Here is a 90,543-nt window from a genome sequence, read left to right as displayed (position 1 = left end):
TTCAATGGGCGATTGAGCTCCGCCATCGCAAAATATGCGGATGCCTTGCGCAGGATCTCGTTGGCCTGGCGAAGCTCGCGGTTGTCCCGTTCAAGAGCCTTCAGCTTCTCGGCCACATCGCTCGGGATGCTAGGCCGGCCGGGTCGTAGGCCTCGCTACCTCCACTGGCACCAAGCCCGGCCAGCCGTGGCAGCAAAAGCGCTGCGCCAGCGGAACGGGGTGCAGCGGGACAGCGTCCGCTGCACCCATACCACCGCTCCGGGCGTTGACCATCGAAGAAGTCCTCGACGACATGAAGAAGCCCCTGGCCCGCGATCGGCGCATGGCCCTGGTATTCGAGGTCTATGACCTGGAGCACTCCAAACGTGGTTCCGTCAGTGCTGCGCGCATTCTTCAGATGGTGCGGGCGGCAAAGTGATCGCCGGCTCCCTTCCAGCGATCAAGAAACGATTGGTTTGGTGCCAAAATAAGCGCCAAAACGATCACCACCCCGCATCAGGCGCGAACTGGCTGAGCCGATTTGCCGAAGGCGGACTCGATCGCGAAAGCGCCGTTGCCGAGCAGGGCGACGATGCCCGAGGCGACGATGAGGAACAGCGGGTATTCCCAGCCGCCATTGGCCGCGCTGAAGACCCAGCCATTGCCGGCATGGACCCAGAACGCTCCGAGCAGGACCGGAATGAGGGCCAGGGAGACGAGGCGCGACTTGAAGCCGACGACGAGGGCGACGCCGCCCAGGGCTTCGGCCGCAAAGGTGAGATAGGCGAGGGCGGCGGGCAGGCCGAGCGATTCGAAGAACTGGGCCGTCCCTACCAGGGTGAAGGTCATGTATTTCAGGATAATGGAATGGGCGAGGTACATGACGCCCAGCGAAAGGCGCAGGGCGAAGGCCGCGATGGCGGCATTCTTCTGGTCGATCATGATGCGGTTTCCTTTGGTTTCCAGGGTGACGATGGTGTGAAACCAATATTGACTGTTGAATTTCTGATATAAACTGAGAATATTCGTCAATGTTCATTGCAAATATGCACAGGCATGGCAATTAACACGCTGGAATGGAACGATTATCGTGTCGTGCTGGCAATTCAGCGAACGGGCGGGCTGGCTCCGGCTGCCCGCGCCTTGGGCGTCAACCACGCGACCGTCTTTCGTCAGGTTAACGCGATGGAGGCCCGGCTAGGCGCGCGGCTCTTCGACCGGCACCGCAGCGGCTACGGATTGACAGCTGTCGGGGAGGTGGCGCTGGCGGCGGCCGAAGCGATGGAAGTGCAGGTGCTGGCCGCCGAGCGGCGCATGGCCGGTGGCGATCTCAGCCTCACCGGCACGATCCGCGTTACGGCGCCGGACGACATGGTCCAGCGTCTGCTGCTGCCGTTGTTCGTCGATTTTCGTGAGCGTTATCCCAAGATCGAACTGGAGGTGATCGTCGAAAACCGGTTCCTCAATCTGTCGCGCCGCGAGGCAGATGTTGCCTTGCGCCCTACCGCCGCTGCGCCCGAGGCGATGACAGGCATCAATATCGGGCCGCTGCACATGGCGCTTTACGCGGTGCCTGCGCTGGCGGACCGGGTAGCTGGAGGAGAGGCATTGGATGCATTGCCATGGATAGGATGGGAGGACGGTGCCGAGACTCTCCGCTTTGGCGGATTCTATCGCAATCGCGGGCTCAATCCGGTCTTCGCCTACCGCAGCAATTCGCTGCTGGCCCAGGTCTTTGCCGCCGAGGCGGGAATGGGCATCGCCGTCTTGCCATGCTTTGCCGGAGACAGCAGCGATCAATTGCGCCGCCTGGAAGCAGTCGACCGATCCTACGCCACCAACTTGTGGATATTGACGCATCCGGATCTGCGCCGCGCCGCGCGCATCAAGGTCTTCATCGATTTCATGTCGGGCGTGTTGCGCAAGAAACGCCGCCTGCTTGCCGGCGACTAGCGATTATTGTTCGCCGCAGCTGCCAAGCGCCTGGATCGGGCAATCCGGCCATTCCGGGGCATCGATCGGTGTGCTGAGATAGATGGCAAAGAGGGCAGCTGCCGCCAACGCGAAGCCAAGCAGTCCCAGCCCGACAGTTCCATTCTGGCTCTCTTCCTGCTTCGGTTCGGGGCGCAGCAGCGCATCGTCCGGCGCGCCGCTGGTGGCTCGGTCCACGGTCACTTGCTCATTCCGTCCAATGAGGGCTTGAAAGACGAAGCTTATATGGGTGCCCGTTCCCAAAATTACCAGCGGCATCGCGCCGCGGACCGAGAATTGCGGCTGCCACCGATCCGACTCTTATTAGGGTCACTTCTGGTACATATAGTTGCCAAGAAGGGGGCAATCGGGCAGTTTTCGTGCATTAACGAGGTTAAAGGGATCGAGGGGGCAAAATCATGGCCGGCAGCTATATAAATGTCAGTGCCAAGGATGGGGGGCAGTTCCGCGCCTATCTGGCTGTGCCGAAATCCGGCAAGGGTCCGGGTATCGTCCTCTGTCAGGAGATTTTCGGCGTGAACGCCTATGTCCGTGAGACCGCCGACTATTATGCTGAAGAAGGCTATGTGGTCCTGGCGCCCGACCTGTTCTGGCGCATGGAGCCCAATGTCGACATGGGCTATTCCCCGGAAGAATGGCAGAAGGCCTTCGGTTTCTTCCAGAAGTTCGACCTCGACAAGGGTATTGAGGATATTGCAGCCAGCGTGAAGGCACTGCGCGCGCGGCCCGAATGCACCGGCAAGGTCGGCGTGCTTGGCCATTGCCTGGGCGGCAAGCTCGCCTATCTCACCGCGGCCCGCGTCGATGTCGATGCGGCGGTCGGCTATTACGGCGTCGGTATCGAGGCGCATCTCGACGAGGGCACGAGGATCAAGTGCCCGACCGTGCTGCATTTCGCCGAACTCGACCAATATTGCAATGCCGAGGCGCGCGAACAGATCATCGCCGCCTTCAAGGACCGGCCGGAGATCGAGACCTATACCTATCCCGGCGTCGATCACGCCTTTGCCCGGACGATGGGCGATCATTTCAACAAGCCCGCGACGATCATGGCGCATTCGCGCTCGATCGCCGTATTCCGCAAGGCGATGGGGCCGCGTTACGATCTGTCGGCTCTGTGGGACGCCCATTGCTATCATGAATTCGCCACGCGCGATGTTGCTGCGACGATGAAGACGATGGTGGATCAACCCTATGTCAACCATATCCCGACCATGACTGGTGGGGTGGGTCAGAAGGATCTGGCGCGCTTCTACCAGCACCACTTTGTCAACAACAACCCGGCTGACACCAAGCTCATCCCGATATCGCGCACGATCGGTGCCGACCGCGTGGTCGATGAGATGCTGTTCTGCTTCACCCACGACCGCGAGATAGACTGGATGCTGCCGGGCGTAGAGCCAACCGGCAAATATGTCGAAATTCCCCTGGTCGCCATCGTCTGTTTCCGCGGCGACAAACTCTATAACGAGCATATCTATTGGGATCAGGCTTCGGTGCTGGTGCAGATCGGCTTGATCGATCCCAAGGACTTGCCGACGGCGGGTACCGAAACGGCGAAGAAGCTGCTCGACGAGAAGCTTCCCTCCAACACTTTGATGAAGCGCTGGCCGGAAAGCGCGGGCAAGTAAATGAGCAACACCTTGAAGGAAAAACTGGCGGCGGGTGGGTGCATCGGCTGCCATTGGGCGACGCTGGGCTCGCCGTCGGTGGCGGAAGTGCTGGCGGAATCCGGGCCCGATTGTATCGTCTTCGACATGCAGCACGGGCTGTGGGACCGCCTCGGCCTGGAATATGCGATCGGCCTTGTGCGGCATAAAACAGTCCCGGCTGTACGCAGCGTCGATGCCAGCGATCATGCCATCGGGATGGTTCTGGATGCCGGCGCCCGTGCCCTTATCGTGCCGATGGTGGATACGGCCGATCAGGCCCGTGCCGTCGTGCGCGCGGCGAAGTTTCCGCCCATGGGAGGGCGTTCCGGCGGCGGTACGCGCCCGATGCTGGACGCCAAGACCTACATGGCTTCGGCCAACGACGACATCGTCGTCGCGGTGATGATCGAAACCGCGACCGCAGTCGCCAATGCTGCCGAAATTGCGGCCGTGCCGGGGATCGACATGCTGTTCATCGGGCCGTTCGACCTGGCCATGTCGCTCGGCACATTTCCGGATTTCGGACCGAAGCACGAAGCGGCCGTGCAGTCCGTCCTGGGTGCGGCGAAGGCGGCGGGCAAGACCTGCGGCATCTTCACGCCCTATGCGAGCTTTGCCGTAGACCGGCGCGCCCAGGGTTTCCAATGGGTGGTGCTGGCCTATGATCAATCGTTGATTCAGGAGCCGGCCAAGGGTGCCGTCAAGCATGCGCGCATGGGTAGCGGGCCGGATCTGGTCAAGGATGCAGTCGCCCTTGTTAGCGGCGCCAATGGCGGCATCGGCAGCGAAGTCGTACGCGCGCTGCTGCGCGCCGGCGCCGCCAGGATCTATTGCGGTGCGCGGCAGATCGACAGCTTGCGGACGTTGACCGCGGTGGCGCCGGATCGGCTGATCCCGGTTCAGCTCGACGTTGCCGATGCGCAGAGCGTTGCCCAGGTGGCGAAGGCCTGCGCCGATGTGACTCTGCTCATCAACAATGCCGGCTGGAACTCCAACGAGGGCCTGTTCGGCGCCAATTCACTCGACAACGCCCGGCGCGAGATGGAGACGAATTATCTCGGAACGCTCGCGGTCTCGCGCGCCTTCCAGCCGATTCTCGCCAGGAATGGCGGCGGTGGCCTAGTGAACCTCATCACCGTGGTCGCGCACTGCAATCTGCCGCTAATGTCCACCTACGCGGCATCGAAGGCTGCCTTGCTGTCGCTGACGCAGGGGCTGCGCGCCGAGTTGAGGAACCAGGGGACGCATGTCATGGGCGTCCTCCCCGGAGCAGTCGATACGCCGATGACCCCCGGCTTCGAGGGCATGAAGATGCGGCCGCAACAAGTGGCGGAAGCACTGATCCAGGGGTTGCTGGGGCGGGTGGAGGATATCTATCCGGGCGGGATGGCTTCTGGCGTGTTCAGCGGCATTTCCCTCGACGCCAAGGCGATCGAAGGGGAATTCTCCAATTACCTGCCGGCGGATTCGACGGCGCGACCGAAAGCATGAGCGGTACCGGCCGGCGGCCATGATCATCGTCGACAATATTGTAAAGCGGTTCGGCGGCGTGCGTGCCGTCGACGGTTGTTCCCTGCGGGTTGCAAAAGGTTCGATCACCGGCTTGATCGGCCCCAACGGCGCAGGCAAATCGACCTTGTTCAACATCATCGCCGGCCTGCTGGTGCCGGACCAGGGCAGCATCGAACTCGACGGCATGGATGTCACCGGCTGGCCGGCGCACCGCCTGTTTGCGCAAGGACTCGCGCGCACTTTCCAGATCGCGCATGAATTCGGCCGCATGACGGTCTTGGAGAATCTGATGGCTGTGCCCTCCGCACAGTCCGGTGAGCGCATCCTCAATGCCTGGCTGCACTGGCCGAAGGTGCGGGAAGAGGAGGCGCGGATTCGAGCACGTGCCGAAGAAGTGTTGGCGGAATTGCGCATCGACCATGTGAAGTACGAGTTGGCTGGCAATCTTTCGGGCGGCCAGAAGAAACTGGTGGAACTCGCCCGCACCATGATGTGGCAGCCGAAGATCGTGCTGCTCGACGAGATCGGCGCCGGCGTCAACCGTACCTTGCTGTCGGAGATCGCTGGAGAGATCGAAAGGCTCAATCGTGACCATGGCTATACCTTCTTCGTCATCGAGCACGATATGGACCTGATTGCCAGGCTTTGTTCACCGGTGATCGTGATGGCGGAGGGGCGGGTCCTGACGCAAGGCACGATGCAGGAGATCCGGCAGAATGCCGAGGTGATCGAAGCCTATCTCGGCGGCAGGAGGGCCTGACCCATGGCGCTTCTGGAAGCCGCAGGCATGGTGGGCGGCTATGGCGGAATGGATATCCTCAACGGTGTCGATCTCGCCGTCGACAAGAGCGAGATTGTCGTCGTCATCGGCGCCAACGGTGCGGGCAAGTCGACGGCGATGAAGGCATTGTTCGGCCTGGTCCCCTTGCGCGCCGGCCGTGTGACATTCGATGGGCGCGACATTGCCAATGCGGCGCCGAATACCCTGGTGGCCGAGGGTATGGGTTTCGTGCCGCAGGAGCGCAATGTCTTTCGCACCATGACGGTGCGCGAGAATTTGGAGATGGGCGCTTTCCTCAGGCCGGCGGCGCAGGCGCGCGTGATGGAGCAGGTGTTTGCACTGTTTCCGGTGCTGAAGGAAAAAGCCAGCCAACCGGCAGGCGAACTTTCGGGCGGGCAGCGCCAGATGGTAGCGGTCGGCCGAGCGCTCATGACCGAGCCTAAGCTCCTGATGCTCGACGAGCCGACGGCAGGACTCTCGCCGCTGGTGATGGAACAGATCTTCGACCGGATCGTGGCCGTCAACCAGGCCGGTATCGGTATTCTGCTGGTGGAGCAGAATGCGCGTCAGGCCCTGGCGATCGCCCATCGCGGTTATGTACTGGCAACGGGACGCAATCGTTTCACCGGTACGGCCGAGGCGTTGCTCGGCAACCCTGAAATCGGCCAGTCGTTCCTGGGTGGATGAGATGGAATCCTTGGCCGATTTCGTGAACCTCTATTTCCTGCCCGGTGTGGCGGTGGGTTGTATCTATGCGCTGGGCGCCGTGGGCATCTCGCTCATCTTCGCCATTCTGCGTTTTGCACATTTTGCCCATGGTGACGTGATGACCTTGGGCGCCTATATCGCCTATAGCCTGGTGGCCGGTCTCGGCTGGTCGGTCTATCTGGCTCTGCCCGTCGCCATCATCGGTGCGGCGCTGGCCAGCGTCGTGATCGATCAATTGGCCTATAAGCCATTCCGGCGCAGCCCCGGCATCATCGTCGTCATTGCCTCATTCGGCGTGATGCTGGTGGTCCGGTCGCTCATCCAGCTCTTCTGGGGCGTGGATGTGCTGAATTATGAAACCGGCATTCGCAAGCCGATCGAGCTCTTCGCCGAATACCGGATGGCTCAAAAGCACATCATCATCGTTCTAGTATCGTTGGCGATCGCGGCGGCTCTACATTGGTTCCTCGGTCGCAGCCGGATGGGCAAGGCCATGCGGGCGATGAGCGACGACGCCGATCTTGCCCGTATTTCCGGGATCGACACTGAGAAGGTCGTCCGCTGGACATGGCTTATCGGCGGCGGGCTCGCGGCGGCAGCCGGTGTCTTTGCCGGCATCAATTCGAAGCTCCATCCCAGTGTTGGGTGGGATTTACTGCTGCCCTTGTTCGCGGCGGCGATCCTGGGCGGTATCGGCAAGCCCTATGGCGCCATCGTCGGCGGCCTGGCGATCGGCATCGCGCAGGAAGTTGCGACCTATCCCTGGATCGGCGATCTGCCGCTGGTGCCGCCGGCCTATAAGAACGCAGTCGCCTTCTTCGTCATGGTCTGCATGCTGATCTGGCGACCGACCGGGCTGTTCAAGGGGCGGGTGCTGTAATGGATACGCAGCTCTTCGGCTACCTCATGTACGCGCTGTCCCTGGCGACGATGTTCGGCATCTACGGCGTGCTCTGCCTCGGCCTCAATCTGCAATGGGGTTTCGCCGGCCTTTTCAATGCGGGCATTGCCGGCTTCTTTGCGGTCGGCGCCTATTCGACCGCGATTCTCACCTCGCCGGAAAACCCAAATTACCTGGGTGGTTTCGGCTGGCCGCCTCTGCTGGCAATTCCGGTCGCGATGTTGTTCTCCGGAATCGTTGCCTGGCCAATTGGTCGTATCTGCCTCGGCCTCAAAGGCGATTATCTCGCCATGGCGACGATCGGCATATCCGAAATCATCCGCCTTGTTCTCAAGAACGAAGATTGGCTGGCCAATGGCACGATGGGCATTTCCACCGTGCCGCGCCCGTTCGAAAGCCTCGGCCAACCCTGGGGCAATATTTGTTTTCTCGCTTTCGTTTTGCTTACGATGGCCGTCATCTATGTTGCAGCCGAACGTGCCTGGCAATCGCCCTGGGGACGCGCCATGCGTGCCATCCGGGACAATGAGCTGGCAGCAGCCGCGATCGGCAAGGATGTGGTGCGCTTCCGTCTGGAGGCATTCGTCCTGGGGGCAATGGTCATGGGACTGGGCGGCGCTCTCTCGGCCATGTATTTCAAATTCATCGGGTCGAGCGCCACCGAACCGTTGCTTACCACTTTCCTGGTCTGGGTGATGCTCATCATCGGCGGCAGCGGCAACAATCGCGGGGCGCTGCTTGGCGCCGGATTGGTCTGGACGATCTGGTCCGGCACCGAATTGCTGACCAATCGCCTGCCGGCGGAATGGATCACGCGCTCGTCTTACATGCGGGCTTTGTTGATCGGTATCCTGCTGATCGTCGTGCTGCAACGCTTTGCCAAGGGCATCGTGCCGGAGAAACCGCCGCAAGTCCCCAAGTGACGCGTTAAAGTGCGACCGACAACTCGGCAAGACTGGAAATCCGGGCGGTCAGCATGGCTAGGTCATATTCGACCGGGCCTACTTGGCGCTGCAGCCAGAAGACCTTGAATCCGAACGCGGCCGCTCCCATCGCGTCCCAGCCGTTGGACGAAACGAAGCCAATCTCGTTTGGCGGCAAGCCGAGATGCCGGGTCGCCATGGCATAGACGCGGGGGTCCGGCTTGTAGATCTTGATACTGTCGACCGACAGGAGCGGATTGAGGAGGTTGTCGAGTTCGTGTGTCGTGAAGGCGGTCCGCAGCATTTCTTCCGCCCCGTTCGACAGAATGCCAAGGCGCAGGCCGCGCCGTGCCAGCGTTTCCAATGCTGCGGGAACTTCGGAATAGGGCATCAGGTGGCGGTAGGCCCCCAGGAGATCGCGACGCAATGCCGGATCGCTCACATGATGTTGGGCAAGAGCGAAGTCGAGTGAAACGGCGGTGAGTTCGTCGAACGGCCGATAACGCTGCGCCATGGTGAGCGTCCAGCTATATTCCAGCTGCTTCTGCCGCCACAATGCCGAGATGGCATCAGCCGCGGCGCCGAGCCGGCCGTGATGCTGGCCGGTCGCGGAATGAATGTCGAGCAAGGTGCCATATGCGTCGAACAGGATGGCTTTGACCGACATGCGCATACCTCCAAAAGATAGCGGCCTGCCCGGCGCGTTTGGGCCGGGCAGGCCGCTGCGTCCCGCTCAGTCGATCCCGCTTACGGATTGACCAGGCCAACCTGCTTGTAACCGTTGCCATCCACCACGAAATGGCCGATGACGCCTGGAATGTCGCCATTGGCATCGAATTCCATCTCGCCCGTGGCGCCGGAATAGTCGATGTCCTTGCCGGCGGCGATCAGTTCCTTGGCCTTCTTCCATTCGCCCGGTAAGACCTTCTCGCCGGGGGCATTCGCGATCTCGCGCAGGGCGTCGCGGACCTTGCTGCGGTCGGTCGAGCCTGCCTTTTCGACCGCGAGCGCTGCCAGCATGACCGAGTCATATGTCTGGCCGATGAAGATTTTGTCCTTCGTCGTCTGATAGGCTGCCGTGTAGAGCTCATCGAACTTCTTGGACGCATCGCTCTCGGGGGCGGAAGGCGAGGTGAAGAACGAGGTCTTCAGATTGTCCGCGCCGATCGTCTCGATCAGTTTGTTGTCACGCAGGCCGTCCGTGCCGATGAAGCGGTTGAAGAGGCCGTTCTCCAGTGCTTCCTTGACGATGGTCGTCCCCGAATCGCCGGCATAGGCGATGAGGACCAGCGCCTCCGGCTTGTCCTTGGCGAGCGTGCCCAGCTCTGCTGCATAACTCTGCTGCTTTTCCTCATGCTTCACCTCGGCGGTGATGGTGCCGCCGCCAGCCTTGTAGGCCGTGGCAAAACCGGTCGCCAGCGGTGTCGCATAATCGTTGTTGGCGTAAGTGAGCGCCACCGTCTTGATGCCCTGGTCGAGCACCAGCTTGGCCAAGACAACGCCCTGATAGGCGTCCGAGGGCACGATGCGGAAGACGTAGTCATTGTCCTTCAGCGTCGTAAAGTCGGGCGAGGTCGCCGTGGGGGAAATCTGCGTGACACCCGAGGGGATCGTCACCGCATTTGCGGCGGCCAGGGTCGTGCCCGACATCAGCGCGCCGACGACGACTGGAACGTTCTCGACATTGACCAGTTTGGTTGCCGCGTCGACGGCGCCCTGGGTGGCGCCGGTCGTGTCGCCGATCACGGTCACCATCTTGCCACCGAGCAGCCCACCGCCCTCATTGATTTCCTTTTCGGCAAGCTTCACCGAATCCATCATCGGCGGAATGAAGCTGGCGATCGGCCCGGTCACGTCGAACAGAATGCCGACCTTGGTATCACCGCCTGCTGGCGCCGCGGCGGCGGCTGTTTCGTTGCTGGCCGTCGAGGCAGCCTGTTCTTCCTTCTTCTCCTCGCCGCAGGCGGCGAGTGCGACGCCCGAGGCGAGAATGGCGGCGATGCCCGCCCGCTTCAGCGAGATCCGTGTTGTCATGTGTTTCCCCTGTCCTTGTGGCTCTTCGTTGCATTTAGGTGAAGGCGTTGAAAGTGATGATGGTGAGCGTGTCCTTGACGTGCGGAAGGGTCTGCAGTTCGGATGTCACGAAGCGACCTACATCCATCTCGCTCGGCAGGTAGCATTTCACCAGCAGGTCATATTGTCCGGAAATCGAATAGAGTTCGGCAATCTGCTGAACGGTGTCGAGCGCTTTCTCGGCAACGTCATATGACTTGCCCGGTTCGCATTTCACCATGACGAAGATCGGCCGCATGGAGCTTGACTCCCTGATTGCGCTGGTTCGGCTGCATGTTGCCCCGGCGCGGTTGCAAAATCCAGCCCCGGATGGGCGGTTCAGGTTACCGCAGCCCGACGGTTTAAGGCCGGATTCTGCCATTCCGCGGTGGCGAGAACAGCCTTCAGGGCGGCGACGGCGTCCCAGATGTCCCGGTAGCGCACGTAAAGCGGCGTGAACCCGAATCGTATCAGGTTTGGCGCCCGGAAATCGCCGATCACGCCGCGAGCGATCAAAGCCTGCATGACGGCATAGCCGGAAGGGTGGGCGTAGCTCACCTGGCTGCCGCGTTCGGCGCCAACAGGGCTGGCGAGCGCAAGGTCGAAGTCAGGGCATTCCTGCGCCACCAGGCGAATCATGAGATCGCCCAGTGCCAGCGATTTCTGCCGGACAAGGTTGAGGTCGATTCCGTCGAACGTCTCCAGCCCGCAGGCAAGCGCTGCCATGCCCAGGACCGGGGGCGTGCCAACCAGGAAGCGGTCGATGCCGGATTTTGGCTGATAGGCCGTCTCGAAGGCGAAAGGCGCCGCGTGGCCGAACCATCCGAAGAGCGGCTGCTGTGTCGCATCCTGCCAGCGGCGGGCGACAAAGAGGAAGGCGGGGGCGCCGGGACCGCCATTCAGATATTTGTAGCCGCAGCCGACGGCAAAATCGGCGCCCGAGCCATTGAGGTCGACCGGCAGGGCGCCGGCTGAATGGGCGAGGTCCCACAGCGTATGCACGCCGGCGGCCTTCGCCCTTGCGTTGATGGCTGCCATATCGTGACGTCGGCCGGTCCGGTAATCCACTTCCGTCAGCATGACCACGGCGACGTCCTCGCCGATACGATCGATGACGGCATCGGGTGCCACGATCTCCAGGCGATGGTCGCGGCCCAGCAGCTGAGCGAGGCCCTGTGCCATATAGAGGTCGGTCGGAAAGTTGCCATTGTCGGACAGGATGATCCTTCTGTCCGGTCGCAGCGCCAGCGCGGCGCTCAGCAGCTTGAAGACATTGAGCGACGTGGAATCGCACACGACGACTTCATCTGCATCGGCGCCGATCAGCTTGGCGATCTTGGCTCCCAGCGCTCGCGGCAGGTCTACCCAGCCATGCTTGTTCCAGCCGGTGATGAGATCGTCGCCCCATTGCCCGCGGATGACATCGTCGATCCGCCGAGCGGTTGCCTTCGGCAGGGCGCCGAGGGAGTTTCCGTCGAGATAGATAACGCCTTCAGGCAGATGAAAGCGGTCGCGCGCCGCGGCGAGCGGGTCGCTGGCGTCGAGTGCTTCGCACTGGGCGCGGTCGAGCATGCTCATGTCAGAGGCTCCGGAGGATGGCGCGGACAGGGCTTGCGTCGGCACCGGCGATCTTCAAGGGAAGGGCGATCAGTTCATAGATGCCGAACGGAACGGCGTCTAGGACCAGGCCCTCGAGAATCGCGAGACCGTGGCGTGCGACAGCCAGATGCGCGGCCATACTCTTCGACGTCTGCGGATCGAGTGAGGGCGTATCTATGCCTATGAGCCGCACGCCGCGACCCGCCATGGCGTCCACAAGAGCCTCGTCGACGGCCGCGAAATGATCGTCCCACGCGCTTTGTGGCGTCTGTTCGTAAGTGCGGATCAGAACGCGCGTTATCCCGGGCGACAGCTGTGGCAGGATGCGGGCGGCACTCACAAGTCCATGAGCGTCGCGCCCGTCAACGAGCTGCGCCGGCCCGAGATAGGCGGAAAGATCGACTGCATCGATGCCAACGCCATCGGCATCATAATGGAAGGGCGCATCCGCGTGGGTGCCGCTGTGCGTCGACAGTGTCAGTGCTGACACGTTGACGGGAATTCCAGGGCCCATTGTCCAGGTGCGCCGCAGACCGAACGCAGTATCTCCCGGCCAGACCGGCAGGTCGTTTCGCAGTGTCTGAGAAATATCGTAGAGCATGAATCGCCAAGGCAGGAACGAGATCCTGGAGCCTAGGCGACAGAAGGATAAGGGGCAAGTTCCGCTATTTGGGCGCCAACAGGAAGTAGTAAGCGACACCCGCACCGCCGCCGATCAGAACCAGGAGCCACAAGGCAATCCCCGCCAGTTCCATACCGCCCAGGCCGGATTTGGCTGGCTTTCCGGCATCGTCGCCGGCTTCGCCGCGGCCCGCGACGATGTCGAGTGCGCGCTGCTCGTCTTTCTGACGGGTGCCCATGGTCAGTCTCCGCACTCCACATGTTTAACGCGATCGTTTCTCGATCTTTATCCTCTATTCCCGAACGGTTAACAACTTGTTCATGCCGGGGGCAGAACTCAAGCCCGATAGAGCTTTTCAGGCGGTACCAGCACATCCGCGATTATTTTGGGACTATTGTCCCTGATGGCGGTGAAGAAGCAATTGCGCCTTCCAGTGTGGCAGGCAACGCCAATCTGATCGACGAGCAGAAGCAGGCAATCCTTGTCGCAATCGACGCGCAGCTCGATCAGTTTTTGGATCTGGCCGGAACTGTCGCCCTTGCGCCACAGCGACTGACGCGAGCGTGACCAGTAGACGACGCGTCCCCCGGTTAAAGTTTCCCGCAGGCTCTCCCGGTTCATCCACGCCATCATCAGGACTTCGCCCGTGTCGTGCTGTTGCGCGATGGCCGGGATGAGCCCGCTTGCATCATAGGTGAGATTGTCGATGAAAATGTTGGTTGCCGGATCAAGTTCGCTCACGTGCAGTTCCTCACCAGATCGAAAGAGGTTTCTTGACATCGCCTTCGGCAAAGCGCGACAGACGGAAGGGACGCAGATCGAAGCCGGTCTCGGCGCCTTGCGACAATGCATGCATGATCTTGCCGACGACAGGTCCCAGGGCGAAACCATGGCCGCAAAAGCCCGTGGCAACCAGGAGGCCGGGGTGGGCCGAAGGCGCATCCAGAACGGGAATTCCATCCGGCAATGTATCGATATTGCCACCCCATTGTTCGGCAAGGCCAACGCGGCCGATGTTCGGAAAGGTTCTTTCCAGGAGGCGTACGGCATCCTGCAACCGTTCCTGCTGCGGCTCTATCATCGGTTCGCGCTCGTGGATTGCCGGCCTGCGAGCTTCCTCGCGCCACGGCATGCGTTGGCAAAGATCCTTGAGCAATGGTGCGCCAATATGCAGCGTCAGCCCCTTGGCGCTTTCCCGGTAGGCGTTCCAATACCAACGCGATAGCCGCAGATGATCGAGCGTCACGTCGACATCGCCATGCATGCTCGACGCGATGTTCAGCGATCCGTCGCCGCGTCGGCGAAAGGCGATTCCGTCGCCGACGAAGGCCGCCTCGGTTACCGGGGGCAGGATGTTCGTGCGTGCGACGGAGGCTCGCACGAACGACTGCGGCAGCAGCGCGCCGTACGGCGTGAGCAGGCGCCATGAGCTGGCGCCAGCGCAAACCAGGACCGTCTTCGCCCGCACATCGCCCCATTCCGTCGCCACGCCGCTGATCCGCCCGGCGGTCTTCTCAAGGGCAAGCGCACCGCACCCTTCTAGAATCGTTGCGCCCAGTTCCCGCGCGCGCAAAGCGTAGGCGGCGGCCACCTTGCGGGGTTCGGCATGGCCATCGCTCTTGGTGTAGAGGCCGCCCACGACCGGCGTGGCGAGATCGGGTAGCAACGCTTTCACTTCGCCGATGCTGAGGAGGCGGGTGTCCAATCCGAACGCCGCTACCGATTGCAGCCATTTCTCCCGGTAGGCCATGATGGCTGGCGAGCCGCTGGCGTAAAGGGCGCCGCCTTCATTCCATTCGAGGTCGGCGTTAAGCTCAGCCTCAAGGCCGCGCCAGATTTTCTTACCTTCCTCCATCAGCGGAATCTCGTCCGGATCGCGCATCTGCACACGCACGAAACCCCAGGCGCGCGAGCTCTGCTGGCCGGCGATACGGGATTTGTCGATGAGAACCACTTTCATTCCGGCTTTGGCCATGTAATAGGCGCTGGCGCAGCCTTGGATGCCGGCGCCGACGATGACGATATCGGCCTGGGCGGGAAGGGCATTGGGCTGTTGCAAGATATCTTCCTTCGACAGCGGATTACGGACGGGAATGTCCCGCCTGGGCGTTGAGCTGTCAATCTGGGCGGGCGCGGCCATGTTGCCCGGGCAATGTCGCCATGCGGGGGCAGTCATTGACGCCCACTCTCCCGTTCTGGGAAAGTGCCGCGCCCGAAACGGGCATCAAGCGGGCTTCTCGGGGGCGGAATGGGGCGCTGGGTCGGGGTCGGAGGGCTGCTTTTGGCGGCTCTCTTCTGGGGCGGGATGATTCCGCTCACCAAATATCAGCTTGTGCGCTGGGATCCATATTTCCTCGTGGCGGCCAGATCGCTGGGTGCAGCGCCGCTTCTGTGGCTGCTGATGCAATGGTCCGAACGGGGCCGCCCGGCGCCGGAGCAGGTGCCGGCGTGGAAGCAATGGACCTTCGGAATCCTCGGCAATGGCGGCTTTGCCGTCTTTTACACGGTCGGCGTTCAGTTCAGCGACCCGATCATGGCAGCCATCGTCACAGCAACCGCGCCTGCCATTGCAGCCATTACGGACCGCGTCTTCTTCAGACTTCCCTTCAACCGGCTCATGGTCCCCGGGCTCGTCGCGAGCGCCGTCGGTTGTGCGCTTGCTTCGATCGGTCCCGGTGCCGGCGTGAATGGTATTGGCTTCGGTGGTGGAGAGTTGCTGATCCTGCTTTCCGTGATCTGCTGGTCCTGGTATTCGACCGTCGTGCAGCGTTGGTGCCCTGGCTGGTCGCAGGTGCGCATCACCTTCGTCACCATGGCGACATCGGGCCTGGCAATGGCTGCGCTTTATCTCTTTTTGTCGATATCGGGGCCGGCCACGTTTCCTCCGGCCTGGCCGCGCGTGCCGATCGAGGGTTTCAGCCTAGCCTGGTACGTCGTCACCGTGATGGTACTTGGCGTGGTGCTGTGGAACGCTGGTGTCCGCGCCGTGGGTGTCGTTACCGCCTCACTCTACATCAACCTGACGCCGGTTGTGGCGATAGCCATCCTGGTTGTCCTGCAGGGCGCCGAGCCGAATCCGCGGCAGCTGGCCGGTGGCGTGCTCGTGCTGATGGGCATCGTCTACTCGGAATGGCGAATCTTGCGCGGGCGATGACCGGCCCTTCGACCGATCATCGCCCGCGCATTCAGACTTTGCCCTCGGCCTTGCGCTTGGCGAAGAGACAGATGAGGTCGCAGGCAATATGCGCCGCAGCCAGAGCGGTGATCTGGCTCTGGTCGTAGGCCGGCGCGACCTCGACGACGTCCATGCCGACCAGGTTGATATCGGTAAAGCCGCGCACGATCGCGAGGCCTTGCGCCGCCGAAAGGCCGCCTGAAACAGGCGTTCCCGTCCCTGGCGCGAAGGCCGGATCCAGGCAATCGATATCGAAGGTGAAATAGGCCGGGCGGTCGCCGACGATACGGTTCACTTCGGCAATGACGGCGTCGGTCCCATGACGGTGAACCCACGGCGCATCCAGAATGTTGATACCCATGAAATCGTCATTCCACGTACGGATGCCGATCTGCACCGAATGTTGGGGGTCGATCAAGCCATCCTTGACCGCCTTGTAGAACATGGAGCCATGGTTCAGCGATTTCGGCTCGTCATCGGCCCAGGTGTCGCAATGCGCATCGAAATGGATGAGGGACAACGGCTTGCCGAACTTTTCGACATGCGCCTGCAGCAGCGGGTAGGTAACATAATGGTCACCGCCGAAGGTCAGCATGCGTGCGCCCGATTTGAGAATGTGGCGGGCATGCGCGACGATCGCATCGTGGATCGTCATCGGATTGTGGACGTCGAGATAGCAATCGCCGTAATCGATGACGGCGAGCTTTTCAAAGGGGTCGAAACCCCAGGGATAGGGTTTGAGACTCGCCACTTCGGCGGAAGCAAGGCGGATGCCTTGCGGGCCAAGCCTGGCACCCGGACGGTGTGTCACGGCAAGGTCGAGCGGGACGCCGCTGATGACCAGGTCGGCGCCTTTGAGGTTCTTGCTATAGCTGCGGCGCATGAAGGATAGGACACCGGCAAAGGTCGGTTCATAAGCGAGGCCATAGGGGCTCTTGCGCGAGATGGCGCCGTCGATCTTGATGGCACTGTCGTCAAGGGCATCTTCGTCATGCATGGAGAAGCTCCTGGGGAAATCCGGTCCTGGGGTTTTCTTGGTTTAGGGCTCTCCCCTAAATGGTCGCCTGTGGCTCAGTTCGTCGTGGCTGATCTTTGCATTCGGGGAAGGGTCGCTTCCCATCCTTTGCATGACGAACTTAAGCAAGCTTTGGGATAGTGTCGAGGCATCATTCTGACAGCGCTTTCCCGCCAACGACTCGGATTATTGCGAAATCATGGCCAAATGGATCGGCTATTTCGGCCTGCTGCTGCTTGCTTTGCTCTGGGGCACCATGGTGCCGACCGTAGCCCATCTCCTGCAGCGCTGGGACCCTTATTTCCTTGCCGCTTTTCGCTATATCTGCGCATTGCCGGTCATGTGGGCGGCGCTCGTTCTGTTCGATCGGCGTCGTCCCGACATCGCCGGCGGCGGAGGCGATTGGCGCGTCTGGCCGCTCGGCATCGTTGGTATCGGCTGCTACGCGACGCTTTACACGATCGGCGTCTACAATTGCCACCCGGTGACGGCGGCAATCCTCAGTGCGACCTCCCCAGCGGTGGCCGCGATTGTCGACCGTATCCTCTGGAAGATACCGGTGGACCACCGCATGCTGCCCGCCATTTCGTTGGCTATCGTCGGCAGCGCACTTGCGACCGTGCGTTTCGGCCAGGAAGACATGTTCGATTTTCGCGGCGGTGAAATCCTGATGGTAACCGCCTTCGCCTGCTGGTCCTGGTATTCGACGGCGGCGCAACGCTGGTGCCGTGGCTGGTCGCAATTGCGCATCACGACCGCGACGATGACGACCGGCGGCGTCGGATTGGCGGTCATCTTCACGATCGCCGTTCTCTCCGGTGCCGCGGAATTTCCCCCTCCAGCGCCCGAAACGGTGACGGATGTGGCTGTCCTCGGCTGGATGACGTTCGTGCTGGTGGCGTTGGGTGTCTATTTGTGGAATTTCGGCGTCAAGCGGACCGGCGTTGTCGTTGCCAGCCTCTATCTCAATCTTGTGCCTGTCGTCTCGGTCGCCATCTTCGCCATTGCCGGCACGCCGCCCAGCGTCATGCAGGTTGCTGGCGGCGTTTTGGTGATTGCCGGTATTGTGATGTCGGAAATCCAGATGCTGAAGGCAAGGAAACCGGACCCGGCGCTGGATGCGGCCCATTTGTCCTGAAGGAGCGCATCATGGGAGAAGTGAAGCACTACAAGCGTGCCGACATGAAGTTCGAAGCTTATGGCGGCCCGCCGGGCAAGGCCGAGATCAGCCGGCTCGTGGGGCCGGACATGTCGAGCACCATGGGCGTCGGCATCGCCAAATTCGACGGCTGCTCAATCGACTGGACCGTGCTCTATGACGAAATGATCATCGTCATCGAAGGCTGGTTCCGGCTCAAGCATCCGGGCGGCGTCATAGAAGCTGGCCCCGGCGATGTCATCTGGCTGCCGGAAAAGACGCCGATCACCTACGAAGGGGAGAAAGCCATCGTGTGCTACGCACTCTATCCGGTGGACTGGCGCAAGAAGCACAGCCTCTAAGCCGACACGCGCGCGGTGAGGCGTTCCAGGAACGCCTCGCATTGCGCGATCTGCTCAAGCGCCACCCATTCGTCGGGCTTGTGCGCCTGCTCGATCGAGCCGGGACCGCATATGACCGTTGGAATGTCGATCTGCTGGATGAGGCCGCCTTCAGTGCCGAAGGCAATCTTGATCGTATCGTTGGCCTTGGTCAGGGCCTTGGCGAGGACGGTGATCTCCGCATCCTCGGCCGTGTCCAGTCCCGGAAAGGCCGAAATCGGCTGCCAGGAGAACCCGCATTCGCCATTGATGGCGCGCATCTCCTTGGCCAGTTCCTCGTCGGCAAAGCGCTTCACTTCGGCAACCAGTTCGGCTGGGTTCTGCATCGGCAGATAGCGGAACTCGAAATCGAAGCTGCAATCCTTGGGCACGATGTTGAGCGCGGTGCCGCCCTTGACCACGCCGGTATGCACGGTGGTGTGCGGCACGTCGTAATCATGGTCATAGGGGCCTTGCGCTGCAAAGCGCCGGCCCATCCGCTTCAGATAGGAGATGACTTCCGCGGCATACTCGACGGCGTTGACGCCCTTGGGCGCCAGCGAGGAATGGCATTCCAATCCATGCACATGGCAGCGCAGCGACGTCTTGCCTTTGTGCGCGATGGCGACCTTCATTGATGTGGGCTCGCCGATGACGCAGCCTTTTGGCTTCACTGGCCGGTCCTTGAGGATTTCGAGGGCCCGGCGGACGCCGAGACAGCCGACTTCCTCGTCATAGGAGAAAAGGAGATGGACCGGCGTCGAGAGGTTGCGCTTGGCCAGTTCCGGCACGGCGGCAAGTACGACGCCCAGGAACCCCTTCATGTCGGATGTGCCGCGGCCATAAAGCCTGTCGCCTGCTTCCTTCACGTTCCACGGATCGCTCGACCATTCCTGGCCGTCGACCGGCACCACGTCGGTATGGCCCGACAGGGCATAGCCGGCCCGGTCGTCAGGCCCGATCGTGGCGTAGAGATTGGCCTTCTTGCCGGTCGTATCGGCAATGAGCTCGCTTTTGATGCCGAAACCGTCCAAATAGTCGCGGACGAAGCCCACCAGTTCCAGATTGGAATTGCGGCTGGTCGTGTCGAAGGCGATCAGGCGGCGGATGAGGTCAAGGCTTTGCGGGCGTGGCGCCAAGATGGAACTCCGTTACGAAGCAGGACCCGCGCTATTGACGGGCGATCCGGGAAAGCATAACCCCGAAAGCATACCGGGGTGCAGGGGAATGGCAAGGCTGGCTGGGATGGAACGCAAGACATATCTGCCAGGTGTCCTGGTCCGTTACGAGCCCGCGGCGGGCGTTGCGCGGGCGCCTGTCGTCTTCGATTCACCCCATAGCGGCTACGACTATCCGGGTGATTTCGATCATGCCGTGCCGCGCGACATGCTTCGCCGGGCGGAGGATGCGTTCGTCGACGATTTGTACGAGCGCGCGCCCCAAGCCGGCGCGGCTTTCCTCAAGGCCCTGTTCCCTCGCGCCTATATCGATCCCAATCGGCATGAGGACGAGATCGACGTCGATATGCTGTCGGGGCGCTGGCCGCGCCCCATCCGGGCAAGTGAAAAAGCGGAGATGGGGCTGGGGTTGGTCCGGCGGCTCATCAAGGGCCGCGTTCACATCTACGACCGCCCGCTGACGGTCAAGGAGATCACGGCACGGATCGAAAGCTACCACCGGCCCTATCATACTGAACTCGCCGCCATGATCGAGGAGCGGCAGGCCGTCTTCGGGGCGGTTTGGCATGTGAACTGCCATTCGATGCGCACCACGGGCCGCCATGGGGGCAAGTCCGTTCCGCGCGACGATTTCGTCCTGGGCGACCGGGAAGGGGAGAGTTGCGACCCGGGCTTCACCGAGTTCGTGGCCGCGCGGCTGCGCGATATGGGCTATTCGGTGCAGATCAATCATCCCTTCAAGGGGGCGGAACTGGTCGCCCGCTTTGGCCGGCCGCTGGCCGGGTGCCACTCCCTGCAGATCGAAGTCAATCGCGGTCTCTATATGGACGAGGACCGCATCGAAAAGCATGAGGGCTTCGCATCGTTAAAAGAGAACATCGAGCGGCTGATCGACGATATCTGTGCTTTCGCGAAAGACCAGCTGTCCAGCCGCTAAGCCTGGAACTGCTCCTGCAGGATTCGTTCCTCCAGATGATGCTCGGGATCGAACAGCAGCGTCAGGGCCGTGTTCTGGTCTTGGCAGACCGTCACCTCGGTCACTTCGCGGACTTCGTTGAAATCGGCGGTGGCGCTGACCGGGCGCCTTTCCGGCTCGCGGATGATGAAGCGCAGCTTGGCACGTTGCGGCAGGATGGCCCCGCGCCAGCGCCGCGGCCGGAAGGCGCTGATCGGTGTCAAAGCCAGCACGCCTGACGCCAGCGGCAGGATGGGGCCATGGGCGGAGAGATTGTAGGCCGTGCTGCCGGCAGGGGTCGCCACCAGCACGCCATCGCAGACCAGCTCGTTCATGCGCTCGCGCCCGTCGATCTCGATGCTGATCTTCGCTGCCTGGGCGGTTTCGCGGAGCAGCGAAACTTCGTTGATCGCCACCAGCCGATGTTCCTGGCCGTCGCTGCTGCGCGCGGTCAATTGCAGCGGGTGAAGGATGACTTGCTCCGCGCGCCGCACGCGTTCGACCAGGCCGGTCGCGTCATAACGGTTCATGAGAAACCCGACCGTGCCGCAATTCATGCCGAAGATCCGTACGCGCCGGTTCATGGTCTGATGCAGGGCGCGCAGCATGGTGCCGTCCCCGCCCAGAACCACGACGATATCCGCCTGGTTCAGGTCCCCGGCGCCATAACGCGCCGTCAGCTCGGCAAAAGCGGTTCGGGCATCGGGCGATTCGGCAGCGAAAAAGGCGATGCTGGGGGCGGTGTTGAGGGTGTTCAAGATGCTCTGGCTCCGGTTGGCGGGCGGGCGGCAGTATAACGGGGGCGGCTCCGCTTGCCAAAGCCGCTGGGGCATAGCAGTCTAACCCTCGCTTATCAGGGGTGATTTGGGGGCTAAGATGCGTCGGGTAGCTTGGATTTTTGCGACCGGTTTTGTTCTGGCGAGCGGCCCCTGCCTGTCGGCGCGGATTGCCGCGGCGCAGGAAAGCGTCGCCCTGGAGATCACTGGCGAAGACGAAATCGGTGACCATCACGAAGGCTACTATTACCCCACGCCGCAGACGGTCGAGCATTACAGCAGCCGCGTGGTGACCCTGCCGGACAGCGATGAGATCCGGCGGCAGGGTTTCGTGATCGGCATGGCGCGGCAGCTGGCGTCCGGACAATATGCGCCGGACTATGCCATTTTCGCCAAGGGAGACGAAGCGCAGAAGCTGATCATCACCGGCCTGCATGACGGTGCGCTCGATACCATCTTTCGGGCTCGCGCGCTGTTCGCCAACATGACGCTCATCGCGCGCTCGACCCCGTTCTTCCAGAAGAACACGCAGCCTGAAGAGGCGACCTTTTTCGACCTGCTGAAATTGCTGGGTTTCACCCAGGTGACCATTTCGGACGGCAAGCAATTCTGCCATCAGGTCATCATCGACTAATAGGTTCAGCCGCCCGTAACACTCATATGGCGCTCGACCGCCGGGCCGCTGTGATCGCGGTCGATGATGAAATCATGGCCCTTCGGCTTGCGGCGAATGGCTTCGCGGATTGCCGCCACCAGGACCTCATCCGACTCGCTCTGGCGCAGCGGTGCGCGCAGATCCGCCGCATCGTCCTGCCCCAAGCACATATAGAGCGTGCCGGTGCAGGTCAGGCGCACGCGGTTGCAGGCTTCGCAGAAATTATGGGTGAGCGGGGTGATGAAACCCACGCGCTGGCCCGTCTCGGCCAGCGTCACGTAACGCGCCGGCCCGCCGCTGTAGTGGCTGCTGTCGTTCAACGTCCAGCGCTTGGCCAGATGGCTGCGCAGCAGGGAGATCGGATAGAACTGATCGACCCGGTTCTCGCCCCCGATGTCGCCCATCGGCATCACTTCGATGAAGGTGATGTCGTGGCCGTTCTCGCCGCACCATTCGACGAGGCGATGGAATTCATCGTCGTTGACGCCCTTAAGGGCGACGGTGTTCAGCTTGACGCGGATGCCGGCATCCTTGGCCGCCGCAATCCCTTCCAGGACCGGACCCAGCTTACCCCAGCGGGTGATGCGGGTGAACTTCTCCGCGTCCAGGGAATCGACTGACACGTTGACCCGGCGCACGCCGCAATCGGCCAGTTCCCGGGCGTATTTCCCGAGCTGGCTGCCGTTTGTCGTCAAGGTCAGCTCGTCGAGGGTGCCGGTCCCTAGGTGCCGTGACAGATCGCGGATGAGCTGCATGATGCCCTTGCGGACCAGCGGCTCTCCCCCGGTCAGGCGCAGTTTCCTGACGCCCAGGGTCACAAAGGCACTGCACAGCCGATCCAGCTCTTCCAGGCTCAAGATCTCGGCCTTGGGCAGGAAAGTCATGTCTTCCGACATGCAATAGACGCAGCGGAAATCGCACCGGTCCGTCACGGAGACACGCAGATAACTGATACGCCGGCCGAACGGGTCGACCATGGGCTGGCTCGGGGCGGGCGAAGGTGCATTCATGATGGTGAATATAGGGGGCCTCGGGCCGGATTTCCTCCACAAAACCGACAGGGTCTTGGACATCTGGTCCAGCTATGCGCGCCGCGCCCGCCGACAGCGCGGCAAAGCCAGGACAAATGGCCCTCAAATGCCTTGTTTCCCTTGGAAAAACTCTAAATAATCGCTCTTCGCGCCGCAAAAACGGCTTCCGACGTGCCAGGTAGAGAGTTTCGGACCCAGAAGATGCAGACCGCCAACGATATTCGCCGCGTTTTCCTCGATTACTTCCGCCGTGAAGGGCACGAAATCGTGCCCTCGTCACCGCTGGTGCCCAGGAACGACCCGACCTTGATGTTTGTCAATTCCGGCATGGTGCAGTTCAAAAACGTCTTCACCGGCCAGGAGAAGCGGGACTATGTCCGGGCCTCGACGGCCCAGAAATGCGTCCGTGCCGGCGGCAAGCATAACGATCTGGAGAATGTCGGCTATACGGCACGCCACCATACCTTCTTTGAAATGCTGGGGAATTTCAGCTTCGGCGACTATTTCAAGGAACGCGCGATCGAGCTGGCCTGGAACCTGATCACCAAGGAGTACGGCCTGCCGAAGGACAAGCTGACCGTCACTGTCTATATCGACGACGACGAGGCGCACGGCCTGTGGAAGCGCATCGCGGGTCTCTCCGATTCCAAGATCATCCGGATCCCGACCTCGGACAATTTCTGGGCCATGGGCGACACCGGCCCCTGCGGCCCGTGCTCGGAAATCTTCTACGACCATGGCGAGGGTATTCCAGGCGGTCCCCCGGGTTCGCCGGACGCCGATGGCGACCGCTTTATCGAAATCTGGAACCTCGTCTTCATGCAGTTCGAGCAGGTGACGAAGACCGAACGCGTCGCCCTGCCGCGCCCCTCGATCGACACCGGCATGGGACTGGAGCGCCTGGCGGCCGTTCTTCAAGGCAAGCACGACAATTACGACATCGACCTGATGCGTACCTTGATCGAGGCATCGGCCAATGCCTCGAATACCGAGCCGGACGGCGTGCACAATGTCAGCCACCGCGTCATAGCCGACCACCTTCGCTCCAGCGCCTTCCTGATCGCCGACGGTGTCATGCCGTCCAACGAGGGTCGCGGCTATGTCCTGCGCCGCATCATGCGCCGGGCGATGCGCCATGCGCATCTGCTGGGCTGCAAGGATCCGCTGATGTGGCGGCTGGTGCCGGCCCTCGTCACCGAGATGGGCTTGGCCTACCCGGAACTGGGCCGCGCCGAGGCCGCGATTACCGAGACGCTGAAGCTGGAGGAATCGCGCTTCAAGCAGACGCTCGATACGGGCCTCAAGGAATTGGAAGGCGCCATCCATTCGAAGAGTGGCCTGACGGCGGATGGCAAGCTTTCCGGCAGCGTTGCCTTTGCCCTATCCGACAGTCGCGGCTTTCCGCTCGACCTCACGCAATCGATTCTGCGCGACAAGGGGATCGAGGTCGATGTCGAAGGCTTCAACGTCGAGCTGGAAAAGCAGCGCGAGCGCAGCCGCGCCGCCTGGGCTGGCTCCGGCGAAGCCGCTACCGAAAAAATCTGGTTCGACATCCGCCAGCGTATCGGCGCCACCGACTTCCTGGGCTACAGCACCGAAAAGGCCGAGGGCCAAGTGTTGACAATCGTCAAGGCCGGCCAGGAAGTTGCCGAGGCGCGCCAGGGCGATGAGATCCAGCTGGTAACCAACCAGACGCCGTTCTATGGCGAATCCGGTGGCCAGATGGGCGATGGCGGCAAGCTGGTTTCGGCCGGCGGTGCCGAAATTCTGGTGACCGATACCCAGAAGAAGCTTGGCGATCTGCATGTCCATATCGGCAAGGTGACCAAGGGCTCGGTCAAGGCGGGTGATGCCGTCGAGATGAAGGTCGATCATGCCCGCCGCTCCGGCCTGCGGGCGCATCATTCCGCGACGCATCTGCTGCACGAGGCTCTGCGCCGCCGGCTTGGCTCGCACGTGACGCAGAAGGGGTCGCTCGTGGCACCTGACCGGCTGCGCTTCGACTTCTCGCACACCAAGGGCATGACGGCCGAGGACATCGCCTGGGTCGAGCATGAAGTGAATCACCGCATCCGCGCCAATGCCGATGTGGCGACCCATCTGATGACGCCCGACGCCGCCATCGCTGCCGGCGCCATGGCGCTGTTTGGCGAAAAGTATGGCGAGGAAGTGCGTGTCGTCTCGATGGGTGGCCGCGATGAGGAGGAGAGCAAGGAATTCTCCACCGAACTTTGCGGCGGAACCCATGTGCACCGCACCGGCGATATCGGCTTCCTGAAGATCGTGTCGGAAGGCGCTGTTGGCGCGGGTCTGCGCCGCATCGAAGCGGTGACCGGTGCGTCCGCCGAGAAATTCGTGGCCGAGCAGCAGAAACAGCTCGCGGAAGCGGCCGCTGCGATCAAGGCACTGCCGCAGGAGCTGCCGTCGCGCATTGTCAGCTTGCTTGAAGAACGCAAGAAGCTGGAGCGCGACCTTGCCGAGGCGCGCAAGGCGATTGCCACCGGCGGCGCCTCGGGCGGTGCCGACATTGTCGATGTCGGCGGCGTGAAGCTGTCGGCGCGCGTGCTCGATGGCGTTCCGGCCAAGGAACTGAAGAGCATGGCCGACGCGTTCAAGAAAAAGCTCGGTTCCGGCGTCGTCGCGCTTGTGGCGACCGCCGAGGGCAAGGCATCGATCGTCGTTGCGGTCTCGGACGACCTCACCAGCCGCTTCAGCGCGGTCGATCTGGTGAAGGCGGGTTCCGGGGCGATCGGCGGGCAGGGCGGCGGCGGCCGTCCCGACATGGCCCAGGCCGGCGGCCCCGACGGAGGCCGGGCGCAGGAAGCGCTGAGTGCCATCGAAAACCTGCTGCGCGACCGCGTCAAAGCGGCCTGAGACAAGGCAGAGAGAGCGGCGCCGGCATCATGGCCTCTGTCATCGCCGCTTTCGTCATCGTCACCGGCATCACGGCCGGATGGGTCTTCGTGGCGCAATGGATGTTGCCCGTGCGGACCAGTTGGCGGGTGGTGGCGCTGGCCCTGGCGTTCGGTGCTGTGTCGCCGCTGCCGTTGCTGCTGCTCTTTCATCTCAAGGACAAATTGGTCCTGCCGCCGGACCCAGGCCTGGGCGATGCGTTCTTCATCAGCCTGACCATGGCCGGTCTGCCTGAAGAGTTCGTGAAGACTGTTGCAGTCCTGGCAGCCTTTTTCGTCTTGCGGCATTTTTCCGTCTCTCATCGGCAGATCGACCGGGCGACCGCTTTTCGCCTGCCGGTCCTCTGCGGACTTGCCTTCGCGGCGGTGGAGAATATCGGCTACAGCGTCAACACAGCCGTCACGGCCATGGTCAATGCCGAGATTGGCAATCCGCTGATCGTGCCCTTGGTCCGGTCGCTGGCGGCAAGCTTCCTGCATGCGTCGCTCGGTTGCCTCATGGGTATCTTCTTCGCCCGCATGGCAGATGCATCGCGATTCAGCTGGGCCGCGGCGCTGGCTGGATTTGCGGCTGCGGTTGCCGGCCACACGGCCGTGGATTGGGGGCTAATCGTTCCCGTCCTGACAGTGTTGAAGCGAGGCCAGGATCTCGATCCCGCCGAAATCGAAACGATGGTGCCGCATTTCCTGCTTGCGGCCGTTCTGATACCGACCGTTATCGGCGCGGCAGTGGCAAGCGTCATAGTCATGCGCCGTCGGTTGCGGCATGCGCGGCCTGCCTGACGTCGCCTTCGATACATCGCCACCACTTGGCGAGATAGTGGCGACGTACTACCCTCGTGTCTGACAAGGATCTGGGGCATAAATGATATTCTCGTTCACACTGCTGGCGGCCATCCTGCCGCCGCTATTTCTCATTGCGTTCTTCCTGACCCATTTCCGGCATCGGCTCGGATTGGGATTGGGTGCCAAATCGGTCGTCGGCGGCATGATTTCGGCGCCGTTGGCCATCGGTTTTGCGGTGCTGCTCTCGCGGCTGGGGCTGCCGCATGACGGGCTGATGGGCGCCGCCAGCAAGGCCTGGCTCGGCGCCGCGATCCCGGAGGAGATGGCGAAATTCCTGATCGTCTGGTTCTACATACGGCGCCACCCGCAATGCGATTCCGGTGGCGATCTCTTCTGCGGTGCCGCGCTGGTCGGCCTCGGCTTCGCGTTGCTCGAGAATATTCTCTATCTGCTCAACGCCGACAATTGGATGATGACAGGCGTTCTCCGCGGCGCGATGGCTGTGCCGGGCCACACGATCGATGGCATGATGATGGGGGTGTTCCTGGCCTGGTGGTGGCGGAAAGATATTCTGCCGCCCGCGGCGATCTTCCTGGCGCTCATCCTGCCCATCCTGGCACATGGCTTCTACGATTTCCCCCTGATGGCTTTGGACGCCATGCAGAAGGAATATTTCGACGATCCGGAACGCATGCGTCACATCCTGTTCGGCCTCTACGTGACGACCATCGTCATCTCCGGTGCTGCGGCGATCTGGGCCGGGCGCATGGAGATGGTCGAAGTGTTCCTTCGGACGCGGCCCGATATCGACCTGCATCCTCCGCATGCCGCCGGCATTGCGGCTTGGCGCTGGATCGGCCGACTTCTGATTTTGGGTGCGGTTATTGTCGCGCTCGTGGGGCTCAATACGGCAACGTCGGAGGATGTTCTCGAAGGCGGCTGGCTCATCGCCATCGCCGTCTTTCCGGCATCTTTCGGCATCGTCATGGCCCGCAAGCTACCCGACCAGGCCTATAAGCCGCTGGTGACCTGGCCGCGTGCGGCGCGTCGGTGACCGTGGTTCCGGGAGACATGAAAAGAGCGCCGCGATCCTCGTGATCGCGGCGCCCTGGTTCCTTCGCCGTAGGCCGCGCCTTACTTGGCGTCGGCGGCGACCTGGACCTTGGTGATCTTGTCCGGCATCAGGACGACGCCATCGTCTTCTTCCGTGCCTGCCTTGATGCGGTCGACGAACTGCATGCCGTCGACGACCCGACCCCAGATGGTATAGCGGCCATCCAGGGAAGGGGCCGGTGCAAAGCAGATGAAGAACTGGCTGTCGGCGCTGTTGAGATCCTTTGCGCGCGCCATGGAAACGGTGCCGCGCTCGTGGCGCAGGTTGCTGAACTCTGCCTGCAGGTTCTGGCCGGAACCGCCGGTACCGGTGCCGGTCGGATCGCCCATCTGCGCCATGAAGCCGGGGATTACGCGGTGGATTGGCGTGCCGTCGAAGAAACCCTGGCGGGCCAGCTCCTTCATGCGCGTCACCGTCTTGGGCGCGATCTGCGGCAGCAATTCGATCACCACCCGCCCGTCCTTGAGGTCGAGATAGAGCGTGTTTTCGGGATCGAGGGCGAGGGCCGGCGCGTTGGCGCCCACAAGGAACGCCAGCACGAGCAGTATACGTTTCAGCATGATGTCTTAGCCCATCTTCTTCTTGAGGTTCTCATCGAGCTTGTCGAGGAACTGTGTCGTGGACAGCCACTTTTGGTCCGGGCTGATGAGGAGTGCGAGGTCCTTGGTCATGAAGCCGGATTCGACCGTATCGACGCAGACCTTCTCCAGATCATCGGCAAATTTCTGCACCTCCGGCGTCCCGTCGAACTTGCCGCGATACCAGAGGCCACGCGTCCAGGCATAGATCGAGGCAATCGGGTTGGTCGACGTTTCCTTGCCCTTCTGGTGCTCGCGGTAATGGCGTGTCACGGTGCCGTGCGCCGCTTCCGCCTCCACCGTCTTGCCGTCCGGCGAGAGGAGAACGGAGGTCATCAAGCCCAGCGAGCCGAAGCCCTGCGCCACGGTGTCGGATTGCACGTCGCCGTCATAGTTCTTGCAGGCCCAGACGAATGCGCCGGACCATTTCAGGGCCGAGGCGACCATGTCGTCGATGAGGCGATGATCGTAGGTGATGCCGGCCTTGCCGAAGGCATCCTTGAACTCGGCGTCGAACACTTCCTGGAAGATGTCCTTGAAGCGGCCGTCATAGGCCTTGAGGATCGTGTTCTTGGTCGAAAGATAGACCGGCCAATTCAGCGTCAAGCCGTAGTTGAAGCAGGCGCGCGCGAAGCCTCGAATCGATTCATCGACGTTGTACATCGCCATGGCAACGCCGCTGCCGGGATACTGGAATACCTCTTTCTCGATCGGCTTGCCGCCATCCTCCGGTTCGAACTTGATGGTCAGCTTGCCCTTGCCCGGCACGACGAAGTCGGTCGCGCGATACTGGTCGCCGAAGGCATGGCGGCCGACGACAATTGGCTGCGTCCAGCCCGGAACCAGGCGGGGGACGTTCTTGCAGATGATCGGCTGGCGGAAGACGGTGCCGTCGAGAATGTTGCGGATGGTGCCGTTGGGCGACTTCCACATCTGCTTGAGGTTGAACTCTTTCACGCGGGCTTCGTCCGGCGTGATGGTCGCGCATTTGACGCCGACGCCGTGCTGACGGATCGCCTTGGCGGCATCGACCGTGATCTGATCGTCCGTCTTGTCGCGCATCTCGACACCCAGGTCATAGTATTTCAGGTCGATGTCGAGATAAGGCAGGATCAGCTTGTTCTTGATGAAAGCCCAGATGATACGGGTCATTTCATCGCCATCGAGCTCGACGACCGGATTCTTGACCTTAATCTTTGCCATGTGGCGGGTATCCTTCCTGAACGAGCGCCGGGGGCGGCGCAGGGGCGCGAAATCGCGCGCAGTCTAGTGGCTGGGTGGGACGATTTGAAGGAATTTGGCGCCCAGACTTTGGTCGGCTATGCCGCAGCCTGGGAGCATATACCTGAAATTTGGTGTGAAAACCTGGTCGCGCTGTCAGATACGTTCCGGATAGTCTGGTTCCTGCGTTTCAGCCGGGGCGGCCAGCAGGTCGAACAGCCGGCCGATCGAACCGACGACCGAAAAATACTGCCGGGCGGAAGGCTGGGCGAAGCCGTCGTCGATAATGCTGTCGATCATGCCGACGAGCTTGTCCCAATAGCCTTCGGCGTTGAGCACGATGATCGGCTTGTCATGCATGCCGAGCTGTCGCCAGGTGACGACTTCGAACAGTTCCTCCAGCGTGCCAAGCCCGCCGGGCAGCACGCAGAAGGCGTCCGACAGGTCGAACATCATGCGCTTGCGGGTATGCATGTTGTCGACGACCTTCAGTTCCGTGATGCCGCTATGGCCGATTTCGCGGTCCTGCAGATGTTGCGGAATGACGCCGATAACCTGGCCGCCATTGTTCATGACGCCGTCGGCGCAGGCACCCATCAGGCCGACGCGGCCGCCTCCATAGACCAGCCGGATCTTGCGCTGGGCCATTTCTTGGCCGAGTGCGCGGGCGAGGGGAATAAAGGCCGGATTTACACCGCGGGAAGACCCGCAATAGACGCAAAGGGATGATATCGGAGTCATTCCGATGGGGCGCTCCTGTTGATTTTGGACAATCCGCGGTTCGTCGCGGCGATACCGGAGAAAAAGCAGGCAGTTGGCAGAGGGCCGATGCCGGAGGCGGAAAACAGCATATTCATTAAGGGATAATATGAACCGCCTCCGGCGACAGTTCAATGACCATCCCGATTGTCCCACCGTTATTTGTATTCGCCCCCGTCCTTGAATCGCCCGCCCTTAAATCGCCCGCCCTTAAATCGACTGGCCTTAATTTGCATGACGATTGCGGGTACGTGGACATGGGATTAGCTTGACATCGAACAGCCCGAGGGGTCGGGCCCGAAGTGGTAAACGGGGAAGGTAAATGTCGAGATTGGCCTTGATCGGCGTCACGGGCGCCGCGGTGGTCGTGGTCGCAGCCGGCCTGATTTATGCGATCGCCCAGCAGGAAGGCGATGACTCGGCCGATTCCGACAGCGCCCCGGCGGCAAGTTCGGCATCTGCGGGCAATGCCGCGCCGGCCGGCGGCAATGCCGTTGAAACGGCCAGCACCGGCGGAACGGCCGATGGCGGCACGGCCGTCGTGGCGAACAGTGCTGCACAGCCGGGTACCGATGCCGCGCCCAGTTTCGATGTCGTGCGCGTCAATCCCAATGGCGATGCGGTGATCGCCGGCCGCGCCAAGCCCGGTGCCGCCGTGACCTTGCTGGATGACGGCAAGGTGATCGGCACCGCCAAGGCCGACGATCGGGGCGATTGGGTCTTGCTGCCCAACAGTGCCGTGGCGCCGGGCGAGCATAAATTCACCTTGCAGGCGCAGGAGGAAGATGGCGCGGCACAGCATTCGGAGCGCATGGTTATCGTGGTCGTGCCGGCGCCGGCCAAGGACATCGCCGGCAATGCCGTCGCGGCGCCCGCCGGTGCGCTGGCTCTGTCCGTGCCGCAGAATGGCGACGGCCCTAGCCAGATCCTCAACATGCCGAGCACGGGCGGCGTTGCGGCGGTGCCAGCAGGACCGACGAAGGAGCCGACGCTCGACGTCATCGATTTCGACAAGGAAGGGCGGATGAGCTTGGCCGGTCGGGCCCGGGCCGACGGCAAGGTGGTGCTTTATCTCGACGACAAGCTGATAGGTTCGGCCGCCGTTGACCCGCAGGGGCGCTGGAGCTTTGTGCCGGAGGAGAAGCTGAGCATCGGCCGCCACGAGTTGCGCGTCGATCAGGTCGATGCCAATGGCAAGGTCATCGCGCGCATCGCCCAGCCCGTCGAACAGCCGGATTTCGCTGCGCTGACACCGGGCGAAGCGCAGATTGTGGTGCAGCCGGGCAATTCGCTATGGCGTCTTGCCCGTCGCACTTACGGCGATGGATTGCGCTACTCGGTGATTTACGAAGCCAACAAGGACCGCGTGCGCGACCCGGATCTCATCTATCCGGGGCAGGTGTTGTCGTTGCCGGAATAGAGCCCGTATCAGCCCTGGGCGGCTGCTTTGGGCCAGCTGGGGAGGATTTCGGCGAGGATTTGGAGAAACGGGCGCACTTCCAGGATGACGCTGGTGACCGCGGCGATGAGATCGACAGGCGTTGCCGGAATCGTGAAGGGGGCCTTGCCGACGCACAGGATCGTCTTCTGCTTGCTGATCGCAAGGCGCGCATGTGCAAGCTCCTGGCTGGCTTCGATGATTGCCATGGCCGAACGGCGCACCGTAAGCCCCTCGGCCGAATAGGGCAGGGGGGCGATTTCGCCGGAAATCTGGATGATCGGGCCGGATTGGATCTGACGGGATGTCGCAGTGAACGGCACATCCATGTAGCTGAAGCCAAATTCGATGAGCTCGCCGCCGTGGCCGAGACGTACCGTACCGTCTGTCGAGATGTGCATGTGATCCACACCCGGCGGCAGCATGCTATTGGCCAGCATCGGCAGGATCGAATTGGTCACTCTAACGAATCCCTTATTGCGTCTGCGAGTGATGCTAGGTCGTCTCGCTTAACGATGTGTAAAAGTGAACGGCGGGGAGTCGAAAAAAGTGTCGCAGCGACACCTGATTTCGCTCGTGACGCGCGCGGCGATCTGTGGCAAATCAGCATATTAGCCGGAACGCGGCTGATACTGTGCGTTCAAGGTATTGCACCGACGAGGGACCATTTTGACCCCTAAGTTCTTTAACCCGATCCATCGTGCCGGCTGGCCGTTTCTGGCGATTTTCGCAGCCGTAACCGTCCTTCTGTGGTGGATCGCAGCGCCTTTGGGCTTTGTCGGCGTGTTGCTCACTCTATGGTGTGGGTATTTCTTCCGTGATCCGGATCGGATTACACCGAATCGTCCCGGGCTTATTGTCAGCCCGGCGGATGGTGTGGTGCAGATGATCCAGCCGGCAGTCCCGCCGGTCGAACTGGGTCTCGATCAGCGGCCGCGCACCCGAATCAGCGTTTTCATGGATGTGCTGAGCGTCCACATCAACCGCGCGCCGATCGATGCCGAAGTCGTGGCCATCGCCTATCGTCCGGGAAAGTTCCTCAATGCCGCGCTCGACAAGGCCAGCGATGAGAATGAACGCAGCTCCATGCACCTGCGCACCGGCGATGGGCACGATATCTGCGTCGTGCAGATTGCCGGCCTCGTGGCGCGGCGTATTCTTTCCTGGACCAAGCCGGGGCAAAGGCTGCGGGCGGGCGAGCGATACGGTATGATCAGGTTCGGCAGCCGGGTCGATGTCTATCTGCCGGATGGCGTTCAGCCTTTGGTCGCGGTTGGCCAGCTCGCCGTTGCCGGTGAAACTGTGCTGGCCGACTTCCGTTCCGAAGAAGCGGCCCGGCTCGGCGAGATGCGCTGAGCGTCCAAGACGCGAAGGAGTTTGCCATGATCAGACGCCATCGGCTGCGCGACCATTCGATCAACCGTCTCATCCCCAATATGCTGACGGTCTTCGCCCTGTGTGCCGGGCTCACGGGCATCCGCTTTGCGCTACTCGATCGCTGGGAACATGCCGTCATCGCAATCCTGATCGCCGCGGTTTTCGACGCGCTCGATGGCCGCATCGCACGGCTGCTGGATTCCTCCAGCAAGTTCGGCGCCGAGCTGGATTCCCTGAGCGACTTCGTCAGTTTCGGCGTGGCGCCGGCGATGATCATGTTTCTGTGGAGCACACATGAAGTCAAAGGCATCGGCTGGGCGTTGACCCTTGCCTTCAGTGCCTGCATGGCCCTGCGCCTGGCGCGCTTCAACACCAAGCTCGACAATGCCGACCTGCCCGCCTGGACCAGTCGCTTCTTCACCGGCGTGCCGGCACCGGCCGGCGCCGGCCTGGTGCTGATGCCGCTCATCGCCTGGCTTGAATTCGATTTCGGTTTCCTGCGCCAGCCGGTCTTCGTCGGCCTCTTTCTTGTCGTCGTCGCGGGTTTGCTGGTCAGCCGCCTGCCGACCTTCTCCTTCAAGCGGGTGCGCGTGACGCAGGCCTGGGTCCTGCCGACGATGATCGGCGTCGTGGCTTATGCCTCGCTGCTGGTAAGTGTGCCGTGGGCGACCTTGTTCTTCACACTGCTGCTCTATCTCTGCACGCTGCCTTTCTCCTACCGCACGCATCGGCGCCTGCAGACGCAACGGCCGATTCCGGAGCCGGTCGCGGCGGGGATCGAGGCGGACCACGAATAATGTTCGACCGCGCCCTGCGCCGGCGCATCGATCCGTTCCTCGAACAAATCGCCGTTTCCGCCAGGTCGATCGGCCTCTGTGCCGATCAGGTCACCTGGATCGGCTTTGGCTTTGGCTTGCTCGCCATGGCGGCCATCGCATCCGGGGCGCCGATCCTGGGACTTCTGTTTCTGTTGGCGAACCGTTTCTGCGACGGTATCGATGGTGCGCTGGCGAGGCTGACATGCCCGACCGATCGGGGCGCGTATCTCGATATCGTTCTCGATTTTCTATTTTATGCCGGCTTCGTCTTCGCCTGCGCGGTGGCGCAGCCGGCGGAGGCCTTGCCGGCGGCTTTCCTGATTTTCAGCTTCGTCGGCACCGGCACCAGCTTCCTCGCCTATGCCATCATTGCAGCGCAACGCAATTGGCCAATTGAGGCCGGCGCGAAAAAGGGCTTTGCCCATCTGGGCGGATTGACGGAAGGCGGCGAAACGCTTCTTGTCTTCGCGCTGATGCTGCTATGGCCCGGCGCCTTCGCGATGCTTGCCTGGGTTTTTGGCGCACTCTGCTGGCTCACCACGATCACCCGTGTCGTGACGACACTCAAGGTGCTGCGCTGACCTACTTATGGGCGTGGTGCGCCTGGATGGTCTGCACCAGCTCTTCGAGCTTGACCTTGTCCATCAGATAAAGATTGCGGCCTTTGCGCTTCAGCAAGCCGCTTGGATAAAGCTGGCTCACCGCGCGGTTGACGGTTTCGCGCGTCGTGCTGGTGATGCCGGCAATCTCATGCATCGGCGGCAAGGGACGAACCACCCAAAGGCCGGGCACGGCCGGTTCCGGCTGAGCCATACGTAGCAATTCGGCATAGACGCGCTGCGCTGCCTGCAGGGTGGAAAGCTCCATGATGCGCAGTCCGCTCTGGCGAACCATGCGGGCCATGCGTTGCAGCAGGCGGAACGCAACGGCGGCGTGGCTGCGCACCAGGTCGAGGAATACCTCCGGCGGCATGATACAGAGCTCGGACTTCTCGATCGCCGTAACGCTTGCCGAACGGGGCTGCTCGTCGATGACCGCCAACTCGCCGAATGACTCGCTGGGTTTCACAGTTGCCAGCGTGACTTCTTTGCCGGAGGGCGAGAAGGTTACGACCGCAACCGAGCCTTTCAGCACAAAGAACACATCCTTGGATGTGGCGCCCTTGTCCAGAATGGTCTGGCCTTTGTCGTAGCTGCGCCAGCGGCACCGCGATTCCAGTGCTTTCAGCTCGGCCTCGGGCATGCCCTCGAGCAACGCAAAAGCGCGCAAGGTGCGTTCAATGGATTGTGTCTGAGTCGTTCCCATGGCCGGCAGCATAGTCGAAAGGCCCGGCGCCGCCAACCGGCGGCTTGCTGGAACTCAACAAGAACGGAGTGGCTGGCTTACCAGCGCAGCACCGACCGTCCCAGAACGGCGCCGGCCAGGGTCACGATGCCGATCGCCATGAGGTACCAGATGGCTACATAGAAGGGGGAATCGTTGTTGCAGTGAAGCGCATAGATGAGTGCGCCCAGGCCGCCGGCGGCAAAACCGGCGACGGCTCCGGCAGCCGTCGGCGATTGCGGCGCCCCATGACGCAGAGCCAGCAAGGTCGCAGCCAAGGGCGCCAGCGATATCAACGGCACCAGTGTCAGGCAATAGATCGCCGCTTCGCCCATGGCGTAGCGGGACCATTCGCTGGTCGGCAATGTGACGCTCTCCACCGCAATGCCCGCGGCCAAGGGGAGAAGGGCTGCCAGGATCCAGACGGGCAGCCCTGCCGGTGCGATTTCGGGCCGCGCCACGCGCGCGACGAGCATCAGGCCGATCGCTGCCACGCTTGCCGCCACGGCGATCTTGGCCAGGTAATGCCAGTCGCCCAGCGCCAGCATGAAATCTTCGCGCATGTCGAGGGTATAGACGAATATGCCGAAGGCCACGAGAAGAGCCAAAGGCAGAAGCAGCCCCAGCATGTGCCGTGACGATGCCGGCGGCCTGGTCTGGTCGGCGACCAGGCTGATGATGAGATCTTCGGTCTTCACGTTGCATTCCTCCTGGCCGCTTTGGCGAGGGCGGCAAGGCCCCGATGCAGCGCAACCCGAACCGCGCCTTCGCTAAGGGTCAGTCGCTTTGCGGTTTCGGCGGGAGAAAGGCCGTCGATCGAAATCGCGCGGACGACCTGCGACTGACCTGGCGGCAGGGTCGCCAGGTGGCGGTCGATGGCCTCGGTCGACAATGCTTCCTCCGGTTCGGGTGCTGCCAGGGTTTCCAGCACGTCTTCGACCGGCACCATGATCCGCCGGCCGCGGCGGCGCAGATTGTCAATCAGCTTGTGCCGAGTAATCGCCCGCAACCAGGGCAAAATGGGCCGGCTGGAATCCCAGCTCGCGCGTTTCAGGTGGATGGCCAGCAATGTCTCCTGCACGATGTCCTCGGCCTCGGCGATTTCGTATCCCTGACGAGCCAGCTCGCGCCTCACCCATCGGCGCAGCATGTCGGCCAGGGCCGACAGCAAACGGCGATAGGCCGCAGCATCCCCCGTCTCCGCCGCGCGCATTAAGCTGGCCAGTTCGTCTTCCAAGTCTTTCACACCCTGCATAGGTCTATTCGCAGACCGAGAACATCTGTTACGCCGACCGTTGGCGCAATCATGAAGAAATCCCGGTTCGGGGTAAATCGCGTGAATTTCGTCACCGGCGACCGTAACAGCGGGGCTGAAGGGCCCGAAATCGCCTTTGTCGGGCCGCTCGAGCCCATTTTCTAGGAGGAATTGCTTATGGATCGCCGTACCGCCAGCCTCGCCATCGCGAGTTCCATGTTGACCGCCCTCACCATGACCGCGGTTCCCGCCCAGGCCGACGAGGCGAAGGAGAAATGCTTCGGCATCGCCATGGCCGGGCAAAACGATTGCGCTGCGGAGGGGGCGAATTCCTGCGCCGGCACGTCCAAGGTCGACTATGACAAAGCGGCCTGGAAGCTGGTTCCCAAGGGCAGCTGCGAAACGACCATGGTGAAACTGCCCGATGGCAGCGAACGCGCTGGTTCCCTGACGCCAATCAAATCGTGATCGGCAGACCGTTGGGACCGAACCATTCGACGCGTCATCCGATCCCGGCCGTGGCCGGGGTCGGGCTGCGCACCGCCCACTACGCCGATGCGCTTGCCTCGGTGCCGGCCTGGGTCGAGGTTCATCCTGAAAACTACATGTGCGCCGGCGGGCCGCATCATCGGGTACTGACAGCCATGCGCGCGACGTGCCCGCTCTCCTTCCATGGGGTCGGGCTTTCGCTGGGTGGCTGGGAACGCCCGCACCCGGATCATCTCGGGCGCCTCGTCGAGCTCCTCGGGCGCTATCAGCCGGAGATCTTTTCCGAGCATCTTGCCTGGTCGAGCTTCGACGGGGTCTACCTCAACGATCTGCTGCCTGTGCCCTATACCCGGGCGGCGCTTGCGCGGCTCGGCTCCCATGTCGATGAAGTGCAGGAACGCCTGCGCCGCCGGATACTGATCGAAAACCCATCGCTCTATCTGCGCTATGGCGCGGCTGAGATGAGCGAGCCCGAATTCCTTCGCGAATTGGCGCAGCGCACCGGTTGCGGATTGCTGCTCGACATCAACAATGTCCATGTTTCGTCGGTCAATTGCGGTTTCGATGCCACGCAATATCTCGCGGCGTTCCCCATCGATGCTATCGGCGAAGTTCATCTGGCCGGCCACGCCGTCGCGATTGACGGCGAAGGACGGAAAATACTGATCGATACGCATGGCGCGCGCGTCGATCCCGCTGTCTGGAATCTCTATCGCCGTCTGATCCGCCGCACGGGTCCCCTGCCGACCCTGATCGAGTGGGACCGGGACCTGCCGGAATGGACCGGTCTGCTTGCCGAAGCGCTGCGTGCCGACAAGATCGTGCTGGAAGAGAGGCGCCATGTTGCGGCTGAATGACACCATGGCGACCTTTGCCGCTTCCATCTGGCGCCAGGGTGCGCCGGCACCGGCTGATTGGCTGCCGGCCATGCGGATCGCCATTCATCGCAACAATGTTCATGGCGGGTTGCTGTCGGCTCTGGCTGCACATTTTCCCGTGGTGCGGCGCCTGCTTGGCGAAGAATGTTTCGATGGCTGCGCCGCGCGCTTCGTCGTGGCGGCGCCCCCGCGCTCCCCGGTGCTGATGTTCTATGGCGAGGGCTTTGCCGATTTCATCGGGTCGCTGAGCGAACTGCGCTCCTTGCGCTACTTGCCGGATGTGGCAAGGCTGGAATGGGCGCGGCATGTGGCGCTGAATGGTCTCGATGCGCCGGTCCTGGTCCCTGCGGACTTGGCGCATGTGCCGCCGGTGCGCGTGGCGGATCTCGTCCTGGAACTTCATCCGACGGCACGGATTCTGCGCTCGGACTATCCGATCCAGTCGATCTGGCAAACCAATAGCCACGATGCGGCGGTAAGACCGGTCCCGGCCGATCTTCCGGGCGAGACGGTCCTCATCCTGCGGCCCCGGGAAAGTGTCTTGGCGCTGACCCTGGCACCTGGCCAGGCCGCTTTTCTTCATGCCCTCGCGCATGGGAAATCGCTGCTTCATTCGACAGCGCCCGATCTCGACCTGGCATCCACCCTGTCCACCTTGCTGGGCGCGGGCGCATTCACCCGGTTCCGCCTTCACGAATTTCAGGATTGAACCCGATGACGCTGCTCAATCGATTTTTCAGCCATGTCTCGCATATACCCAACGACCTCATCGCCGTGCTGGCGCGGGTCGGCATCGGCACCGTCTTTCTGCGCTCCGGCCTGCTCAAGCTGGATGGCTGGGAGAACGGCAATACGCTGGCGCTGTTTCAGTACGAATACCAATTGCCGCTCATTCCGCCCGAACTGGCGGCACCGCTCGCCATGGCGATGGAATTGAGCGTGCCGATCTTTCTCTTTGCCGGCCTGGGCACGCGCTTTGCGGCGCTGGTGCTGCTCGGAATGACTTTGGTGATCGAGATTTTCGTCTACCCGGCCGCTTTCGATACGCACGCCGTCTGGGCCGTGGCGCTGCTGCTCCTGATCAAGAACGGTGCCGGTACTTTCTCGCTCGATCGTCTGATCGCACAGCGCGGCATTCAGCGCGGATTTGCGTAACGGCCCGTGGCGTACCAGGCGAAGGCAAGGATCTGCAGCACCAGGAGACTACCCAGCGCGATTGCATAGGCGTCGGCTTTGGCGATTGCCTGGGTCGTGACCAGATGGTCGAGCGTCCAGCCGATCGTGGATTGGAACAGGGCCGAAGCGAGGAAGAGCAGCAGATTGGCCGCCGATTGCGCACGGCCCGCCAATCGCCGGCCGAAATGGGCGCCGAGCGTGGCGTAGCCGAGATTGGCGGCCTGGCCGGTGAACCCATAGACCGCCCAGATTGCCGCCAAGGGCAGAGGCACGGCAAAGATCATGGCCAGCTGCGCCGCCGCGTAAAGCGAGAACGCAGCCGCGACGATCGTCTTGAGGCCGATGCCGCGTCTTTGCGCAGCGTCCGCGATGAGCCCCGTCGAGAGCGAGCCGACGGCAAACGCGAATCCCAGGATCATCAATTGCTGGCCGGCTGCGTGCCGATCGAGCCCCGCCACATCGTTCATCCAGCGCGTGGCCCACAGCGTCTGCACGGCGATGAAGGTGCCCGAAATAGCTGCCACCATCGGCGAGACGCGCCAGAAGACGGAATCCTTGAAGATGCCGAGATAACCGCTGACCTGGGTACTGAGGGCTACCGGGTGGTGATCGTCGTCGCGCTTGGGCACCAGGACGAAGATCGCCGCCGCGATGCAGAGCGTGAAGACCACCAGTATCCAGAAGACGCCGCGCCAACCGATGAGGTCGGCAGCGAGATTGGCGGGATAAGTACCGCTGAGGAAGCCGAGACCGCCGAAGGTGACCACGGCGGAGTTGCCGAGCGCCAGCCGTTCCGGCGGCAGCCACATGGCGTTGGCTTTGAAGGCAGCCATCAGACATCCGCTGAGGCCGGTACCGATCAGCAATCTGGCGACGGCAAGGCTTGCCGTGTCGGTGCCCATGGCAAAGAGGCCGGCACCGATCGCCGCGATCAGCAGCAGCCAGGCCTGCACCAGGCGCGGTCCGAAACGGTCGAGCAGCAGCCCCAGTGGCAGCTGGAACAGCACGAAGCCGTAGAGATACATCGACGTCATCAACCCGAGATCGGTGTTGCTGAGGTCGAGCTCGGCGATGAGGTCGTCGGAGATCGCGGCGTTCACCACACGGAATAGATAGGAAGTGAAGTAGCCGGCGGCGAACGGGCCGAGGGCGCGCAGAATGGTGCTGCGGGTGAGTTGGGTCATCGTCTATCAGGCGGCATTCAGTGGCTGACGCTGGGCGCGGCGCTGGTCGTAGAGGGTGTTGCCGGCGACCGCGCCGAGCACGAGCGCGCCGCCATAGAGCGCATAGATGCCGGGATTCTCGCCCAGGAACAGGAACACCCAGAAAGCGCCGAGCACGGTCTCGACCAGCGAGATGAGCGCCGCTTCCGCTGCCGGAATGAGCCTGGCGCCGGTGGTGAAGAGGATGAGTCCGACGGCCAGCTGCACGGCGCCGAAGAGGAAGAGATAGAAAAGGTCGCCGCTCGAAACGTCGAGCGCTTCCGCGCCGGCCATGACAAAACCTATGACGCCCATGATCGCGGTGCCGATGCAGGTGGCCGGCGTCATGCGCACATGGCTGTAGCGGCGGGTGAGCACCGTGGCCACGGCAAAACTCACGGCGATGACGCCGGAAAGGATCATGCCCAGCGCGTCGGCATGACCTTCGGCCTTGGCTACCATCAGCAGGATGCCGCCCAGCGCCACCAGCATGGCGGCGACGCGCGGCCAGCTCAGGCTTTCGCGCATCCAGATCCAGGCAAGCAGGCCGGCGACGAGCGGCGCTGTCGATTGCACGACCAGGATGAGTGCCACGGTCGCATGTTGGAGTGCTATCACGAACGAGATGGAGGCTGCGGCGAAGCAGATGCCGACACCTATGCCGCCCGGCCCCATGTTGCGGAAATGCGCCCAGGTGCCACGCCCGTCGCGGATCAGCAGGAAGATGAGGAGGGCGATGGCGGCGATGGCGCCGCGCCAGCCCACCGTGACCCAGGCCTCGGCCGAGATCTGGCGTGCGATCAGTCCGCCCAGGCTCCAGCAGATGGCGGCCGCCACGACCAGCAAGGTCCCTTTGCGATGCTGAGATGCGGCACTGTCGGACATATGGACGATTCTCCCCGGAACTGCCCGCAGCATAGTGGCCGCCCCACCGGCGGCAAGGGTCGCCACCCTCATGGCTGATATGCGAGGAGCTAGCTTTGGCTGGGTACGCTGCGTTGTACTTCGTCGAGCAGCCAGCCGCGGAAGGCGCTGAAGGGTACGTCCTGCAGGGCCTCGGCCCGGTAGATGAGATGCCAGGCGCGCCCGGGATCGCTGAGAGCCAGGTCGAACAGGCGCACCAGCCTGCCGGCCGCCAGGTCGTCCTGCACATAGGGTGCACGTACCAGCGCGATACCGAGCCCATCCAGCGCCGCCTGGATGGCATAGGTCGAATAGTCGAAGGAAAGCCGCCGGCGGAAGCGCGCCGGATCGAGCCCGCTTTCCGACAGCCAGCGCGGCCATTCCTTGGGTGCGTGCGCCACTTCCAGCAAAGTGTGGTGCTGCAGATCGCTGAGCTTGCGGATATTACCGGCCAAAGCGGGTGCCGCGACCGGAAAGAGCGCGGCGCTGAATAAAGGTTCGGCTATCAATCCCGGCAATGGGGCCGAACTCAGGCGGATCGTCGCCGCCCAGTCGGGGCGCAGCGTCACATGGTCGTCGATCGACGTTACCAGCCGCACTTCGATCCCCGGATGCTGCCGCTGGAAATGCTGCAGGCGTGGGATCAGCCAGCGCATGGCGAAGGTCGGTCCCGCCGCCACGGAGAGGCCGGGCAGGGTGGTGCGCCGCACGCTGTCCACCGCCGCCTCCAGCCGCCGGAAGGCATCGTCGAGCAGTGGTGCGAGGCTCCGCCCGGCCGGGGTCGGGATCAGCGAATTGGCGTGACGTTCGAACAGGGTCTGGCCGATCTGGCCTTCGACCAGCTTCACCAGCCGACTGATGGCCGTCTGGGTGACATTGAGTTCGTCTGCGGCGGCGACGAAACTGCCCAAGCGCAAGGCAGCCTCCACGGCTTTCAAACCCTTCAGCGATGGCGTCATAATCTAATCTACCCCAATAAAAACTTAGCCTAGTCTGGCATATTGGCGCTGGCGGTGAAAGTCCGCCGGATGCATAGGAGAAAGGTAATTCCCGGGGATCCGCCGTGACCTTCGCTGCGACACTTGCCGCCGTCATCGCCGCCGTGCTCGGAACATCGTTCCTGTCCGGCATCTTCGGCATGCTGGGGGGCCTCATCTTGATGGGCCTGCTGCTGTTGGTTCTGCCGGTGCCGGCGGCGATGAGCCTTCACGCCGTCACCCAGATGACCTCCAATGGCTGGCGCGCCCTGCTGTGGCATCGTCTCATCCTGTGGCGGGTGATGCCGGGCTACATCCTCGGTTCCGCCGCAGCCTTTGCGATCTTTACCTGGATCAGCTTCCAGCCGCCGGCCGCCTGGGTCTATATCAGCCTGGGCGCGGTGCCGATGATCGCCATCCTCGTTCCGGCCCATATTGCACCGGACATCCGCCGCCCTTATGCCTCGACCGTTCTGGGTTTCCTGGTGATGAGCATCCAGCTTCTCTCCGGCGTGGCGGGCGTGCTGGTCGATATCTTCTTCTTCCGCACCGATCTCGATCGCCGGCAGATCGTCGCCACCAAGGCTTTCGCGCAGACCCTGGGGCATATTTTCAGGCTGGCCTACTTCTCGCTGGTGGCGACGCATGCAGAAATCAGCAGCGACGTTCCGCTCTGGGTCTTCGGGGTTTCCATCGCCAGCGCCGTGGCCGGGGCGACCCTGGCGCGGCTGGTGCTGGAAAGATTGAGCAATCGCGCCTTCCTGATGTGGACGCGAGGACTGGGCGTTACGGTGGGTGCCGTTTATCTGGTGCGCGGCCTCTATCTCATGATGTAGGGATAACATTGTCTTACGGTGACTTTTTAACGTTTGCCCCTTATTCTCACCTTCCCGATTCGGATGCGGCATAGGTGGCTTATGGGTTCGGTGGCGATTAGGGCGAATTTGGCGGCGCGCCGGGGGCGCTTTGTGTCCGCCGCCATGCTCACCGCCTTCCTTACCGGCTGCGCCGCCCAGCCGACCCAGCCGCCGGTCGCCACGGCACCTGCACCGGCTCCGGCACCTGCCGCCCCCGCCGCACAGACCGTGCCGGACTTCACCCAGATCGATCAGACGAGCTGCCCCGGCCAGACCGCCAGCTATGACGAATGGGTGGCTCGCTTCGGCGCCTATGCGCTGCATCAGGGCGAACCTGAGCCGGTCATCCGCACGGCCTTTGCCGACGTGACGGAGAATCCGAAGATCCGCGACCGCGCCGGCAAGCAGGCAGAATTCGTCACCCCCGTCTGGACCTATCTCGACCGTGCCGTCTCTCCTGAGCGCATCGCCAAGGGCCAGGCCAAGCTGCCGGAAGTGCGCACCATCGCCACCGAGGTCGAGCGCGATTACGGCGTTGGCGCCGCGACCTTGATGGGCATCTGGGGTATCGAAACCGATTTCGGCAACAATTTCGGCGATGTGAACGTGTTCGAGGCGCTCTCGAATGTCGGCTACGGCACCAGCCGCAAGGATTTCGCCTGCACGGAGCTGATGTCGGCCTTGAAGATCGCCGCCAGAGGCAAGGTGCAGCCCAAGGAGATGATCGGTTCCTGGGCCGGCGCCATGGGGCATAGCCAGTTCCTGCCATCGAACTATCTTACCATCGCGGTGGACCGTGACGGCTCCGGTGCTCCCGATCTCTGGACCTCGATGCCCGATGTCTTTGCCTCCACCGCCAATCATCTGGTGCGCGATGGCTGGCAGCGCGGCCTCACCTGGGGTTTCGAGGTGAAGCTGCCCCAGGGCTTCCCCTATCAGGAGGCCGAGCTCGATATCGAGAAGCCGGTCGGACATTGGCAGCAGCGCGGCGTGCGCACCGTCGACGGTCAGCCCTTGCCGGCTCTTCCCGGCGGCACGTCGATCCTGGTTCTTGCGGGCTATCAGGGACCGGCCTTCCTGGTCACCAAGAACTTCAAGACGATCCTCAAATACAATTACTCCACCTCCTATGCGCTCTCGGTCGCCTATCTCGGCCAGCGCGTGATGGGCGGGCCCGGCGTGAAAGGCAAATGGCCGGTCGGCGAGCCGCCGCTGGCACTGGGCGAGCGCGAGGAGATCCAGCAGCGCCTGGTTGACCGCGGATTGCTGGCCGGCAGCGTCGACGGCGTCATCGGCTTGAAGAGCCGCAAGGCGATCCGCGCCTTCCAGCAGCAGGTGGGGCTCCCGGCGGATGGATTCGCCACCAAGGCGCTGCTTGAGGAACTGCGCCGCCGCGCAGGCAGCTGACATTCAGGCAGCTGACATGTTGTGCGCTTTTCCCGCTTAATTCTCGACCGTCATCCCCGGGCGGAGACCCGGGGATCAAGTTCCGCCATCCAGCTGATGCCAACAGATCCCCGGGTCAAGCTCGGGGATGACGGCCCAAACAATCAAACTAAACCGAAAAATGCTTCAACCATTTGGAAAACAAGGAAAAGCGCTTGATTGCTTTTCCTCGCCCGATGGTTATAGTCCCGCCTTTCGGGAAGGTTGGGGCGGTTTGCCGGACCCTGACGGCCAAGAACTCCAGGGAGAGATTTCATGTTCATTTCAGAAGCTTACGCGCAGGCAGCAGGTGCGGCTCCGGCCGGTACCGATATGCTGACCAGCTTTCTGCCGCTCGTCCTCATTTTCGTCGTCTTCTGGTTCCTCATGATCCGCCCGCAGCAGAAGCGTATGAAGGAACATCGCGCGCTGGTTTCCGCGGCGAAGAAGGGCGACAAGATCGTTACCAACGGCGGCATCCTCGGCATGATCACCAAGGCGGTTGACGGTGAGAACGATGTCGAGGTTGAAATCGCGACCGGCGTCAAAGTGCGCGTGCTGCGTTCGGCCATCCAGGACGTGCTCAATCGTCCGATGCCGGCCGGCAAGGGCGGGAAAGCTGTGGAAGCCAAGGCCGAAAACAAGAATGAAGGCGCCAACGACGCCTGAGTGGAACCGGCGGCCCGCCACCCGCGCGGGCCGCGAACCCTGCCAGTTACTGGGACGTAAGGCGATATGCTGCAATTCTCGAAATTCAAAGTCACGCTGATCCTGGCGGTGCTGCTGGCCGGGCTCTATACGGCCATGCCCAACGTCTTCAGCGCGGCACATATCGCCAATCTGCCTTCCTGGCTGCCGGCCCGCACGGTCAGCCTGGGTCTCGACCTGCAGGGCGGCTCGCACCTTCTCTACGAGGTCGATACCGCCGCACTCGTCAAAGGCAAGCTCGACGCAGTGGAGGACGAAATCCGCGCCGCCATGCGCGAGAAGAAGCTGGGCTACACCGATCTCGGCGTAAAGGGCGACCGCATCGCCTTCAAGCTGCGCGATCTTGGCGCCATCGAAATGGCGCGGGAAGCTTTGCGCAAAGCGACCACCGGCATGCAACTCGACATCGCCGATGACGGCAATGTCAGTGTCTATTTCGGCGAAACGGAACTGGCCGAGATAAAAAAGCATGCCGTCGAACAGTCGATCGAGATCATCAACAAGCGTATCGACCAGACCGGCACCAAGGAACCGACCATCATCCGCCAGGGCGATGATCGCATCGTCGTGCAGGTGCCCGGCGTCAGCGATCCGCAGCGCCTGAAGGAACTGATCGGCAAAACCGCCAAGATGGAATTCAAGATGGTGGACGAAGTTGCCGAATCCACCGGCAGCGCGCCGCCGACTTCCATCCAGTTGCCGGTGATCGACAAGGATGGGGCGCCCGGCCAGAAACTCTGGATCAAGAAGCCGGTCATGGTGTCGGGCGAGAACCTCACCGACGCGCAGCAGGCCTTCGAGGGTGGCATGCCCGTCGTCCAGTTCAAGTTCGATTCCGTCGGTGCCCGCAAGTTCGGCGACGCGACCAAGGCCAATATCGGCAAGCGTTTCGCGATCGTGCTCGACAACCAGATTATCAGCGCGCCGGTCATCCGCGACGCGATTCTGGGCGGCAGCGGTATCATCAGCGGTAATTTCACAACCGAATCCGCGCGCGACCTGTCGATTCTGCTGCGCGCCGGCGCCTTGCCGGCGCCGCTCACCGTGCTGGAGGAGCGCACGGTCGGCGCAGACCTCGGCGCGGATTCGATCGAAGCCGGCAAGCGCGCCTGTCTCATCGCCATTGCCTTCATCGCGGTGGCCATGGTCGTGCTCTACGGCCTGTTCGGTCTCTTCGCCAATGCCGCCATGATTCTCAACGGCGTCCTGATGCTGGGCTTCCTCTCGGCCATTGGTGCCACGCTGACTTTCCCCGGTATCGCCGGCATGGTGCTGACGCTCGGCATGGCGGTCGATGCCAACGTGCTGATCCTCGAGCGCGTGCGCGAGGAAATGCGTCACGGGCGCTCGCCGGTCAATGCGATGGAAGCGGGCTACCGCGAAGCGCAGGCGACGATCTTCGACGCCAACGTCACGCACGCGATTTCCACCATGTTCCTGTTCGCCTTCGGCTCCGGCCCCATCAAGGGCTTTGCCATCACGCTGCTTATCGGCATCGTCAGTTCGGTCTTCACGGCAGTGGTCGTCACCCGTCTCATGACCTCGATCTGGCTGCGTCGCGCCCGGCCCAAAGCGCTGCCGTTGTAAGCGAGGGAAGAAGAAATGTTCAAACCGCTCCATCTCATTCCGGCCGGTACGCGCATCAACTTCATGCGCCCGCACAAGCTGACTTTCATCATTTCGGTGGTGATGGTGCTGGGCTCTTTCGCCCTGGTCTTCACCAAGGGTCTCAATTTCGGCATCGACTTTGCCGGCGGCGTCATCGTGGAAGTGAAGGCGCCGACCGTCGCGGCCGATCTTGCCGCCATGCGCTCGCAACTCGACGGGCTGGAACTCGGCGACATTGCGCTGCAGGAGTTCGGCTCGCCGGACATCGTCCTCATCCGCATTCCGCAGCAGGATGGCGGCGAGCAGGCAACCCAGGCCGCCGTAGCCAAAGTTAAGGAATCGCTGGGCGACGAATGGCAGTATCGCCGCACCGAAAGTGTGGGCCCGAAAGTGGGCGACGAATTGAAGTCGAGTGCCGTTTGGGCCTCGATCTTCGCCATGCTCGGTATCATGGCCTATATCTGGTTCCGCTATGAATGGCAGTTCGGCGTCAACGCCGTGCTGGCCCTGTTCCACGATTGCGTCACCACGGTCGGGTTCTTCGCGCTGACGGGGATGGAATTCAACCTCACCACGGTTGCGGCGATCCTCACCATCGCCGGCTATTCGGTCAACGATACGGTCGTTATCTACGACCGCATCCGCTACGATCTGCGCCGTTTCAAGACCATGCCGCTGCAGCAATTGATCAATCAGGCGCTCAATGAAACGCTGGCGCGCACGACGGTCACGTCTGGCCTTACCCTGCTCTCGGTTCTGGCGCTGGCTTTCTGGGGCGGCGAGGCGATGCGCGGCTTTTCCATCGCCATGATCTGGGGCATCCTGATCGGCACCTATTCGACGATCTGGGTTGCCTCGCCGATGCTGCTTTACATGAACTTGCGCAATATCGGCTCGGACAAGGGCAAGAGCGCGGATCCCACCGTGCAGAAGGCTTGACGGCCCATCATCTCCTCACGAGGAGGGCATCATGGATTTGACGCCCCTGGTTCCGGTTGGCCGGCAGATCGTCGAAACCTACGGCGATGGCCGTTTTCGCATCACGAGCGTGCTGTACGAGGGGTCGGTCCTGGTCTTTCCCATGCGCACGCTGCCGTGGCCGGTTCGGGAAATGGCAGCACTTTCCTTGGAGTCCCTGACGCCGGTAACCGCGGGGACTGAGGCGGGCGCCATCGACCTGCTGCTCCTCGGTTGCGGACCCCGCATCGCCATGATCCCGCGCGATCTACGCGCTTCATTGCGCGGCCAGGGCGTCGTCATCGAACCCATGGACACCGGCGCTGCCGCCCGCACCTTCAACGTCCTGATGGCGGAAGGCCGCCGGGTTGCGGCAGCCTTGATCGCGGTTTGAGTTCAACGCCTCGGTAAACGAGACTGAACGCGGCCCCCCTCCAACCTTCCTCCTGAAGGTGGGAGGCTTAAGAACGGACACCTCGCTACCTTCTCCTCCCACCTTCAGGGGGAAGGTTGGAGGGGGGCCGGAGCGACGGCTCCAGCCATCGACGCGCAGCCTCACCCCACCTTGCGCATACCTGCTTTTTCCACGGCACCCCTGGCCATATTCTCCGCAGCGAACTTCCAGTTCGCGACATTCCAGAAGGCGCCGACATAATCGGGGCGCTTGTTGCGGTAGTCGATGTAATATGCATGTTCCCAGACATCGCAGGTCAGCAGCGGCTTGTCGGCCGTGGTCAATGGTGTCTGCGCGTTGGCGGTACTCCTGATCTCCAATTCGCCGGCGGGTGTCTGTACCAGCCATACCCAGCCTGAACCGAACGTGTCGGCCGCCATCTTGCCGAACTCCGTCTTGAATGCGTCGAAGGCGCCCCATTTCTGGCGGATCGCTTCGCCCAATCCACCCTCGGGCTCGCCGCCGGCCTTGGGCGCCATGCTGTGCCAATAGAATGCATGGTTCCAGGCTTGCGCGGCGTTGTTGAACACCTTGCCGGACGAATTTCTGACGATCTCTTCCAGCGGCTTGCCTTCGAATTCGGTCCCCTCGATCAGCTTGTTGAGCGTATCGACATAGGTCTTGTGGTGCTTGCCGTGGTGGAACTCCAGCGTTTCCTTGGAAATGTGCGGCGCGAGCGCGTCGATGGCGTAGGGAAGGTCGGGCAGGGCGATCTTGGCCATGATGAATACCTTTCTGACGAGGGAAAGGCAGCGTGGCGGGCCACCGAAGTGATGGCACTGGCTGCTATCGGAACGGAACCGAACTTGTACATCCTGGTTCCCTCCCGAGGCTGCGACCGGATAGCCCACAAAAAAAACGGGGTCCCGAAGGACCCCGTTCGCGGCGGTCTATGCAGATCGTATCAGTTGCCGATTCCCTGCTGCTGGGCGACCATGCAATAGAGCATAGGCACCGACAGCATCGTGTTGATGCGCGAGGTCAGCATCGCAATGCGGGCCGACTTCTTCTTGGTGTCGGCATCGGCATCGACGATACCCAGGGCGCGCTTCTGGTTCGGCCAGATGATGAACCAGACGTTGAAGCCCATGATCAGCGCCAGCCACATGCCGATACCGATTGTGCGGAAGCCCGGCATGAAGGTGAGGGCGTCGACGATGTAGCCGTTATGCGCCGCTGTGATGAGGCCGAACACAACCGTGCCCAGCGCCGCCCAGCGGAAGAAATAGAGTGCCGTCGGCGCGATGACCTTGCCGATGGCCGGCTTCTGCTCGTCCGGGATCTTGGGCATCGAGGGGATCTGCACGAAGTTGAAGTAATAGAGCAGACCGATCCAAAGGATGCCGAACCAGACATGGATGAAGCGGAACAGGAAGGCGGTATAGGCCCCGACCTCAAAGCCGCCCAGGTTGACGATGGCGAAGACGATGATGGCCAGCACCACGCCGGCCGCCAAAGTCCTGTGTAAGTTCTCAAGTATTTTGCTCATTGCTGAACCCCTCTGAAGCAAAAGCGGTGTGGCTATGAGTCGCATTCTATAGGATGGAATCGGACGGAGAAACTGATTCCCCCTAATCCATCGGGAAATTATGGGATTACTGTGGAACCGATAAGGGAAGGTGAGAACCAGCTTCGCGCGCTGGAGGAATTGCGCCGCGGCGATCGCGACCGATTCTTGTGTGCCGTCGCGGCACCGTTGTCGCTGCGTGGCGATTTGGCGACGCTCTACGCCTTCAATCTGGAACTTGCCGGCATCGCCGACAAGGTATCGGAACCGATGCTGGGCCTCATCCGCCTGCAATGGTGGCGCGATGCGCTGGATGAAATCGCTGCCGGCAGGCCGCACCGCCACCATCTGGTCCAGGATCTGGCCGATCTCGTCGACCGGCGCGGCCTCGGCATCGATCGCCTGCGCGGCCTCGTCGACGCACGCGAGCGCGACGTCGAAGCGACGCAGCCCGAAAGCCTCGATGCGCTCGAAACCTATGCCGCCGCCACGGCCGGGGCCCTTGCGGAACTGGCGCTCGATATCTGCACCGATGCCGCCACCGCCGATTGGCGCGGCGTTGCGCGCCAGGCTGGCACTGCCTATGGCCTGGTCGGCATCCTGCGGGCAACGCCTTATCTTGCGCGCCATCGCCGCGTGATGCTGCCTGGTGTCGATCGCGACCGCTTGCTGGATCTGCGGCCGGGGCCGGATTTGGCACCGACGGTGAAGAAGGTCGCAGACCGCGCTGCAGCTCTCCTTGCTGCGGCGCGGCGCGAAAATCCGCCGCGAAACGCCGTCGCGGCGCTCTTTCCCGGGCGTCTTGCCGCCGCGCAGCTTGAGCAGTTGCGCCGGCACGGCTACGATCCCTTCACGGCGGGCAGCACGGCGCCTTCCGGCCTCAACATCTGGCGCCTGGTCATGGCGCGCTGGTTGGGACGCATCTGACATTCAAGCAAAGAATTGGGATCATGAGCACACCCGCGATCATCACCGTCGCCATCACCGGCAGCCAGCCCAGCAAAGCGCAAAATCCGGCCGTCCCCACGCAGCCCGCCGAACAGATCGAAAGCACGCACGAAGCGTTCGAAGCCGGGGCCAGCCTCGTTCACATCCATGTCCGCGACGATGAGGACAAGTCATCCTCGGACATCGTCAAATTCCGCCAGGTGCAGGAAGGCATCGCCAAGCATTGCCCCGGCATGATCATCCAATTCTCGACCGGCGGGCGCGGGCGCGAGGCATCCGAGCGTGGTGCCGCCCTGGCGCTGAAGCCGGATATGGGCTCGCTTGCCACCGGCTCGGTCAATTTCGCGACCATCATCTACGAGAACCCGCCGCAGCTCATCGACGAGCTCGCCGGCGACATGCTGAAATACGATGTGAAGCCGGAATGCGAGCTGTTCGATCTCGCCATGCTTTACAACGCCAAGGCGCTGGTCGATCGCGGCCTCTTGAAATCGCCGCCGCATGTGCAGTTCGTGCTGGGCATTCCCGGTGCCCTGCCGGCGCGCGAGAAGATCGTCGATTTCATGCTCGAGGAACTGACCGAGCTGATGCCGGACGCCACCTGGACCGCCGCCGCCATCGGCCGCCTGCAGCTCGACGCCAACCATTGGGCGCTGAAGCGCGGCGGGCATGTCCGCACCGGTCTCGAAGACAATATCTATTTCGAAAAGGGGCGCCTCGCTGCCAGCAATGCTGAGCTGGTCAAGCGTGTCGCCGACCTCTGCGGCAAGTATGACCGCCACCCCGCGACAATTGCCGAGGCGCGGGCGCTGCTGGGTCTCAAAGCCGCCTGAAATGCAAACGGGGCGCTTCCGGTGGGAAGCGCCCCGTTCGAATAGCTCGGTGGTCGCCAGATTACTTGATCTTGGCTTCCTTAAAGGGCACGTGCTTCTTCACGACCGGGTCGTACTTGTTGAATTCGAACTTCTCGGTGGTCGAGCGCGGGTTCTTCTTGGTGACGTAGTAGTAGCCCGTGTCAGCGGTGCTGACGAGCTTCACAAGGATGGTCGCTGACTTGGCCATGGCCGTCTCTCAATAAAATGCGTGTCGCTGCAAAAGGATGGCGCAAAATAGCGGGGAAACGCCGAAAGTCAAGCTATTGGGGCCGGCGCCACCATGGTCCGCAACGTCAGAATATCGTTCCTATAATTCAATAGCTTAGCTACCCGCGATCCGACCGCGGCACCGCTTCGCCAGCGCCCCAGCGCCGTTTTCAGCACATATTCGGTGACATCGACCAGGGTGAGGTCGGCCAGATGGCCGGATTTCACCCAGGCCAGCTCCTCCAATTCGCCATTCCCGGCCAGCGTTCCTTCGGCCAGTCCCCCGTCGGCCAGGAAGAAGCGGGTATTGAAGCGGCGCCGCGATTTTACCGGGGTGATGGCCCGGCAGAGATAGTCCATGCCGCCATAGTCAGGGGCGAGGCCGGCTGCCCGATAGGCGTCCCAAATCGCCCCTTTCGGGGTCGAATCCGGCCAGATAAAGGGGCGTCCGACCAGCAACCCCGTTTCCTCGAACGTCTCGCGGAGGGCGGCATTGAGATAGGTGGTGGCTTCCCGCCGGCCGGCAAGGTGCGCGGCAACAACCGGATGCGGGGGCGAGCTGTGAGGCGTCTTCGCGGTATCTTCCCGATCGACCCGGCCGCCGGGGACCACATGAATGCCGGGGAGGAAGCCCATCTTGGCCGGGCGGCGGCCGATGAGGATTTCCGGGTCGCCCCTGGTGCAGGCGCGGATCAGGACCAGTCCGGCCGCATCGCTGGGCCGAACCCGGTTCACGGCACGAAGGGCAGCAGCGCCTCGGCCGCATCGTCGACCTGCGCGTCCGCCGGCGGGTCGGCGAGATTGACGGCGCTCTGATAGAGGCTCGGCTGCTGGATGAGCTTCAGCGCCAGTTCGAGATCGACCGGGTCTTCGTTCTTGCGCGCCGGGCAGGTCTTCCGCAGATCGTCGAGCGCCTTGGTATCGTCGGGCTTGGCGGCGTTGCGCTTGACCGTCGGCACTTCGGGCAGTTCGCCCATGCGCAGTTCAGAAAGCAGATCGTCCGAATCGTGCTCGCCAGCGGTACAGATGGTCGGCAGCACGCCCAGATGATGCAAGGTATAGCCGGACGGCGCATGGAAGCGCGCCCAGGTCAGCTTAATTTCGCCGTCGTTGGGCAGCGGCTTGATGTTCTGCACCGTACCCTTGCCATAGGAGTTGGTGCCGATCAGCACGGCGCGGCCATTGTCCTGGAGGGCGGCCGCGACGATTTCGGCGGCGGAAGCGGAATTGCCGTCGATCAGCACGGCGATCGGCTTGCCGCTGGCTATGTCGCCATCTGTCGCTTCGAAATACTGATGGCTGTCGGGATGCCGGCCGTGGATCGATACGATGCGGCCCTCGTCGAGGAACAGGTTCGCCGTCGCCACAGATTGCGGCACATAGCCGCCGGGATTGTTCCTAAGATCCAGGACATAGCCTTTGATCTTCTTGCCAATCTCGTCCTTGGCGTCATTGATTTCGCGCTTCAGGCTATTGGCGGTCTCCGAGTTGAAGCTGAAGACGCGGAAATAGGCGACATCGCCTTCTCGCCGATAGCTCACCGTTTCCGGTACCACATGGGCGCGCTTGATGCCGACGTCGAAAGGCTCGTCCTTGCCATCGCGGAGCAGGGTGAGCACGACCCGGCTGTCGACCTCGCCGCGCAGCTTGTTGACGACCTGCTGCTGGGTGAGGCCTTCGGCGGGCTTGCCGTCGATCTTCAGGATGACGTCGTCGCGCTTCAGCCCCAGCCGCTCGGCTGGCGTGTAGTGCATGACGGCGGTGATGCGCACTTCGCCGTCTTCGACCGAGATGCGCACGCCGATGCCGCCGAAACCATCGCGCGAGGCCTTGTCTTCGCGGGCGGCTTCCGTACCGGCATAGCGCGAAAAACCATCGAGCTTGCCAACGATGCCGGTGAAAATGGCTTCATAGATCCGCTCGTTGCCCGCCGTCGCGACCTTGGCCGACCTGGCCCGGGCCTCGCGCAGGAGCTTTGCCGCGGCTTTGCCCCACTGCTTGGCGCTGGCGTCGGCTCCGTCGTCCAGGGTTTCGGCTTCGACGAGCGAACCGTTCTGCAGCAGCTTCAACTCGTCCGTGTCGCCTTCGACCTTGAGTTCCTGGTCGAGGCTGGAGAGCTGCTGCAGACCGGTCAAGGCCAGGGCACCGATATCCTGCTTGGTGATGTAGATCTGGTCGATATCGTCGAGGCCGGTGACCAGCATGTCGCGGTCGAGCGCGGCGGTCGCATCCTCGGGAGAGCGGCTGGCGGAGTTGGCGCAGGCATAGAGGCCGATGAGAAGGGGCAGAATGGCAAGCCGGCGTGCCACCTGCCATCCAGGCCACCCGGTCATCGCACCCACAGGACGAAACGCACTCAAATCGGCTGCTATCCGCTACAATTCCAAAGCCTGCACGTTGCCCCGACCGCGCCGCCCTGTAACCCCTTGTTCGGCGTCAATCTAGCAGAATTCCTGCCCTAGGCTAGGGATTCCGCATGCAGAATCAGCGACGCTTCTTTCCCTTTTTCGCAGGTTTTTTTCCTGTTTTCGATGCAACCCGTCCCTTGTCGCCACCAAAGCGGATGTTCTTGGGCCGGCCTTGCGCCGGTTTCTTCGCCTTCTGCCGCGCGGATGTCCGCGCAAAATGCTTATCTGACCCCTCGGTCAGAGGCTCGGCTGACAGCATTTCCAAGGTGATGCCGCCGGTGAGCGGGTCGGCGCTGACCAGCCGGACGGTCACCGATTGGCCCAACTGATAGGTCCGCCCCGAGCGCCGGCCCACCAGGGCATGGCGGCCCTCGTCATGATCGTAGAAATCCTGCGGCAACGTGGAAATGGGGATGATCCCGTCCGCGCCGGTTTCGCGCAGATTGATGAAGAGACCGAAACGGGCGACTCCGGAAATCCGTCCGTCGAACTCGGCATCCACCTTGTCGGCGAGGAAGGCCGCCACATAACGGTCGACGGCATCGCGCTCCGCCGCCGCGGCGCGCCGTTCCGTGCCGGAGATGTGGACGGCGGTGTCGGCGAATTCGGCGGTGGCCGATTTGTCGAGCGCACCGTCGCCGAAATCGAACGCGCCGATGAGGGCCCGATGTACCAGCAGATCGGCATAGCGCCGGATGGGCGAGGTGAAGTGTGCGTAGCGGGCGAGAGCCAGGCCGAAATGGCCCAGGTTTTCGGGCGCATAGACCGCCTGCGCCTGCGAGCGCAGGACCAGCGTGCTGATCATTTCGGCGAAAGGCGTGCCCTTGGCCTGCTGCAGCAGCTGCGTGAAATGCTTGGGCCGCAGTACCTGCCCGCGGGCGAGATTGAAATCGAGCGAGGCCAGGAATTCACGCAGGGCCTCGACGCGCGTCGCATCCGGCTGGTCGTGGACGCGGTACATGCATGGCCAGCGCTTCTTTTCCAGCGCCTCCGCCGCCGCGACATTGGCGGCGATCATGAATTCTTCGATCAAGCGATGGCTGTCCAACCGCTCGCGCGCGACGATGCGGTCGATGGCGCCTTCCGGGTCGATGAAGACACGCCGCTCCGGCAAGTCGAGCTCCAGCGTGCCGCGTTCTTCGCGCGCATTGAGCAACGACTTGAACGCACCGTAGAGCGGCTTGATGACCGGTTCCAGCAGCGGCTCCGTCAGATCGTTGGGATTGCCGTCCATCGCCGCCTGCGCCTGCTCGTAGGTAAGGCGCGCTGCCGAGCGCATCAACCCGCGCATGAAATGGTGGCGCAGCTTGCGGCCCTTGGTGTCGATGGTCATTTCGACGGCCATCACCGGGCGGTCCTCATAGGGCCGCAGCGAACACCAGCCGTTGCTGAGCTCCTCCGGCAGCATCGGCACGACCCGGTCCGGGAAATAGACCGAATTGCCACGCTCCCGCGCCACGCGGTCGAGCGCGTCGTCCGGACGCACATACCAGGCGACATCGGCGATGGCGACGATCAGGCGCCAGCCACCCGGATTGTCTGGATGATCGTCGGGTGCCGCCCAAACCGCATCGTCGAAATCGCGCGCATCGTCGCCATCGATGGTGACCAGCGGAATCCGACGCAGGTCGGTGCGCTTGCCGAGCGGGGCCGAGGTCGCGGCTTCGGCCTGTTCCTGGGCCGCCGGGGGGAACTGGAACGGTATGTGATGTTCGGCGATCGAGATCATGCTGACGGATTTCGCCTCGCCGACGCGGCCGATGCGCTCGACGATGCGCGCCCGCGGCGCGCCGAGGCGGCGCGCCGGTTCGACTTCCGCGACGACAATCTCGTCGGCACGGGCGCCGCCCGCATCCTTGGCATCGACGACGAATTCGGTCTTGACCCGTTTGCTGGTGGGAATGAGCCGGCCGCTGCCATGTTGGCCCTTCTCGAACACGCCGACGACGCGTTCAGCGCGGGCGTGGAGACGTCGGATCGGCCGCGCTTCATAGATATCGGCGTCCGTGCGCTCCAGGCGCGCCAGCACCCGGTCGCCTGCCGTCAGCGGCTTGTCGAGCTTCTTGTCCTCGACGACGACGATCTGCGGTTCGGCATCGTCCTCGGGGAAGTCGATCGGCCGCGCCCAGATATCGCCGTCGGCATCCGGCCCGATGATCTGGATGACAGCGACCTCCGGCAGAGCGCCGGGCGCCGCCAGACGACGAGCGCGGCCGCGATCGACGGCGCCGGCCTTCTCCAGCTCTTTCAGCAGGCTTTTCAGCGGAATGCGGTCGCTGCCGCGCAGGTTGAAGGCGCGGGCAATCTCGCGCTTGCCGACCGGAACTGGCGACGTGCGGATGAAATCCAGCACCTGTTCCTTGGTCGGGAAGGGAACGGCCTTGCCCTTTCCGCCTTTGCCTTTGTCACCTATGCCCGCCGCCTCGGCAGCATCGCGCCGCGCGGCTCGCGCATCCTTGCGCGGCCCGCGCGATGGCTTCGGCTTGATTGTCTTGTCGCCGGTCGTTTTGGAACGCGTCATAACCACCCCTCGCCCCGCCCCTCTCCCCGCTATCGCGGGGCGAGGGAGTTTCGATCGCGCTTGCCTGAAAGCCCTTGCCCCGCCGCCGATGGCCTGGGTGATGGGGCTTCCTTCAAACCCGAAACAACCCTACTGGGCCGCCTTGAATTCGATTTCGACAAAGACAAACTCGTAATCGTTGGCATTGATGACGTTGTGCTCGACGCCAACCGGACGATAATAGGACTTTCCGGCGACGAGTTCGGCGATGCGCTTTTCCTTGCCGTCGTCGATCTGCAGGCGACCAGTCTTCATGGGCACCACGACATAGTCATAGCCGTGGCGGTGCCAACTGGTCTCGGCGCCAGGGGCGAAGCGCCATTCCGTGACGACCACGCGTTCATTGTCCACTTGGACGGTGCCGACGGCGGCTGGCCGTGACGATGTTGTGCTTGGGGGCATTCGTGTGATCTTTCAATAAAGTCAGGGAGCTGGAAATTCAGGGGGTTGGCGGGCTAAAGTCGGGGTGGCGTGGAAGTCAAGCCATTGAACCCTAGTCATGGCTCCGCTACAAGGCCCGCCTTTCGCCGCCCGAGTCTGAAGGCCGGCGGCCATCGGGAACCGAGTCGGGAGGGAAGGCATGAAATCCATCGAAGCAAGGATCGCCGAGGAGCTCAGCGCGCGCGATGAGCAGGTCCGGGCCGCGGTCGAATTGCTGGATGGCGGTGCCACCGTTCCCTTCATCGCCCGCTACCGCAAGGAAGTCACCGGCGGTCTCGACGACATCCAGCTGCGCAAGCTGGAGGAGCGCTTAGCGTATCTGCGCGAACTGGAAGACCGCCGCGCCGCCATCTTCAAGAGCGTTGAAGAGCAGGGCAAGATGACCGACGAACTGTCGCGCGAGATTGCCATCGCCGACACCAAGGCGCGGCTTGAAGATCTCTATCTGCCCTTCAAGCCCAAGCGCCGCACCAAGGCGATGATCGCGCGCGAAGCCGGCCTGGAACCGCTGGCCGACCTGCTGCTCGCCGACCCGACGAAGAAGCCGCAGGATGAGGCGGCGGCCTATGTGAATGCCGAGAAGGGAGTGGCCGATGCGAAGGCGGCTCTCGAGGGCGCCCGTGACATTCTTGCCGAACGTTTTGCGGAAGACGCCGACCTGCTGGCGCGTCTGCGCGAATTCATGTGGGAGAAGGCGCGCCTGGTTTCCAAGGTGATGGACGGCAAGCAGGATTCGGGCGCCAAGTTCTCGGACTATTTCGATGCGGCCGAGCCGATCTCGAAGGTGCCGTCGCACCGGGCGCTCGCCATGTTCCGTGGCCAGAAGGAAGAAATCCTGGCGCTCAACCTCGCCATCGACGAACCGGAGGACCGCAAGGCGCTCAACGAAGCCGAGCGCATCATCGCGGCCAAGAACGGCATCGCCGAACATGGACGTGCCGCGGATGCCTGGCTGATGGACGTGGTGCATTGGTGCTGGCGCGTGAAACTGAAGCTCAGCTTGGAGCTCGACCTCATGGGCCGCCTGCGCCAGGCGGCGGAGGACGAGGCCGTGCGCGTGTTCGCCTCCAACCTCAAGGACGTGCTGATGTCGGCGCCGGCCGGCGGCCGGCCGACGCTGGGTCTCGATCCGGGTCTTCGCACCGGCTGCAAGGTCGCGGTCATCGCCGCCACCGGCAAGGTGCTGGAATTCGCCACCATCTATCCGCACGAACCGAAGCGGCAATGGGATGAATCGATCGCCATCCTGGCGGCCCTTTGCCATCGCCATAAACTTGAGCTGGTGGCGATCGGCAACGGTACGGCGAGCCGCGAAACCGACAAGCTCGCCGACGATCTGATGAAGCGGCATCCGGAACTGAAGCTCACCAAGGTGATGGTGTCGGAGGCCGGCGCCTCCGTCTATTCGGCCTCCGAATATGCCTCGAAGGAATTGCCGGAACTCGATGTCACCATTCGCGGCGCGGTCTCCATCGCGCGCCGCTTGCAGGATCCGCTGGCCGAACTGGTGAAGATCGACCCCAAATCCATCGGCGTCGGCCAGTACCAGCATGACGTGGCCGAGTTCCGCCTCTCCAAGGCGCTCGATGCCGTGGTCGAGGATTGCGTGAACGCGGTGGGTGTGGAAATCAACACAGCGTCGGCCAAGCTGCTCGCGCGCGTGTCGGGTCTCGGCGAAAGTCTCGCCCAGAACATCATCGCCTTCCGCGATGCCAACGGCCCGTTCAAATCGCGCAAGCAGTTGCTGAACGTGCCGCGCCTGGGGCCAAAGGCCTTCGAGCAGGCGGCAGGCTTCCTGCGCATCCGTGACGGCGAAGACCCGCTCGATCAGTCATCCGTGCATCCGGAAGCCTATCCGGTCGTCCGACGCATCATGGCGGTGACGGGGCGTGAGGTGAGTGCCGTCATCGGCGACAGCACCTTGCTGCGCAAACTGAAGCCGGAGGAGTTCACCGACGAGACCTTTGGCGTGCCGACGGTCAGCGACATCCTCAAGGAACTGGAAAAGCCCGGCCGCGACCCGCGCCCTGAATTCAAGACGGCGACGTTCAAGGAAGGCGTCGAGGAGATGAAGGATCTGCAGCCCGGCATGCAGCTGGAAGGTGTCGTGACCAACGTGGCGGCCTTCGGCGCCTTCGTCGATATCGGCGTGCATCAGGACGGGCTGGTCCATGTCTCGGCTCTGGCCGACCGTTTCGTCAAGGACCCGCGCGAGGTGGTGAAGCCCGGCGACGTGGTGAAAGTCCGCGTGCTCGAAGTCGACATCAAACGAAAGCGCATCTCCCTCACCATGCGCTCCGGCGACACGCCGCAGAACCGCCAGAACACGGACGCGCCGAAGGATCGCCCGATGGGCCGCAATGAACGCAAGTTCATGCAGGACAACAAGCCGGCCGCCAAACCCGACTCCCTCTTTGGCGGCGCCATGGCCGCGGCGCTGGCAAAGGCGGGGATCAAGAAGTAAGGGTCTGTCACTAACTAACGCCCCCTCACCCTGACCCTCTCCCGCAAGGGGAGAGGGGATGAGATCTGCCGGCAATATTCGATCTGGCCTGAAGATCTCGTCGGAGGTGCGTGGCACTAGCCCCTCGCCCCTTGCGGGAGAGGGGTTGGGGTGAGGGGGCCTTCCTCTCGCCAACGTAACATTGGCAAGTTAGGCTCTCCCGTGTCCGCCATCTCGGCGGAGTCGGGGGCCGGTTGAGCAAGCTGTTGCTGATATCGCTGGGAAAGCTCGGGGGCGCGGTGCTGGAGGCGGCGGCGCGGGATGGGCGTTTCCCGCATATCATCGTCGCCACCCGCAATATCGCCCATGCCCGCGCCAAGGCCAATGCAGCGAGGATCGGCGCGGCGCTGGAAGGGCAGTATCCGCGCATCGATGTCGTCGCTTTCGACTTCAACGCGCCCAATGCGCCAGAAATCTTACGCAAGATTCAGCCCGATCTGATGTTCGCGGCACCAACCTATCTGCCCTGGTGGAAGGTGGCGGCCAGCGGCAATGCCAAGCTGAAGGCACTGCCCTTTGCCGGTTGGCTCGCCTGTCATCTGGCGCCCATGCTCACCTTGCGCGCCGCCTGGGAGAAATCGGAACTGCATTGCCCCTGGGTCGGCGGCACCTATCCTGATGTGGTCAATGCGATCCTGCACATGACCGGGCAGGGGCCCAGCATCGGCATCGGCAATATCAGCGAATGCCTGCCCAAGATCCGCTTTCTGGCCAGCCAGCACACGAATGCACCCATTCCGGAACTGGTCATCAAATTGGTGGGCGGTCATGCGCTGTCGTCGTCGTTCTACCGGGACGAGGCAATCAAGGAACTGCCGCCGTTCCTGCTGCAGGTGCTTTGGCATGGCCATGATATTTCGCTGGCCGTCAAGGACAAGCTGCGCAGCGTGAAGATGGCCGTGGAGCACGATGCCGAGATCAACCGCATCACCGCCTCGGCAGCGCTCGATGTGCTCGCTTCCCTGCTCAGCGATGAACCTTATGCGCTGCATGCGCCAGCGCCCAACGGTCTTGTCGGCGGCTACCCGGTCAATATCAGCCGCAAGGGTGTCGCCGTCGATCTGCCGCGCGAATGGATGTTGGAGCAGGCGCTCGGCGTCAATGCCGCGGCGCTCGCTTTCGACGGCATCACCGCGATCGAGAAGGACGGCACGGTCATCTTCACCGAGAAGACTGCTGCCGCATTGAAGGCGCTGCTCGGCGAGGAGTGGCCGCGCCTGAAGCCGGACGATGCGCCGGCGATGGCGGCGAAGCTGGTGGCGTTGGTTTCCTGAATTTCTCGCGTCATGCCCGGGTCAAGCCCAGGCATCAGCCCGCAACTGAAAAACAAAACCCAGTCGGCCCCGATCCCCGGGTCAAGCCCGGGGATGACGACTTTTGAACTCACACCTCCGTCATGCGCGCTTCTTCGAGGATCCAGTCGAGTAGCCCTTGCGCCTCCGGGCGCTTCAATACATCCGGTGCATGGACAATGTAGTAGGCGAAGGGCGTCACGATGCTTTTCTCGAATGGCGAGACCAACCGGCCGTCAGCCAGCAGATCGGCGACAGCGCCGGTGGTGCCCAGCGCCACGCCCTGGCCGGCGACCGCGGCCTGCAGGCACAGCGCGAAATCGGTGAAATGGATGCCGTGCGATGTGCCGATATCAGAGACACCCGCCACGCGCAGCCAGGCCGGCCAATCCGGCCAGATGACCGACTGCCCGGTCCAATCGAGATGGAGCAGCGTGTGGTGCTGCAGGTCGCGCGGCTCGTTCAAGGGATGCTGCTTGAGGAGGCGCGGGCTGCAAACCGGGAAGACTTCGTCGGCAAAGAGGCGATGGGCGGTCACATCCGGCCAGTCGCCGAGGCCGAAGCGGATGTCGAAATCGAACGCGTCCGGTTCCAACTGCGTCCAGCTCGTCGCCGTTTCCAGGATCACATCGACGCTGTCGGGCCGGGCCCGGTAGTGCTGCAGGCGGGTGAGGAGCCAGTTGGCCGCCAGCGCCGGGTCCTCGATTCGCAGGCGCAGCGACAGGCCCTTGAGGCCCTTCCTCATCCGGTCCGAGACTCGGCCGAGCAGGCGGAAGGCGGCGGTGAGGTCGTCCTTCACCTCTTGACCCATGCGGGTAAGGGTGATGCCGGTGCCCTGGCGCTGCACCAGGGCGCTGCCGATTTCGGCTTCCAATGCCTTCACCTGCTGGCTGACGGCGCCCGGGGTGACGTTCAGTTCGGCGGCTGCCTGGCGGACGCTGCCCAAGCGGGCGACGGCTTCGAAGGCGCGGAGGCCAGGGAGGGCGGCAAGGCGTCGTGAAGGATTTAGCATAACTAAACATATTCATTAATACATATCGCGTGTCAACGGGCCATTCCCGCCCTAAATTACCTCCACGAAACAAATGCTGCAGAGCGACATGGGCCTCCGAATGAGGGCGCACGTCAGAGTGTAGCTAAACGATGTGGAGACCGATCATGCTGACCCGTTTGTTCCTGCGCGGCCGTGCCAAGGCGATTTCGCCGAAACTTGAGACAGTACTCGCGGACTATGACGAGCATCTGCTGCAGGACATGGGATTGTTGCGCGATCCCGCGAACCATCTGATGCGCGCACCGGCAGAGTTCTATGCCTACGACACGACGAAGTTCGAGGGCCCGCGAGCGGCCTGAAAGGGACCGTCCAGCGACCCTTCGAAGGGCCTGAAACGGACCGGTTTCAGGCCACCTTTTCCCTAACATCCCTGACTTGTGCCCGCCGCTTTCGCCAGATCGCGGCGGGCCTTTGTTTTTGCTGGCTTTTTTCAGGTGAAGGGCGCCCGGCATTTGTTGTGGCTGCGAGGCCGATCTGCTATCTTCCGGGCGCGGTTTCGGGGGATCCCGCGCTGCCCTATAAAGTATTGAAGCACAAGGCATAATTTCCAGTGACAGAGACGCCCGCCACACCCGGATTCGATATCGCGCCGATCAATATCGAAGAGGAGATGAAACGCTCCTATCTCGACTATGCGATGAGCGTGATCGTCAGCCGCGCGCTGCCCGATGTGCGCGACGGCCTGAAGCCGGTCCATCGCCGCATTCTCTACGCCATGAGCGAGGGCGGTTTCTCCTCCTCCAGCGGCTTCAAGAAGTCGGCCCGCGCGGTCGGCGAGGTGATGGCCAAATACCATCCCCATGGCGACCAATCGATCTACGACGCCATGGTGCGCATGGCGCAGGATTTCTCGCTCAGAGTGCTGCTGGTCGACGGCCAGGGCAATTTCGGCTCGATGGACGGCGATCCGCCGGCGGCGATGCGCTATACGGAATCCCGCCTTTCCAAGGCGGCCGAGGCCCTGCTCGAGGATATCGAGAAGGACACGGTCGACTTCCAGGACAATTACGACGGGCGCGAGCAGGAGCCGGTGGTGCTGCCGGCCCGCTTCCCCAATCTGCTGGTCAACGGCGCCGGTGGCATCGCCGTCGGCATGGCGACCAATATCCCGACGCATAACCTTTCCGAAGTGATTGACGCCTGCTGCGCCTATGTCGACAGCCCCGAGATCAGCATCGACGATCTAATGCGCCTGGTGCCGGGGCCGGATTTCCCGACCGGCGGCATCATCCTGGGGAGGAACGGCATCCGCGAGGCCTATCATTTCGGCCGCGGCTCGGTCGTCATGCGCGGCCGCACCCATGTGGAAGAGGTCCGCAAGGACCGCGAAGCCATCGTCATCACCGAGATCCCGTATCAGGTGAACAAGGCGCGCATGATCGAGCGCATGGCCGAATGCGTGCGCGAGAAGATCATCGAAGGCATCGCGGACCTGCGCGACGAGAGCGACCGCGACGGCGTCCGGGTGGTGGTCGAGCTGAAGCGCGACGCCATGTCGGATGTCGTTCTCAATCAGCTGTTCCGCTTCACACCGCTGCAATCCTCGTTCGGCGTCAACATGTTGGCACTCAATGGCGGCAAGCCGGAGATGCTGACGCTGAAGTCGATCATCGCGGCCTTCGTCGCCTTCCGCGAGGAAGTCATCACGCGGCGGACGATCTACGATCTCGGCAAGGCGCGCGAGCGCGCGCATGTCTTGGTGGGCCTCGCCATCGCCGTTGCCAATATCGACGAAGTGATCCAGGCGATCCGCACCGCGCCCGACCCGCAGGTGGCCAAGGAACGCCTGATGTCGCGTGCCTGGCCGGCAGCGGATGTGGGAGCGCTCATCCGCCTCATCGACGATCCGGAACACCCCATCGCCGAGGACGAGACCTACCGGCTCAGCGAAGCCCAGGCCAAGGCGATCCTCGATCTGCGCCTGCAGCGCCTCACGGGCCTCGAACGCGACAAGATCGCCGAAGAGCTGAACGGCCTTGCCAAGGAAATCGTCGATCACCTGGAAACGCTGGAAAGCCGCCCGAAGCGCCTCACGATCCTGCGCAACGAGCTGCTGGCGATCCGCGCGCAGTTCGGCTCCGACCGCAAGACCACGATCGAGGATTCGGAATTCGAGCACGATATCGAAGACCTGATCCAGCGCGAGGACATGGTCGTCACCGTGACCCATGGCGGCTATATCAAGCGCGTCCCGCTCTCGGCCTACCGGGCGCAGCGGCGTGGCGGCAAGGGCCGCTCCGGCATGTCGACCAGGGACGAGGATTTCGTCAGCCAGGTTTTCGTCGCCGACACGCATACCCCGGTTCTGTTCTTCTCCACCAAGGGCATGGTCTACAAGACCAAGGTCTACCGCCTGCCGCTGGGCAACCCGCAGGCGCGCGGCAAGGCGCTGGTCAACATGCTGCCGCTGGGCGATGGCGAGACCATCTCCACCCTGATGCCTCTCCCTGAGGACGAGGCGACCTGGCGCAACAGCCATGTCATGTTCGCCACCGCCAGCGGCTATGTGCGCCGCAACGAGCTCAGCGACTTCGTCGATGTGAAGGCCAATGGCAAGATCGCCATGAAGCTGGAGGAAGGCGACAAGCTGATCGGCGTCGCCGTCTGCACCGACGAATACGATATCCTGCTGGCCGCCCGCAGCGGCAAGGCGATCCGTTTCCCGGTCACCGATGTACGCGTCTTTGCCGGCCGAGATTCGGTCGGTGTGCGCGGCATCAAGCTCGAAGCTGGCGACAATGTCGTCTCCATGTCCGTCCTCAACCATATCGAGGTCGAGACCGAGGAGCGCGACGCCTATTTGCGCCTCGCCGCCCAGAAGCGGCGCGGCACGGAAGAGGGAGCGGTCGAGGCTGAAGAGGCACCGGCGGAAACCACCATCACCCTGTCGCCCGAACGCGTCGCCGAACTGGAAGCCAAGGACGAACTGATCCTGACCATCACGGCCAAGGGCTTCGGCAAGCGGACTTCGGCCTATGAATACCGGGTCACCGGGCGCGGCGGTCAGGGCATTGCCAATATCGAGACCTCGGCCAGGAACGGCACCGTTGCCGCCTCCTTCCCGGTCACGGAGCGGGACCAGATCATGCTGGTGACCGATGGCGGCCAGCTGATCCGTTGCCCGGTCCACGACATCCGCGTCGCCCGTCGCCAGACCCAGGGCGTCACCGTCTTCAAGGTGGCCGGGGATGAGCAGGTCGTGGCCGTTGCCCACATGCCGGACATCGGCGATGAGGGCGAGGAAGCCGAGGGCGCCGAAGGGGACGCGCCGGCAACGGCCGAAACGCCGATCGAATCCGGCCGAACGGAGTCCGGTCCGGCTAGCGGGGAGGGGGAGAATGGCTAAGCGGATCGGGGTCTATCCGGGTACTTTCGACCCCGTTACCAATGGTCATATGGACATCATCCGGCGCGCCAGCCTGCTCGCCGACCAGCTTATCATCGCCGTCTCGACCAATGCCGGGAAGGGGCCGCTGCTGACCATCGGCGAGCGCATGTCGCTGATGGAGGCGGAGCTCGCCGACCCCCGCAACGGCCTCGAGCATGGCAGGATCGAGCTCCGTGCCTTCGACAATCTGCTGATGCACTTCGTCGAGGAGATGGGGGCGCATTTCATCATCCGCGGCCTCCGTGCCGTCTCGGACTTCGAGTATGAATTCCAGATGGCGGGCATGAATGCGCGCCTCGACCCCAATGTCGAGACGGTCTTCCTGATGGCATCCGAACGCCAGCAATTCATCTCCTCGCGCTTCATCAAGGAGATCGGCAGGCTTGGCGGGCGAATTGACGAGTTCGTCTCGCCGCGGGTCAATGATTATCTGAAGAAGATTTTCAGCGATGGCCGGTAACTTTCTGAAATTAAAACATTAAGTTACCTGCGTGTACATCAGCGAGGCGGTGTGCCCAGGCGCCGATGGTGCTTGCTTTTTCACCTGGATAATGGGATTTCATCGCCGCCGCATTCACGGTGAGGGCCGGTAGCTCAGCGGTAGAGCATCTGACTTTTAATCAGAGGGTCGCGGGTTCGAACCCCGCCCGGCTCACCAATCCTCGCCAATCTTGCCATCGATGCATCAGGATTCCCGCTCATGAATATGACCCTCGCTGAGTCCCTCTGGACCGGTCTTGCCGTCGGCCGCCTGCATAAGATTGTCGTGGTTCTTACAGCGACCTTGGTCCTCGCCATTTCGGCCAAGATCCAGGTGCCGTTCTGGCCGGTGCCGATGACGATGCAGACCTTTGTGGTACTCATGATCGGCGCTGCCTTCGGTGCGCGGCTGGCCGCCGTCACCTTGCTGACCTATCTGGCTGAAGGCGCCCTGGGCCTGCCGGTCTTTGCGACCGGCACGGGCCTTGCCTACATGGCCGGCCCGACTGCAGGCTATCTGGCGGGCTTCCTGGTCGCGGCGACCCTGGTCGGCTGGTTCGCCGACCGCGGTCATGGCCGCTCGGTCGTGACCACGCTCGTGGCCTTCCTGGCTGGTGAAGCTGTCATTCTGATGTTTGGAACGGGGTGGCTCAGCTTGCTCATCGGTTTTGAAAAGGCGCTCGACGCCGGGTTGCTGCCCTTTTTGCCCGGCGAGGGTGTGAAGGTGGCGCTGGCCTGCGCCTTGCTGCCGGTCCTGTGGCGGCTCGCCCGGCGCTGAGGCGTCGGCGGTCGCGGAGCCGGAGAAGCATTCGAACCGCCTGTTACCCATGTGTCCGGGCCGGACAATTGGCGGAGTGGTGCCGGCAGAGGGATTTGAACCCCCGACCTTCGGTTTACAAAACCGCTGCACTACCACTGTGCTATGCCGGCCCTGGCGTTTGATCGCGCTTCTTTAACCTCCAGCCGCAGTCCAGGGCAAGCCTTTCTCGGCAGGCTTGCCCAAAGCCCCCCCCACCTAGCTGCAGGCGCCCAAAACGAATGCGGGCGCCCGGTGGGGATGGCACCGGACGCCCGCGCTCTGAAGCGGAGATGGGGACGGTTGGGTGAACCCCGCTTCATGAAAGAGAATCTAGGCAGCCTCGGTCCGGCCGTCTGTGACTGAGGTCACAATCAGGCAGAGTACCCGGCTGGAGGTTGCCGGGCCTATTCGCAGCTTGGCGGGAGCAGGGAATCTGGTTAGGTTCGCCGCCCTGTAAAAGCAAGTTCGAGTGGGAGTCCTCCGTGGCCTATGAATTCACGCCGAAGCGCTGGTGGCGCAAGTTCAGGCGCTATCTCGCCTGGCGCGTCACGCATCCGCTCGCGCCCTATGAAGACTATTATGTCCATGCCGTGATGAAGAAGATCCGTGACGGGGCGGGACATCCGGCTATCGGATCCGCGTCGCGACCGGTGCGCCAGCATTCGGAGCTGCTGGAGTTTCTTCAGAAATATGGCCTTCAACCTAATGATGTTGCAGTAGATTATGGGTGCGGCTCGCTGCGTCTCGGGCGCGCCGTCATCGACTATCTCGAGCCCGGCAGATATTGGGGCGTCGACATCACAGACGAATTCTACAAGCTGGGGCTGGAGGCGATGGATCCCGCCTGGCTGCAGCAGAAGGCACCCAAGCTCGGCGTCATCAATCCGGAAACGCTGGCCAAGGTACGGGCCGACAAGCCGCGCCTGATCGGATCCTGGCATGTCTGTTCCAAGGTGCCCGAAGCACGCCTCGACAGTTATATCGGCAATATCGTGTCGCTTATGTCCGCCGGCAGCATCGCGCTGATCCACTTCCCGGAGACGGCGGAGCGGCGGCAGCTTTCCGGCCTTGCCTGGTCAAGCCCGAAAACCCTGCTGGAGAAGATCGCACGGCGCCACGCGCCCAATGCGCAGATCAGCTTCGATCCGCTGACGCATACCGAAATTGACGGCATTCGGCAGACCCTGCTGGTGATCCGGGCCTGACGGTTCAGCCCTTCGGCGCGATACGCCCCGATAGGCGGTAGCGGCTGCCCGGATAGATCAGCCGGACATGGCTTACCGGCTTGCCGCCGGACCAGGTTCTGCGCGTAAGCTGCAAACAGGGTTCGTGCGCATCTATTTTCAGCAGCTTGCGTTCCGCTGCGCTGGGCAGGACTGCCTCGATGATGTGTTCCGCCTCGGAAATCGGCGCGATCGCTGTCAGATAGACATAGGGGGTCTGTCGGGTGAAATCCTGATCGAGATAATCGGCCGCGTGGCGCGGATCAACAAAGCGGTCCTCGATCTGAACCGGCAGTTCGTTTTCCCGGTGCAGGAGCACGGAATGGAAGACCCGCGTGCCGGGCCTGACGCCAAAGGTGGCGGCGATGTCTTCGGGCGCCGGTTCGGCTTTCAGGCCGATCACTTCGGCCCGGTGCCGATGGCCGCGCTCGGCGATTTCCTCGGCGATGTTGCGTACTTCGAACAGAGCCGCCTGCGGCTTGGCTGTGGCGACAAAGGTGCCGACGCCCTGGACACGGGTCAGGATGCCTTCGAGGGTCAGTTCGCGTAGGGCCCGGTTAATGGTCATCCGGCTGACACCCAATTCGCGGACCAGCTCCGCCTCGGAGGAAATGCGGTCACCGGCGTTCCAGGCGCCCGCTGCGATGCGCTCTGCAATCATGCGCTTAACACGTTGATAGTGCGGGACGATCTCTTTGTTCATGATGGGCCTGACAGTTGGGGCGAGAGGACTCGACAGCGGCGCCGAAATCCCAGATATATATACATGTATAGACAGCTACTCGGAAAGCCCTCATGCCAAGGACCGTTTTTGCGCCCGTTGCGCTTCTGCCGGAAGGCTGGGCCGAGCGCGTGCTGATTGAGTTCGACCGGAACGGCTATGTCATCAAGGTGGAAAAGGGTGCTAGCGCACCTGCCGGCGCCGATCAATGCCGTGGGCCGGTCTTGCCGGGCATGCCGAACCTGCATTCGCATGCGTTTCAGCGCGCGATGGCAGGGTTGGCCGAAGTCGCCCTCAATCCGGAGGACAGTTTCTGGACCTGGCGCGAACTCATGTACCGTCTGGTTGGCCGCCTGACGCCCGAACAGGTCGAGGATATCGCGCACTATCTTTATATTGACATGCTGAAGGGCGGCTATACGGCGGTGGCCGAGTTCCACTATCTGCATCACGGGCCGGATGGGAAGCCCTATGCCGATCCGGCGGAGATGTCGCGCCGCGTGCTGCATGCGGCGGAACGCGCCGGCATCGGCATCACGTTGCTGCCGGTCCTCTATGCGCATGGCGGCTTCGGCGGTAAGACGCCCAGCGATGGGCAGAAGCGTTTTATCAATTCGACCGATTCCTACCTGAAGCTGCAGGAAGCTCTTGCCAGGGACTGCGCCGTGCCGGGGCGCCGGCTGGGTTTCTGTTTTCATTCCCTGCGCGCGGTGACGCTCGAGCAGATCAAGACCGTCATGGGCGGTGCCGGGGACGACCGCCCGGTCCATGTCCATATCGCCGAGCAGCAGAAAGAAGTCGACGATTGCCTGGCCTGGAGCGGCCGCCGGCCGATTCAATGGCTTTATGACAATGTCGGGATCGATGCGCGCTGGTGCCTCATTCATGCAACGCATGCCGACGCCGGCGAGGTGGCGGCGATGGCGGGAAGCAAGGCGGTGGCCGGCTTGTGCCCAACAACCGAGGCCAATCTCGGCGACGGATTGTTCCCGGCGCTGGAGTTCCTCCAGGAAGGCGGCCGGCTCGGCATCGGTTCCGACAGCCATGTTTCGCTGAGCGTGGTGGAGGAATTGCGCTGGCTGGAATATGGCCAACGACTCAAGCATGAGCGGCGCAACCGGCTTCACGACAGCAACAAGCATGTCGCCGGCTATCTCTACCGGGCGTCGCTGGCTGGCGGAGCGCAGGCCCTGGGGCAGAAAATGGGGGCCATCGAGGTGGGCAATAGGGCCGATCTCGTCGTGCTCGACGGCCAGCATCCGCTGCTAGCCCATATCAGCGGCGACGATATTCTCGGACGCTGGCTGTTTGCCGGCCTCAACCGGATGGTGAAGGACGTCATGGTCGGTGGCGAGTGGGTCGTTCAGGACGGCCGGCATGGCAACGAAATCGAGGCCGGCAGGGCCTTTGCCGCTGCGATAGAGGCCGCAATCTGACCTTTGCAGGGCGGAGAATCTGATTTAAAGACAAAAGAAGGGCGCTTCCTCCTGCGGCCCGCGCCGATAAACCTATGACATCAGGATAGAAAGCGTGAATCTTAAGAGACGTCTACGCAAATTCAACCGGCGTGCTGAACGATATGCGCTCGATGCCGTCGATATGGTGCTGGGTCGCCGGCAGCCACTGGTGCCGCCTCGTTCTCTCAATCACAACAGCGCCACGTTCGAAGCAGCCGACGAAATTGTCGGCTTGGTGCGGGAATATGCCGGCCTCACCGCGAATTCGGCGATACTCGATTTGGGTTGCGGCATCGGTCGCGTGGCCTATGGCCTGACCAAGGTTCTGGGGCCAGACGCACAATATGTCGGCGTCGACATTGTCGAGCGCGCGATCAACTGGATGCAAAAGGAATATGCACCGCGACATCCGAATTTTAGATTCTATCATCTCGACGTGCACAGCTCGTCCTACAACCCCAAGGGGCGCAAGCAGACGGAAGAAATCGATTTCGACTTCCTGGATGGGCAGAAGTTCGACGTCGTCATACTGGTGAGCCTCTTCACCCATCTCTACCCGCATCATGTGCGGCATTACCTCAACCTTATCCGCAGCGTCCTGAAACCGGATGGACGGCTGTTCGCAACGGCATTCATCAACGATGAGTTCGCGCGGAGCCAATACCGCCTGCAGAAGGAAACGGGTCGCAAGCTGACTTCCCGGAACTTCCGCTTTAAAGGCGATGGCTTCTATGCAGCCAAGGACGGCAATCCGGAATTCGTGGCGGCCTACGATTCCGAGCAGATCGCCGAGATGTGGGCCAGCGCCGGCATGCAGCTTGAACCTTTCCGCTACGGATCCTGGTGCGGGCGACCCGGCGGGCACGGCTTCTATCAGGACGTGACGATCTCGCGCCCGATGTAACGCGGCGCGGCCACCGGCAAGCCCGACATGGCCTGCCGGTGGTTCATGCGGAGCTATACTTGCTGCGACTTTGACTTCGACGTCAGACAGTCGATCGCTAACGCGACCAGGATCGAAAAGCCCGTCTTCCCCGCATCTGCGCTGTCTACGCGGCTGGCGGGGTTGGAGCAAGACCTTCAGGCCGGACGCCAGTCCATCATGGTTTCGACGAAGCGGGTAAGGACCGCCTGAACGCGGACCGCCAGGGCCGGCTGATAGTCGAAGGGCGGTTCTTCGCGCATATAGGTGCGCTGGGCCAGTTCGAGCTGGACTGCATGGATGCCTTGTTCGGGATCGCCGTAATGGCGCGTGATGTGGCCACCCTTGAAACGCCCGTTTACGACATGCGCATAGGTCGGCACGTCGCAGGCGGCGGCGAGAGCTGTCGCCAGGCCCGGTGCGCAGCTCTTGCCGTCATTGGTGCCGATGTTGAAGTCCGGCAATTGCCCATCGAACAGGCGCGGAATAAATCCTTTGATCGAATGGGCATCGAACAATACCGCATATCCGTGTTGGGATTTGATGCGTGCAAGTTCGTTGGCGATGCGGCGGTGATAGGGTCCCCAGATTTCCGTCAACGCGCGGGTGCGGACGGCTGCGTCTGGAACCTTGCCGGCGGCAAAGAGTGGCTGGCCGTCGAAGAGTTCGTCAGGATAGAGACCGGTGGTCGTCGTCGCGTAGAGCGGCTTGTCGTCGGACGGCCGGTTGAGGTCGATGTTGAAACGCGACCAGCGCGCGACGAGCAGGCTGGCTCCCATGGCACGCGCGAAGTCATAGAGGATGGGCAGATGCCAGTCGGTGTCGCACAGGCCCTTGGCGGGGTCGGAAAGGCCAGCTGCGACCTCGGGCAGCAGTTCCGTGCCGGCGTGCGGCATGCTGATGAGGAGGGGCGAGGGCCCGGCGATGATGTCGTACGCTTGCAGCATCGTTCAGTGCGCCTTCAAGGAAACGACGATCAGCCGTGCCTGCGGGCTGAGGGCCGTGAGGCCGGCCAGTTCGTTGGTGCCGCTCTCCAGGCGTAGCGTCTGCCCATCCAGCATCTTCGTCCCCGCGCAATCGATGCTGCCGTTGAACAAGTGAAGAACGACCAAGGGAGCCACGGCGAGTGTGAGGCGCTGGTCCTTGACGAGATCGAAGCCGTTCACGGCCGCCGCCCCCCAGGATCTACGCACCATGACATTAAAGTCCTGAATGGCGCCGTCGATCAAGCGGCAATCCGTCGCCCATTCGCCCTTGAAGCCCAGCGGGCGCAGCGGTTTGGAAATGACGGCGGGCGGCGCGTCGCCATTGAAGGACAGAACCATTCCGTTGCCGCTGACCAGCATGATTTGCCGGTCGATACCGTCGAAGGCCGAAAAGGGGCCGGGTGTTGCTACGTCGGCAATGGAAAGCCGCCAGTTGAAGCCGCCATCGGGCGCCGGGTCCTGCAGCAGTTCGAGCGTCGAGCCGCCGCCATTCTTCCACGGCATGCGGCGGTAATCCTTGGCGCTGAGCGAAGTCACATGCATCGTTTCACCCACGAACCGTTCTGGACGATGCCTGCATTGGGATTGCCGCCGAACCAATAGCTGAGTTCCGCCGGCCGTTCGATCGACCAGACGGCGAGGTCGGCCGCCATCCCGGCTCGCAATTGGCCATGCGTGGCCTGCAGGCCGAGAGCCTTCGCGGCATGGCGCGTGGCACCCAGCAATGCCTCCTCCGGCGTTAATCGGAAGAAGGTGGTGGCCATGCTGAGCATCAGCAGCAGCGAAAGGGTGGGCGATGTGCCGGGATTGTGGTCGGTCGAGACGGCGATCGGCACACCCGCCTTGCGGAACCCGTCGATGGGCGGCAACTTCGTCTCCCGCAGCGCATAGAAGGCGCCCGGCAACAGCACGGCAACGGTGCCGGACTTGGCCATGGCGGCAATGCCGGTCTCGCTCGCATATTCCAGATGGTCGCAGGAGAGAGCGCCGAATTCGCTGGCGAGCTGCGCGCCGCCCTGGTCCGACAGCTGCTCGGCATGCAGTTTCACCGGCAGGCCTAGGCGTCTGGCCGTTTCAAACACCCTGCGGGTCTGCGCGGGCGAAAAAGCGATCTTCTCGCAGAAGGCATCGACCGCATCGGCCAGTTTCTCGCGCGCCAAGGCCGGCAGGATTTCGTCGCAGACGCGCGTGATATAGCCGTCGCTGTCGCCCGCGAATTCGGGCGGCAAGGCATGGGCCGCGAGGCACGTCGTGCGTACCGCGACCGGGTGGATTTCGCCCAGCCGCCTGGCCGCAGCCAGCTGTTTGCGCTCGTTCTCAAGATCGAGGCCGTAGCCGGACTTGATCTCGATGGTCGTGACGCCTTCGGAAGCCAGTTCGTTTAGGCGTCTGGAGGCGCTGGCTGCCAGCTCGTCGATACCGGCACTCCGGGTGGCCGTCACGGTCGAGGCGATCCCGCCGCCCGCCTTGGCGATCTCCTCATAGCTGGTGCCTTTGAGGCGCAACTCGAACTCGGCCGCCCGGTCGCCGCCATAGACGAGGTGCGTATGGCAATCGATGAGACCGGGGCTGACCCAGCGTCCGCCGAGCCGGACGGTCTCTCGTGCCTCGCCGGCGGGGAGGTCGCCGCGCCGTCCGATCCAGGCGATCTTGCCGCCACGAAGCGAAATGGCCGCGTCTTCGATCGCACCGTAGGGTTGGCCGCTGTCGCTCATGGTGGCGGCGCGACAATCGGTCAGCAGGAGGTCCCAGGTCATGGAGGTGCCGGCTATTTGTTGAGCATCGGCAGATTAAGCCCTTGCTCGCGCGCACATTCAATGGCGCTTTCATAGCCGGCATCGGCGTGGCGCATGACGCCTGTGCCGGGGTCGTTGGTCAGCACATTGCGCAGCCGTTTGTCCGCCTCCGCCGAGCCGTCGCAGAGGACGACCATGCCCGAATGCTGCGAGAAGCCCATGCCGACCCCGCCGCCATGGTGCAGGCTGACCCAGGTGGCGCCCGATGCGGTGTTGAGGAGGGCGTTGAGCAGGGGCCAATCGGAAACGGCATCCGAGCCGTCCTTCATGCCTTCGGTTTCGCGATTGGGGCTGGCAACGGAGCCGGAATCGAGATGGTCGCGGCCGATGACGATCGGCGCCTTCAACTCACCGTTGCGGACCATTCCGTTGAAGGCGAGTCCCAAGCGCATGCGCTGGCCCAAGCCCACCCAGCAGATGCGCGCCGGCAGCCCCTGGAACTTGATGCGGCTGCCGGCCATGTCGAGCCAGTTATGGAGGTGCCTGTCCTCCGGAATGAGTTCCTTCACCTTGGCATCGGTCTTGTAGATGTCCTCCGCCTCGCCGGAGAGGGCGACCCAGCGGAAGGGGCCGACGCCGCGGCAGAAGAGGGGGCGTATATAGGCGGGCACGAAGCCGGGGAAGTCGAAGGCGTTGGCGACACCTTCTTCCTTGGCCATCTGGCGGATATTGTTGCCGTAATCGAAAGTGGGAATGCCCATCTTCTGGAACTCGAGCATCGCGCGCACCTGGACGGCCATGGATTGCTTGGCGGCCTTGATCACGGCAGCCGGGCCCTTCTGCCGCATCTCGGCCGCCTTGGAGAGCGACCAGCCGGCGGGAAGATAGCCGTTGAGCGGGTCATGTGCGCTGGTCTGGTCCGTCACCATATCGGGACGGATGCCGCGCTTGACGATCTCCGGGAAGATTTCGGCGGCATTGCCGAGCAGGCCGATGGAGATGGCCTTGCCTTCCTTCTTCGCCTGTTCAAGGAGTGCAAGCGCTTCATCGAGCGAGGCCGCCTTGGTGTCGACATAGCGCGTCTCAAGGCGCTTTTCGATGCGCGAGGGTTCGCATTCGACGGCGATCATGGAAGCGCCGGCCATGGTCGCGGCCAGCGGCTGCGCGCCGCCCATGCCGCCCAGGCCCCCGGTCAGGATCCAGCGGCCCTTGAGATCGCCGCCATAATGCTGGCGCCCGGCTTCGACGAACGTCTCATAGGTTCCCTGAACGATGCCTTGGCTGCCGATGTAGATCCAGGAACCTGCCGTCATCTGGCCGTACATCATCAGGCCCTTGGCATCCAGTTCGCGGAAATGCTCCCAGGTTGCCCAGTGGGGGACCAGGTTGGAATTGGCCAGCAGCACGCGCGGCGCATTCTCATGCGTGCGGAAGACACCGACCGGCTTGCCGGACTGAATGAGCAACGTTTCGTCGCCTTCCATCTTTTTCAGCGTCTCGACGATCTTGTCGAAGCAGGCCCAGTTGCGCGCCGCCTTGCCGATGCCGCCATAGACCACCAGTTCACCCGGATTCTCGGCCACGTCGGGGTCGAGATTGTTCATCAGCATGCGCAAGGGAGCCTCGGTCGCCCAGGATTTGGCGTTGAGCTTTGTGCCTCGGGGGGCGCGAATGATCCGCTGGTTGGCGGCGGGCGCGTTCATGGTCGTCACCTCAATGAGTTAACTTGTATATACATGTATGGACAATATCAAATGCACGTCCGCTCGGCAACCGTCTTGCGCCGGTGGAAACAGCGCCGCCGCCAACCGTTAATGGATCATTCAGGAACGTTAATGTACTGTGCCCGGCATCTGGGGATCGGGGCGATAATGTCGAATGAAATGAAGGGCGTGCTGCTGGCCGTCGGCGCCACGATTGGCTGGAGCCTCAGCGGCGTCTTCATCCGATACGTGCCCGAGATAGATGCCTGGACCTTCAATGCCTATCGCGGCGGCAGCATGAGTGTGGCGCTGCTGATATGGATGCTCCTGCGCTACCGCGCCGAGACGATCGGTCATTTCCGTCAGGCGACGCTGGTGCCGCTGGTTGCCACGGCCGGCTTTTTCGGGATCGGCTCGTCGCTTTACATTCTCGCGATGCAGAAGGCGAGCGTGGCGGCGGTGTCGTGCGTCGCGGCGACGTCGCCCTTGTTTGCCGCATTGCTTGCCTGGGTCTGGCTCGGCGAACGCACGCGCCTGATGGTGCTGGTGGCGATCCTCGTTGCCCTGGTCGGCGTTGCCGTCGTGGCCTTCGGCGAAAGCGGGGCCTCTTTGACCGGTCTCACGGGATCGCTCATCGCCCTTCTGGTCGCCCTCTGTTTTGCCGGACAAAGCGTCACCCTGCGCCGATATCACTCGGTCGAAATGGCGCCCTCGCTCATCGTTGGCGGACTCGGTATCTTCATTGCCGTGTCGCTGACCCAGGGGTTGGCGCCGATCGGCCTCAACGAATTCCTGATTCTTGCCGTCATGGGGACGGTGCAACTGGCGTTGCCGCTCGTCCTCTATATGCGCGGCGCCCGTTATGTGCCGGCGGTACAGATGGTCCTGATTTCGCTGGCCGATGCCTTCCTCAATCCGTTCTGGGTGTGGCTGGTGCACGGTGAGATACCGGGCGCCAGCATCTTCCTTGGCGGCGCGCTGATTCTGGGGGCGATTGCCGCCGTCACCTTGCGCCGCGCCGCACCCGACAACAGCATGCCAGCAACCTGAGAGCGAGCCGATGAAATTCGACAGCGTCAATGTCATGACCGAAATCGTCCAGCACGTGACCGAGGACGATCCGCTCTGGGTGCCGCTCACCGACCAGGTGCAATTGCGACCCTTGATGTTCGACTGTTCAAACGGTGCCTGGTCCAATTTGCTGAAAGTGACCCCCGGCGGCAGCCTTGCCTGCCACTATCACACGGCGCCGGTGCATGCCTTCGTCGTCGAAGGGGCGTGGCGATACCTGGAGCATGATTGGCTGGCGGATACCGGCAGCTTCATCTACGAGCCGCCGGGAGAAGTGCACACGCTGGTTGCCGATGAAAAACGCGGCATGACGACCTTCTTCGTCACGCGCGGCTCGCTGATCTATACCGACCGGTCGGGCAAGCAGATCGGATACGAGGATGTCTTCACGCGGCTGGCGCGCTTTCGCGAGCATCTGGCGCAGTCGGGGCTGGATCAGACAGTTGCCGATCAATTGATTCGCTGAACTTGGCGGCAATCAGGGTGTAGGCGACCGGAACGACGAAAAGCGTGAAGAAGCTGCCGAAGCTGAGACCGCCGACGATCACCCAGCCGATGGCCTGGCGCGATTCCGCGCCGGCTCCTTCCGCCATTGCCAGGGGAATGGTGCCGAGCACCATGGCGCCCGTGGTCATCAGGATGGGGCGCAGGCGCAAGACCGCCGCTCCGATCACGGCATCGACCAAACCGAGGCCCGTGGCGCGCCGCTGGTTGGCGAATTCGACGATGAGGATGCCGTGTTTGGTGATGAGGCCGATCAGCGTCACCAGGCCGATCTGGCTGTAGACATTGAGCGTACCGCCGGTGAGCTGCATGGCAAGCAGAGCGCCGGTCATCGCCAACGGCACGGTTAGCATGATGATGAAAGGATCGCGGAAGCTCTCGAACTGAGCCGACAGCACGAGATAGATGAAGGCGAGCGCCAGGATGAAGACTGTAAGGCCGCTCTGGCTCGATGCGCGCAGTTCGCGCGACTGGCCGGCATAGTCGAGCTGCATCGTATTCGGCATCTGGCTGGTGGCAATCTGCTGCAAGGCGGCAAGCGCGTCGCCGGATGTGTAGCCAGGACCCGCATTGGCCGAGATGGTGGCTGAACGCAGCTGATTCCAGCGGTTGAGGTCCTTGGGCGAGACCGTTTCGCGCAGGCTGACGATGTTGGAGAGCGGGACCATCGCGCCGCCGGACGCACGCACATAAATGAGCTTGGCCTGGTCCGGTGTCGAGCGGGCGCGGTTATCAACCTTGACCACCACGTCATATTGCCGGCCTTCGCGTTTGAAGCGGGTGACGTCGCGGCCGGCAAGGAGCGATTCGATGGTGGTGCCGACCCGTTCGACATTTATGCCAAGATCGGCGGCCTTGTCGCGATCGACGGTGAGGCGGATTTCCGGCTTGGATAGCTTCAGGTCCGAATCCGGATTGGCCAGGCGCGGATCGTCGCGTGCCGTGTCGAGGATCGCCTGCACGACCTCGTCCAGCTCCTCATAGGTGCCGGTGCTGAGCACGACCAGCTCGGCTGCCTTGGTATTGGGGCTCTGGCCCAGCGAGGGTGGCACGTTGGCGAAGACATTGACGCCGGGCAGTTGCGAGAGCGGCTTGCGCAGGTCGGCGGCGATCTGCTTCGAGGAGCGGGTGCGCTCGTCCCAGGGCTTGAGGCGCATCGGCGCCATGGCCTGCGACGGACTTTGATTGCCGGTCACGGTAAAATAGCTGTTAAGTTCCGGCACGGTGGCGAAGATGTTCTCCACGCGCTGCACATAGCCGGCAGTGTATTGAAGTGTGGCACCCTCGGGCCCGGTCACGGAAGCAAACAGAATGCCGCGATCTTCGACCGGTGTCAGTTCCTGCTTCAGGCCCAGGAACAGCCAATAGGCCGCGCCGGCGACGACGACAACCAAGGCCACGACCAGCCAGCGTGCCGCCATGCAGAAGCGCAGGGACGCGGCGTAACCGTTCGTCAATTTTGTCAGAAAATACTCGATGGCACGGTAGATCGGCCCGTGTTTTTCATGCTCGCGGTCGGGCAGGAACTTGGCGCACATCATCGGCGAAAGGGTCAATGCCACAAAGCCGGAAACGAGCACCGCACCGGCCAGGGTGAGGGCGAATTCGGTGAAGAGCTTGCCGGTACGGCCGCTCTGCAGGGCTACCGGCACGTAGACGGCGGCCAGGGTGATCGTCATCGCCAGCACGGCGAAGGCGATTTCGCGGCTGCCGATGAGAGCCGCCCGCAAAGGACCGACGCCTTCCTCGATATGGCGGTGGATGTTCTCCAGCATGACGATCGCATCGTCCACGACCAAGCCAATCGCCAGCACGAAGGAAAGCATGGTGAGGGTGTTGAGGCTGAAACCCAGCGCATACATGATCGCACAGGCGCCGATCAACGACAGCGGGATGGTGACGAGCGGAACCAGCGTGGCACGGAACGAACGCAGGAAGAAGATGATGACCAGCAGCACCAGCACGACGGCCTCGCCGATGGCACGATAGACATTGTCGATCGAGGTGCGGATGAAGGTCGACGAATCGTAGGCCAGTTCCAGCGCCATGCCGCTGGGCAGGCTGGCCTGGATGGCCGGCAGATTGGCCCGGATCTCCGCCGAGACGTCGAGCGGGTTGGCGGTCGACTGCTTGATGATGCCCAGCGAGACGCCGGTTTTGCCGTTGATCCTTGTGCGGATCGTATCGTCATAGGCGCCAAGCTCGACGTCTGCTACGTCGCCCAGTCGAACCAGGGCCTGCGTGGATTTCTTGACGATGATGGCGGCAAACTCCTCCGGCGAGGCGACGCCGGTATCGGAGAGGACCGAAAACTCCCGCGCCTGGCTTTCGATGGTGCCGGCCGGCATTTCAACATTCTGCGCGCGGAGCGCTTCTTCGATGTCCTGTACCGTCAGCCGGAAGGCAGCGAGGCGCTCCGGCTTCAGCCAGATGCGCATGGCCGGCTTGCGTTCCCCGAAAATGCGCACTTCGGAAATGCCCGACAGGGTCTGCAGCTTGTTCTTCACGAAGCGGTCGACATAGTCGGAGATCTGCAGCGAGGAATCGACGTCGCTGGTGAAGGCCATCCAGATGATCGGCTGCGCGTCAGCCTCCACCTTGGCGATGACTGGCTCTTCGACATCGTCCGGCAGCTTGCCGCGCGCGCGGGAGACGCGGTCGCGCACATCGGCGGCGGCTGAATCGATGTCGCGGCTGGGGCGGAAGGTGATGCTGATGCGCGAGGATTCGGCGCGGCTTGCCGATTTGATGAAGTCGATGCCTTCGATACCGGAGAGACTCTCTTCCAGTTCCTGCGTCACCTGCAGTTCCATGATTTCGGCCGAGGCGCCGCGGAAGGTGGTGGAGACGCTGACCACCGGCTCGTCGATATCGGGATATTCGCGCACCGTCAGGCGCTGATAGGCGATGAAACCGATCAGCAGGATGACCAGGTTGATGACCGTGGCAAAGACCGGCCGGCGAATGCAAAGCTCAGGAAGACGCATGCCGGCTGCTCCCTATGGCTGGACAATTTCGATATCGGCGCCGGGGCGGAGCTTCAGTTGCCCATCCGTCACGACCGTCTCGCCGACCGAAAGGCCGTCGACAATCTGCACCTTGCCCTGCTGTCGCAAACCGGTTTTCACCGGCTTCATCACGGCCTTGTCGCCTTCGACCGCATAGACGAAGACGCGGTCGCCGCGAGCAACGAGTGTTTCTTCGGGGATGACGACGGCATTGTCGATGGTGCCGGCATTGATTTCGACTTCGATGAAGAGGCCGGGTTTCAAGCGATCGTCTGGATTGGCGATTTCGGCACGGACCGAAACGGCGCGCGCCGCCGGGTCGAGTTCCGGATCGATCGCCAGGATCTTTCCGGCGAAGCGCTCGCCGGGAAATGCGTCGGTGGCGATGTCGACGCGGGTGCCTTCCTTGAGCACGGAGAGCTCCGTCTGCGGTACCGCGAAATCGACATAGAGCGGATCTATGCGGGACAAAATGAAGATCGACTGGCCGGGCGAGAGATATTCGCCGACGCTTACCTGGCGCAGGCCGAGTGCACCGCTGAAAGGTGCCGTGATGCGCGTCTTTGCCAGATTGGCCTGGGCCAGATTGAGGGCTGCCTCGGCAACACCGAGTTCCGATGTCGCCTCGTCCACGGCCTTGGGCGTGCCGGCGCCCTTGGCCATCAGATTGCTGGCGCGTTCGGAGTTGGCCAGCCACAGCTTCCGCTTCGCATCGGCCTCGGCGACCTGGGCGCGGTAGATGGTGGTGTCCAATTCCGCCAGCACGTCGCCCTTGGCGACCTTGCCGCCTTGCGCGCCGGAGACGCTGACGATGCGGCCGGCGATTTCGGGGCTGACGGTCACGGTATCGGAGGCGGTGAGGGTGCCGACCGCGCGGGACTGCCGAACCAGTGTCTCGGAGGTTGCCTGTGCGACATAGACCGCGACGGGTGCAGTGGCCCCGCCGGCCCCAGGGATCGGCGCGGCTGCGGAGGAGGGCAGCAGGCTTGCCGGAACCAGACCCTCCGGCAGCCGGTCGCGGCCCCAGTAAAAGGCCGCCGCCAGGGCGGCCAGCGTCAGCAGGGCCAGGATGCGGGGCAGATGGGCGCGTCTTTTCGGCTGGATCATTGTCTGTCGGCTATCCGAATCAAAAGCGGGCAAGGCGGCGTGAATCCTACGTTTATGCCCGGCGGTGGGGGCAAATCGCCGGCACGGTACGTCCTGACTTACACGAGCAGCGCCGCCAAACCCTGCGCTGGAGCAACATAGCGGCAAATTATGGCAAAGTGTTGCACCGCATCAGAAGATTCTGCCTGCCGCGATTCCGGCGCGGGCAATAATTCGGCGCATGCGTGTTGACAGCCAACGGGGCATTGCAGTACATGCTGCCCCGCCGAACAGACGAGGCCGCGCGCCGGCCCCGACACTGTCTTGCGCGGGTGTAGCTCAGTTGGTTAGAGCGCCGGCCTGTCACGCCGGAGGCCGCGGGTTCAAGTCCCGTCACTCGCGCCACTTTCCTTTTCAGAAAAGCGTAGTGTATTCATGCGGTTAAGTCTCGTCTCGGACTTAATTCACGCTCCTTTTTGGTGGTTTTTACCCTTCCTTGGCCGCATTTACGTCTTTATAGTGAGGCCCGCCCGGAGTCGTAACTTTGTTTGCGATCAGGGTCTTTTGCGCTGCGAAAAATTGGCGTAAAGGACCGCTGCAAATCCGGGGTGTGGAAGCCCGCTCATCGGCCGCCGGCCGGGCGCGGGGTGAACGGTGTGATGGAGCGTAGGAAATCGCGGGATGGACGACCTACTCAAAGAATACCTGCCGATCCTGATTTTCCTGATCATCGCGACGGCGCTGACGCTGGTCATGGTCACGGCTTCGCTGTTTCTCGGCAAGCAGAACCCGGATTCGGAAAAGCTGTCGCCCTATGAATGCGGTTTCGAGGCGTTCGACGACGCCCGCCGCCAGTTCGACGTTCGATTCTACCTCGTCTCGATCCTTTTCATCATCTTCGACCTCGAAGTGGCCTTTCTGTTTCCTTGGGCGGTGTCGCTGGGAAATATTGGTCTCTTCGGCTTCTGGTCGATGATCATCTTCCTTGGCGTCCTCACCGTGGGTTTCATCTACGAGTGGAAGAAGGGCGCCCTAGAGTGGGAATAAGGGGAGTGGGAGTAAGCCAATGAGCCAGCCCCAGACAGTGCCAGCCAGCGGAATCCTGCGTCCGGGTCCAGCCCAGGACCGGGTGCTGACCGCGGTCACCGACGAGTTGCAGGACAAGGGCTTCGTCGTCGCGCAGATGGACAAGCTGGTGAATTGGGCGCGGACCGGTTCGCTCTGGCCGATGACGTTCGGCCTGGCCTGCTGCGCCGTCGAAATGATGCATGCCTATATGGCGCGCTATGACCTCGACCGCTTCGGCGTCGTGCCGCGCGGATCTCCGCGTCAATCGGACGTGATGATCGTGGCCGGCACGCTGACCAACAAAATGGCCCCGGCGCTCCGCAAGGTCTATGACCAGATGGCGGAGCCGCGCTGGGTTATTTCCATGGGCTCCTGCGCCAATGGCGGTGGCTACTATCACTATTCCTATGCCGTCGTTCGCGGCTGCGACCGCGTCGTGCCGGTCGATGTCTATGTTCCGGGCTGCCCGCCGACGGCCGAGGCGCTGGTCTACGGCATCCTGCAATTGCAGAAGAAGATCCGACGTACCTCGACGATCGCGCGCTAAACCCGCGGATCGAAGCAGCGTACTAGGGGAAGGGTAGGGACAATACCATCATGACGGACGTTTATCGCGAGCTCGGCGAATATATCGCCGCCGCCCTCGGGGATGCGGTGCTGCGCACTGAAATCGCCCTGGGTGAATTGATGGTCTATGTCCCTGCGGCGCGCATCGAGCGCGTGCTTGGTTTCCTGCGCGACGACGCCAATTGCCAGTTCAAGATGATGATCGACATTTGCGGCGTCGACTATCCGGACCGGGCCGAACGTTTCGACGTCGTCTATAACCTGCTGAGCGTCAGCCACAATCGCCGCTGCCGCGTCAAGGTTGCGATCGGCGAGGATGAGGCGGTCCCGAGTGTCGTTGGCGTCTATCCCGGCGCCGGCTGGTTCGAACGCGAAGCCTACGACCTCTACGGCATCTTTTTCGACGGTAACCCGGATCTCCGGCGCCTCCTCACCGATTACGGTTTCGAGGGGCATCCGTTTCGCAAGGACTTCCCGCTTACCGGTTATGTCGAGGTCCGCTACGACGAAACGCAGAAGCGCGTCGTCTACGAACCCGTGAAGCTGACGCAGGAATTCCGCTCGTTCGATTTCCTCTCCCCCTGGGAAGGCATGCTGCAGCCGCGCCCCGTGCTGCCGGGTGACGAAAAAGCCGGCGAAGGCCCGGCTGGGAAGACAAACTGATGGCCGAAACGCATATCAAACCGATGACCATGAACTTCGGGCCGCAGCATCCCGCGGCCCACGGCGTGTTGCGCATGGTCATGGAGATGGATGGTGAAATCGTGCGCCGGGTCGATCCGCATATCGGCCTGCTGCATCGCGGCACCGAGAAGCTGATCGAATACAAGACCTACACCCAGGCGATTCCTTATTTCGACCGCCTCGATTACGTCAGCCCGATGTGCCAGGAGCATGCCTTCGTGCTCGGCGTCGAAAAGCTGCTGGGCCTCGAAGTTCCCTTACGCGGCCAGTATATCCGCGTCATGTTCGACGAGGTGACGCGCATCCTCAATCACCTCCTCAACATCCCGGCCTATGCCATGGATGTCGGCGCCGTGACGCCGTTCCTCTGGGTGTTCGAGCAGCGCGAACTGCTGATGGAGTTCTACGAGCGCGTTTCCGGGGCGCGTCTGCATGCAGCCTATTACCGGCCCGGCGGCGTTCATCAGGACCTGCCGGCGGGTCTCCTCGATGACCTCTGGGCCTGGAGCGAGAAGTTCCCCAAGGTCGTCGACGACATGGAAGGCCTGCTCACCGAGAACCGCATCTTCAAGCAGCGTCTCGTGGATGTCTGCCCGGTCTCGGCCGAGGATGCCATTGCCTGGGGCTTCACCGGTCCGGTCCTGCGCGCCTCTGGCGTGCCATGGGATCTCCGCAAGTCGCAGCCCTACATGGTCTATGACCGGATGGATTTCGATATCCCAGTCGGCAAGCATGGCGATTGCTACGACCGTTATCTCGTGCGCGTCGCCGAAATGCGCGAGAGCCTCAAGATCGTGCGCCAGTGCATCAAGGAAATGCCGGGCGGGCCGGCGAGTTCGATCGATCACAAGGTGACCCCGCCCAGCCGCGGCGAAATGAAGCATTCGATGGAAGCGCTGATCCATCACTTCAAGCTTTATACTGAAGGTTACCACGTGCCGGCGGGCGAAACCTACACGGCCGTCGAAGCGCCCAAGGGCGAGTTCGGCGTCTATCTCGTCTCCGACGGCACCAACAAGCCGCATCGCTGCAAAATCCGGGCGCCGGGCTTCCCGCATCTCCAGGCCATGGACTTCCTGTGCAAGGGCTACATGCTGGCGGATTCGGTGGCGATCCTCGGCTCCCTCGACATTGTGTTCGGTGAGATCGACAGATGAGTGCTAACGCAAACACCGATATGGTCCAGCCGGACAGCTTCGCCTTCAGCGCGGAGAATCTGGAAAAGGCCAAGAAGATCGTCGCGAAATATCCGGAAGGCCGTCAGCCTTCGGCGGTGATGCCGCTCCTCGATCTGGCGCAGCGCCAGCATGGCTGGGTTCCGCGCGCGGCGATGGATATCATCGCCGGCATGCTCGACATGGCGCCGATCCGCGTCTACGAGGTCGCGACCTTCTACACGATGTACAATCTGCAGCCGGTCGGCAAATACCTGATCCAGGTCTGCCGCACGACGCCCTGCTGGCTGAGGGGTTCCGACAGCCTCACCGGCTATCTGACGAAGCGCCTTGGCGTCGCCATGAAGGAAGTCACCAAGGACGGCCTCTTCAGCATGATGGAAGTCGAATGCCTCGGCGCCTGCTGCAATGCGCCGATGGTGCAGATCAATGACGATTTCTACGAGGATTTGACGCCCGAAACCCTGGGCAAGGTACTCGACGATCTTGCCGCCGGCAGGCAGCCGAAGAAGGGTCCGCAGAACGGTCGTCGCGCGTCGATGAACGAAGACGGCCCAACGACGCTCAAGGACATTCCGATCACCTACGACATGGCGGGAGACTGAAGCGATGTTGCAGGACAAGGATCGCATTTTTAAGAACATCTACTGCCAGGACGATTGGCGTCTGGCGGGGGCCCGCCGTCGCGGCATCTGGGATAATACCAAGGCGCTGCTCGAAGCCGGCCCGGACAAGATCGTCGACGACATCAAGGCGTCGGAATTGCGCGGCCGCGGTGGCGCCGGTTTCCCGACCGGCATGAAATGGTCCTTCATGCCCAAACAGTCCGATGGCCGTCCGTCCTATCTCGTCGTCAATGCCGACGAATCCGAACCCGGCACCTGCAAGGACCGCGAGATCCTGCGCTTCGATCCGCATATGCTGATCGAAGGCTGCCTCATCGCCGGCTTCGCCATGCGCTGCAAGGCGGCCTATATCTATGTGCGCGGCGAGTTCTATCAGGAAGCGATGCACGTCCAGGCGGCGATCGACGAAGCTTACGATGCCGGCCTCATCGGCAAGAACGCTTCCGGTTCGGGTTATGATTTCGACGTCTATCTGCATCGCGGTGCCGGCGCCTATATCTGCGGCGAGGAATCGGCCCTCATCGAAAGCCTCGAAGGCAAGAAGGGCCAGCCGCGCTTGAAGCCGCCTTTCCCGGCGGCTTGCGGTCTCTATGGTTGCCCGACCACGGTCAACAATGTCGAAACCATCGCTGTGACGCCGACCATTCTGCGGCGCGGTCCCACCTGGTTTGCCGGTCTCGGCCGGCCGAAGAATGTGGGCACCAAGCTTTTCTGCGTCTCGGGCCATGTGAACAAGCCCTGCAATGTTGAAGAGGAAATGGGGATACCCTTACGCGAACTCATCGATAAGCATTGCGGCGGCGTGCGCGGCGGCTGGGACAATCTGCTGGCGGTCATCCCCGGCGGTTCCTCGGTGCCGATGCTGCCCAAGCATATCTGTGACGATGTGCTGATGGATTTCGATTCATTGCGCGCGGTGCAGTCGGGCCTCGGCACGGCGGCCGTCATCGTCATGGACAAGTCGACTGACCTTATCGAGGCGATCACGCGTTTCGCGCATTTCTACATGCACGAAAGCTGCGGCCAGTGCACGCCGTGCCGGGAAGGCACCGGCTGGATGTTCCGCATCATGACGCGCTTCGTGAAGGGCGATGCCGACCCGTCCGAAATCGACATGCTGCTGGAAATCTCCAAGCAGATCGAAGGTCACACCATCTGCGCGCTGGGCGACGCGGCGGCGTGGCCGATCCAAGGTTTGATGCGACATTTCCGTCCGGTGGTCGAGCAGCGCATGCGCGACTTCCGTGGCCGCCAGGCAGCGGAATAAGGGCTGGGGAGTAGGGATCCAAGATCATGCCGAAGATGACGATCGACGGAATTGAGATCGAGGTGCCGGCAGGCATTACCGTCCTGCAGGCCTGCGAGCTCGCCGGCAAGGAAATCCCGCGCTTCTGCTATCACGAACGCCTGTCGGTCGCCGGCAATTGCCGCATGTGCCTGGTCGAACAGGAAAAGGCGCCGAAGCCCGTGGCAAGCTGCGCCATGCCCGTTGCCGAGGGCATGGTGATCAAGACGGACAGCCCGCTGGTGCAAAAAGCCCGCAAGGGCGTCATGGAATTCCTGCTCATTAACCATCCGCTGGATTGCCCGATCTGCGATCAGGGCGGCGAGTGCGATCTGCAGGATCAGGCGATGGCCTTCGGCAAGAGCTTCTCTCGTTATCAGGAAGAAAAGCGCGCCGTCACCGACAAGGATTTCGGCCCCCTGGTGAAGACCGAGATGACGCGCTGCATCCAGTGCACGCGCTGCATCCGCTTTGCCACCGAAGTGGCCGGCGTCGAGGTGCTGGGTGCCGTCTCGCGCGGCGAGCATATGGAAGTCACCACCTATGTCGAGAAGGGCATTGCCTCGGAGCTTTCCGGCAATCTCATCGATCTCTGCCCGGTTGGTGCGCTGACCTCGAAGCCCTATGCCTTCACCGCGCGTCCCTGGGAACTTGCCAAGACGGAATCGGTCGATGTCGCCGATGCGGTCGGCGTCAATGTGCGCATCGACTCCCGCGGCCGCGAAGTGCTGCGCGTCCTGCCGCGCCTCAATGAAGACGTGAACGAGGAGTGGATGGCCGACAAGGGCCGCTTCTGGGTCGATGGCCTGAAGCGCCAGCGCCTGGATCGCCCCTTCGTGCGCGAGAACGGCAAGCTGCGCGAAGCGAGCTGGGGCGAGGCGTTCAACGCCATCGCCGCGCGCCTCAAGGGTGTCGAGGGCAAGCGCATCGCCGCCATCGCCGGCGATCAATGCGATGCCGAAAGCATGTTCGCGCTGAAGGAGCTCATGGCGGCGCTGGGGTCGCCCAACCTCGACTGCCGCCAGGATGGCGCTGCGGTCGATGCCAATGTGCGTGCCTCCTATCTCTTCAACAGCACCATCGCCGGCATCGACAAGGCCGATGTGATCCTGCTGGTGGGATCCAATCCGCGCTGGGAAGCGCCGGTCCTCAATGCCCGCATCCGCAAGCGTCACCTCAAGGGCGGCCTGAAGGTCGCCACCGTCGGCGGCGTCGGCGAACTCACCTATCCGGTCGAAATGCTCGGTGCCGGCGGCGAGACGCTGAGCCAGATTGCTTCGGGCGTCAACGGCTTTGCCGAGACGCTCAAGAACGCCAAGGCGCCGATGATCATCGTCGGTCAGGGCGTTCTGGCGCGGCCGGATGGTGCTGCCATTCTAGGCCTCGCGCGCAAGTTGGCCGAAAGCTGCAATGTCGTGCGCGACGGCTGGAACGGTTTCAACGTCTTGCAGATTGCGGCTTCCCGCGTCGGCGGTCTTGAGCTTGGCTTCGTGCCGCAGGCCGGTGGCCGCGATGTCGCCGGCATCCTCGACGGTGCGCAGAAGGGCGATATCGACCTGGTCTACCTGCTGGCCGCCGATGAGATCGACACGAACCGTCTCGGCAAGGCCTTCGTGATCTATCAGGGCCATCATGGCGATCGTGGCGCGCACCGCGCCGACGTCATCCTGCCGGGCGCCGCCTATACCGAGAAGGACGGCACCTATATGAACATCGAGGGGCGCGCCCAACTCGGCCGCCTCGCGGTGTTCCCGCCGGGCGATGCCAAGGCGGATTGGAGCATCCTGCGGGCACTTTCGGAAACGCTGGGCAAGAAGCTTGGCTACGACTCGCTCGATCAGCTGCGCAAGAAGCTCTATCAGGCTTTCCCGCGCTTCCAGCGTCTCGGCGTTATCGAGCCGGCGGCCTGGGGCCAGTTCGGCGGCCAAGGCGAAGTCGGGCGCGATCATTTCCGCTCCGCCATCAGCAACTACTATATGACCGACCCGATCAGCCGCGCTTCGGCAACGATGGCGCAATGCACCGAACGTTTCGTGCAACCGGCTGCGGGCGGAAAGACGGGCACCCATGGCTGAGTTCTTCACATCGACCTTCGGGACCTATCTCGGCACCACGATCTTCACGGTGCTGATGATCCTCTGCATCATCGTGCCGTTGCTCCTGGCCGTGGCCTACCTCACCTTGGCCGAACGCAAGATCATGGCGGCGATGCAGATCCGCCGTGGCCCGAACGTGGTCGGCCCCTTCGGCCTGCTGCAGCCGATCGCCGACGGCGTCAAATTGCTGTTCAAGGAAACGATCATCCCGTCGGGCGCCAACCGCGTCGCTTTCGTCGTGGCGCCGATGATCACCTTCATCCTGTCGCTCATCTCCTGGGCGGTCATTCCGTTCGATGACGGCGTGGTGCTGGCCGATCTTAATGTCGGCATCCTCTACCTCTTCGCCATCTCGTCGCTGGGCGTCTACGGCATCGTACTCGCCGGTTGGGCCTCGAACTCGAAATATCCGTTCTTGGGCGCCCTCCGTTCGGCGGCGCAGATGGTGTCCTACGAAGTCTCGATCGGCTTCGTGCTGGTGACCGTGCTGCTGTGCGTCGGTTCGCTCAACCTCAACGACATCGTCAAGGCGCAGGCCAATGTCTGGTTCTGCATCCCGCTGCTGCCGATGTTCGTGGTCTTCTATATCTCCGGCCTTGCCGAAACCAACCGCCCGCCCTTCGATCTGCCGGAAGCGGAATCGGAACTGGTCGCCGGCTACTTCTCCGAATATTCGGCCTTCACTTTCGCGCTCTTCTTCCTCGGCGAATACGCCAATATCTGGATGATGAGCGCCATGACCTCGATCCTGTTCCTCGGTGGCTGGCAGGCGCCGTTCGATGTCGCGCCCTTCACCTGGGTCCCGGGTTGGATCTGGTTTGCGGCGAAGGCCAGTTTCATCGCGGCGAGCTTCGTCTGGGTGCGCGCCACGTTCCCGCGCTACCGCTATGACCAGCTGATGCGTCTCGGCTGGAAGGTCTTCCTGCCGCTTTCCCTGGTGATGGTGATCCTGACCGCGGGTGTGCTCATCGCGACGGACAGCCTGCCGAGGAAAGGCAACATCCTGCCAGCCCCCGTGGTCGAAGAGACCGCGCCGGCCAGCAATTGAGGAGCCGACAAATGTCCGCGATCAGCCGCACGCTCAACAGCTTCCTCCTCAAGGAGCTCGTTTCCGGCATGGCGCTTACCTTCTCGTACCTGTTCAAGGAGAAGGTGACGATCAATTACCCCTACGAGAAGGGGCCGCTCAGCCCGCGCTTCCGTGGCGAGCACGCCTTGCGCCGCTATGCCAATGGCGAGGAACGCTGCATCGCCTGCAAGCTGTGCGAGGCGATCTGCCCGGCGCAGGCCATCACCATCGAGGCCGAGCCGCGCGACGACGGCAGCAGGCGCACGACGCGCTACGATATCGACATGACGAAATGCATCTATTGCGGCTTCTGCCAGGAGGCCTGCCCGGTGGATGCGATCGTCGAGGGACCGAATTTCGAGTTTGCCACCGAGACCCGCGAGGAGCTGTTCTATAACAAGGACAGACTGTTGCGGAACGGCGAGCGCTGGGAAGCGGAAATCGCCGGCAATATCGCCGCCGACGCACCCTATCGCTGAGCCCGGATAGGGTGGGGGAGAAAATCTAGATGATCGTGCAGACCATCGCCTTTTATGTCTTCGCCGCGGTGGCCGTCGTTTCGGCCCTGTTGGTGGTGGGCAACCGCAATCCGGTCTATTCGGTGCTGTTCCTGATTCTGACCTTCTTCAATGTCGCGGCACTCTTCGTCCTCATCGGCGCCGAGTTCCTGGCGATGATGCTGGTCGTGGTTTATGTCGGTGCGGTCGCTGTTCTCTTCCTCTTCGTCGTCATGATGCTCGACATCAATTTCGTCGAATTGCGCCAGGGTTTCGTGCGCTATCTGCCGATCGGCGCCATCATCGGCGTGATCCTGGCGGCCGAGCTGATCTTCGTCATGGCCGGCACGGGCCTCGG

At 62.7% G+C, this 90,543-nt stretch carries 92 protein-coding genes, 3 tRNA genes and 1 pseudogene (1 of these 96 only partly in view); 55 read left to right on the top strand and 41 right to left on the bottom strand.

Translation table 11 applies throughout. The features are described from left to right. Positions 1–137, bottom strand: a pseudogene (locus ACE3TY_RS06605) (IS3 family transposase); the annotation flags it as partial. A 128-nt stretch (positions 138–265) separates the two neighbouring features. On the opposite strand from ACE3TY_RS06605, the gene ACE3TY_RS06600 reads away from it, so the two are divergent. Beyond that, positions 266–418 carry a hypothetical protein gene (locus tag ACE3TY_RS06600; RefSeq protein ID WP_374652030.1) on the top strand — a complete coding sequence of 51 codons (153 nt, stop codon included), beginning with the start codon at positions 266–268 and terminating at the stop codon, positions 416–418. A gap of 77 nt (positions 419–495) precedes the next feature. Here the strand turns inward: ACE3TY_RS06600 and ACE3TY_RS06595 are convergent, their stop codons facing one another. Beyond that, positions 496–921, bottom strand: coding sequence for a DoxX family protein (locus ACE3TY_RS06595; protein WP_374652028.1), 426 nt, complete (start codon positions 919–921; stop codon positions 496–498). Between the two features lie 114 nt (positions 922–1,035). On the opposite strand from ACE3TY_RS06595, the gene ACE3TY_RS06590 reads away from it, so the two are divergent. Then, positions 1,036–1,932, top strand: coding sequence for a LysR family transcriptional regulator (locus tag ACE3TY_RS06590; protein ID WP_374652027.1), 897 nt, complete (start codon positions 1,036–1,038; stop codon positions 1,930–1,932). Positions 1,933–1,935: 3 nt separating this feature from the next. On the opposite strand, the gene ACE3TY_RS06585 is transcribed toward ACE3TY_RS06590, so the two are convergent. Further along, a complete protein-coding gene (locus ACE3TY_RS06585) occupies positions 1,936–2,154 on the bottom strand; it encodes a hypothetical protein (protein WP_374652025.1) in 219 nt (72 codons plus the stop codon). A 215-nt stretch (positions 2,155–2,369) separates the two neighbouring features. Here ACE3TY_RS06585 and ACE3TY_RS06580 point away from each other — a divergent pair, with 215 nt between their 5' ends. Genes ACE3TY_RS06580 through ACE3TY_RS06555 form a run of 6 tightly spaced genes read left to right on the top strand, consistent with a single transcriptional unit; the run spans position 2,370 to position 8,448 of the window. After that, complete coding sequence (locus ACE3TY_RS06580; RefSeq protein WP_374652023.1) at positions 2,370–3,602, top strand: dienelactone hydrolase family protein; 1,233 nt, start codon at positions 2,370–2,372, stop codon at positions 3,600–3,602. Then, positions 3,603–5,114 carry an SDR family oxidoreductase gene (locus tag ACE3TY_RS06575; RefSeq protein ID WP_374652022.1) on the top strand — a complete coding sequence of 504 codons (1,512 nt, stop codon included), beginning with the start codon at positions 3,603–3,605 and terminating at the stop codon, positions 5,112–5,114. Positions 5,115–5,133: 19 nt separating this feature from the next. Further along, complete coding sequence (locus tag ACE3TY_RS06570) at positions 5,134–5,895, top strand: ABC transporter ATP-binding protein (protein WP_374652021.1); 762 nt, start codon at positions 5,134–5,136, stop codon at positions 5,893–5,895. A gap of 3 nt (positions 5,896–5,898) precedes the next feature. After that, a complete protein-coding gene (locus ACE3TY_RS06565) occupies positions 5,899–6,603 on the top strand; it encodes an ABC transporter ATP-binding protein (RefSeq protein WP_374652019.1) in 705 nt (234 codons plus the stop codon). 1 nt (position 6,604) lies between these two features. After that, complete coding sequence (locus tag ACE3TY_RS06560) at positions 6,605–7,504, top strand: branched-chain amino acid ABC transporter permease (protein ID WP_374652017.1); 900 nt, start codon at positions 6,605–6,607, stop codon at positions 7,502–7,504. After that, a complete protein-coding gene (locus ACE3TY_RS06555; protein ID WP_374652015.1) occupies positions 7,504–8,448 on the top strand; it encodes a branched-chain amino acid ABC transporter permease in 945 nt (314 codons plus the stop codon). The genes ACE3TY_RS06560 and ACE3TY_RS06555 overlap by 1 nt, the downstream gene beginning before the upstream one ends. A gap of 4 nt (positions 8,449–8,452) precedes the next feature. Here the strand turns inward: ACE3TY_RS06555 and ACE3TY_RS06550 are convergent, their stop codons facing one another. From ACE3TY_RS06550 to ACE3TY_RS06515, 8 genes are all read right to left on the bottom strand, one after another. Then, the gene (locus tag ACE3TY_RS06550) at positions 8,453–9,115 is read right to left on the bottom strand and encodes a haloacid dehalogenase type II (RefSeq protein WP_374652014.1); all 663 of its coding nucleotides are present in this window, start codon (positions 9,113–9,115) and stop codon (positions 8,453–8,455) included. An 80-nt stretch (positions 9,116–9,195) separates the two neighbouring features. Next, entirely contained in the window at positions 9,196–10,482 is a 1,287-nt protein-coding gene (locus ACE3TY_RS06545) for an ABC transporter substrate-binding protein (RefSeq protein ID WP_374652013.1), read from the bottom strand. A 34-nt stretch (positions 10,483–10,516) separates the two neighbouring features. Further along, positions 10,517–10,759: an Lrp/AsnC ligand binding domain-containing protein gene (locus tag ACE3TY_RS06540; RefSeq protein ID WP_374652011.1), complete on the bottom strand. Its 243-nt coding sequence runs from the start codon at positions 10,757–10,759 to the stop codon at positions 10,517–10,519. A gap of 80 nt (positions 10,760–10,839) precedes the next feature. Next, positions 10,840–12,078: a kynureninase gene (gene kynU / locus ACE3TY_RS06535; RefSeq protein WP_374652009.1), complete on the bottom strand. Its 1,239-nt coding sequence runs from the start codon at positions 12,076–12,078 to the stop codon at positions 10,840–10,842. 1 nt (position 12,079) lies between these two features. Beyond that, the gene (kynB, locus tag ACE3TY_RS06530; RefSeq protein ID WP_374652007.1) at positions 12,080–12,700 is read right to left on the bottom strand and encodes an arylformamidase; all 621 of its coding nucleotides are present in this window, start codon (positions 12,698–12,700) and stop codon (positions 12,080–12,082) included. Positions 12,701–12,764: 64 nt separating this feature from the next. After that, positions 12,765–12,959 carry a hypothetical protein gene (locus tag ACE3TY_RS06525; protein ID WP_374652006.1) on the bottom strand — a complete coding sequence of 65 codons (195 nt, stop codon included), beginning with the start codon at positions 12,957–12,959 and terminating at the stop codon, positions 12,765–12,767. Positions 12,960–13,057: 98 nt separating this feature from the next. Next, on the bottom strand, positions 13,058–13,462 hold the full coding sequence (hisI, locus tag ACE3TY_RS06520; protein ID WP_374652005.1) for a phosphoribosyl-AMP cyclohydrolase: 405 nt from the start codon (positions 13,460–13,462) through the stop codon (positions 13,058–13,060). A gap of 10 nt (positions 13,463–13,472) precedes the next feature. Then, positions 13,473–14,780: an NAD(P)/FAD-dependent oxidoreductase gene (locus ACE3TY_RS06515; protein WP_374652003.1), complete on the bottom strand. Its 1,308-nt coding sequence runs from the start codon at positions 14,778–14,780 to the stop codon at positions 13,473–13,475. Positions 14,781–14,969: 189 nt separating this feature from the next. Between ACE3TY_RS06515 and ACE3TY_RS06510 the strand changes: the two genes are divergently transcribed. Continuing rightward, the gene (locus ACE3TY_RS06510) at positions 14,970–15,875 is read left to right on the top strand and encodes a DMT family transporter (protein WP_374652001.1); all 906 of its coding nucleotides are present in this window, start codon (positions 14,970–14,972) and stop codon (positions 15,873–15,875) included. A 31-nt stretch (positions 15,876–15,906) separates the two neighbouring features. Here the strand turns inward: ACE3TY_RS06510 and speB are convergent, their stop codons facing one another. Further along, entirely contained in the window at positions 15,907–16,893 is a 987-nt protein-coding gene (speB, locus tag ACE3TY_RS06505) for an agmatinase (RefSeq protein ID WP_374651999.1), read from the bottom strand. Positions 16,894–17,110: 217 nt separating this feature from the next. Here speB and ACE3TY_RS06500 point away from each other — a divergent pair, with 217 nt between their 5' ends. Both ACE3TY_RS06500 and ACE3TY_RS06495 read left to right on the top strand, forming a co-directional pair. Next, positions 17,111–18,049 (top strand): DMT family transporter, encoded by a 939-nt coding sequence (locus ACE3TY_RS06500; protein WP_374651997.1) that lies wholly within the window; start codon positions 17,111–17,113, stop codon positions 18,047–18,049. A gap of 11 nt (positions 18,050–18,060) precedes the next feature. Beyond that, the gene (locus tag ACE3TY_RS06495) at positions 18,061–18,411 is read left to right on the top strand and encodes a hypothetical protein (RefSeq protein ID WP_374651995.1); all 351 of its coding nucleotides are present in this window, start codon (positions 18,061–18,063) and stop codon (positions 18,409–18,411) included. Here the strand turns inward: ACE3TY_RS06495 and argE are convergent. Further along, positions 18,408–19,568 carry an acetylornithine deacetylase gene (argE, locus tag ACE3TY_RS06490; RefSeq protein ID WP_374651994.1) on the bottom strand — a complete coding sequence of 387 codons (1,161 nt, stop codon included), beginning with the start codon at positions 19,566–19,568 and terminating at the stop codon, positions 18,408–18,410. The two genes, ACE3TY_RS06495 and argE, sit on opposite strands and share 4 nt — an antisense overlap. Positions 19,569–19,674: 106 nt before the next feature. Here argE and ACE3TY_RS06485 point away from each other — a divergent pair, with 106 nt between their 5' ends. After that, positions 19,675–20,544, top strand: coding sequence for an N-formylglutamate amidohydrolase (locus tag ACE3TY_RS06485; protein WP_374651993.1), 870 nt, complete (start codon positions 19,675–19,677; stop codon positions 20,542–20,544). On the opposite strand, the gene ACE3TY_RS06480 is transcribed toward ACE3TY_RS06485, so the two are convergent. After that, positions 20,541–21,320, bottom strand: coding sequence for an NAD kinase (locus tag ACE3TY_RS06480; protein ID WP_374651991.1), 780 nt, complete (start codon positions 21,318–21,320; stop codon positions 20,541–20,543). The genes ACE3TY_RS06485 and ACE3TY_RS06480 overlap by 4 nt on opposite strands. A gap of 118 nt (positions 21,321–21,438) precedes the next feature. On the opposite strand from ACE3TY_RS06480, the gene ACE3TY_RS06475 reads away from it, so the two are divergent. After that, complete coding sequence (locus ACE3TY_RS06475; protein WP_374651989.1) at positions 21,439–21,972, top strand: molybdopterin-guanine dinucleotide biosynthesis protein A; 534 nt, start codon at positions 21,439–21,441, stop codon at positions 21,970–21,972. A gap of 5 nt (positions 21,973–21,977) precedes the next feature. Here ACE3TY_RS06475 and moaA read toward each other — a convergent pair whose 3' ends face one another. Then, positions 21,978–22,970: a GTP 3',8-cyclase MoaA gene (gene moaA / locus ACE3TY_RS06470; protein ID WP_374651987.1), complete on the bottom strand. Its 993-nt coding sequence runs from the start codon at positions 22,968–22,970 to the stop codon at positions 21,978–21,980. A gap of 255 nt (positions 22,971–23,225) precedes the next feature. Between moaA and alaS the strand changes: the two genes are divergently transcribed. From alaS to ACE3TY_RS06455, 3 genes are all read left to right on the top strand, one after another. Continuing rightward, a complete protein-coding gene (gene alaS / locus ACE3TY_RS06465; RefSeq protein ID WP_374651985.1) occupies positions 23,226–25,898 on the top strand; it encodes an alanine--tRNA ligase in 2,673 nt (890 codons plus the stop codon). Positions 25,899–25,927: 29 nt separating this feature from the next. Then, on the top strand, positions 25,928–26,719 hold the full coding sequence (locus ACE3TY_RS06460; RefSeq protein ID WP_374651984.1) for a PrsW family glutamic-type intramembrane protease: 792 nt from the start codon (positions 25,928–25,930) through the stop codon (positions 26,717–26,719). A gap of 82 nt (positions 26,720–26,801) precedes the next feature. Next, positions 26,802–27,776, top strand: a complete 975-nt coding sequence (locus ACE3TY_RS06455) for a PrsW family glutamic-type intramembrane protease (RefSeq protein ID WP_374651982.1) — start codon at positions 26,802–26,804, stop codon at positions 27,774–27,776. Between the two features lie 80 nt (positions 27,777–27,856). Here ACE3TY_RS06455 and ACE3TY_RS06450 read toward each other — a convergent pair whose 3' ends face one another. From ACE3TY_RS06450 to ACE3TY_RS06440, 3 genes are all read right to left on the bottom strand, one after another. Beyond that, positions 27,857–28,396, bottom strand: coding sequence for a peptidylprolyl isomerase (locus tag ACE3TY_RS06450; RefSeq protein WP_374651980.1), 540 nt, complete (start codon positions 28,394–28,396; stop codon positions 27,857–27,859). A gap of 6 nt (positions 28,397–28,402) precedes the next feature. Continuing rightward, positions 28,403–29,617, bottom strand: coding sequence for an NADP-dependent isocitrate dehydrogenase (locus ACE3TY_RS06445; RefSeq protein ID WP_374651978.1), 1,215 nt, complete (start codon positions 29,615–29,617; stop codon positions 28,403–28,405). A 174-nt stretch (positions 29,618–29,791) separates the two neighbouring features. Next, complete coding sequence (locus tag ACE3TY_RS06440) at positions 29,792–30,376, bottom strand: TIGR00730 family Rossman fold protein (RefSeq protein ID WP_374651976.1); 585 nt, start codon at positions 30,374–30,376, stop codon at positions 29,792–29,794. 340 nt (positions 30,377–30,716) lie between these two features. Here ACE3TY_RS06440 and ACE3TY_RS06435 point away from each other — a divergent pair, with 340 nt between their 5' ends. Next, a complete protein-coding gene (locus ACE3TY_RS06435) occupies positions 30,717–31,814 on the top strand; it encodes an Ig-like domain-containing protein (protein WP_374651974.1) in 1,098 nt (365 codons plus the stop codon). An 8-nt stretch (positions 31,815–31,822) separates the two neighbouring features. Here ACE3TY_RS06435 and ACE3TY_RS06430 read toward each other — a convergent pair whose 3' ends face one another. After that, entirely contained in the window at positions 31,823–32,293 is a 471-nt protein-coding gene (locus ACE3TY_RS06430; RefSeq protein ID WP_374651972.1) for a hypothetical protein, read from the bottom strand. A gap of 187 nt (positions 32,294–32,480) precedes the next feature. Between ACE3TY_RS06430 and ACE3TY_RS06425 the strand changes: the two genes are divergently transcribed. The 3 genes from ACE3TY_RS06425 to ACE3TY_RS06415 are packed head-to-tail and all read left to right on the top strand — an operon-like array spanning position 32,481 to position 34,608. Further along, positions 32,481–33,188 carry a phosphatidylserine decarboxylase gene (locus tag ACE3TY_RS06425; protein WP_374651970.1) on the top strand — a complete coding sequence of 236 codons (708 nt, stop codon included), beginning with the start codon at positions 32,481–32,483 and terminating at the stop codon, positions 33,186–33,188. A 26-nt stretch (positions 33,189–33,214) separates the two neighbouring features. After that, entirely contained in the window at positions 33,215–34,006 is a 792-nt protein-coding gene (gene pssA / locus ACE3TY_RS06420; RefSeq protein WP_374651968.1) for a CDP-diacylglycerol--serine O-phosphatidyltransferase, read from the top strand. Then, positions 34,006–34,608, top strand: coding sequence for a CDP-alcohol phosphatidyltransferase family protein (locus tag ACE3TY_RS06415; protein WP_374651967.1), 603 nt, complete (start codon positions 34,006–34,008; stop codon positions 34,606–34,608). The genes pssA and ACE3TY_RS06415 overlap by 1 nt, the downstream gene beginning before the upstream one ends. Before the next feature lies 1 nt (position 34,609). Here ACE3TY_RS06415 and ACE3TY_RS06410 read toward each other — a convergent pair whose 3' ends face one another. The 3 genes from ACE3TY_RS06410 to ACE3TY_RS06400 form a co-directional block, all read right to left on the bottom strand. Next, the gene (locus tag ACE3TY_RS06410) at positions 34,610–35,344 is read right to left on the bottom strand and encodes a Crp/Fnr family transcriptional regulator (protein WP_374651965.1); all 735 of its coding nucleotides are present in this window, start codon (positions 35,342–35,344) and stop codon (positions 34,610–34,612) included. A 65-nt stretch (positions 35,345–35,409) separates the two neighbouring features. Further along, positions 35,410–36,048 (bottom strand): NrsF family protein, encoded by a 639-nt coding sequence (locus ACE3TY_RS06405; RefSeq protein ID WP_374651963.1) that lies wholly within the window; start codon positions 36,046–36,048, stop codon positions 35,410–35,412. Further along, the gene (locus tag ACE3TY_RS06400; protein WP_374651961.1) at positions 36,045–36,587 is read right to left on the bottom strand and encodes a sigma-70 family RNA polymerase sigma factor; all 543 of its coding nucleotides are present in this window, start codon (positions 36,585–36,587) and stop codon (positions 36,045–36,047) included. Before ACE3TY_RS06400 ends, ACE3TY_RS06405 begins: the two co-directional genes overlap by 4 nt. 195 nt (positions 36,588–36,782) lie before the next feature. Here ACE3TY_RS06400 and ACE3TY_RS06395 point away from each other — a divergent pair, with 195 nt between their 5' ends. Genes ACE3TY_RS06395 through ACE3TY_RS06380 form a run of 4 tightly spaced genes read left to right on the top strand, consistent with a single transcriptional unit; the run spans position 36,783 to position 39,127 of the window. Beyond that, the gene (locus tag ACE3TY_RS06395) at positions 36,783–37,073 is read left to right on the top strand and encodes a DUF2282 domain-containing protein (protein WP_374651959.1); all 291 of its coding nucleotides are present in this window, start codon (positions 36,783–36,785) and stop codon (positions 37,071–37,073) included. Next, complete coding sequence (locus tag ACE3TY_RS06390) at positions 37,070–37,951, top strand: DUF692 family multinuclear iron-containing protein (protein ID WP_374651957.1); 882 nt, start codon at positions 37,070–37,072, stop codon at positions 37,949–37,951. The genes ACE3TY_RS06395 and ACE3TY_RS06390 overlap by 4 nt, the downstream gene beginning before the upstream one ends. Then, positions 37,935–38,681, top strand: a complete 747-nt coding sequence (locus ACE3TY_RS06385; protein WP_374651955.1) for a putative DNA-binding domain-containing protein — start codon at positions 37,935–37,937, stop codon at positions 38,679–38,681. Before ACE3TY_RS06390 ends, ACE3TY_RS06385 begins: the two co-directional genes overlap by 17 nt. Positions 38,682–38,686: 5 nt before the next feature. After that, positions 38,687–39,127, top strand: coding sequence for a DoxX family protein (locus tag ACE3TY_RS06380; protein ID WP_374651953.1), 441 nt, complete (start codon positions 38,687–38,689; stop codon positions 39,125–39,127). Here the strand turns inward: ACE3TY_RS06380 and ACE3TY_RS06375 are convergent. The 3 genes from ACE3TY_RS06375 to ACE3TY_RS06365 form a co-directional block, all read right to left on the bottom strand. Next, entirely contained in the window at positions 39,109–40,332 is a 1,224-nt protein-coding gene (locus ACE3TY_RS06375; RefSeq protein WP_374651951.1) for a nitrate/nitrite transporter, read from the bottom strand. The genes ACE3TY_RS06380 and ACE3TY_RS06375 overlap by 19 nt on opposite strands. A 6-nt stretch (positions 40,333–40,338) precedes the next feature. Beyond that, a complete protein-coding gene (locus tag ACE3TY_RS06370; protein ID WP_374651949.1) occupies positions 40,339–41,235 on the bottom strand; it encodes a DMT family transporter in 897 nt (298 codons plus the stop codon). Between the two features lie 89 nt (positions 41,236–41,324). Continuing rightward, positions 41,325–42,212, bottom strand: a complete 888-nt coding sequence (locus ACE3TY_RS06365) for a LysR substrate-binding domain-containing protein (protein WP_374651947.1) — start codon at positions 42,210–42,212, stop codon at positions 41,325–41,327. Between the two features lie 104 nt (positions 42,213–42,316). Between ACE3TY_RS06365 and ACE3TY_RS06360 the strand changes: the two genes are divergently transcribed. The 6 genes from ACE3TY_RS06360 (at position 42,317) to ACE3TY_RS06335 (ending at position 48,179) form a co-directional block, all read left to right on the top strand. Next, a complete protein-coding gene (locus tag ACE3TY_RS06360; RefSeq protein ID WP_374651945.1) occupies positions 42,317–43,066 on the top strand; it encodes a TSUP family transporter in 750 nt (249 codons plus the stop codon). Positions 43,067–43,198: 132 nt separating this feature from the next. Continuing rightward, positions 43,199–44,494, top strand: coding sequence for a lytic murein transglycosylase (locus tag ACE3TY_RS06355; RefSeq protein WP_374651943.1), 1,296 nt, complete (start codon positions 43,199–43,201; stop codon positions 44,492–44,494). A 294-nt stretch (positions 44,495–44,788) separates the two neighbouring features. Next, positions 44,789–45,181 (top strand): preprotein translocase subunit YajC, encoded by a 393-nt coding sequence (gene yajC, locus ACE3TY_RS06350; protein ID WP_374651941.1) that lies wholly within the window; start codon positions 44,789–44,791, stop codon positions 45,179–45,181. Between the two features lie 66 nt (positions 45,182–45,247). Next, complete coding sequence (gene secD / locus ACE3TY_RS06345) at positions 45,248–46,807, top strand: protein translocase subunit SecD (protein WP_374651939.1); 1,560 nt, start codon at positions 45,248–45,250, stop codon at positions 46,805–46,807. A 15-nt stretch (positions 46,808–46,822) separates the two neighbouring features. Beyond that, positions 46,823–47,767 carry a protein translocase subunit SecF gene (secF, locus tag ACE3TY_RS06340; protein ID WP_374651937.1) on the top strand — a complete coding sequence of 315 codons (945 nt, stop codon included), beginning with the start codon at positions 46,823–46,825 and terminating at the stop codon, positions 47,765–47,767. Positions 47,768–47,798: 31 nt separating this feature from the next. Continuing rightward, positions 47,799–48,179 carry an Mth938-like domain-containing protein gene (locus ACE3TY_RS06335; RefSeq protein WP_374651935.1) on the top strand — a complete coding sequence of 127 codons (381 nt, stop codon included), beginning with the start codon at positions 47,799–47,801 and terminating at the stop codon, positions 48,177–48,179. A gap of 161 nt (positions 48,180–48,340) precedes the next feature. On the opposite strand, the gene ACE3TY_RS06330 is transcribed toward ACE3TY_RS06335, so the two are convergent. Together ACE3TY_RS06330 and ACE3TY_RS06325 are read right to left on the bottom strand one after the other, a co-directional pair. Beyond that, positions 48,341–48,961: a superoxide dismutase gene (locus tag ACE3TY_RS06330; protein ID WP_374651933.1), complete on the bottom strand. Its 621-nt coding sequence runs from the start codon at positions 48,959–48,961 to the stop codon at positions 48,341–48,343. Between the two features lie 182 nt (positions 48,962–49,143). Further along, on the bottom strand, positions 49,144–49,728 hold the full coding sequence (locus ACE3TY_RS06325) for a urate hydroxylase PuuD (protein ID WP_374651931.1): 585 nt from the start codon (positions 49,726–49,728) through the stop codon (positions 49,144–49,146). A gap of 111 nt (positions 49,729–49,839) precedes the next feature. On the opposite strand from ACE3TY_RS06325, the gene ACE3TY_RS06320 reads away from it, so the two are divergent. Both ACE3TY_RS06320 and ACE3TY_RS06315 read left to right on the top strand, forming a co-directional pair. Beyond that, entirely contained in the window at positions 49,840–50,673 is an 834-nt protein-coding gene (locus ACE3TY_RS06320; protein ID WP_374651929.1) for a squalene/phytoene synthase family protein, read from the top strand. A gap of 23 nt (positions 50,674–50,696) precedes the next feature. Continuing rightward, positions 50,697–51,527 (top strand): 3-keto-5-aminohexanoate cleavage protein, encoded by an 831-nt coding sequence (locus ACE3TY_RS06315; protein WP_374651928.1) that lies wholly within the window; start codon positions 50,697–50,699, stop codon positions 51,525–51,527. Positions 51,528–51,588: 61 nt separating this feature from the next. On the opposite strand, the gene rpmG is transcribed toward ACE3TY_RS06315, so the two are convergent. The 5 genes from rpmG to ACE3TY_RS06290 all read right to left on the bottom strand — a co-directional run bounded on the left by rpmG (position 51,589) and on the right by ACE3TY_RS06290 (position 57,146). After that, positions 51,589–51,756 carry a 50S ribosomal protein L33 gene (gene rpmG / locus ACE3TY_RS06310; RefSeq protein WP_320498686.1) on the bottom strand — a complete coding sequence of 56 codons (168 nt, stop codon included), beginning with the start codon at positions 51,754–51,756 and terminating at the stop codon, positions 51,589–51,591. A gap of 68 nt (positions 51,757–51,824) precedes the next feature. Continuing rightward, positions 51,825–52,511, bottom strand: coding sequence for an NUDIX hydrolase (locus ACE3TY_RS06305; RefSeq protein WP_374651926.1), 687 nt, complete (start codon positions 52,509–52,511; stop codon positions 51,825–51,827). Further along, positions 52,508–54,085: a S41 family peptidase gene (locus ACE3TY_RS06300; RefSeq protein WP_374651924.1), complete on the bottom strand. Its 1,578-nt coding sequence runs from the start codon at positions 54,083–54,085 to the stop codon at positions 52,508–52,510. The genes ACE3TY_RS06305 and ACE3TY_RS06300 overlap by 4 nt, the downstream gene beginning before the upstream one ends. A gap of 175 nt (positions 54,086–54,260) precedes the next feature. Further along, on the bottom strand, positions 54,261–56,705 hold the full coding sequence (gene rnr, locus ACE3TY_RS06295; protein ID WP_374651922.1) for a ribonuclease R: 2,445 nt from the start codon (positions 56,703–56,705) through the stop codon (positions 54,261–54,263). A gap of 129 nt (positions 56,706–56,834) precedes the next feature. After that, positions 56,835–57,146, bottom strand: a complete 312-nt coding sequence (locus ACE3TY_RS06290) for a cupin domain-containing protein (RefSeq protein ID WP_374651920.1) — start codon at positions 57,144–57,146, stop codon at positions 56,835–56,837. 178 nt (positions 57,147–57,324) lie between these two features. Here ACE3TY_RS06290 and ACE3TY_RS06285 point away from each other — a divergent pair, with 178 nt between their 5' ends. Together ACE3TY_RS06285 and ACE3TY_RS06280 are read left to right on the top strand one after the other, a co-directional pair. Beyond that, positions 57,325–59,649, top strand: coding sequence for a Tex family protein (locus ACE3TY_RS06285; RefSeq protein WP_374651918.1), 2,325 nt, complete (start codon positions 57,325–57,327; stop codon positions 59,647–59,649). Between the two features lie 233 nt (positions 59,650–59,882). After that, on the top strand, positions 59,883–60,962 hold the full coding sequence (locus tag ACE3TY_RS06280) for a hypothetical protein (protein ID WP_374651916.1): 1,080 nt from the start codon (positions 59,883–59,885) through the stop codon (positions 60,960–60,962). Between the two features lie 109 nt (positions 60,963–61,071). Here ACE3TY_RS06280 and ACE3TY_RS06275 read toward each other — a convergent pair whose 3' ends face one another. After that, entirely contained in the window at positions 61,072–61,992 is a 921-nt protein-coding gene (locus tag ACE3TY_RS06275) for a LysR substrate-binding domain-containing protein (RefSeq protein WP_374651914.1), read from the bottom strand. 146 nt (positions 61,993–62,138) lie between these two features. Between ACE3TY_RS06275 and ACE3TY_RS06270 the strand changes: the two genes are divergently transcribed. From ACE3TY_RS06270 to ACE3TY_RS06250, 5 genes are all read left to right on the top strand, one after another. Beyond that, entirely contained in the window at positions 62,139–62,333 is a 195-nt protein-coding gene (locus ACE3TY_RS06270; RefSeq protein WP_374651912.1) for a hypothetical protein, read from the top strand. Between the two features lie 251 nt (positions 62,334–62,584). Then, positions 62,585–65,380, top strand: coding sequence for a DNA gyrase subunit A (gyrA, locus tag ACE3TY_RS06265; RefSeq protein ID WP_374651910.1), 2,796 nt, complete (start codon positions 62,585–62,587; stop codon positions 65,378–65,380). Then, positions 65,373–65,882, top strand: a complete 510-nt coding sequence (gene coaD, locus ACE3TY_RS06260) for a pantetheine-phosphate adenylyltransferase (RefSeq protein ID WP_374651908.1) — start codon at positions 65,373–65,375, stop codon at positions 65,880–65,882. Before gyrA ends, coaD begins: the two co-directional genes overlap by 8 nt. A gap of 123 nt (positions 65,883–66,005) precedes the next feature. Beyond that, a tRNA-Lys gene (locus ACE3TY_RS06255) sits at positions 66,006–66,080 on the top strand. A 42-nt stretch (positions 66,081–66,122) separates the two neighbouring features. Then, positions 66,123–66,680, top strand: coding sequence for a biotin transporter BioY (locus ACE3TY_RS06250; RefSeq protein ID WP_374651906.1), 558 nt, complete (start codon positions 66,123–66,125; stop codon positions 66,678–66,680). A gap of 77 nt (positions 66,681–66,757) precedes the next feature. Here the strand turns inward: ACE3TY_RS06250 and ACE3TY_RS06245 are convergent. Continuing rightward, positions 66,758–66,832: transfer RNA gene (locus ACE3TY_RS06245), tRNA-Thr, on the bottom strand. A gap of 351 nt (positions 66,833–67,183) precedes the next feature. Here ACE3TY_RS06245 and ACE3TY_RS06240 point away from each other — a divergent pair. Then, positions 67,184–67,906, top strand: coding sequence for a hypothetical protein (locus ACE3TY_RS06240; protein ID WP_374651904.1), 723 nt, complete (start codon positions 67,184–67,186; stop codon positions 67,904–67,906). Positions 67,907–67,910: 4 nt separating this feature from the next. Here the strand turns inward: ACE3TY_RS06240 and hutC are convergent, their stop codons facing one another. Then, complete coding sequence (gene hutC / locus ACE3TY_RS06235; protein WP_374651902.1) at positions 67,911–68,627, bottom strand: histidine utilization repressor; 717 nt, start codon at positions 68,625–68,627, stop codon at positions 67,911–67,913. A 92-nt stretch (positions 68,628–68,719) separates the two neighbouring features. Between hutC and ACE3TY_RS06230 the strand changes: the two genes are divergently transcribed. After that, positions 68,720–70,081: a formimidoylglutamate deiminase gene (locus tag ACE3TY_RS06230; RefSeq protein WP_374651900.1), complete on the top strand. Its 1,362-nt coding sequence runs from the start codon at positions 68,720–68,722 to the stop codon at positions 70,079–70,081. A 94-nt stretch (positions 70,082–70,175) separates the two neighbouring features. Then, on the top strand, positions 70,176–71,006 hold the full coding sequence (locus ACE3TY_RS06225; protein WP_374651898.1) for a class I SAM-dependent methyltransferase: 831 nt from the start codon (positions 70,176–70,178) through the stop codon (positions 71,004–71,006). 176 nt (positions 71,007–71,182) lie between these two features. On the opposite strand, the gene hutG is transcribed toward ACE3TY_RS06225, so the two are convergent. From hutG to hutU, 4 genes are read right to left on the bottom strand one after another with little or no spacing between them, the layout of a single operon-like run. Then, on the bottom strand, positions 71,183–71,971 hold the full coding sequence (gene hutG, locus ACE3TY_RS06220) for an N-formylglutamate deformylase (protein ID WP_374651896.1): 789 nt from the start codon (positions 71,969–71,971) through the stop codon (positions 71,183–71,185). Between the two features lie 3 nt (positions 71,972–71,974). Continuing rightward, entirely contained in the window at positions 71,975–72,553 is a 579-nt protein-coding gene (locus ACE3TY_RS06215) for a HutD family protein (RefSeq protein ID WP_374651895.1), read from the bottom strand. Next, positions 72,544–73,767: an imidazolonepropionase gene (gene hutI / locus ACE3TY_RS06210; RefSeq protein ID WP_374651893.1), complete on the bottom strand. Its 1,224-nt coding sequence runs from the start codon at positions 73,765–73,767 to the stop codon at positions 72,544–72,546. Before hutI ends, ACE3TY_RS06215 begins: the two co-directional genes overlap by 10 nt. A gap of 11 nt (positions 73,768–73,778) precedes the next feature. Beyond that, positions 73,779–75,449: a urocanate hydratase gene (gene hutU, locus ACE3TY_RS06205; protein ID WP_374651891.1), complete on the bottom strand. Its 1,671-nt coding sequence runs from the start codon at positions 75,447–75,449 to the stop codon at positions 73,779–73,781. Between the two features lie 168 nt (positions 75,450–75,617). On the opposite strand from hutU, the gene ACE3TY_RS06200 reads away from it, so the two are divergent. Then, positions 75,618–76,499 carry a DMT family transporter gene (locus ACE3TY_RS06200; RefSeq protein ID WP_374651889.1) on the top strand — a complete coding sequence of 294 codons (882 nt, stop codon included), beginning with the start codon at positions 75,618–75,620 and terminating at the stop codon, positions 76,497–76,499. Positions 76,500–76,509: 10 nt separating this feature from the next. Then, complete coding sequence (locus tag ACE3TY_RS06195; protein WP_374651887.1) at positions 76,510–76,986, top strand: 2,4'-dihydroxyacetophenone dioxygenase family protein; 477 nt, start codon at positions 76,510–76,512, stop codon at positions 76,984–76,986. Here the strand turns inward: ACE3TY_RS06195 and ACE3TY_RS06190 are convergent. Together ACE3TY_RS06190 and ACE3TY_RS06185 are read right to left on the bottom strand one after the other, a co-directional pair. Further along, positions 76,907–80,011, bottom strand: a complete 3,105-nt coding sequence (locus ACE3TY_RS06190) for an efflux RND transporter permease subunit (RefSeq protein WP_374651885.1) — start codon at positions 80,009–80,011, stop codon at positions 76,907–76,909. The genes ACE3TY_RS06195 and ACE3TY_RS06190 overlap by 80 nt on opposite strands. Before the next feature lie 12 nt (positions 80,012–80,023). Then, positions 80,024–81,139: an efflux RND transporter periplasmic adaptor subunit gene (locus ACE3TY_RS06185; RefSeq protein WP_374651883.1), complete on the bottom strand. Its 1,116-nt coding sequence runs from the start codon at positions 81,137–81,139 to the stop codon at positions 80,024–80,026. A gap of 307 nt (positions 81,140–81,446) precedes the next feature. On the opposite strand from ACE3TY_RS06185, the gene ACE3TY_RS06180 reads away from it, so the two are divergent. The 11 genes from ACE3TY_RS06180 to ACE3TY_RS06130 form a co-directional block, all read left to right on the top strand. Next, a tRNA-Asp gene (locus ACE3TY_RS06180) sits at positions 81,447–81,523 on the top strand. Positions 81,524–81,799: 276 nt separating this feature from the next. Beyond that, entirely contained in the window at positions 81,800–82,165 is a 366-nt protein-coding gene (locus ACE3TY_RS06175; protein ID WP_374651881.1) for an NADH-quinone oxidoreductase subunit A, read from the top strand. A 19-nt stretch (positions 82,166–82,184) separates the two neighbouring features. After that, positions 82,185–82,733 (top strand): NADH-quinone oxidoreductase subunit B family protein, encoded by a 549-nt coding sequence (locus ACE3TY_RS06170; RefSeq protein WP_374651879.1) that lies wholly within the window; start codon positions 82,185–82,187, stop codon positions 82,731–82,733. A gap of 50 nt (positions 82,734–82,783) precedes the next feature. Further along, the gene (locus ACE3TY_RS06165; protein WP_374651877.1) at positions 82,784–83,416 is read left to right on the top strand and encodes an NADH-quinone oxidoreductase subunit C; all 633 of its coding nucleotides are present in this window, start codon (positions 82,784–82,786) and stop codon (positions 83,414–83,416) included. Further along, positions 83,416–84,594, top strand: a complete 1,179-nt coding sequence (locus ACE3TY_RS06160; RefSeq protein ID WP_374651875.1) for an NADH-quinone oxidoreductase subunit D — start codon at positions 83,416–83,418, stop codon at positions 84,592–84,594. The genes ACE3TY_RS06165 and ACE3TY_RS06160 overlap by 1 nt, the downstream gene beginning before the upstream one ends. Continuing rightward, positions 84,591–85,217, top strand: a complete 627-nt coding sequence (gene nuoE, locus ACE3TY_RS06155; RefSeq protein ID WP_374651874.1) for an NADH-quinone oxidoreductase subunit NuoE — start codon at positions 84,591–84,593, stop codon at positions 85,215–85,217. The genes ACE3TY_RS06160 and nuoE overlap by 4 nt, the downstream gene beginning before the upstream one ends. Positions 85,218–85,221: 4 nt before the next feature. Further along, the gene (nuoF, locus tag ACE3TY_RS06150) at positions 85,222–86,505 is read left to right on the top strand and encodes an NADH-quinone oxidoreductase subunit NuoF (RefSeq protein WP_374651872.1); all 1,284 of its coding nucleotides are present in this window, start codon (positions 85,222–85,224) and stop codon (positions 86,503–86,505) included. A gap of 26 nt (positions 86,506–86,531) precedes the next feature. Next, a complete protein-coding gene (gene nuoG / locus ACE3TY_RS06145) occupies positions 86,532–88,598 on the top strand; it encodes an NADH-quinone oxidoreductase subunit NuoG (RefSeq protein WP_374651870.1) in 2,067 nt (688 codons plus the stop codon). Then, a complete protein-coding gene (nuoH, locus tag ACE3TY_RS06140; protein ID WP_374651869.1) occupies positions 88,591–89,667 on the top strand; it encodes an NADH-quinone oxidoreductase subunit NuoH in 1,077 nt (358 codons plus the stop codon). Before nuoG ends, nuoH begins: the two co-directional genes overlap by 8 nt. 11 nt (positions 89,668–89,678) lie before the next feature. After that, entirely contained in the window at positions 89,679–90,167 is a 489-nt protein-coding gene (gene nuoI / locus ACE3TY_RS06135; RefSeq protein WP_374651868.1) for an NADH-quinone oxidoreductase subunit NuoI, read from the top strand. Between the two features lie 29 nt (positions 90,168–90,196). Next, positions 90,197–90,543, top strand: partial view of an NADH-quinone oxidoreductase subunit J gene (locus ACE3TY_RS06130; RefSeq protein WP_374651866.1) — the 5' portion only. It continues 271 nt past the right edge of the window; only the first 347 of its 618 coding nucleotides appear in the window; it begins with the start codon at positions 90,197–90,199; its stop codon lies beyond the right edge, outside the window.

The organism is Dongia sp. (genome assembly GCF_041918875.1).
In the GTDB taxonomy this organism is placed as follows: Bacteria; Pseudomonadota; Alphaproteobacteria; order Dongiales; family Dongiaceae; genus Dongia.
Note: the sequence above shows the minus strand (reverse complement) of the source record. Positions and strands in the feature narration are given on the sequence as shown.

Coding starts and splice junctions, on each gene's coding strand:
- ACE3TY_RS06200 (WP_374651889.1), top strand. CDS start 75,618: ATGTCGAATGAAATGAAGGGCGTGCTGCTGGCCGTCGGCGCCACGATT.
- ACE3TY_RS06445 (WP_374651978.1), bottom strand. CDS start 29,617: ATGGCAAAGATTAAGGTCAAGAATCCGGTCGTCGAGCTCGATGGCGAT.
- ACE3TY_RS06415 (WP_374651967.1), top strand. CDS start 34,006: ATGTTCGACCGCGCCCTGCGCCGGCGCATCGATCCGTTCCTCGAACAA.
- ACE3TY_RS06435 (WP_374651974.1), top strand. CDS start 30,717: ATGTCGAGATTGGCCTTGATCGGCGTCACGGGCGCCGCGGTGGTCGTG.
- hutI (WP_374651893.1), bottom strand. CDS start 73,767: ATGACCTGGGACCTCCTGCTGACCGATTGTCGCGCCGCCACCATGAGC.
- ACE3TY_RS06550 (WP_374652014.1), bottom strand. CDS start 9,115: ATGTCGGTCAAAGCCATCCTGTTCGACGCATATGGCACCTTGCTCGAC.
- ACE3TY_RS06160 (WP_374651875.1), top strand. CDS start 83,416: ATGGCCGAAACGCATATCAAACCGATGACCATGAACTTCGGGCCGCAG.
- rpmG (WP_320498686.1), bottom strand. CDS start 51,756: ATGGCCAAGTCAGCGACCATCCTTGTGAAGCTCGTCAGCACCGCTGAC.
- ACE3TY_RS06440 (WP_374651976.1), bottom strand. CDS start 30,376: ATGACTCCGATATCATCCCTTTGCGTCTATTGCGGGTCTTCCCGCGGT.
- ACE3TY_RS06460 (WP_374651984.1), top strand. CDS start 25,928: ATGGCCTCTGTCATCGCCGCTTTCGTCATCGTCACCGGCATCACGGCC.
- alaS (WP_374651985.1), top strand. CDS start 23,226: ATGCAGACCGCCAACGATATTCGCCGCGTTTTCCTCGATTACTTCCGC.
- ACE3TY_RS06190 (WP_374651885.1), bottom strand. CDS start 80,011: ATGCGTCTTCCTGAGCTTTGCATTCGCCGGCCGGTCTTTGCCACGGTC.
- nuoE (WP_374651874.1), top strand. CDS start 84,591: ATGAGTGCTAACGCAAACACCGATATGGTCCAGCCGGACAGCTTCGCC.
- kynU (WP_374652009.1), bottom strand. CDS start 12,078: ATGAGCATGCTCGACCGCGCCCAGTGCGAAGCACTCGACGCCAGCGAC.
- ACE3TY_RS06380 (WP_374651953.1), top strand. CDS start 38,687: ATGACGCTGCTCAATCGATTTTTCAGCCATGTCTCGCATATACCCAAC.
- ACE3TY_RS06410 (WP_374651965.1), bottom strand. CDS start 35,344: ATGCTGCCGGCCATGGGAACGACTCAGACACAATCCATTGAACGCACC.
- ACE3TY_RS06540 (WP_374652011.1), bottom strand. CDS start 10,759: ATGCGGCCGATCTTCGTCATGGTGAAATGCGAACCGGGCAAGTCATAT.
- ACE3TY_RS06325 (WP_374651931.1), bottom strand. CDS start 49,728: ATGAGCAAAATACTTGAGAACTTACACAGGACTTTGGCGGCCGGCGTG.
- moaA (WP_374651987.1), bottom strand. CDS start 22,970: ATGGTCGACCCGTTCGGCCGGCGTATCAGTTATCTGCGTGTCTCCGTG.
- ACE3TY_RS06500 (WP_374651997.1), top strand. CDS start 17,111: ATGGCCAAATGGATCGGCTATTTCGGCCTGCTGCTGCTTGCTTTGCTC.
- ACE3TY_RS06455 (WP_374651982.1), top strand. CDS start 26,802: ATGATATTCTCGTTCACACTGCTGGCGGCCATCCTGCCGCCGCTATTT.
- ACE3TY_RS06450 (WP_374651980.1), bottom strand. CDS start 28,396: ATGCTGAAACGTATACTGCTCGTGCTGGCGTTCCTTGTGGGCGCCAAC.
- secD (WP_374651939.1), top strand. CDS start 45,248: ATGCTGCAATTCTCGAAATTCAAAGTCACGCTGATCCTGGCGGTGCTG.
- ACE3TY_RS06165 (WP_374651877.1), top strand. CDS start 82,784: ATGACGGACGTTTATCGCGAGCTCGGCGAATATATCGCCGCCGCCCTC.
- ACE3TY_RS06370 (WP_374651949.1), bottom strand. CDS start 41,235: ATGTCCGACAGTGCCGCATCTCAGCATCGCAAAGGGACCTTGCTGGTC.
- ACE3TY_RS06510 (WP_374652001.1), top strand. CDS start 14,970: ATGGGGCGCTGGGTCGGGGTCGGAGGGCTGCTTTTGGCGGCTCTCTTC.
- ACE3TY_RS06335 (WP_374651935.1), top strand. CDS start 47,799: ATGGATTTGACGCCCCTGGTTCCGGTTGGCCGGCAGATCGTCGAAACC.
- speB (WP_374651999.1), bottom strand. CDS start 16,893: ATGCATGACGAAGATGCCCTTGACGACAGTGCCATCAAGATCGACGGC.
- ACE3TY_RS06525 (WP_374652006.1), bottom strand. CDS start 12,959: ATGGGCACCCGTCAGAAAGACGAGCAGCGCGCACTCGACATCGTCGCG.
- ACE3TY_RS06560 (WP_374652017.1), top strand. CDS start 6,605: ATGGAATCCTTGGCCGATTTCGTGAACCTCTATTTCCTGCCCGGTGTG.
- ACE3TY_RS06395 (WP_374651959.1), top strand. CDS start 36,783: ATGGATCGCCGTACCGCCAGCCTCGCCATCGCGAGTTCCATGTTGACC.
- ACE3TY_RS06230 (WP_374651900.1), top strand. CDS start 68,720: ATGCCAAGGACCGTTTTTGCGCCCGTTGCGCTTCTGCCGGAAGGCTGG.
- rnr (WP_374651922.1), bottom strand. CDS start 56,705: ATGACGCGTTCCAAAACGACCGGCGACAAGACAATCAAGCCGAAGCCA.
- coaD (WP_374651908.1), top strand. CDS start 65,373: ATGGCTAAGCGGATCGGGGTCTATCCGGGTACTTTCGACCCCGTTACC.
- pssA (WP_374651968.1), top strand. CDS start 33,215: ATGATCAGACGCCATCGGCTGCGCGACCATTCGATCAACCGTCTCATC.
- ACE3TY_RS06185 (WP_374651883.1), bottom strand. CDS start 81,139: ATGATCCAGCCGAAAAGACGCGCCCATCTGCCCCGCATCCTGGCCCTG.
- hutU (WP_374651891.1), bottom strand. CDS start 75,449: ATGAACGCGCCCGCCGCCAACCAGCGGATCATTCGCGCCCCCCGAGGC.
- ACE3TY_RS06270 (WP_374651912.1), top strand. CDS start 62,139: ATGCTGACCCGTTTGTTCCTGCGCGGCCGTGCCAAGGCGATTTCGCCG.
- hutG (WP_374651896.1), bottom strand. CDS start 71,971: ATGCTGCAAGCGTACGACATCATCGCCGGGCCCTCGCCCCTCCTCATC.
- ACE3TY_RS06590 (WP_374652027.1), top strand. CDS start 1,036: ATGGCAATTAACACGCTGGAATGGAACGATTATCGTGTCGTGCTGGCA.
- ACE3TY_RS06555 (WP_374652015.1), top strand. CDS start 7,504: ATGGATACGCAGCTCTTCGGCTACCTCATGTACGCGCTGTCCCTGGCG.
- ACE3TY_RS06285 (WP_374651918.1), top strand. CDS start 57,325: ATGAAATCCATCGAAGCAAGGATCGCCGAGGAGCTCAGCGCGCGCGAT.
- ACE3TY_RS06170 (WP_374651879.1), top strand. CDS start 82,185: ATGAGCCAGCCCCAGACAGTGCCAGCCAGCGGAATCCTGCGTCCGGGT.
- nuoF (WP_374651872.1), top strand. CDS start 85,222: ATGTTGCAGGACAAGGATCGCATTTTTAAGAACATCTACTGCCAGGAC.
- kynB (WP_374652007.1), bottom strand. CDS start 12,700: ATGCTCTACGATATTTCTCAGACACTGCGAAACGACCTGCCGGTCTGG.
- ACE3TY_RS06175 (WP_374651881.1), top strand. CDS start 81,800: ATGGACGACCTACTCAAAGAATACCTGCCGATCCTGATTTTCCTGATC.
- ACE3TY_RS06365 (WP_374651947.1), bottom strand. CDS start 42,212: ATGACGCCATCGCTGAAGGGTTTGAAAGCCGTGGAGGCTGCCTTGCGC.
- ACE3TY_RS06580 (WP_374652023.1), top strand. CDS start 2,370: ATGGCCGGCAGCTATATAAATGTCAGTGCCAAGGATGGGGGGCAGTTC.
- ACE3TY_RS06595 (WP_374652028.1), bottom strand. CDS start 921: ATGATCGACCAGAAGAATGCCGCCATCGCGGCCTTCGCCCTGCGCCTT.
- ACE3TY_RS06315 (WP_374651928.1), top strand. CDS start 50,697: ATGAGCACACCCGCGATCATCACCGTCGCCATCACCGGCAGCCAGCCC.
- ACE3TY_RS06570 (WP_374652021.1), top strand. CDS start 5,134: ATGATCATCGTCGACAATATTGTAAAGCGGTTCGGCGGCGTGCGTGCC.
- ACE3TY_RS06545 (WP_374652013.1), bottom strand. CDS start 10,482: ATGACAACACGGATCTCGCTGAAGCGGGCGGGCATCGCCGCCATTCTC.
- yajC (WP_374651941.1), top strand. CDS start 44,789: ATGTTCATTTCAGAAGCTTACGCGCAGGCAGCAGGTGCGGCTCCGGCC.
- ACE3TY_RS06195 (WP_374651887.1), top strand. CDS start 76,510: ATGAAATTCGACAGCGTCAATGTCATGACCGAAATCGTCCAGCACGTG.
- ACE3TY_RS06575 (WP_374652022.1), top strand. CDS start 3,603: ATGAGCAACACCTTGAAGGAAAAACTGGCGGCGGGTGGGTGCATCGGC.
- ACE3TY_RS06475 (WP_374651989.1), top strand. CDS start 21,439: ATGCGTCGGGTAGCTTGGATTTTTGCGACCGGTTTTGTTCTGGCGAGC.
- ACE3TY_RS06215 (WP_374651895.1), bottom strand. CDS start 72,553: ATGCATGTGACTTCGCTCAGCGCCAAGGATTACCGCCGCATGCCGTGG.
- nuoH (WP_374651869.1), top strand. CDS start 88,591: ATGGCTGAGTTCTTCACATCGACCTTCGGGACCTATCTCGGCACCACG.
- ACE3TY_RS06275 (WP_374651914.1), bottom strand. CDS start 61,992: ATGCTAAATCCTTCACGACGCCTTGCCGCCCTCCCTGGCCTCCGCGCC.
- ACE3TY_RS06250 (WP_374651906.1), top strand. CDS start 66,123: ATGAATATGACCCTCGCTGAGTCCCTCTGGACCGGTCTTGCCGTCGGC.
- ACE3TY_RS06375 (WP_374651951.1), bottom strand. CDS start 40,332: ATGACCCAACTCACCCGCAGCACCATTCTGCGCGCCCTCGGCCCGTTC.
- nuoG (WP_374651870.1), top strand. CDS start 86,532: ATGCCGAAGATGACGATCGACGGAATTGAGATCGAGGTGCCGGCAGGC.
- ACE3TY_RS06485 (WP_374651993.1), top strand. CDS start 19,675: ATGGAACGCAAGACATATCTGCCAGGTGTCCTGGTCCGTTACGAGCCC.
- hutC (WP_374651902.1), bottom strand. CDS start 68,627: ATGAACAAAGAGATCGTCCCGCACTATCAACGTGTTAAGCGCATGATT.
- nuoI (WP_374651868.1), top strand. CDS start 89,679: ATGTCCGCGATCAGCCGCACGCTCAACAGCTTCCTCCTCAAGGAGCTC.
- ACE3TY_RS06565 (WP_374652019.1), top strand. CDS start 5,899: ATGGCGCTTCTGGAAGCCGCAGGCATGGTGGGCGGCTATGGCGGAATG.
- ACE3TY_RS06385 (WP_374651955.1), top strand. CDS start 37,935: ATGTTGCGGCTGAATGACACCATGGCGACCTTTGCCGCTTCCATCTGG.
- ACE3TY_RS06330 (WP_374651933.1), bottom strand. CDS start 48,961: ATGGCCAAGATCGCCCTGCCCGACCTTCCCTACGCCATCGACGCGCTC.
- secF (WP_374651937.1), top strand. CDS start 46,823: ATGTTCAAACCGCTCCATCTCATTCCGGCCGGTACGCGCATCAACTTC.
- ACE3TY_RS06290 (WP_374651920.1), bottom strand. CDS start 57,146: ATGCCCCCAAGCACAACATCGTCACGGCCAGCCGCCGTCGGCACCGTC.
- ACE3TY_RS06495 (WP_374651995.1), top strand. CDS start 18,061: ATGGGAGAAGTGAAGCACTACAAGCGTGCCGACATGAAGTTCGAAGCT.